105 protein-coding genes and 1 other RNA gene are annotated in these 107,711 nt (G+C 64.0%); 62 read left to right on the forward strand and 44 right to left on the reverse strand.

Annotation, left to right across the window (positions count from 1 at the left end):
* Window positions 1–272: thiosulfate oxidation carrier protein SoxY (locus tag ACMV8A_RS08735; protein ID WP_495325388.1), on the reverse strand; the 272-nt coding region annotated here is incomplete at its 3' end.
* Window positions 273–429: 157 nt separating this feature from the next.
* Between ACMV8A_RS08735 and ACMV8A_RS08740 the strand changes: the two genes are divergently transcribed.
* The 5 genes from ACMV8A_RS08740 (at window position 430) to grxD (ending at window position 5,838) form a co-directional block, all read left to right on the forward strand.
* A complete protein-coding gene (locus tag ACMV8A_RS08740; protein ID WP_495325389.1) occupies window positions 430–1,980 on the forward strand; it encodes a hydantoinase B/oxoprolinase family protein in 1,551 nt (516 codons plus the stop codon).
* A 27-nt stretch (window positions 1,981–2,007) separates the two neighbouring features.
* Entirely contained in the window at window positions 2,008–2,334 is a 327-nt protein-coding gene (locus ACMV8A_RS08745) for a BON domain-containing protein (protein WP_495325390.1), read from the forward strand.
* A gap of 47 nt (window positions 2,335–2,381) precedes the next feature.
* Window positions 2,382–4,163, forward strand: coding sequence for an N-acetylglutaminylglutamine amidotransferase (locus ACMV8A_RS08750; protein ID WP_495325391.1), 1,782 nt, complete (start codon window positions 2,382–2,384; stop codon window positions 4,161–4,163).
* Between the two features lie 11 nt (window positions 4,164–4,174).
* A complete protein-coding gene (locus tag ACMV8A_RS08755; protein ID WP_495325392.1) occupies window positions 4,175–5,407 on the forward strand; it encodes a maltoporin in 1,233 nt (410 codons plus the stop codon).
* A gap of 98 nt (window positions 5,408–5,505) precedes the next feature.
* Window positions 5,506–5,838 (forward strand): Grx4 family monothiol glutaredoxin, encoded by a 333-nt coding sequence (grxD, locus tag ACMV8A_RS08760; protein ID WP_495325393.1) that lies wholly within the window; start codon window positions 5,506–5,508, stop codon window positions 5,836–5,838.
* Window positions 5,839–5,929: 91 nt separating this feature from the next.
* Here the strand turns inward: grxD and rnt are convergent, their stop codons facing one another.
* The 3 genes from rnt to ACMV8A_RS08775 all read right to left on the reverse strand — a co-directional run bounded on the left by rnt (window position 5,930) and on the right by ACMV8A_RS08775 (window position 8,369).
* Entirely contained in the window at window positions 5,930–6,556 is a 627-nt protein-coding gene (rnt, locus tag ACMV8A_RS08765) for a ribonuclease T (RefSeq protein ID WP_495325489.1), read from the reverse strand.
* Between the two features lie 309 nt (window positions 6,557–6,865).
* Window positions 6,866–7,900, reverse strand: a complete 1,035-nt coding sequence (gene pyrC, locus ACMV8A_RS08770) for a dihydroorotase (RefSeq protein WP_495325394.1) — start codon at window positions 7,898–7,900, stop codon at window positions 6,866–6,868.
* Between the two features lie 139 nt (window positions 7,901–8,039).
* Window positions 8,040–8,369 carry a phage protein NinX family protein gene (locus tag ACMV8A_RS08775; protein ID WP_495325395.1) on the reverse strand — a complete coding sequence of 110 codons (330 nt, stop codon included), beginning with the start codon at window positions 8,367–8,369 and terminating at the stop codon, window positions 8,040–8,042.
* A 123-nt stretch (window positions 8,370–8,492) separates the two neighbouring features.
* Between ACMV8A_RS08775 and ACMV8A_RS08780 the strand changes: the two genes are divergently transcribed.
* From ACMV8A_RS08780 to ACMV8A_RS08790, 3 genes are read left to right on the forward strand one after another with little or no spacing between them, the layout of a single operon-like run.
* Window positions 8,493–9,959, forward strand: coding sequence for a TrkH family potassium uptake protein (locus ACMV8A_RS08780; protein WP_495325396.1), 1,467 nt, complete (start codon window positions 8,493–8,495; stop codon window positions 9,957–9,959).
* Window positions 9,956–10,624 (forward strand): potassium channel family protein, encoded by a 669-nt coding sequence (locus ACMV8A_RS08785; protein WP_495325397.1) that lies wholly within the window; start codon window positions 9,956–9,958, stop codon window positions 10,622–10,624. The genes ACMV8A_RS08780 and ACMV8A_RS08785 overlap by 4 nt, the downstream gene beginning before the upstream one ends.
* Entirely contained in the window at window positions 10,624–10,971 is a 348-nt protein-coding gene (locus ACMV8A_RS08790; RefSeq protein WP_495325398.1) for a DUF3301 domain-containing protein, read from the forward strand. Before ACMV8A_RS08785 ends, ACMV8A_RS08790 begins: the two co-directional genes overlap by 1 nt.
* A gap of 28 nt (window positions 10,972–10,999) precedes the next feature.
* Here ACMV8A_RS08790 and ACMV8A_RS08795 read toward each other — a convergent pair whose 3' ends face one another.
* From ACMV8A_RS08795 to ACMV8A_RS08805, 3 genes are all read right to left on the reverse strand, one after another.
* Window positions 11,000–11,734 carry a pirin family protein gene (locus tag ACMV8A_RS08795; RefSeq protein ID WP_495325399.1) on the reverse strand — a complete coding sequence of 245 codons (735 nt, stop codon included), beginning with the start codon at window positions 11,732–11,734 and terminating at the stop codon, window positions 11,000–11,002.
* Window positions 11,735–11,856: 122 nt separating this feature from the next.
* Complete coding sequence (locus ACMV8A_RS08800; RefSeq protein WP_495325400.1) at window positions 11,857–13,236, reverse strand: class II fumarate hydratase; 1,380 nt, start codon at window positions 13,234–13,236, stop codon at window positions 11,857–11,859.
* Window positions 13,237–13,240: 4 nt separating this feature from the next.
* Window positions 13,241–13,687: a hypothetical protein gene (locus ACMV8A_RS08805; RefSeq protein WP_495325401.1), complete on the reverse strand. Its 447-nt coding sequence runs from the start codon at window positions 13,685–13,687 to the stop codon at window positions 13,241–13,243.
* A gap of 267 nt (window positions 13,688–13,954) precedes the next feature.
* On the opposite strand from ACMV8A_RS08805, the gene pdhA reads away from it, so the two are divergent.
* From pdhA to ACMV8A_RS08825, 4 genes are all read left to right on the forward strand, one after another.
* On the forward strand, window positions 13,955–14,947 hold the full coding sequence (gene pdhA, locus ACMV8A_RS08810; protein ID WP_495325402.1) for a pyruvate dehydrogenase (acetyl-transferring) E1 component subunit alpha: 993 nt from the start codon (window positions 13,955–13,957) through the stop codon (window positions 14,945–14,947).
* A 1-nt stretch (window position 14,948) separates the two neighbouring features.
* Window positions 14,949–15,929, forward strand: coding sequence for an alpha-ketoacid dehydrogenase subunit beta (locus tag ACMV8A_RS08815; RefSeq protein WP_495325403.1), 981 nt, complete (start codon window positions 14,949–14,951; stop codon window positions 15,927–15,929).
* 142 nt (window positions 15,930–16,071) lie between these two features.
* Entirely contained in the window at window positions 16,072–19,125 is a 3,054-nt protein-coding gene (locus tag ACMV8A_RS08820; RefSeq protein ID WP_495325404.1) for an FAD-dependent oxidoreductase, read from the forward strand.
* A gap of 335 nt (window positions 19,126–19,460) precedes the next feature.
* Window positions 19,461–21,929 (forward strand): bacteriohemerythrin, encoded by a 2,469-nt coding sequence (locus ACMV8A_RS08825; protein ID WP_495325405.1) that lies wholly within the window; start codon window positions 19,461–19,463, stop codon window positions 21,927–21,929.
* A gap of 85 nt (window positions 21,930–22,014) precedes the next feature.
* Here the strand turns inward: ACMV8A_RS08825 and ACMV8A_RS08830 are convergent, their stop codons facing one another.
* From ACMV8A_RS08830 to ACMV8A_RS08845, 4 genes are all read right to left on the reverse strand, one after another.
* Entirely contained in the window at window positions 22,015–22,596 is a 582-nt protein-coding gene (locus ACMV8A_RS08830) for a rhodanese-like domain-containing protein (protein ID WP_495325406.1), read from the reverse strand.
* 207 nt (window positions 22,597–22,803) lie between these two features.
* On the reverse strand, window positions 22,804–24,729 hold the full coding sequence (locus ACMV8A_RS08835) for a transglycosylase SLT domain-containing protein (protein WP_495325407.1): 1,926 nt from the start codon (window positions 24,727–24,729) through the stop codon (window positions 22,804–22,806).
* A 127-nt stretch (window positions 24,730–24,856) separates the two neighbouring features.
* Entirely contained in the window at window positions 24,857–25,210 is a 354-nt protein-coding gene (locus ACMV8A_RS08840) for a hypothetical protein (RefSeq protein ID WP_495325408.1), read from the reverse strand.
* A 42-nt stretch (window positions 25,211–25,252) separates the two neighbouring features.
* Complete coding sequence (locus tag ACMV8A_RS08845) at window positions 25,253–26,821, reverse strand: methyl-accepting chemotaxis protein (protein ID WP_495325409.1); 1,569 nt, start codon at window positions 26,819–26,821, stop codon at window positions 25,253–25,255.
* Between the two features lie 224 nt (window positions 26,822–27,045).
* Here ACMV8A_RS08845 and ACMV8A_RS08850 point away from each other — a divergent pair, with 224 nt between their 5' ends.
* Together ACMV8A_RS08850 and ACMV8A_RS08855 are read left to right on the forward strand one after the other, a co-directional pair.
* A complete protein-coding gene (locus ACMV8A_RS08850) occupies window positions 27,046–27,468 on the forward strand; it encodes a DUF6524 family protein (protein ID WP_495325410.1) in 423 nt (140 codons plus the stop codon).
* 399 nt (window positions 27,469–27,867) lie between these two features.
* Entirely contained in the window at window positions 27,868–28,446 is a 579-nt protein-coding gene (locus ACMV8A_RS08855; RefSeq protein ID WP_495325411.1) for an arylesterase, read from the forward strand.
* A 23-nt stretch (window positions 28,447–28,469) separates the two neighbouring features.
* Here ACMV8A_RS08855 and ACMV8A_RS08860 read toward each other — a convergent pair whose 3' ends face one another.
* Complete coding sequence (locus tag ACMV8A_RS08860; protein ID WP_495325412.1) at window positions 28,470–29,627, reverse strand: Do family serine endopeptidase; 1,158 nt, start codon at window positions 29,625–29,627, stop codon at window positions 28,470–28,472.
* 66 nt (window positions 29,628–29,693) lie between these two features.
* Between ACMV8A_RS08860 and ACMV8A_RS08865 the strand changes: the two genes are divergently transcribed.
* From ACMV8A_RS08865 to ACMV8A_RS08890, 6 genes are all read left to right on the forward strand, one after another.
* Window positions 29,694–30,452 (forward strand): Nif3-like dinuclear metal center hexameric protein, encoded by a 759-nt coding sequence (locus ACMV8A_RS08865; RefSeq protein WP_495325413.1) that lies wholly within the window; start codon window positions 29,694–29,696, stop codon window positions 30,450–30,452.
* A gap of 234 nt (window positions 30,453–30,686) precedes the next feature.
* Window positions 30,687–31,286 carry a ubiquinol-cytochrome c reductase iron-sulfur subunit gene (gene petA / locus ACMV8A_RS08870; protein WP_495325414.1) on the forward strand — a complete coding sequence of 200 codons (600 nt, stop codon included), beginning with the start codon at window positions 30,687–30,689 and terminating at the stop codon, window positions 31,284–31,286.
* Between the two features lie 2 nt (window positions 31,287–31,288).
* On the forward strand, window positions 31,289–32,518 hold the full coding sequence (locus tag ACMV8A_RS08875; RefSeq protein ID WP_495325415.1) for a cytochrome b: 1,230 nt from the start codon (window positions 31,289–31,291) through the stop codon (window positions 32,516–32,518).
* Complete coding sequence (locus tag ACMV8A_RS08880; RefSeq protein ID WP_495325416.1) at window positions 32,515–33,255, forward strand: cytochrome c1; 741 nt, start codon at window positions 32,515–32,517, stop codon at window positions 33,253–33,255. Before ACMV8A_RS08875 ends, ACMV8A_RS08880 begins: the two co-directional genes overlap by 4 nt.
* A gap of 118 nt (window positions 33,256–33,373) precedes the next feature.
* Window positions 33,374–33,997, forward strand: coding sequence for a glutathione S-transferase N-terminal domain-containing protein (locus ACMV8A_RS08885; protein ID WP_495325417.1), 624 nt, complete (start codon window positions 33,374–33,376; stop codon window positions 33,995–33,997).
* A gap of 82 nt (window positions 33,998–34,079) precedes the next feature.
* The gene (locus tag ACMV8A_RS08890) at window positions 34,080–34,451 is read left to right on the forward strand and encodes a ClpXP protease specificity-enhancing factor (RefSeq protein ID WP_495325418.1); all 372 of its coding nucleotides are present in this window, start codon (window positions 34,080–34,082) and stop codon (window positions 34,449–34,451) included.
* Window positions 34,452–34,476: 25 nt separating this feature from the next.
* On the opposite strand, the gene ACMV8A_RS08895 is transcribed toward ACMV8A_RS08890, so the two are convergent.
* Genes ACMV8A_RS08895 through ACMV8A_RS08915 form a run of 5 tightly spaced genes read right to left on the reverse strand, consistent with a single transcriptional unit; the run spans window position 34,477 to window position 39,285 of the window.
* Window positions 34,477–35,874, reverse strand: coding sequence for an FAD-binding oxidoreductase (locus ACMV8A_RS08895; RefSeq protein ID WP_495325419.1), 1,398 nt, complete (start codon window positions 35,872–35,874; stop codon window positions 34,477–34,479).
* A 7-nt stretch (window positions 35,875–35,881) separates the two neighbouring features.
* Window positions 35,882–36,451: a BON domain-containing protein gene (locus ACMV8A_RS08900; protein WP_495325420.1), complete on the reverse strand. Its 570-nt coding sequence runs from the start codon at window positions 36,449–36,451 to the stop codon at window positions 35,882–35,884.
* 2 nt (window positions 36,452–36,453) lie between these two features.
* Window positions 36,454–37,047: a phosphoheptose isomerase gene (locus tag ACMV8A_RS08905; RefSeq protein ID WP_495325421.1), complete on the reverse strand. Its 594-nt coding sequence runs from the start codon at window positions 37,045–37,047 to the stop codon at window positions 36,454–36,456.
* 7 nt (window positions 37,048–37,054) lie between these two features.
* A complete protein-coding gene (locus ACMV8A_RS08910; protein WP_495325422.1) occupies window positions 37,055–37,417 on the reverse strand; it encodes a YraN family protein in 363 nt (120 codons plus the stop codon).
* Window positions 37,414–39,285, reverse strand: a complete 1,872-nt coding sequence (locus ACMV8A_RS08915; RefSeq protein WP_495325423.1) for a penicillin-binding protein activator — start codon at window positions 39,283–39,285, stop codon at window positions 37,414–37,416. The genes ACMV8A_RS08910 and ACMV8A_RS08915 overlap by 4 nt, the downstream gene beginning before the upstream one ends.
* Before the next feature lie 78 nt (window positions 39,286–39,363).
* Between ACMV8A_RS08915 and rsmI the strand changes: the two genes are divergently transcribed.
* The 19 genes from rsmI to lpxC all read left to right on the forward strand — a co-directional run bounded on the left by rsmI (window position 39,364) and on the right by lpxC (window position 59,362).
* The gene (gene rsmI / locus ACMV8A_RS08920) at window positions 39,364–40,209 is read left to right on the forward strand and encodes a 16S rRNA (cytidine(1402)-2'-O)-methyltransferase (RefSeq protein WP_495325424.1); all 846 of its coding nucleotides are present in this window, start codon (window positions 39,364–39,366) and stop codon (window positions 40,207–40,209) included.
* 37 nt (window positions 40,210–40,246) lie between these two features.
* An RNA gene (gene rnpB / locus ACMV8A_RS08925) (RNase P RNA component class A) lies at window positions 40,247–40,612 on the forward strand.
* A 235-nt stretch (window positions 40,613–40,847) separates the two neighbouring features.
* The gene (mraZ, locus tag ACMV8A_RS08930) at window positions 40,848–41,309 is read left to right on the forward strand and encodes a division/cell wall cluster transcriptional repressor MraZ (protein ID WP_495325425.1); all 462 of its coding nucleotides are present in this window, start codon (window positions 40,848–40,850) and stop codon (window positions 41,307–41,309) included.
* Complete coding sequence (rsmH, locus tag ACMV8A_RS08935; RefSeq protein ID WP_495325426.1) at window positions 41,309–42,241, forward strand: 16S rRNA (cytosine(1402)-N(4))-methyltransferase RsmH; 933 nt, start codon at window positions 41,309–41,311, stop codon at window positions 42,239–42,241. The genes mraZ and rsmH overlap by 1 nt, the downstream gene beginning before the upstream one ends.
* Window positions 42,238–42,504 (forward strand): cell division protein FtsL, encoded by a 267-nt coding sequence (gene ftsL, locus ACMV8A_RS08940; protein ID WP_495325427.1) that lies wholly within the window; start codon window positions 42,238–42,240, stop codon window positions 42,502–42,504. The genes rsmH and ftsL overlap by 4 nt, the downstream gene beginning before the upstream one ends.
* Window positions 42,501–44,258 (forward strand): peptidoglycan D,D-transpeptidase FtsI family protein, encoded by a 1,758-nt coding sequence (locus ACMV8A_RS08945; protein WP_495325428.1) that lies wholly within the window; start codon window positions 42,501–42,503, stop codon window positions 44,256–44,258. The genes ftsL and ACMV8A_RS08945 overlap by 4 nt, the downstream gene beginning before the upstream one ends.
* Window positions 44,258–45,769 carry a UDP-N-acetylmuramoyl-L-alanyl-D-glutamate--2,6-diaminopimelate ligase gene (locus tag ACMV8A_RS08950; RefSeq protein WP_495325429.1) on the forward strand — a complete coding sequence of 504 codons (1,512 nt, stop codon included), beginning with the start codon at window positions 44,258–44,260 and terminating at the stop codon, window positions 45,767–45,769. Before ACMV8A_RS08945 ends, ACMV8A_RS08950 begins: the two co-directional genes overlap by 1 nt.
* Window positions 45,762–47,147, forward strand: coding sequence for a UDP-N-acetylmuramoyl-tripeptide--D-alanyl-D-alanine ligase (locus ACMV8A_RS08955; protein WP_495325430.1), 1,386 nt, complete (start codon window positions 45,762–45,764; stop codon window positions 47,145–47,147). The genes ACMV8A_RS08950 and ACMV8A_RS08955 overlap by 8 nt, the downstream gene beginning before the upstream one ends.
* Complete coding sequence (gene mraY / locus ACMV8A_RS08960) at window positions 47,147–48,229, forward strand: phospho-N-acetylmuramoyl-pentapeptide-transferase (RefSeq protein ID WP_495325431.1); 1,083 nt, start codon at window positions 47,147–47,149, stop codon at window positions 48,227–48,229. Before ACMV8A_RS08955 ends, mraY begins: the two co-directional genes overlap by 1 nt.
* 10 nt (window positions 48,230–48,239) lie before the next feature.
* Window positions 48,240–49,586 (forward strand): UDP-N-acetylmuramoyl-L-alanine--D-glutamate ligase, encoded by a 1,347-nt coding sequence (gene murD / locus ACMV8A_RS08965; protein WP_495325432.1) that lies wholly within the window; start codon window positions 48,240–48,242, stop codon window positions 49,584–49,586.
* Window positions 49,583–50,764 carry a putative lipid II flippase FtsW gene (gene ftsW / locus ACMV8A_RS08970; protein ID WP_495325433.1) on the forward strand — a complete coding sequence of 394 codons (1,182 nt, stop codon included), beginning with the start codon at window positions 49,583–49,585 and terminating at the stop codon, window positions 50,762–50,764. Before murD ends, ftsW begins: the two co-directional genes overlap by 4 nt.
* The gene (gene murG / locus ACMV8A_RS08975; protein WP_495325434.1) at window positions 50,761–51,867 is read left to right on the forward strand and encodes an undecaprenyldiphospho-muramoylpentapeptide beta-N-acetylglucosaminyltransferase; all 1,107 of its coding nucleotides are present in this window, start codon (window positions 50,761–50,763) and stop codon (window positions 51,865–51,867) included. Before ftsW ends, murG begins: the two co-directional genes overlap by 4 nt.
* Window positions 51,864–53,303, forward strand: coding sequence for a UDP-N-acetylmuramate--L-alanine ligase (murC, locus tag ACMV8A_RS08980; RefSeq protein WP_495325435.1), 1,440 nt, complete (start codon window positions 51,864–51,866; stop codon window positions 53,301–53,303). Before murG ends, murC begins: the two co-directional genes overlap by 4 nt.
* Window positions 53,300–54,205, forward strand: a complete 906-nt coding sequence (gene murB / locus ACMV8A_RS08985) for a UDP-N-acetylmuramate dehydrogenase (protein ID WP_495325436.1) — start codon at window positions 53,300–53,302, stop codon at window positions 54,203–54,205. Before murC ends, murB begins: the two co-directional genes overlap by 4 nt.
* Before the next feature lies 1 nt (window position 54,206).
* Window positions 54,207–55,127 carry a D-alanine--D-alanine ligase gene (locus tag ACMV8A_RS08990; RefSeq protein ID WP_495325490.1) on the forward strand — a complete coding sequence of 307 codons (921 nt, stop codon included), beginning with the start codon at window positions 54,207–54,209 and terminating at the stop codon, window positions 55,125–55,127.
* Complete coding sequence (locus tag ACMV8A_RS08995) at window positions 55,120–55,860, forward strand: cell division protein FtsQ/DivIB (RefSeq protein WP_495325437.1); 741 nt, start codon at window positions 55,120–55,122, stop codon at window positions 55,858–55,860. Before ACMV8A_RS08990 ends, ACMV8A_RS08995 begins: the two co-directional genes overlap by 8 nt.
* A gap of 16 nt (window positions 55,861–55,876) precedes the next feature.
* Window positions 55,877–57,115 (forward strand): cell division protein FtsA, encoded by a 1,239-nt coding sequence (gene ftsA / locus ACMV8A_RS09000; protein WP_495325438.1) that lies wholly within the window; start codon window positions 55,877–55,879, stop codon window positions 57,113–57,115.
* 46 nt (window positions 57,116–57,161) lie between these two features.
* Complete coding sequence (gene ftsZ / locus ACMV8A_RS09005) at window positions 57,162–58,313, forward strand: cell division protein FtsZ (protein ID WP_495325439.1); 1,152 nt, start codon at window positions 57,162–57,164, stop codon at window positions 58,311–58,313.
* Between the two features lie 137 nt (window positions 58,314–58,450).
* A complete protein-coding gene (lpxC, locus tag ACMV8A_RS09010) occupies window positions 58,451–59,362 on the forward strand; it encodes a UDP-3-O-acyl-N-acetylglucosamine deacetylase (protein ID WP_495325440.1) in 912 nt (303 codons plus the stop codon).
* On the opposite strand, the gene ACMV8A_RS09015 is transcribed toward lpxC, so the two are convergent.
* Window positions 59,359–59,805, reverse strand: a complete 447-nt coding sequence (locus tag ACMV8A_RS09015; protein ID WP_495325441.1) for a DUF721 domain-containing protein — start codon at window positions 59,803–59,805, stop codon at window positions 59,359–59,361. The genes lpxC and ACMV8A_RS09015 overlap by 4 nt on opposite strands.
* Before the next feature lie 72 nt (window positions 59,806–59,877).
* On the opposite strand from ACMV8A_RS09015, the gene ACMV8A_RS09020 reads away from it, so the two are divergent.
* From ACMV8A_RS09020 to ACMV8A_RS09035, 4 genes are all read left to right on the forward strand, one after another.
* Complete coding sequence (locus ACMV8A_RS09020) at window positions 59,878–60,801, forward strand: M23 family metallopeptidase (RefSeq protein ID WP_495325442.1); 924 nt, start codon at window positions 59,878–59,880, stop codon at window positions 60,799–60,801.
* Between the two features lie 160 nt (window positions 60,802–60,961).
* On the forward strand, window positions 60,962–63,652 hold the full coding sequence (gene secA / locus ACMV8A_RS09025; protein WP_495325443.1) for a preprotein translocase subunit SecA: 2,691 nt from the start codon (window positions 60,962–60,964) through the stop codon (window positions 63,650–63,652).
* Window positions 63,653–63,666: 14 nt separating this feature from the next.
* Window positions 63,667–64,881 carry a bifunctional glutamate N-acetyltransferase/amino-acid acetyltransferase ArgJ gene (gene argJ / locus ACMV8A_RS09030; RefSeq protein WP_495325444.1) on the forward strand — a complete coding sequence of 405 codons (1,215 nt, stop codon included), beginning with the start codon at window positions 63,667–63,669 and terminating at the stop codon, window positions 64,879–64,881.
* A gap of 14 nt (window positions 64,882–64,895) precedes the next feature.
* On the forward strand, window positions 64,896–65,825 hold the full coding sequence (locus tag ACMV8A_RS09035) for a Nudix family hydrolase (RefSeq protein ID WP_495325445.1): 930 nt from the start codon (window positions 64,896–64,898) through the stop codon (window positions 65,823–65,825).
* A gap of 78 nt (window positions 65,826–65,903) precedes the next feature.
* Here the strand turns inward: ACMV8A_RS09035 and ACMV8A_RS09040 are convergent, their stop codons facing one another.
* The 10 genes from ACMV8A_RS09040 to ACMV8A_RS09085 all read right to left on the reverse strand — a co-directional run bounded on the left by ACMV8A_RS09040 (window position 65,904) and on the right by ACMV8A_RS09085 (window position 75,594).
* A complete protein-coding gene (locus ACMV8A_RS09040; RefSeq protein ID WP_495325446.1) occupies window positions 65,904–66,104 on the reverse strand; it encodes a DNA gyrase inhibitor YacG in 201 nt (66 codons plus the stop codon).
* Window positions 66,101–66,868, reverse strand: a complete 768-nt coding sequence (gene zapD / locus ACMV8A_RS09045; protein WP_495325447.1) for a cell division protein ZapD — start codon at window positions 66,866–66,868, stop codon at window positions 66,101–66,103. Before zapD ends, ACMV8A_RS09040 begins: the two co-directional genes overlap by 4 nt.
* A gap of 38 nt (window positions 66,869–66,906) precedes the next feature.
* Window positions 66,907–67,506: a dephospho-CoA kinase gene (coaE, locus tag ACMV8A_RS09050; RefSeq protein ID WP_495325448.1), complete on the reverse strand. Its 600-nt coding sequence runs from the start codon at window positions 67,504–67,506 to the stop codon at window positions 66,907–66,909.
* A 2-nt stretch (window positions 67,507–67,508) separates the two neighbouring features.
* On the reverse strand, window positions 67,509–68,381 hold the full coding sequence (locus tag ACMV8A_RS09055; protein WP_495325449.1) for a prepilin peptidase: 873 nt from the start codon (window positions 68,379–68,381) through the stop codon (window positions 67,509–67,511).
* Window positions 68,382–68,394: 13 nt separating this feature from the next.
* Window positions 68,395–69,627: a type II secretion system F family protein gene (locus ACMV8A_RS09060; RefSeq protein ID WP_495325450.1), complete on the reverse strand. Its 1,233-nt coding sequence runs from the start codon at window positions 69,625–69,627 to the stop codon at window positions 68,395–68,397.
* A 2-nt stretch (window positions 69,628–69,629) separates the two neighbouring features.
* A complete protein-coding gene (pilB, locus tag ACMV8A_RS09065) occupies window positions 69,630–71,342 on the reverse strand; it encodes a type IV-A pilus assembly ATPase PilB (RefSeq protein WP_495325451.1) in 1,713 nt (570 codons plus the stop codon).
* A gap of 303 nt (window positions 71,343–71,645) precedes the next feature.
* Window positions 71,646–72,077 carry a pilin gene (locus ACMV8A_RS09070; protein WP_495325452.1) on the reverse strand — a complete coding sequence of 144 codons (432 nt, stop codon included), beginning with the start codon at window positions 72,075–72,077 and terminating at the stop codon, window positions 71,646–71,648.
* Window positions 72,078–72,348: 271 nt separating this feature from the next.
* On the reverse strand, window positions 72,349–73,740 hold the full coding sequence (locus ACMV8A_RS09075) for a sigma-54-dependent transcriptional regulator (protein WP_495325453.1): 1,392 nt from the start codon (window positions 73,738–73,740) through the stop codon (window positions 72,349–72,351).
* Window positions 73,737–75,359: a sensor histidine kinase gene (locus tag ACMV8A_RS09080; RefSeq protein WP_495325454.1), complete on the reverse strand. Its 1,623-nt coding sequence runs from the start codon at window positions 75,357–75,359 to the stop codon at window positions 73,737–73,739. The genes ACMV8A_RS09075 and ACMV8A_RS09080 overlap by 4 nt, the downstream gene beginning before the upstream one ends.
* 4 nt (window positions 75,360–75,363) lie before the next feature.
* On the reverse strand, window positions 75,364–75,594 hold the full coding sequence (locus tag ACMV8A_RS09085) for a PP0621 family protein (protein ID WP_495325455.1): 231 nt from the start codon (window positions 75,592–75,594) through the stop codon (window positions 75,364–75,366).
* A 161-nt stretch (window positions 75,595–75,755) separates the two neighbouring features.
* Between ACMV8A_RS09085 and sucC the strand changes: the two genes are divergently transcribed.
* The 4 genes from sucC to ACMV8A_RS09105 all read left to right on the forward strand — a co-directional run bounded on the left by sucC (window position 75,756) and on the right by ACMV8A_RS09105 (window position 79,831).
* A complete protein-coding gene (sucC, locus tag ACMV8A_RS09090; protein WP_495325456.1) occupies window positions 75,756–76,922 on the forward strand; it encodes an ADP-forming succinate--CoA ligase subunit beta in 1,167 nt (388 codons plus the stop codon).
* The gene (gene sucD / locus ACMV8A_RS09095) at window positions 76,923–77,792 is read left to right on the forward strand and encodes a succinate--CoA ligase subunit alpha (RefSeq protein WP_495325457.1); all 870 of its coding nucleotides are present in this window, start codon (window positions 76,923–76,925) and stop codon (window positions 77,790–77,792) included.
* 16 nt (window positions 77,793–77,808) lie between these two features.
* Window positions 77,809–79,431 (forward strand): NAD+ synthase, encoded by a 1,623-nt coding sequence (locus ACMV8A_RS09100; RefSeq protein ID WP_495325458.1) that lies wholly within the window; start codon window positions 77,809–77,811, stop codon window positions 79,429–79,431.
* 61 nt (window positions 79,432–79,492) lie between these two features.
* On the forward strand, window positions 79,493–79,831 hold the full coding sequence (locus ACMV8A_RS09105; protein WP_127477851.1) for a P-II family nitrogen regulator: 339 nt from the start codon (window positions 79,493–79,495) through the stop codon (window positions 79,829–79,831).
* A 47-nt stretch (window positions 79,832–79,878) separates the two neighbouring features.
* Here the strand turns inward: ACMV8A_RS09105 and ACMV8A_RS09110 are convergent, their stop codons facing one another.
* Entirely contained in the window at window positions 79,879–80,400 is a 522-nt protein-coding gene (locus ACMV8A_RS09110) for a nitroreductase family protein (protein WP_495325459.1), read from the reverse strand.
* Window positions 80,401–80,470: 70 nt separating this feature from the next.
* Window positions 80,471–81,232 carry an outer membrane protein assembly factor BamD gene (locus ACMV8A_RS09115; protein ID WP_495325460.1) on the reverse strand — a complete coding sequence of 254 codons (762 nt, stop codon included), beginning with the start codon at window positions 81,230–81,232 and terminating at the stop codon, window positions 80,471–80,473.
* 70 nt (window positions 81,233–81,302) lie between these two features.
* Here ACMV8A_RS09115 and rluD point away from each other — a divergent pair, with 70 nt between their 5' ends.
* From rluD to menA, 10 genes are all read left to right on the forward strand, one after another.
* Complete coding sequence (gene rluD / locus ACMV8A_RS09120) at window positions 81,303–82,256, forward strand: 23S rRNA pseudouridine(1911/1915/1917) synthase RluD (RefSeq protein WP_495325461.1); 954 nt, start codon at window positions 81,303–81,305, stop codon at window positions 82,254–82,256.
* 21 nt (window positions 82,257–82,277) lie between these two features.
* Window positions 82,278–82,997: a peptidoglycan editing factor PgeF gene (gene pgeF, locus ACMV8A_RS09125; protein ID WP_495325462.1), complete on the forward strand. Its 720-nt coding sequence runs from the start codon at window positions 82,278–82,280 to the stop codon at window positions 82,995–82,997.
* Window positions 82,998–83,029: 32 nt separating this feature from the next.
* Complete coding sequence (locus ACMV8A_RS09130; RefSeq protein WP_495325463.1) at window positions 83,030–83,812, forward strand: ZIP family metal transporter; 783 nt, start codon at window positions 83,030–83,032, stop codon at window positions 83,810–83,812.
* Between the two features lie 16 nt (window positions 83,813–83,828).
* Window positions 83,829–84,350: a glycine cleavage system transcriptional repressor gene (locus ACMV8A_RS09135; protein WP_495325464.1), complete on the forward strand. Its 522-nt coding sequence runs from the start codon at window positions 83,829–83,831 to the stop codon at window positions 84,348–84,350.
* A 10-nt stretch (window positions 84,351–84,360) separates the two neighbouring features.
* Entirely contained in the window at window positions 84,361–84,879 is a 519-nt protein-coding gene (gene def / locus ACMV8A_RS09140) for a peptide deformylase (protein ID WP_495325465.1), read from the forward strand.
* A gap of 27 nt (window positions 84,880–84,906) precedes the next feature.
* Window positions 84,907–85,593 carry a lysophospholipid acyltransferase family protein gene (locus ACMV8A_RS09145; RefSeq protein ID WP_495325466.1) on the forward strand — a complete coding sequence of 229 codons (687 nt, stop codon included), beginning with the start codon at window positions 84,907–84,909 and terminating at the stop codon, window positions 85,591–85,593.
* 245 nt (window positions 85,594–85,838) lie between these two features.
* Complete coding sequence (gene clpB, locus ACMV8A_RS09150) at window positions 85,839–88,415, forward strand: ATP-dependent chaperone ClpB (protein ID WP_495325467.1); 2,577 nt, start codon at window positions 85,839–85,841, stop codon at window positions 88,413–88,415.
* 84 nt (window positions 88,416–88,499) lie between these two features.
* On the forward strand, window positions 88,500–89,315 hold the full coding sequence (locus ACMV8A_RS09155) for a DUF432 domain-containing protein (protein WP_495325468.1): 816 nt from the start codon (window positions 88,500–88,502) through the stop codon (window positions 89,313–89,315).
* Complete coding sequence (locus tag ACMV8A_RS09160) at window positions 89,299–90,144, forward strand: mechanosensitive ion channel family protein (RefSeq protein ID WP_495325469.1); 846 nt, start codon at window positions 89,299–89,301, stop codon at window positions 90,142–90,144. The genes ACMV8A_RS09155 and ACMV8A_RS09160 overlap by 17 nt, the downstream gene beginning before the upstream one ends.
* A gap of 74 nt (window positions 90,145–90,218) precedes the next feature.
* The gene (menA, locus tag ACMV8A_RS09165; protein WP_495325470.1) at window positions 90,219–91,163 is read left to right on the forward strand and encodes a 1,4-dihydroxy-2-naphthoate octaprenyltransferase; all 945 of its coding nucleotides are present in this window, start codon (window positions 90,219–90,221) and stop codon (window positions 91,161–91,163) included.
* Window positions 91,164–91,182: 19 nt separating this feature from the next.
* Here the strand turns inward: menA and ACMV8A_RS09170 are convergent, their stop codons facing one another.
* Both ACMV8A_RS09170 and hypE read right to left on the reverse strand, forming a co-directional pair.
* Window positions 91,183–92,421 (reverse strand): HDOD domain-containing protein, encoded by a 1,239-nt coding sequence (locus ACMV8A_RS09170; RefSeq protein ID WP_495325471.1) that lies wholly within the window; start codon window positions 92,419–92,421, stop codon window positions 91,183–91,185.
* A 56-nt stretch (window positions 92,422–92,477) separates the two neighbouring features.
* Window positions 92,478–93,482, reverse strand: a complete 1,005-nt coding sequence (gene hypE / locus ACMV8A_RS09175; RefSeq protein ID WP_495325491.1) for a hydrogenase expression/formation protein HypE — start codon at window positions 93,480–93,482, stop codon at window positions 92,478–92,480.
* 64 nt (window positions 93,483–93,546) lie between these two features.
* Here hypE and ACMV8A_RS09180 point away from each other — a divergent pair, with 64 nt between their 5' ends.
* The gene (locus ACMV8A_RS09180) at window positions 93,547–93,906 is read left to right on the forward strand and encodes a DUF2784 domain-containing protein (protein ID WP_495325472.1); all 360 of its coding nucleotides are present in this window, start codon (window positions 93,547–93,549) and stop codon (window positions 93,904–93,906) included.
* Window positions 93,903–94,439 carry a CDP-alcohol phosphatidyltransferase family protein gene (locus tag ACMV8A_RS09185; protein ID WP_495325473.1) on the forward strand — a complete coding sequence of 179 codons (537 nt, stop codon included), beginning with the start codon at window positions 93,903–93,905 and terminating at the stop codon, window positions 94,437–94,439. Before ACMV8A_RS09180 ends, ACMV8A_RS09185 begins: the two co-directional genes overlap by 4 nt.
* Before the next feature lie 2 nt (window positions 94,440–94,441).
* Here the strand turns inward: ACMV8A_RS09185 and ACMV8A_RS09190 are convergent, their stop codons facing one another.
* The 7 genes from ACMV8A_RS09190 to ACMV8A_RS09220 form a co-directional block, all read right to left on the reverse strand.
* On the reverse strand, window positions 94,442–95,152 hold the full coding sequence (locus ACMV8A_RS09190; RefSeq protein WP_495325474.1) for an ABC transporter ATP-binding protein: 711 nt from the start codon (window positions 95,150–95,152) through the stop codon (window positions 94,442–94,444).
* A gap of 1 nt (window position 95,153) precedes the next feature.
* A complete protein-coding gene (locus ACMV8A_RS09195; protein WP_495325475.1) occupies window positions 95,154–96,347 on the reverse strand; it encodes an ABC transporter permease in 1,194 nt (397 codons plus the stop codon).
* Window positions 96,344–97,540 (reverse strand): efflux RND transporter periplasmic adaptor subunit, encoded by a 1,197-nt coding sequence (locus ACMV8A_RS09200; protein ID WP_495325476.1) that lies wholly within the window; start codon window positions 97,538–97,540, stop codon window positions 96,344–96,346. The genes ACMV8A_RS09195 and ACMV8A_RS09200 overlap by 4 nt, the downstream gene beginning before the upstream one ends.
* Window positions 97,541–97,543: 3 nt before the next feature.
* A complete protein-coding gene (locus ACMV8A_RS09205; RefSeq protein WP_495325477.1) occupies window positions 97,544–98,146 on the reverse strand; it encodes a TetR/AcrR family transcriptional regulator in 603 nt (200 codons plus the stop codon).
* Window positions 98,147–98,242: 96 nt separating this feature from the next.
* Window positions 98,243–98,713: a nucleoside deaminase gene (locus ACMV8A_RS09210; protein WP_495325478.1), complete on the reverse strand. Its 471-nt coding sequence runs from the start codon at window positions 98,711–98,713 to the stop codon at window positions 98,243–98,245.
* A complete protein-coding gene (hypF, locus tag ACMV8A_RS09215; protein WP_495325479.1) occupies window positions 98,710–100,959 on the reverse strand; it encodes a carbamoyltransferase HypF in 2,250 nt (749 codons plus the stop codon). The genes ACMV8A_RS09210 and hypF overlap by 4 nt, the downstream gene beginning before the upstream one ends.
* A 78-nt stretch (window positions 100,960–101,037) precedes the next feature.
* On the reverse strand, window positions 101,038–101,388 hold the full coding sequence (locus ACMV8A_RS09220; RefSeq protein ID WP_495325480.1) for a thioredoxin family protein: 351 nt from the start codon (window positions 101,386–101,388) through the stop codon (window positions 101,038–101,040).
* Between the two features lie 80 nt (window positions 101,389–101,468).
* Between ACMV8A_RS09220 and nfi the strand changes: the two genes are divergently transcribed.
* The 3 genes from nfi to ACMV8A_RS09235 all read left to right on the forward strand — a co-directional run bounded on the left by nfi (window position 101,469) and on the right by ACMV8A_RS09235 (window position 104,284).
* Window positions 101,469–102,143, forward strand: coding sequence for a deoxyribonuclease V (nfi, locus tag ACMV8A_RS09225; RefSeq protein ID WP_495325481.1), 675 nt, complete (start codon window positions 101,469–101,471; stop codon window positions 102,141–102,143).
* A 66-nt stretch (window positions 102,144–102,209) separates the two neighbouring features.
* Window positions 102,210–102,593: a DUF6394 family protein gene (locus ACMV8A_RS09230; RefSeq protein ID WP_495325482.1), complete on the forward strand. Its 384-nt coding sequence runs from the start codon at window positions 102,210–102,212 to the stop codon at window positions 102,591–102,593.
* Entirely contained in the window at window positions 102,593–104,284 is a 1,692-nt protein-coding gene (locus ACMV8A_RS09235; protein WP_495325483.1) for a potassium channel family protein, read from the forward strand. Before ACMV8A_RS09230 ends, ACMV8A_RS09235 begins: the two co-directional genes overlap by 1 nt.
* A gap of 52 nt (window positions 104,285–104,336) precedes the next feature.
* Here ACMV8A_RS09235 and ACMV8A_RS09240 read toward each other — a convergent pair whose 3' ends face one another.
* From ACMV8A_RS09240 to ACMV8A_RS09260, 5 genes are all read right to left on the reverse strand, one after another.
* On the reverse strand, window positions 104,337–104,852 hold the full coding sequence (locus ACMV8A_RS09240) for a hemerythrin domain-containing protein (protein ID WP_495325484.1): 516 nt from the start codon (window positions 104,850–104,852) through the stop codon (window positions 104,337–104,339).
* Between the two features lie 90 nt (window positions 104,853–104,942).
* Window positions 104,943–106,031: a hydrogenase formation protein HypD gene (hypD, locus tag ACMV8A_RS09245; RefSeq protein WP_495325485.1), complete on the reverse strand. Its 1,089-nt coding sequence runs from the start codon at window positions 106,029–106,031 to the stop codon at window positions 104,943–104,945.
* A 3-nt stretch (window positions 106,032–106,034) separates the two neighbouring features.
* Window positions 106,035–106,835 carry a hydrogenase nickel incorporation protein HypB gene (gene hypB / locus ACMV8A_RS09250; protein ID WP_495325486.1) on the reverse strand — a complete coding sequence of 267 codons (801 nt, stop codon included), beginning with the start codon at window positions 106,833–106,835 and terminating at the stop codon, window positions 106,035–106,037.
* Between the two features lie 74 nt (window positions 106,836–106,909).
* Complete coding sequence (hypA, locus tag ACMV8A_RS09255) at window positions 106,910–107,254, reverse strand: hydrogenase maturation nickel metallochaperone HypA (protein ID WP_495325487.1); 345 nt, start codon at window positions 107,252–107,254, stop codon at window positions 106,910–106,912.
* The gene (locus ACMV8A_RS09260; protein ID WP_495325488.1) at window positions 107,247–107,477 is read right to left on the reverse strand and encodes a HypC/HybG/HupF family hydrogenase formation chaperone; all 231 of its coding nucleotides are present in this window, start codon (window positions 107,475–107,477) and stop codon (window positions 107,247–107,249) included. The genes hypA and ACMV8A_RS09260 overlap by 8 nt, the downstream gene beginning before the upstream one ends.
* Between the last annotated feature and the right edge of the window lie 234 nt (window positions 107,478–107,711).

Raw genomic sequence — 107,711 nt, forward strand, 5'->3', positions numbered from 1 at the left:
TCGATGCCCTTGATGTTGGCATTGACGGTGACGGGGACCACGGCGCCGTTCTCGGCGATGTCGGGGGCCTTGATCTCGATGTCATTGCTGGGGGTGGTCATGTCGGCGTTGTAGATGCCCTTCAGACTGGAGGCGATGTCCTTGGCCTCGAAGGCGTCCTTGGGCCAGGCAGCCAGCACCTGACGGGGAGAAAGCAGGCCGGCGCTGACGGCAACGGCGACGGCGCTGCCGGCCAGGGTGCCCTTGAGAAAGATTCTGCGCTTGGTATTCACGTGACAGACTCCTTGAAGCTTTGGGTTGGTAATGGTGTAGGTCCGGGACCGTCCGAGGGGCCATATGATAGGGACTTATGGCGTGTGACACTAGGATTTCTGTGGAGTTTCGTTCCCGTCTGCCGATTTGCCATGGGATGGGCTACCATCCCGCGCCATGGACCCCATAGAACTGTCCCTGTTTGCCAGCCGCATCGAGGCCGTCTGCGATGAGATGGGCGCGGCGCTGCGCCGAACGGCCTTCTCACCCAACATCCGTGATCGACTGGATTTTTCCTGCGCGGTGTTCGATGCGCAGGGGGAGTTGTGCGCCCAGGCCGCCCACATCCCGGTACATCTGGGCAGCATGGCCTATGCCATGCGCGGCATCGTCAGCGGTATCGACTGGCGTGCGGGCGACATGGTGGTGGTCAACGATCCCTTCCTCGGCGGGACCCATCTGCCCGACGTCACCGTCATCGCCCCGCTGCTGCATGACGGTGAATCATTGGGATTTGTCGCCAATCGTGCCCACCACGCCAACATCGGCGCCGCAGCCCCCGGTTCCATGCCCATCTCCCGTTCGCTGGACGAGGAGGGGCTGGTGATTCCGCCCACGCTGCTGGTCCGTGATGGCCGGGTCGACACGACCCTGCTGGGCCGCCTGGCCGGCGGCCGCAGCGAGGCCGAGGGCGATTTTGCGGCGCAGGTGAGCGCCAACCGTACCGCGCTGGCGCGCCTGCGCGAGCTGGTGCGGGGCATGGGGGCAGCGGCCTACCGTGCCGCCCTCGTCGCCCTCAACGACTATGCCGAACGCCTGGCGCACAGTGCGCTGGCGGAAATCCCGGACGGAGAGTATGCCTTTGCCGATGTGCTGGATGACGACGGGGTCGGCAGCCAGGACATCACCATCGCGGCCCGGGTGCAGGTCAGCGCCGGCCGGGTCGCAGTGGACTTCAGCGGGACCGCGCCGCAGGTGCCGGGCAACGTCAATTGCCCGTTGTCCGTGGCGGCGGCGGCGGTGTATTACGTGTTCCGTTGTTTGATGCCGCGCGAAACCCCGGCCTGCGCCGGGGCCTTCCGCGCCATCCATCTCACTGCACCACAAGGCTGCCTGCTCAACGCGCAGCGGCCGGCGGCGGTGGCTGCGGGCAACGTGGAGACCAGTACGCGGGTGGTGGACGTGATCTGCGGCGCCCTGGCCCAGGCTCTGCCCGGGCGCATGCCGGCGGCCAGTCACGGGTCTATGAACAACGTCGCCATGGGCGCCAGGAATAACGTCGCCCCGGGCGCCGAAAACAAGGCCGCCGATTGGGACTACTATGAAACCATCGGCGGCGGTATGGGCGCAGGCCCGCAGGGCGGCGGGCTGGATGCCGTGCAGACCCATATGACCAACACCCTCAACACCCCCATCGAGGCGCTGGAATCGGCCTATCCGTTACGTGTGACGCGGTACGCTATCCGGCGGGGTTCGGGCGGCGCGGGGCTCAGGCGCGGTGGCGACGGCATCGTGCGCGAGTTCCAGTTTCTGGCGCCGGCGCAGGTGACCCTGCTCACCGAGCGCCGCCGCCACGCGCCGTGGGGGCTGGCCGGTGGTTGTCCCGCCGCGACAGGGGAAAACCGGCTCAACGACAGGCCGTTGCCGGGCAAGGTCAGCCTTGCTGTTGCCGGCGGCGATCGGGTTACCATCGCCACACCGGGCGGCGGTGGTTGGGGCAAGTCATAACAGACAGAAAACAGGCAGGGAGAGGGTATGCGCGCATTAGTGTTGTTATGGATCGTGTTGGTGGCGGGCTGTGCCAGCGGCACCATGATGGGGGCCGGACAGGGCGGTCGGGCGGACGATGGTCGCAGTTATGAAGAGGCGCGCGCAGACAACCTGTTGGCTGCCGCGGTGAACCGTGCCCTGGTGCATGACAAGAGTATCAACGCCGGCGATATCCGTGTCAGCGTGCGCGACAGCGTGGTCACCCTGGCCGGCACGGCCTCCAGTGCCAGCAGTGCAGAACACATCGTCAGCCTGGTGCGGGAAATCGATGGCGTCAAAGGCGTCGTCAACAACCTGCGCATCGGCCGCTGAATGGATGCCCCTTGCCTCTATCTTCCTTCTGACTTGTATCTGACCCTATGTGCGGAATCTGCGGTGAACTGAGACTGGATGGCCATGTGCCGGATCTGGCCGTGCTGGGGCGCATGCTGCACCGGCTGGAGCGGCGCGGCCCGGATCACGAGGGCAGTTACTCCGACGGCCCGCTGGCGCTGGGCCACCGCCGTCTCGCCATCATCGATCTGTCGGAGCGCTCGCACCAGCCGATGATCGACAACGAACTCGGTCTGGTGTTGGTGTTCAACGGTACCATCTACAACTATCGTGACCTGCGCGTGGAGCTGCGCGCGCGCGGTTACAACTTCTTCTCCGACGGTGATTCGGAGGTGATCCTCAAGGCCTATGCCGCCTGGGGCGAGCAGTGCGTGGAACATCTGCACGGCATGTTCGCCTTCGCCATCTGGGACATCAGGCGCCAGCACCTGTTTCTGGCGCGTGACCGCCTCGGCATCAAGCCGCTGTACTACAGCCACGATGGCAAGAGCTTCCGTTTTGCCTCCAATATGCAGGCCCTGCTCGCTGCCGGCGGCGCCGATGTCAGCATCGACCCGCTCGGCCTGCACCACCAGTTCACCTTGCACGGCGTGATCCCCGCGCCGCGCACCCTGCTCAACGGCATCCGCAAGCTGGCGCCGGGCCACACCATGGCCATCGACCAGGAGGGCCGTCGCAGCGAGCGTCAGTACTGGCAGCTCTATGCGCACCGCCCGAGCGAGGCGCGCAGCGAACAGGAGTGGACCGAGGCGATCCACGCAGCCTTGAAGAAGGCGGTGAAGCGCCGCTTGGACATCGCCGACGTACCGGTGGGTGTGTTGCTGTCCGGCGGTCTCGATTCCAGCCTGCTGGTGGGCCTGCTGGCGGAGCAGGGGGTGAAGGACATCCTCACCTTCTCCATCGGTTTCGAGGATGTGCCGGAGGAGAAGGGCAGCGAGTTCGAGTATTCCGATCAGGTGGTGGCGATGTATGACACGCGCCATCACAAATACGCCATTCCCAACGCTCAGGTGTTGTTGCGCCTGCCCGAGGCGGTGGAGCAGATGGCCGAGCCCATGGTGGGGCAGGACGCGGTGGCCTTTTATCTCCTCGCCGAACGCGTGTCGCAGGAGGTAAAGGTGGTGCAGAGCGGGCAGGGTGCCGACGAGGTGTTCGGCGGCTACTTCTGGTATCCGCGTATGGATGCTGAGGGCGGCACCGATCTGGAGCGTTTTGCCAAACACTATTTCGATCGCCCGCACAGCGAGTTTCTGCAAACCGTGGCTGAACCGTTTCGCGGCGAGGATCACACCGGCATGCTGATTGAGAAACTGCTCACTCAGCCCGGCGCCGACACCTTTATCGATCGCGTGCTGCGCATGGATACCACCACTCTCATCGTCGATGACCCGGTGAAGCGTGTCGACAACATGACCATGGCCTGGGGCCTGGAGGCGCGCGTCCCCTTCCTCGATCACGAGCTGGTGGAGCTGGCGATGCAACTGCCGCCGGAACTCAAGCTCGGCTCCGGCGGCAAGCACGTACTGAAAAAGATCGCCCGTGGCCTGATCCCCGACGGTGTCATCGATCGGCCCAAGGGCTACTTCCCGATGCCGGCGCTGAAATACGTGCGCGGCGAATTCTACGATTTCATGCGCGACATCCTCGACTCCAACGCCTGCCGCCAGCGCGGCCTGTTCAACCGTGCCTACGTGGACAGGCTGCTGGCCGAGCCGGAGCAGCACTTCACCTACCTGCGTGGCAGCAAGCTGTGGCACCTGGCGCTGCTGGAGCTGTGGCTGCAGCGCAATGTCGATTTGTATTACTGAGTGACCACAACATGAAAAATCAGGCGGGTCTGGCCTTGCTGCTGGGCACCATGGCGGGCGCTGCGCTGGCGGCCCCCGAGGGCTTCGAGTTTCACGGCTACTTTCGCGTCGGTGCCGGCAGCAACAGCGCCGGCGGCGATCAGGTGTGTTTCAAACTGCCCGGCGCGGCGAGCAAATACCGTCTCGGCAACGAGTGTGAGGCCTACGGTAGTCTCACCCTGGCGCAGAACTTCGCGCCCAGCGCCGACGGTGCGCAGTACAGGGTGGCGGTGCAGTTCGCCTACGAGACACTGGCAGAAAAGGATTTCGAGAGCTACAACAGCGCAATGCGCGAGATCTATGCAGAAGGCAAGGGGCTGTTCGGCGGCGAGCTGAAGGATGCTCGCTTCTGGGTCGGCAAGCGCCTGCGCCGCACCGACGTGCACATGACTGATTATTTCTATTGGGACAACAGCGGTTCTGGCGGCGGTGTGGAAGATGTGCCGCTGGGAGTGGGCAAGCTGTCCTATGCCTATATGCGCTGGGTCGATGGCCAGGACGAGTTCGGCAATCCCACCAGCGTGAAGAACCACGCCATCACCTCGCACGATCTGCGTTGGTATGATCTGCCGGTGAACGAGGAAGGCAAACTGGCCCTGGGCATCGATCTGCGCCGCAGTGATGAAAGCCGTGCCGCACTCGATGGTAAACACGGTTACATGTTGCATGTGGTGCACAAGCAGAGCGGGGTATGGGGTGGCTCCAACACTCTGGCCCTGCAATATGGCGCTGGTGCGGGCGCCACGTTGAGCCGCGATGCCGATGATAGCCTGAGTAACGACGCACGCAGCTGGCGTGTGGTGGAGCAGATCCATGTGGAGCCCCACCTGGATTGGTCCGGCCAGGCCACCCTGGTGTATGAACGCAAGGATTATCTCAAGCAGACCTGGTGGTCCTTCGGCGTGCGCCCCATCTATTACTTCACCGACCACTTCAACGTGGCGCTGGAACTGGGCCACGATCGGATCAAGCCCGATGCCGGTGCGGAGCGCACCCTGACCAAGGTGACGTTGGCGCCGCAACTGTCGCGTGGCCGTGGCTACTATTCCCGCCCGGTGTTGCGCCTGTTCGCCACCTATGCCCAGTGGAACGAGGCGGCCATGGCGGCGGAATCCGGCACCGGTCTGGCCGGTGGCAACAGCGGGCCTTTCGCGGGCAAGACCTCCGGGCTGACCTACGGTGTGCACGCCGAGGCCTGGTGGTAACCCCAAAGGGGTATGCAGGCTTGATCCCGGGCCAGTAATCCCCATCTACGCTTACTATGCGTATGGCCTGGTTTTCTTATGAATTGTGAGGAGTTGTTATGGATGTCCTGGAACGTATTGATCAGCAAGTAAAACAGAATCCCATCATCATCTACATGAAGGGCACGCCGCAGATGCCGCAGTGCGGTTTCTCCAGCCGTGCCGCCCAGGCCCTGTCCGCCTGCGGCGTGGAGTTCGCTTACGTCAATGTGCTGCTGGACCGCGAAATCTTCGAGAACCTGCCGCGCTACGCCAACTGGCCCACCTTCCCGCAGATCTACATCAACGGCGAGCTGATCGGTGGCTGCGACATCACCCTGGAGCTGTACCAGAAAGGCGAGTTGCAGAAGATGACGCAGGAGGCCGCGGCGAAGTCCGCAGCCGCGCAGTAATTTTCACTCTGCATGAAGAACGCCGGTTTCCCAGGGGAAACCGGCGTTTTTATTTGTATGGTATGTAGCCTCGCAGGGGGCGTCCTGCGGTTTAGGATTCGCCGCCGAACTCCAGCATGCGCCAGCGGTTGACGATGGCGCAGAACAGCTCGGCGGTGCGTTCGGCGTCGTATAGCGCGGAGTGCGCCTGCGTGGCGTCCCAGCTCAGGCCGGCGGCCTGTACCGCGCGGGCCAGCACGGTCTGCCCATAGGCGAGGCCGGCCAGGGTGGCGGTGTCGAAGCTGCTGAAGGCGTGGAAGGGGTTTTTCTTGATCTTGGTGCGCGCCACGGCGGCATTGACGAAACCGAGGTCGAAGAAGGGGTTGTGGCCCACCAGGATGGCGCGGGTGCAGGCCTGTTCCTTGACCTCGCGGCGGATCGGATCGAACACCTTGCGCAGCGCTTCATCCTCCGGCAGGGCGAGGCGCAGGGGGTGATAGGGATCGATACCGGTAAAGTCCAGCGCACGCTGATCTAGGTTGGCGCCGACAAACGGTTCCACATGGGCGTGATGGGTTTCGTGCGGGTAGAGCAGGCCCGATTCGTCCATGCGCAGGGTGACAGCCGCGATTTCCAGCAGGGCATCGGTCTGGGCATTGAAGCCGGCGGTTTCCACATCCACCACCACCGGGAGAAAGCCACGGAAGCGCCGGGCCAGGGCCGGTTTGTGTTCGGACATCGTCATGGGGGCGCAGGATACCCCAATTCGGCGCCTGGGCGCGAATTCAGGGACGGCAAAACCCGCCGCGGAGACGCAGAGGCGCAGAGTTAATTGAGGAAAATCCCTGCACGGCCTATGGGTTCGTAAGAGCAAGTAGGGTGGATAAGCGGCAGCGCATCCACCGTTCACTGGGCACTGGTGGATGTGCTGCGCTTATATCTATGGGGGGACGGTATTCGGCGGGAGGCAGGATGCCGGTAGCCATGTTCACCCAACCAAGGTTCGTTGCCCGGCCCCCTCTGCGTCTCCGCGGCAGGTGTTGGTGTTTCAGCCTTGCAGTTTCCATCCGAGGGTCTCGCCGGCGCGCAGAGGTACCACCACGTCGTCGCCGAAGGCATAGCAGTCGGGGACGGTCCAGCTTTCCTTGTGCAGGGTGATGGTGTCTTGGTTGCGCGGCAGGCCGTAGAAGTCGGCGCCGTGCAGGCTGGCGAAGCCCTCCAGCCGGTCCAGCCGGCCGGCACGTTCGAAGGCCTCGGCGTACAGCTCGATGGCGGCGTGGGCGCTGTAGATGCCGGCGCAACCGCAGGCGTTTTCCTTGGTCTTGCGCGCGTGGGGCGCGCTGTCGGTGCCGAGGAAGAACTTGGGATTGCCCGAGGTCGCCGCCTCCAGCAAGGCCTCGCGGTGGCTCTCGCGCTTCAGTACCGGCAGGCAGTAGTGATGCGGACGGATGCCGCCGGCCAGCATGGCGTTGCGGTTCATCAGCAGGTGTTGCGGGGTGAGGGTGGCGCCTACCCTGGGGCCGGCGCTGAGCACGAAGCGGGCGGCCTCGGCGGTGGTGATGTGCTCCACCACCAGTTTCAGATCGGGGATGCGTTCCAGCAGCGGCGCCAGTACACGCTCCAGAAACACCCGCTCGCGATCGAAGATGTCCACGTCGGCATCGGTGACTTCGCCGTGTACCAGGAACGGCAACTGCAACTCGGCCATGGCGCGCAGCGCTGCCTCGCACTTGCGCAGATCGGTGACGCCGGAGTCGGAATTGGTGGTGGCGCCGGCCGGGTACAATTTCACCGCAAACACCGCGCCGCTGTCCTTGGCGCGCTGGATTTCCTCCGGCGGCGTCATGTCGGTGAGATACAGGGTCATCAGCGGCTGGAAGCGGCTGCCGGCCGGCACGGCGGCCAGCACGCGCTCGCGATAGGCCAGCGCCTGGGCGGTGGTGGTGACCGGCGGTCTGAGATTGGGCATGACGATGGCGCGGCCGAACTGGGCGGCGGTGTGCGGAACCACCGCGGCGAGGGCGGCGCCGTCGCGCAGGTGGAGGTGCCAGTCGTCGGGGCGGGTGAGAGTGAGTTCGGTCATGGGCATTTCGGGTTGGTATTTCTATGTCAGGGGGATACGACAGGAGGGCACGAGAGTTGATGTGTGTGATTCACCAACCGTTTGGTGAGCGGTGTACGCGCCGCTCACCGTGTCTCAATCACGGCTGCATTCCGTATGTTCAGTTCTCTTCCGGCAGTTCGGGGCCGAACACCGATATCACATAGGCGCGCATCGACGCCTCCAGTACGCTGCTGCCATGGGCCAGGACGTCAGGCTCGATGGAGGCGGACCATTCCAGCGTGCCTTCGGTGTCCCAGTTGAGGTCGATTTTCTGTTCCTCGATGATGGGGCCGCCCTGTGACCAGTAGCGGGTCGGATTCCACTTGCGTGGCGGCAGGTTGTGGCCCGGGCTGTACAGCAACTCGCCCTCCTGGCGGAAGGCAGGGATACCGCGTGCCTTGGCGACCCAGTAGTCGAGCTGTTCCCCATTGAGTTGGGCTGCCTGCATGTTGCCCCCCCACGCCTGTAATGAACTGATTGCATAATATCGGTCTGGCGCAGGTATTTCCATCGGCCTGCGGCTAAAATCCTTGCTACCGCGGCGCGAGGCCGCCCTAGTCGAGTCATGGTCTTGGCCCGAGACGACATAGTACTTGCCCTCAGTTACGCCGTGCGCCTGCCGGTGGTGCTGAAATATCTGGGCCAACTGGCGCTGGTCCTGGCCATATTGACGCTGGTGCCATTGGTGGTGGCGCTGTGGTATCAGGATTATGCATTTGCGTGGCGCCTGATGGCGATAGTTGCCGTACTGGGATTGTCTGGCGCAGTGTTTGCCCGTTTGCCGGCACCGGCACGCATGCAGATAAACGAGGCGTTGGTGATCACGGCGCTGGCCTTTGTGGGCAGTGCGCTGCTGATGAGTTGGCCACTGATGGCCGCCGGCCTCAATTTTTCCGCGGCGCTGTTCGAGGCGGTGTCCGCCGTCACGACCACCGGCTTGTCGACTCTGGTTTCGGTAGAGGCGATGTCGCCGGCATTCTTGTTTACCCGTGCCTGGATGCAGTGGTATGGCGGCTTGGGTATCGTGGTGCTGACAGTCGCGCTGCTGCTGGGTCATACCCTGGCCAGTCATCGTCTGGTCGACCCGGACCTGCGTGCCGAGAATATCGCCACCACCACGCGCCACTATGCACGACGCATGTTGCTGGTTTATGTGGTACTCACGATCATTGGCGTGTTTCTGTTGTTGCTGGTGCAGGGCGATGTCTTCATGGCGGTGACGCATGCGCTGACCGCCATCTCCACCGGTGGCTTTTCCAGCCTGGATGGCAGTCTGGCCGCGTTGCCACCGCAGGCACAAACGGTGGTCTGCCTGTTGTGCATCGCCGGCGCCATTGCCTTGCCGCTGTACTATGTCCTGTTCACGCGTGGTGCCGGGGAGTTTGGACGCGATGTGGAATTGCGTGCCCTGCTGGTGTTGGTGGTCCTGGTAGGGATGCTCATGGCCTGGGTATTGATGCGCGGTGGTATGTCATGGTCCGCCGCATTGCAGCACGGCTTCATGCTGGGCATCTCCGCCCAGACCGGCTCCGGGTTTTCCAGTCTCGCGGTGGGGGAACTGAGTGACAGCAGCAAGATGGTTCTGTTGTTTGCCATGCTGGGTGGCGGTAGTCTCGGTTCGACTGCGGGCGGTATCAAGCTGTTGCGACTGTTGATCCTGCTCCGCCTGGTGCAGCTGGCATTGTGGCGCACCCGCGTCGCTGAACATGCGGTGGTGCAGCCGTGGCTGGGAACACGCAAGTTGGAGAGCGATGACATCGAGCGGGCGTTGGTGTTGATACTGTTGTTTCTGCTGGTGATTGCCGCCTCCTGGATGATCTTCGTGCTGCATGGCCATGACCCGCTGGATGCCTTGTTCGAGGTGGTGTCGGCGACCGCGACCGTGGGGTTATCCACCGGGATCAGTGCGGGTGAGTTGCCGCCGCTGTTGCAAGCGGTGCTGTGCTTCGACATGCTGGCGGGGCGCGTCGAGATCGTGGCGCTGCTGGTGTTGCTGTTTCCCGGTACCTGGTTCGGCAAGAGGACGGAAGTGACATGAGAGCGGTATTCGTGGGCGCCAGTTCGCTGGCGGTGATGACGGCGCGGTTTTTGCTGCGGCGGCGCCATGAGGTGGTGGTCATCGAGCGCAACAAGGAGCGCATCGAGACCCTGGCCGGTGAGCTGGACTGCGGCTTTCTGCTCGGCGACGGCAGCAAGCCGGCGTTGTTGCGCGAGGCCGATCCGGCGCGCACCGATGTGCTGTTCTGCCTTACCGGCAATGACCAGGCCAACATCCTCGCCTCCCTGGTGGGCCGTTCGCTGGGTTTTGCCCGCATCGTGACCAAGATCGACGACCCGGAGTTCGAACACATCTGCATCGAGCTGGGGTTGGAGGACATGATCATCCCATCGCGCACCATCGGCCGCTATCTGGCCGACCTGTTTCAGGGCATGAATCTGCTCGATCTGTCCAGTGCCATCAAGGACGAGGCGCGTATCTTCACCTTTGTCGCGCGCCATGATGATGAGATGCCGGCTACGGATCTCAAGCTGCCATCGCGCAGCCGCATCGTTTGCCTGTATCGCGGTGGCAAGTTCGTGCCGCTGGCGGAGGATACTCTCCTGCGCGAGGACGATGAGGTGGTGCTGATCACCCATGCCGACAATCTGCCCGCGCTGCACGAGCGCTGGGGCACGCAAATGGAAAAGGTGCGTAAACATTGATGCAAGAATTCTGGTTGTTGCCGGCGTTGCTGGCGGTGGTTTGGTTCTGGGTAGATTCCATGCGCGCACGCGAGGCGGCCATGCTGGCGGTGCGCCGCGCCTGCACGCGGCACGACGTGCAACTGTTGGACGAAACTGTGGCTCTGGTAAGGCTGCGCCTGGGACGCGATGGTTCCGGGCATGTAGGCTGGCGCCGCCGCTTTCGCTTCGAGTTCAGCAACGAGGGCGACAATCGCAGCAGCGGCGAGGTGGAATTGCTGGGGCGACAGGTGACGGCCATGCATCTGGAGATGGGGCCGTTCGTGCTGCATGACATGGAAATGGACGAGTCCCAGGTCAGGCATTGACCGGTGGGCGCAGGAGTCGCCGCTGCGCTCAGTCCACAAACGGCCCGTGCTGGATGATGGGCTCGCCGTGCGGCTGGCCGCTGACGCATATGAAGCGGCAGTCCCGCGTAGCATAGACCGTGAGCACCGAGGCACCGGCCAGCAGCAGTGCCGTTCCCGCCTCCAGTTCCTCATTCGCCACCTCGGGCCGCCCCGTGACGGCGTAGAGTAGACCGGTGTGGTGGGCCGGCACGGTGACATGGAATTCGCCCTCCTTGTGCAATTCCACGTCGTGATAGAGCACCGAGGTGTGCAGGTGAATGGGCGAACCGGGGCCGACAACGGTGCGCACCCGCCCGCAGGACAGTTCCTGCACCGGCAGTTGCGCCGCATCCACCTGTTGATAGGCGGGCGGCAGGTCCTTGTGAATCTTCGCCATGTTGATCCAGAGCTGAATGCCGTGCGCCGTCTCGTCGCCCGCCGGCGCTTCGGAGTGGACCATGCCGCGTCCGGCGGTGAACACCTGGGCACCTCCTGCCTGCACGACGCTGTCGTTGCCGAGGTTGTCGCGGTGGTGCATGCCGCCTTCGAACAGGTAGGTGATGGCCTCGAAGCCGCGGTGAGGGTGGTCGGGAAAGCCGGCCTCGGGGCCGACGAAAAACTCATCCAGCAGCACGAAGGGATCGGCGTGGCGCAGGCCCGCCGCCGGAAACAGGCGCTTCACGCGCGCGCCTGCACCTTCATCCATTTCAACCGCGCTGTAGTGCAGGGAATGCTCGGCCATGGCGTGTGTTCCTGCAGAGGGATAAGCGGAGTATAGCCTCCGCACCGCAGGAGGCGTGTCAATGCATCAGGCGCTCGGCAAAGGCAGCGCGCCGATTATGCGGCGCTACTCCCTGCTATGCGTCAGTCGATGCCGCCCTGGGTGAGGCGCGCCGGGTCGAGCAGGGTGCGCAGCTCGCCCTCGCTCAAGCCGGTTTCCTCTCTGGCCACGTCGAGGATCGGGCGATTCTCCTTGTAGGCACGCTTGGCGATGGCGGCGCCCTTTTCATAGCCGATGACGCGGTTGAGCGCGGTGACCAGGATCGGGTTGCGATTGAGCGCGGCCTGCACGCCTTCGACATTGACGCTGAAGTTGGCCATCGCCTTGTCCGCCAGCACCTGACAGGCGCCGGCGAGCAGGTGAATGCTCTCCACCAGGTTGCGCGCAATCATCGGCAGCATCACGTTGAGCTGGAAGTTGCCGTGCTGGCCGCCGGTGTTGATGGCGACATCGTTGCCGAGTACCTGGGCGCACACCATCATCACCGCCTCGGGGATCACCGGATTGACTTTGCCCGGCATGATCGAACTGCCCGGTTGCAGGTCCTGCAGGCGGATGTCGCTGATGCCGGCCAGGGGACCGGAGTTCATCCAGCGCAGGTCGTTGGCGATCTTCATCAGGGACACGGCCAGGGTCTTGAGCTGGCCGCTCATCTCCACCGCGGCATCCTGCGACGACAGGCCCTCGAAGTAGTTGTCCATGCTGCTGAAGGCGACGCCGCTTTTGCGCGTCAGCGCACTGGCCACGCGCGGGCCGAAGTCGGCGGGGGCGTTGATGCCGGTGCCGACGGCGGTGCCGCCCTGCACGATGGCGCGCAGGCGCGGCAGGCTGGCGTGGATGCGTTCAATGCCGTGGCGCAGTTGTGCCGCCCAGCCGGAGATCTCCTGGCCGAAGGTCACCGGCATGGCGTCCATCAGGTGGGTGCGGCCGGTCTTCACCACGTCCTTCAGCTCCGCGGCGCGGCGCTCGGTGGTGAGCGCCAGGTGTTCCAGCGCGGGCAACAGGCGTTCTTCCAGTTGCAGGCAGGCCGCGACGTGGATCGCCGTGGGGAACACGTCGTTGGAGCTTTGGCTCATGTTGACGTGGTCGTTGGGGTGCACCTTGGCGCCGAGGCGCTGGGCGGCCAGCGCGGCGATCACCTCATTGGCGTTCATATTGGAGGAGGTGCCGGAGCCGGTTTGGAAGATGTCGATGGGGAACTGGCCGTCGTGGCGGCCATCGGCCACGTCCAGGGCGGCGGCGCTGATCGCCTCGGCGATCTGGCCGTCGAGCAGGCCGAGGTCGCGGTTGGCCTCGGCGCAGGCGGCCTTGATCAGGCCCAGGGCGCGGATCAGCGGGCGCGGCAGCGGCTGGCCGGAGATGGGAAAGTTGTCCACGGCGCGCTGGGTCTGTGCGCCATACAGGGCGTCGGCGGGGACGCGCACCTCGCCCATGCTGTCTTTTTCGATACGGTAGTCGCTCATGGTGTTATCCGGGTTCCCCGGGCGTCGCCGGGGGTTGGGTAGAGGGTTGCAATTCATGTCCGGCGGGCGGCAGCCGGCGCACATCGTGGACCAATTCCTCCACCGCGCGCCACCGGCCGTCCGGCTCCAGATTGAGTATGACGTCCTTGTCGAGCACGTAGGCCTCACCCTCGGTGCTCTTGAGGGTTTCCTCCACGGTGAAGTGCAGGCGCACCGGGCTGCAGTCGCCCATCACCAGGTTGCGGTAACTGATGCGCGCCAGGCGCCGCTTGATGATGTCGTTGCGGCGGCGCTTGGCCCACTCGCGGTACTCGAGAAAGCCGCTCCGGCTGATGCCCAGCACCTGCAGGCGGGGTGACACCATGTCCAGATGGGCCTCGACATTGTTGGTGGCCGCAGTGTAGGCGTAGGCCTTGAGCCACTGTTCAACGATATGCCGCATCGCGTCCATGAAGAACCCCGTTCGATAAATACCAGGAATTTTCTATGATTTATGGCCGCGGTGTTTGCCGCACGTCACAGTCGCCGCATTTGTTTTTCCCCAGAAATATAGTTTTGGCTTAATATTCATGGGGTTGTTGATTTCCGAGCGTTATAGTCAACTTGACCGTTCCCGGCGAAACGCTGATGATACCGGGCTTTCGTCCCGGCAGGTATCGGCGCCAACCCCGTTGCCGGCACGACACCCTGAAGCAACACCAACAGACAAGGGAGCACCATGAACGCCGCAGATAAGAAACGCGTCCTGCGCGAAATGCTGTTTGCGCGGCGCTTTGAAGAGCGTTGCTACGAGGCCTACGTCGAACGCAAGATCGGCGGATTCCTGCACCTCTACCCCGGCCAGGAGGCCTGCGCCATCGGTGTGATGGAGGCGGCCCGCCCCGGCCACGACTACGTCATCACCGGCTACCGCGACCACATCCACGCCATCAAATGTGGCACCGACCCCAAGGCAGTGATGGCCGAACTGTATGCCAAGGAAACCGGCTGCTCCAAGGGTCGTGGCGGCTCCATGCACATCTTCGACGTGGCGCACCGCTTCATGGGCGGCTATGCCCTGGTGGGTGGCCCGTTCCCGCTCGCCGCCGGCATGGCCAAGGCGATCAAGATGAAGGGCGGCGACGAAATCTCCATCTGTTTCCTGGGCGATGCCGCCAACAATCAGGGCACCTTCCACGAGACCCTCAATATGGCATCGGTGTGGAACCTGCCGGTGCTGTTCGTGTGCGAGAACAATCTGTACGGCATCGGCACCGCCACCCATCGCTCCACTGCGGTGACCGATCAGTACAAGCGCGCCTGCTCCTATGGCATCACCTCGGCCCAGGCCGACGGCCAGGACATCGAACAGGTGTATGCCGCGGCCAAGATCGCCGTGGACTTCGTGCGCTCCGGCCAGGGGCCATATTTCCTTGAGCTGTGTACCTACCGCTACCGCGGCCACTCCATGTCCGACTCCGGCGCCTACCGCAGCAAGGAAGAGGTGGAGGAGTGGGGCAAGCGCGATCCGATCATCATCCTGCGCGATCGCCTGATCGCCGCTGGCGAGATCACCCTGGACGAATATCAGGCCATGGACAAGGACATCTTTGCCGAGATCGAGAACGAGATCATTCCCTACGCCGAGAATTCGCCGGAGCCGAAGGTCGAGGAACTGGAGAAATATGTGCTGGCGGAAAATGATCCTTATGTAAAGGGAGGCGTGCGCTAAGATGGCCGAGATGATGTATTGGGAAGCGATCCGTCGCGCCCACGATGAAGAGATGGCACGCGACCCGCTGGTGATCGCCATGGGTGAGGACATTGGCGTGGCCGGCGGCACCTACAAGGCCACCAAGGGCCTGTACGACAAGTACGGCCCGGAGCGCGTCATCGACACGCCGATCTCTGAAAACAGCTTCACCGGTCTCGGCATCGGCGCCTCCTTCCTCGGCGTACGCCCGATCATCGAACTGATGTCGGTGAACTTCGCCTGGCTGGCGATGGATCAGATCTTCAACTCCGCCGCCAAGGTACGCTACATGTCCGGCGGCCAGCTGGAGGCGCCGGTGGTGATCCGTTCCCCCGGCGGCACCGCCCACCAGCTCGGCGCGCAGCACTCGGCGCGTATGGAAAAGGTGTTCATGGGCATCGCCGGCCTGCGCGTGGTGACGCCGTCCAATCCCAAGCAGGCCTACGGCCTGCTGAAGAGCGCGGTGCGCTGCAACGACCCGGTGTTCATCAACGAACACGAGCTGATGTACAACATGAAGGGCGAGGTGCCGGACAGCGAATACTTCCACCCGCTGGAAGGTTCCGAAGTCACGCGCCAGGGCCGCGATGTCACCCTGTTCGGCTACAACATCTCCGTGCACTGGTCGATGCAGGCCGCCGAGATACTGTCCAGGCAGCACGGCATCGAGGCCGAGGTGGTTGATCTCTACTCTCTGGCGCCGCTGGACCGCGCCGGCATCCGCGAATCGGTGAGCAAGACCCATCGCGCGGTGATCGTGGAAGAGGCTGAGGCCCCGGTGGGCGTCGGTGCCGAAGTGATGGCGATCATCAACGAGGAATGCTTCTTCGAACTGGACGCCGCCCCGGTGCGCGTATCGGCGAAGATGGTGCCGACGCCGTTCAACCACACGCTGGAGAAGGCGTCGATTCCCAATGCCAAGGATGTCGTCGCCGCCGTCCTGAAGATGCTCGGGAAGTAAACCTCATTCACCGCAACGGCGCGAAGGGTGCAAAGGAAATGTGGAAGTATCGTGGTGTGGCATGAACTGGTGTTCACCGGCTCTATCCTCTGCATTCTTTGCGCCTTTGCGGTGAGATGTTTTTGTTGCTATGGGTAACAACATGTCCGAACCGTACATCATAAAAATGCCCCAGCTTTCCGACACCATGACCGAAGGTGTGGTGGTGAGCTGGGAAAAGAAGATCGGCGACAAGGTAAGCCGTGGCGACATCGTCGCCACGGTGGAGACCGACAAGGCGATCATGGACGTCGAGGTGTTCCGCGACGGGTTTCTGTCCGGTCCGCTGGCGTCCGTCGATTCCAGCGTGCACGTGGGCGAGCCCATCGGCTTTCTGGTGGACAGCGTCGAACTGGTGTCGCGCCATGGTGAAGTGGGCGAGGCGCCGCCACCGTCGGCGCGCGATGTGCCGCGCAAGGTGGACCTGGAACACGGTCCCGACGCCAAGGCCGGTGAGCCGGCCGGTTGCGTGCATGTGATCAAGATGCCGCAGCTGTCCGACACCATGACCGAGGGTGTGGTGGTGAGCTGGGAGAAGCAGCCGGGTGACAAGATCAGCCGCGGCGATGTGGTGGCCACGGTGGAAACCGACAAGGCGATCATGGATGTCGAGGTGTTCCGCGACGGCTATCTGTCCGGCCCGATGGTGGCGGTGGATTCCACTGTGCATGTCGGCCACCCCATGGCCTATCTGGTGGAGCAGGCCGAGCAGGTGGTGCGCGATACCGCCGCCGTCGCCGCCCGACCTGCGGCGGCGAAGGTGGCTGCCGCGCCGACGCCCGCCGTGAGCAGCGCGCCCGCGTCGCAACCCGCGCTGGCCGCCGGTGTACAACCGGCGCCGCGTCCGTCCAACAAGGCCGCCACGCCGCTGGCACGCAAGCTGGCCGCCTCGCTCTACGTCAATCTGAACAACCTCAAGGGCAGCGGACCCAGCGGCGAGATCACTGCCGCGGACGTGCGCCGTGCCCAGCCGGTGGAGCGCCCCACCGAGGTGGCCCAGGCGGTCCCCGCGCATGTGATGCCGGAGATCCAGGTGCCCGGCCACGGCCGCCCCATGACGGCGATGGAAAAGGCCGTCGCCCACTCGATGACTGCCTCGCTCACCATGCCCACCTTCCGCGTCACCATCAACGCGAAGCAGGAAGCCCTGCTCAAGGCGGCAAAGAAAAAGGGTGTGTCGGTGACGGTGGCGATCGCCAAGGCCTGCGCCGAGGCGATCAAGAATCATCCGAGCATGAACTGGGCCTACCAGCCGGTGGACAAGCTGGTGGAGCGCAGCCAGGTGGATATCGGCATGGCCGTCTCCGCCGACGGCGGCGGCCTGGTGGTGCCGGTACTGCGGCATTGCGAAGCGCGCCCGCTGGAAGAATTGCACGAGGCCTGGAAGGGTTTGCTGGAGCGCGCGCGTAAGCGTCGCCTCGCGCCGGAAGAGTACGCCAACCCCACCTTCATGGTGTCTAACATGGGCATGCTCGGCGTTTCGTATTTTGACGCCATCCCCACACCGGGCACCGCCGCGATCCTCGCCATCGCCGCCGCCGGTCCCGAGGGCATGCCGCTTACCATCACCGCCGATCACCGCGTGGTGAACGGCGCCGAGGTGGCGCTGTTTCTCAATACGCTGAAGGCGAAGATCGAACAACCGGAAGAGTGGATGGGACCGATGGGGCCGGCCATTCCGGACGGCAACTGGGATTACGACGTGGTTGTCATCGGCGGCGGCCCCGGCGGTGAAGACTGCGCCCGTGATCTCGCCGGCCACGGCCTCAAGGTGGCGATGATCAACGACGCCCCCTTCCCCGGCGGCGAATGCCTGTGGCGCGGCTGCATCCCCTCCAAGGCCTGGCGCGCCGCCGCCGATCGCATGCGCGATCGCGCCCACGACGAACTCCTCGGCGTGATCGGCACCAACAAGGCGAAACTGGATTGGGACAAGCTGGAGCAGCACCGTCGCAACGTGCTGGAAGAACGCGGCAAGATGGCTCTCAACACCGACAAGGGCGTGCGCATCGACGTCATTCAGGGCTTTGCCTCGTTTGAAACCGAGCATCGCGTCTTCGTCGACACCTCCGCCAACAGCAAGGATCCGCACCAGCGCACGCCGCTGGGCGATGGCAGCGCCGGCCGCCACATCACCTTCGGCTGCGCCGTCATCGCCACCGGCGCGCCGCCCTTCGTGCCGCCGATCCCCGGTGCGCGCGAGGGCATCGCCACCGGCGGCGTGCTCACCTCCGACACCGTCTGGTCCCTGCCCAAGGTACCGAAGCGCCTCGGCATCGTCGGCGGCGGCGCCATCGGCATGGAGATGGCGCAGATCTTCCAGGACTTCGGCAGCGAGGTGCTGCTGCTGGAGCGCCATGAACGGGTGCTGGCGGAAGTGGAGCCGGAGATCGCCAGGACCCTCATCGCCGTGCTGGAGAACGACCCGCGCCTGACCATCGTCACCAATGCCGCCACCAAGGCGGTCAAGGGCAAGGCCGGCGCCATGACGCTGGTGTATGAAACCGCAGCGGGCGAACAGCGCTACAAGTGCGACTACGTCATCATGGCCACCGGCAAGCGCCCGGTGCTGGAGCCGCTCAAGCTGGACAACGCCGGCGTCGTCGTGGAGAACGGCGTCATCAAGGCCGACAAGCGCTGCCGCACCAGCGTGCCACACATCTTCGCCGTGGGCGATGTCATCGGTGGCTACATGCTGGCCCACACCGCCGGCCAGCAGGGCCGCGTCGCCGCCGCCACCATCCTGGGCGAGGACATGAGCTACGATGAGGCCAAGGACTCCGGCGTCATCTTCACCCGCCCCGAGGCCGGTTTCGTCGGTCTGTCCATGGACCAGGCCAAGGCGCGGGGTATCGACGCCGCCGAGGTCAAGGTGCCCATGAGCGTCGATGCCAAGGCGATGATCACCGGCGAGCCCCACGGTTTGATCAAGATCGTCGCTGACAAGGCGACGAACAAGATCATCGGCGTCCACCTGCTCGCCGACCACACCGACACTCTGATCGGCGAGGCGGTAATGATGGTCAGCGGCGAGATGACCCTGGAACAGGTCGGCGCGGCCATCCATCCGCACCCGACGCAGACCGAACTGTTCGGCGAGCTGGCGCGGCGGCTGCTGTCGCGGTTGCGCCGGAGCAAGGCCAAAAAGACAGGTTAGCTCCTGCGATTTCCTCCCTGCTGCATGAGGGAGGGTGGAATGACTGCAAACGGCGGCCAATGGCCGCCGTTTTCAATTGCTCGTGTCGGTGAATGCCTGAGTGACATCGCTCGGCAGCATCAGCGTTGATATTGCATCGCTGGTAACGTGATACCTCATGTTAAGTACCATCAAAGTGGTATACATCCGGCTGGCGCGTTCCGGTACGGTACGAAATCACCACGTTTCAAATACTGACAATTACCGCTCTTTTTGCAGGTTGAATATATAAGGCTACTGGTCGCCGGTTGATTCCATGCGATTCGTAGGACAATAAATGGGCTAGAGACATAACCATGCGTGCCATCTTCATACCTGCCATTGCCTTGATGAACCGATTTGGTTTTAGGGGCAAATTCGCCATCGTGTTGGCGGTTGCCATGATCCCGATGTTTCTCTTGGGATATAAGGTCATCTCGGACATACAGCGTGACAACCATCAAATCGAGAACGAGCGTAGCGGCATAGCGTTGATCGTGCCGCTGCGCGGTCTGCTCCAGCATGTGGCACAACACCGCGGCATGACCAATGCCTATCTGCGCGGTGATGCCTCATTTCGAGACCGGATCGTTGCGGAGCGTAGGACGATTGCCGCTGATTTTGCGCAGCTGAAGAGCGCGGTCGCGCAACATCAAAGATTGGGTATCCATGAGCAGGCGCGCAGTCTTGAATCGATCTGGGGTCGTCTGGAGCAGCAGGCCTTTGAGCTGGACGCTGACGTGGCGTTTCTGCGCCATACCGAGTTCATCGCTGCCGTTATCCATACCATTACCATGGTCGGCGAGCGTTCTCAGCTTGTCCTCGATCCCATACTCACGACCCACAACCTGGTCAATACGCTCACCGAGGGACTTCCTTCGTTAGTGGAAAATATCGGCCAGGCCCGCGGCTTTGGTGCGGGCGTGGTGGCGGAGAAATCGGTGAGTCCGGAGGCGCGGCTGCGTCTATCGTTGCTGCGCGAGAAGATCCGTGCTGCGCACGCTACGGTCTCCTCGGAAATGGGGCGTATCTTTGAAGTAGCGCCGGAACTGGCGCCGCGGTTACAGACGCAAAGTGATAAGGCCATCGCTGCGGCAGAGGCTTTCCTTCGCCTGACAGAGGTGGATGTGCTCAATGCCGCGGCCATCAAGATAAGCGCCGCCGAATATTTTACCGCAGGCACCACGGCCATTAATGATTCTCTGGTGCTGTTCGACACGGCGTTGCCGCTGCTCGATGAGTTGCTAGCCCAGCGCGGTGCGGCTGGAACCCGCATGGAATGGTTTGCCTATATCGGCGTGGCCACGATTTTATTCATGGTCATCTATCTGCTAACGGGGCTCTATCTGGCGTTGACAGAAACCATTGGACGCTTGCATGTCACCGCGGAACGTCTGGCTGATGGGGATCTGACAGCGCGCCTTGAAGTCAAGACGCAAGACGAAACAGCCCAAATCGCGGCCTCGGTGAATGCCGTGGGCGATAGCCTCAACACGGCACTGTATGCTGTGCGTCAGTCCAATGATCACCTGTCCAATGTGTCGCAGAATATGTTCAGGGTGTCACAGCAGACGGCCGACGGTGTGGACAACCAGATGCGCGAGGTCGAACAGGTGGCGACGGCCATCAACCAAATGGCGGCTGCGGTGCAGGAGGTGATGCGCAACACCTCGGATGCGGCAGACGCGGCACAGGACGCGGAATTGGCCGCTGCGCAAGGCAAGGTTGTTGTCGACGAAGCGATCAAGGCCATAGATCGTCTTGATGTGGAAGTTCGTCAGGCCGCCGACGTGATCACCAAACTGGATAAAGATAACCAGGAAGTGAGTCGGGTTCTCGAGGTGATTCGTGGCGTGGCGGATCAGACCAACCTGCTGGCGCTGAATGCCGCCATCGAAGCGGCACGGGCCGGTGAACAAGGGCGTGGTTTTGCGGTCGTCGCCGATGAGGTGCGTGCCCTTGCCCACAAGACCAGGGAATCCACCCTGGAAATCCAGGAGATGATTGTGCGTCTGCAAAATGGCGCCCGTGAAGCGGTCGAGGTGATGGGGCGGGGGGCGCAGTATGCGAGCGGGGGTGTCGAAAAGGTGCGTGCTGCTGGCGCGGCGTTCCATGAGATTTCTGCCGCGGTAGTCAAAATCAACGCCATGAATACCCAGGTGGCTACGGCCTCTACACAGCAAGGCGCGGTGTCCGAAGAGATTAACCGCAACATTATCAATCTGTCCGGTTTGGCGGAAAAAACCGCGCTTACGGCGCAGGAGTCGACCGCTGCCAGCGCCAAGGTTACTGCACTGACCTCGGAAATGAATCTGTTGCTCAATCGCTTCCATATCGATGAGGCTGCCGTGGCAGAGGAGCGCCGACGCATGGCCCAGGACGTGCTCTTCGTGTGGGATGAATCATTCCGGGTTGGCGTAGAAGAAATTGATCGTCAGCATCAACGTCTGGTGGAACTGGTCAACGAATTGCACCACGAGATGGCCATGCGCCGCGGCGCCGGCATACTCGGTCGTGTACTGAAAGGACTGATTGATTACACCGAACATCACTTTGCCTATGAGGAAAAGATGATGCGTGAAACAGGTTATCCAGACTTCGCTGAGCACCAGGCGGGCCACAAGCGGCTCTCGGAACAGGTCAGGGGATTTCTGGCGCGCTATGAAAGCGGCGATACCAGCATATTGAATGAGTTGCTTAGCTTCCTTGTCGATTGGCTGACCCAGCATATCAAGGTGTCTGATCGCGGCTATGGTCCGCACCTCAACATCAAGGGTGTGCACTAGTTGCATTCAGCATATTGTTCTGATTCCATCCACCCAAGAAGAAGGCACCCCGCAGGGTGCCTTCTTTGGCGGCAGTGCTCAAGCCTTATTGGCCGAGATACATCTTCGATTTGTCCAGCGCATAGGTCCAGGGCAGGCCGGCGTTCTTCCAGCCGTTGATCATCCGCAGTCCTTTCTGTGCGCCGCTGGCGATGGCGTCACCTTCGAATCCGTCGACCATGGAGTGGACGTTGGTGTAGCCGCTTTTGTGCAGCAGGGCGGCGGCCTTGGCGCTGCGGTCGCCGGAGCGGCACATCAGGATGATGGGCGAGGTCTTGGAAAGCCCCTTCGCTTGCAGCAGGGCGGCGACGGCGGACTCAAACCCGGGGTTCGGCACCTTGGCGAAGACGTTTTTTTTCTCGTCCCAACCGGCGGTGTTCTGGATCACGAAGGGGATGTTGGCGTCGGCGTGGGTCGGCATGCCGAGGAATTCCACTTCCCCCTGGGTGCGGATGTCCACGAACAACACATCTGCGGGAGCCTTCTGCACCATGTCGTAGGCCTCTTGTGCGGTGAGATAGAGATTCTGTGGGGTGCGTTTGATTTCCGGCACAGTGGCGGCATCCACAGCAGCCCAGGTTTGGACAGCGAAAAGAGTCAAAAGCAGCAGCAGAAACATTTTCTTCATTGTTGACACTCCTTTGAGAGGTAGCAGACAGCGTTCCGTTTGGCCTCAGGGCCGGGCCGAACTGTCGCACACCGATGCGAGCCACGGGTGTGCGCTTATGCACATTACGGGGATACGGCAGGTGTTATCGCTGCACGCGGGCAGCAATGTAGTTGAGCGAATGGCTGGGAAATGTTGCGCTGGCTCCGCTTGGAGCGGGGGCTGAAGTCAGCCCTTGGTCACTTCTCTTTGCACCGCCGGCATGCGCTCACGCAGTCGGATCACCGGTTTGTCCAGGCGCTGGTCATAGAACACGCTGTAGGCGAGGACGCGGCGCACGTATTGGCGTGTTTCGGCGTAGGGAATGGTGTCGATCCAGATGTCGGCCTCGATGCGTTCCGTCGGGGTCCACTGCCGCACGCGCGAGGGCCCGGCGTTGTAGGCGGCGGTGGCGAGGGCCTTGTGGCCGTCGAACTGGCGGTAGAGCTGGCGCAGGTAGTAGCTGCCAAGGCGGATGTTGGTTTCGGGGTGCAGCAGTTGTTGCAGATCGCTGATGCCGCTCTTCATCTGCTGGGCAAGTTTCTTGCCGGTGGCCGGCATCAGCTGCATCAGGCCGAGGGCACCCGCAGGGGAACGGGCATCGGGCATCATGACGCTTTCCTGGCGCGCCACTGCCATGACCCAGGCCGGGTCCAGTGTGTTGCTCTCGGCCTCCTTCAGCATCACTTCGCTGTAGGCGAGGGGAAAGCGGATCTCCAGGTCGCCGAAGTGATCGGCCTTGGCCAGGGTGAGGGCGGCGCGGTCATGCCAGCCCCAGCGGTTTGCCAGCTTGCCGGCGGCGAGGCGTTCGCCCGGCGGCATGGCGGCAATGGCGTTTTCCCATTCCTGCCGCGCCTCGGCCACGAGGTTGAGTTGCAGGAATTCGTAGGCGCGCCGTATCGCCGGGTGCTGCTGCAGCGTACTCAGCGTGAGGTCGTCGACGCTGAGTGGGGCGTGGTTCAGGTTATAGCCCAGGTCGAGGCGGTCGGCGGCGAGAAAACCATAGTAGGTGCTGCTGTCGGCGATGGCATGATAGTGCGCCAGTGCGGCGTCTTTATCGCCCAGCGCCTCCAGGCTGCGCGCAGTCCAGTATTGCCACTCCTCGCTCACCTGCTCCTCGTCCGGCAACGTGCGCAGCGCGTCCAGTGCATCCTGCCAGCGCTGGTGGCGCAGGGCGGCGCGGATGGCAAACTGGCGCACATTGTTGTCCACCGCGGTTTCGGGTATTTGCTGGTACCAGTCGAGGGCGCCGGCCTCTCCACGCAGCGCCAGACGCAGAGCGATCGCATTGAGGAGGTCGGCGCGCTGCGGCGAGGTGAAGTCATAGCGACTCTCCACCCGGCGCCACAGCCGGATGGCCTCCTGCACATCACGCCGCGCCAGACGCTGCAGGCCGTAGATGATGATGTCGCGGTTGTCGGCGCTGTCGTTCTGCAGGCGCTCTTCGCTGGAGACGAGCGCGGGATAGTGATGAATCTTCTCCCACAGCGCGACGCGGCCGCGTTCGGCCTCGGGCAGGCCAGCGACGACCTGTTTGGCGAAGGCCATATTGCCGCTGCGCAGGATCAGGTCGAGACGCTGGCGGCGCAGCTCGGCGGTCAGGCCGCCTGCCTTCTCCCAAGCCTCGAACAGGCGGTTGCAGGTGGCCTCCTGACGATTGGCGCTGAGCCACAGTACGCGGGCGCCCGCCCAGGCGGCGTCGGCATCGCCACTGCGCAACTGGGCGTAGTGGTAGTTGCAGCGCAGTTCGCCGCGGCTGCTCGGCCGGTAGTCGGCCAGGTATTCGTTCCAGTGCCCGGCATGGGCCAGCTGGCGCAGCCACTGCTCGCGCACCGGCAGGGTGAACGGGGTATGACCATGGCGGTCGAGAAATTCGCGCACCTGGTTTGGGGCGAGCACGCGTTGCCGCCCCATTTGCCAGGCCACGAGATAGGGATGCAGCGGGTAGTCGCGCAGTTCCGCACTCAGTTTGTCGAAACGTGCCCCGTCGCCCCTGGCGAGGGCGGCGCGCGCCTCGAGAAAATCCTGCCGCTGCCGCGCCCAATCATCCGCTGCTGCGGGGCTGGCGCAGAGCAGTGCCACGATGGCAGTGATCAGAATGCGAAGCGGAGGCATGGTTCTCTCGTCGGCTGTCCCATCCGGGGATATCCCTAGTGTACAGTCTAACCGGCGCTATTCGGCAATCAATTCCGGCGGCCTGCTTGCTAGCCGTGCGCCGCGGTTGCGCGGGTAATCATGGCGGCTATTTCTGCCGCAACAGATGCGCCATCACCTGGTCGTCCTGCATGAGCCGCGCCGTGCCGTCGGCATCGAGGGTCAGGCGATAACGCTCCTCGAGTTCCGTATTGAATGCCGGTTTGCAGGTCAGGGCGATGGCCTGGGCGCTTTCACCGCCCCAGAAGCAGTGGCGTCCCGCCTTGTCCTCACCGGCGGTGTAGAGCAGGGCACGGCCTTCGTAAGTGACCTCCAGCCGGTTGAAGCCGTTGTCTGCGGCGGCGGCCCACACCCCGGCGGCAGGGTGGGGTGAGCAGCCGGCCAGGACGAGCAGCAGCGGCATGGCGCAAAGTGCGGTGAAGCGGGCAGGGTTCGGGGACATGGTGTTTTACGCAGTGGTGGCCTGGGACGATTACCGCCCAGCTTACACTACCCGCTCGCGGAACTGCGCCGCGATCAGCTTCATTTCACGTGCCATGTTGGAGATGCGCTCAGACATGGCGGCGGTGTCATTCATGCTGTCCACGGTGAGTTCGTTCACCTCGGCGATGGTGGCGACGTTGCCGGTGATTTCTCCGGCCACCTGGCTTTGTTCCTCTGCGGCAGAGGCGATCTGGGTGTTCATGTCGTTGATGGTCTGCACGGCGGCGGAGATGTCGTTCAGCGCCGTACCGGTAGCCGCGGCCTGTTCGACGCTGGCGTGGGCGTTGCCGCGACCGGCCTCCATCACGGTGACAGCTTCGTGGGCCGCATGCTGCAGACTCTGGATCATGGTCTGGATTTCCTGCGTCGAGTTTTGCGTGCGGTTGGCCAGGGTGCGCACTTCGTCGGCGACCACCGCGAAGCCGCGGCCCTGTTCGCCGGCCCGCGCCGCCTCAATGGCGGCATTCAGCGCCAGCAGATTGGTCTGCTCGGCAATACCGCGGATCACATCCACCACCTTGCCGATGGAGACACTGTCTTGTTCCAGACGCTGTATCACCTGGGCCGAGCGCTCCACATCCTCCGCCAGCTTGCGGATGGTTGCGACGCTGCGTTCGACCACTTGCCGGCCGGCGGCTGCCGCATCGCTGGCCGCCTGGGCGGCGCTGGCGGCCTGCTGGGTATTGCGCGCCACCTCTTGCGACGTGGACGTCAACTCCTCCAACGCGGTGGCGACATGGGTGGTCTGCTCGTCCTGATGGCTGATGCCCTGGCGCGTGAGCAGAACCGAGGCCGCCAGGTGCTCGGCGGTCTGCTCCATCTGCAGTGCGGCATCGTCCATGCGTCCGGCCACGGCGCAGATTTCCGTCTTTGCCGTTTTCAGGGCGAGCCGGATCTGCCCCACTTCGGTGTTGTCACCGGTGTAGATCTGCTGCATCAGCGGGTGGTGGTACACAGCGCGCGCCTCTTTGACCGCCGTGTCCAGCGGACGCAGTACGGTGAGCGTGCCGGCGGCGCCGAGCAACAGCGAGATGCCCAGGGCGACGAGGATGGTGCCGGGCACACCGGCAACAAAGCCTGCCACCGCCGGTGGCAGCAGCGCCAGGGCGAAGGCCAGCAACAGGCGGTGATACAGGCCGAGAGTGCGGAGTTTTAGAGTTTTGCCGCCGCGTAACAGGCGGTAGATGCGTTCGGCGCGTTTGACGTGTTCGGGGTTGGGTTTGGTGCGTACCGATTGATATTCGACGGTCTTGCCACTGGCGGTGATGGGGGTGGCAAAGGCATCGACCCAGTAATAGTCCCCATTCTTGCAGCGGTTCTTTACCAGGCCCATCCACGACTTGCCCGCCTTGAGGTGTTGCCACAGGTCTGCAAATGCGGCGGGTGGCATGTCGGGATGGCGCACCAGATTGTGCGGCTCACCGAGCAGTTCGTTGGACGGGTAACCGCTGATGCGGACGAAGTCCTGGTTGACGTAGGTGATGCGGCCTTTCAGATCGGTGGTGGACAGGATGTTATCCTGCTCCGCCACCTCCACCGCCGTGGTGGTGACTGGCAGATTGGTACGCATGGCTCTCCCCGTGGTGTTTTATGACGCCTACGTCCATGCGGCCTTATCCCTGTTTGACGTAAGCATACCGTTTTTCCGGGCTTAATCACTACTGTTTTGCTGGGCTATTTCCCTGGTTGCGTAAGGTCATTTCTTCCAGGGAGTGAAGTGATGAGAGACTGGGGGGCCGAGTCGAGATCCTATATTCTGGAGCCGATTCAGTCTGAACAACGGAGGGACACACGATGGCCGTAGTCAAGGAGTTCACCTGGGTTGGTTTTCTGCTCCGCCTGCTTGGCGCCATGGTCATTACCTTCGCCACCTACAACCCCTCGGGCCATTCCTATCTGAACTGGGTCATCGAGGAACTGCCAGCCTTCAGCCTGCTCAAGGCCTTGGCCGGCATCGCCCTGCTCATCGGCTGGGTGGTTTATCTGGGCGCAACCGGGCGGTCGCTCGGTGCCTTCGGGGTGCTTCTGGCAACCGCCTTCTTCGGTACGCTCATTTGGCTGGTGGTGGACATCGGCATCGTTCCCGCCGACAGCGCCGACGCCATTACCTGGCTGATATTGCTGGTGATTGCCATCGTGCTGGCGACCGGAATGTCCTGGTCCCATATCCGGCGCCGTCTGTCCGGCCAGGCCGATGTGGATGACGTCGAGGACTGAGCGGGACTGAGTGCTGTGGTACTTGTCTTCGCGCCACGTAAGTGTGGTCAGCGGTGGCGTCGTCATAGCGGCTGATCGAGTTGGCACTGTTGCCGTACTGGATCAGATCAAGAAACACATCCTGAGTGCGAGCAGGGCCTCATTGCTCATCGTATGTACGCCTGTCGTAGTGATTCGTGCAGGGTAAATACCGCACTCTCAACCATTTGATTGACAGGGGCAGCGATGCTTTCATCTTTCTTTTGGTTGTTGCGCCATTCATTGGGTCTGCTGGTTGCAGTGATACCTGTCATGGGGGCACCGGGTGTGTCACGAACCTACAGAGCCAGTGGCGCCGGCATGATGCGACCTCGCGTGGCAGTGAACGGTTCTATCGGTCGACTGTGCTGTTTGGCGGTAATGTTGTGCGTATTGGCCGCGTGCAGCCGCGAACCGCAATTACCGTTTCTGCCCGACGACGCTGTGATCCTGGCCTTCGGCGACAGTCTGACTTACGGTACCGGTGCGGCGGCGGAGCAGAGTTATCCCGCGGTATTGCAGCAGCTGGCCGGCCGGCGGGTCATCAATGCCGGTGTGCCGGGGGAGATGACGGCCGGCGGGTTGGAACGGCTTGCCGATACCCTCGAAGAGCATCAGCCGCAACTACTGATTCTTGGGCTGGGCGGCAACGACATGTTGCGCAACAAGCCTATGGCGGAGGTGATGCAGAATCTGGAGCAGATGGTGCTGATCAGTCGTGCACAGGGCGTGCCTGTGTTACTGCTCGGCATACCGCGCCCTGCGATCCTCGGCCTGGAAAGTGCGCCGCTGTATCAGGAGTTGGCCGAACGGTTGGAGCTGCCGCTGGAGGCCAAGATAATTCCCGCCGTACTCGCTAACCGCGATCTCAAGGCCGATCCGATCCATCCTAATGCCGCCGGCTATCGTTTGATTGCCGAGGCCATCCACAAGAAACTGTTGGCGAGCGGTGCATTGTAGTCGCCCGCTGTCAGCGCAGCTGTTTATTCCGCACTCTGTGCCGGCCGTTCGGCCACTTCGGCCTCCAGGTCGAAGGTCTTCTTGTTGCGCATGCCCTTGACCTTGATGCGGTGGCCGGGCTTGGTTTGGGTGATGACGTTGAGGGCGGAGCGCACATCACGCACGGGGTTGCCGTTGATCTCCAGTATGACGTCGCCCGGTTGCAGGCCGGCGCGGTCGGCAGGGCCACGCTTGAGCACGCCGGCAATGATGATGCCGCGCTGCTCGCTGAGGCCGAAGGATTCGGCCAGGGCCGGGGTCAGATCCTGAATTTCCACGCCCAGCCAGCCGCGGCTGACGCGGCCCTGTTCGATGATCTGCTGCATGACGCCGCGCGCCAGGCTCACCGGGATGGCGAAGCCGATACCCTGCGAACCGCCGGTGCGGGAGAAGATGGCGGTGTTGATGCCGACCATCTCGCCGCCGGCGTTGATCAGCGCGCCGCCGGAGTTGCCGGGGTTGATGGCGGCGTCGGTCTGGATGAAATTCTCGAAGGTGCTGATGCCGAGCTGGCTGCGGCCGGTGGCGCTGACGATGCCCAGGGTCACGGTCTGGCCGACGCCGAACGGATTGCCGATGGCCAGCACTACGTCGCCCACGCGCAGTTGCTCGGAGTCGCCCAGGGTGATGGCGGGCAGATCGCCCAGTTCCACCTTGATGACGGCGAGGTCGGTTTCCGGATCGGTGCCGACCACCTTGCCGCGGGTGGTGCGGCCGTCGCGCAGGGCCACTTCGATCTCGTCGGCCTCGGCCACCACGTGGTTGTTGGTGAGGATGTAACCCTGCTGGCTGACGATGACGCCGGAGCCGAGGCTGGTTTCCTGACGGCTGCGCGGCACTTCGCCGAAGCGGTCGCCGAAGAAGTGGCGGAACAGCGGATCGTCGAACAGCGGGCTGCGCGTGGTGACGGTCTTGCGGGTGAAGATGTTCACCACCGCCGGGGCTGCAAACTCCACGGCGTCTGCGTAGGATACGGGGCCGGAGGCCGGCGCCGGGCGCGCGCCCGGGCTGCTCTCGATGAAGGCCACCACCTTCCGGCCGTTGTCGAGCAGGTCCGGTTTCCATACCAGGACCAGAAAGGCGATGGCCAGGCCGATGGTGACGGACTGGAACAGAAAGACGATGGGCCGGTAGAGCTTCATGCAGGGGTTCCCGCGCCAGGCGTTGGACTAGAGGCGGCGATTTTAGCGTAATTGCAGAGGCACGGCATGGTGCGACTGAACGAGCTTGTGACCTGGAGCAACAATCTGCTGCAGGTGGACGATTACCAGGACCACTGTCCCAATGGCCTGCAGGTGGAGGGGCGGGGGGAGGTGCGCCGCCTGGTCAGCGGTGTCACCGCCAGCCTGGCCCTGATCGAGGCGGCCACCGCCCGCGGTGCCGATGCCCTGCTGGTGCACCACGGCTGGTTCTGGAACGGCGAGGATGCCCGGGTGGTGGGCATGAAGCAGCGGCGGCTGAAGGCCTTGCTGGCCAATGACATCAGTCTGCTGGCCTACCACCTGCCGCTGGACGGTCACCCCGACCTGGGCAACAACGCCCGGCTCGGTCAGGTGCTGGGGCTGACCGCCGAGGGGCGGTTCGGCAAGGGGCCGGGGGGCGGCATCGCCCTCTATGGTGCCTTGCCGCAGCCCCTGTCCGGCACCGAACTGGCCGCCCATATCAGCCGCCGGCTGGGCAGGGTGCCGTTGCATGTGCGCGGTGGCGAGCGCCCACTGCGGCGGCTGGGCTGGTGCAGCGGCGCAGCTCAGGGCTGGATCGAGCAGGCGGCGGCCCTGGGGCTGGACGGCTTCATCAGCGGGGAGGTGTCGGAGCAGACGGTACACATCGCGCGTGAGCTGGGCGTCGATTACTTCGCCGCCGGTCACCATGCCACCGAGCGCTACGGGGTGCAGGCTTTAGGTGAGCATTTAGCTCGGAAATTTGCCATTGATCATGAATTTATCGACATCGACAATCCGGTTTGAAACCGCTCAATCCGGGCCGTTCTTTCCTTGACCCGGCGCGGGTCTTTGTACGAAACTACGCGGCTAATTCTCTATAGGTATCTTCCGACTTACTAATGGGGTAGGGAAGGAAGGTATTTCGAATCGCACCAAGACGGTTTTTTTAGCGTTTGCCCGGTACGGTCGCGGCCGTCAGCAGCATCAGGCCGTGTCCCGGGTTTTTGTTTTTTTGCCTGACTTCGGGAGAGAGTATTGATGAGCACTGAAGGCGTTGATAAGGGTCGGCGCCGGTTCCTGACGGCGGCCACCTCGGTGGTCGGCGGTGTGGGAGCCGTGTATGCCCTGACCCCCTTCGTCCTGTCCATGCAGCCCAGCGAGAAAGCCAAGGCTGCTGGCGCGCCGGTTGAGGCGGACGTAAGCAAACTGGAGCCCGGCCAGATGATGACCGTGGAATGGCGTGGCAAGCCGGTATGGATCGTGCGCCGCACCGAGCAGAATCTGAACGACCTGCCGTCGGTGGAAGGCCACCTGCTCGACCCCGCTTCCGATAACACCGCGCAGCAGCCGGGATATGCCAAGAACGTGCACCGCTCGATCAAGCCGGAATATGCCGTGCTGGTCGGTATCTGCACCCACCTGGGTTGCTCTCCCACCTACCGTCCCGACATCGGCGCTGCCGACCTGGGCGGTCCGGACTGGAAGGGCGGCTTCTTCTGCCCCTGCCATGGTTCCCGTTTCGACCTCGCCGGCCGTGTCTACTCCGGTGTACCGGCGCCGTCGAACCTGGTGGTGCCGCCGTACAAGTATCTGAGCGACACCCGTATCCTGGTTGGTGAAGATGGAGGCGCTGCGTAACCATGAGCACGATGAAAAAATTCATGGCGTGGGTGGATGAGCGCTTCCCCGCGACCGAGACCTGGGAAGCCCATCTTTCCAAGTACTATGCGCCGAAGAATTTCAACTTCTGGTACTTCTTCGGTTCCCTGGCCCTGCTGGTGCTGGTGATGCAGATCCTCACCGGTGTCTGGCTGGCGATGAGCTACAAGCCCGATGCCGGGCTGGCCTTCGGTTCCGTCGAATACATCATGCGCGACGTGGACTATGGCTGGCTGATCCGCTACATGCACTCCACCGGTGCGTCGGCCTTCTTCATCGTCATCTATCTGCACATGTTCCGCGGCCTGATCTACGGTTCCTATCGCAAGCCGCGCGAGCTGCTGTGGATCATCGGCGTGATCATCTATCTGGTGATGATGGCCACCGCCTTCTTTGGCTACCTGTTGCCGTGGGGTCAGATGTCGTTCTGGGGTGCCCAGGTCATCGTCAACCTGTTCGCTGCCGTGCCCTTCGTCGGTGAGGAGCTGTCGGTGTGGGTGCGTGGTGACTACGTCATCTCTGACGCGACTTTGAACCGCTTCTTTGCCTTCCACTTCCTGCTGCCGTTCATCCTGGCTGCCCTGGTGTTCCTGCACATCGTGGCCCTGCACGCCGTGGGTTCCAACAACCCGGACGGTATCGAGATCAAGAAGAACAAGGACGAGAATGGTATTCCGCGCGATGGCATCCCGTTCCACCCGTACTACACGGTGAAGGATATCGTCGGCGTGATCGGCTTCCTGTTCCTGTTCTCGGCGGTGCTGTTCTTCGCGCCGGAGATGGGCGGCTTCTTCATCGAGCACCCCAACTTTGAACCGGCCAATCCGCTGAAGACTCCTGAGCACATCGCTCCGGTGTGGTACTTCACCCCGTTCTACGCCATGCTGCGCGCCATTCCGCCCATGTTCGGTTCGCAGTTCCCCGGTGTGGTGGTGATGTTCGGTGCCATCGCGGTGCTGTTCGTGCTGCCCTGGCTGGATCGCAGCCCGGTGAAGTCCATTCGTTACAAGGGACCGCTGTTCAAGATTGCCATCACCATCTTCGTGATCTCCTTCGTGGTGCTGGGCTGGCTGGGCGTACAGGCTTCCACACCGACCAAGACGCTGCTGGCGCAGATCTTCACAGCACTGTACTTCGCGTTCTTCTTCCTGATGCCGTGGTACAGCAAGATCGACAAGACCAAGCCGGTTCCGGAGAGGGTGACAGAATGAAAAAGTTGGTAATTGCTTTTGTAATGGCAGCCCTGCCGGCCTTTGCCCTGGCTGCCGGTGCCGGTGTGCATCTGGACAAGGCTCCGGTCAACCTGCATGACCAGGCCTCGCTGCAGCGTGGCGCCCAGATGTTCGTCAACTACTGCCTGAGTTGCCACTCGGCCCAGTACATGCGTTTCAACCGCATGGGTGCCGATCTGGGGATCAGCGACGAGCAGCTGAAGGCCAACCTGATGTTTGGCACTGACAAGGTGGGCGACACCATGACCATCGCCATGGCGGCCAAGGACGCCAAGGGTTGGTTCGGCAATCCACCGCCCGACCTGTCGGTCATCGCCCGTGCCCGTGGTGCCGACTGGCTGTACACCTACATGCGCACCTTCTACATCGACGACAAGAAGCCGTTTGGTGTGAACAATGCTGTGTTCCCGGACGTCGGCATGCCGCACGTGCTGTGGGAACTGCAGGGCATGCAGAAGGCGGTGTTCACCACCACCACGGCGGCGGACGGCAGCAGCAAGACCAATATCACCGGTTATGAACTGGTCAAGGCTGGCTCCATGAGTCCGGTCGAGTACGATGCCGCGGTGGGCGACCTGGTCAACTTCCTGGTCTACATGGGCGAGCCCATTGCCGTGAAGCGTCAGGAGCTGGGCGTCAAGGTGCTGATCTTCCTGGCCTTCTTCTTCGTGCTGGCCTACCTGCTGAAGAAGGAATACTGGAAGGACATTCACTGATCCAGGCCTGACCGGCCGCGCAGGGGGGCTGTGCTAGAATAGCCAGGCCTCCGCTGGGACCAGCGACACCAACAGGGGGGCAATGCCCCTCTGTTTTTTTGCAAAGGGAGAGACGGACATGGCGGTGATTGCCAACAGACGTGCAGCCATGATGCTGTTCTCCGGCGCAAGCGACATGTACAGCCACCGTGTACGTATTGTGCTGGCCGAGAAGGGTATCGACTTCGATCTGGTCGATGTCAGGCCGGGCGATCGCATGGAAGACCTCATCGAGCTGAATCCCTACAACGAGGTGCCCACCCTGGTGGACCGCGACCTCGCCCTCTACGACTCTATCATCATCATGGAGTACCTGGACGAACGTTTTCCCCATCCGCCGCTGATGCCGGTGGACCCGGTGTCCCGTGCCACCTTTCGCTTGATGCTGCACCGAATCCAGCGTGACTTGTACGCCCACGCCGACGTGATATTGCACGGCACCGAAAAGCAGGCCACCAAGGCGCGCAAGGACCTGCGCGATAATCTGATCGCCTCGGTGCCGGCCTTCGCCGCCAAGCCGTACTTCCTGAGCGATGAGTTTTCCCTGGTCGACTGTGCCCTGCTGCCCTTGCTGTGGCGGTTGCCGCTGCTGGGGATCGAACTGCCGCGCCAGGCGACGGCGCTTACCGCCTACTCCGAGCGCCTGTTTCGCCGCGGTGCTTTCAGGGCCAGCCTGAGCGAAGCCGAAAAAGAGATGAGATAGGCTGGCAGGCCCCGGCTTGCCCATGTCTCCTGTTCAAATACCGTCGCCCGCAGCACCGGGCTCCTACCACTTGATGAGAGCGATGACTTCCAGCCGCCCCTATCTGATCCGCGCCCTGTACGAATGGATTGTCGACAATGAGATGACCCCGCACATCCTGGTCGATGCCGCTTACCCCGGAACCAGCGTGCCGCAACAGTTCGTCGAGAACGGCAAGATTGTGCTCAACATCGGCCCCTTTGCGGTGCAGGGGCTGGCCATCGAGAACGAGGCGGTAGGATTCAGCGCTCGTTTCGGTGGCGTGCCCAACCACATCGTCGTTCCCATTGGCGCGGTGCAGGCGATCTATGCCCGGGAGAATGGGCGCGGCATGGTGTTCGCAGAAGAGGAAGAAACCCCGCCGCCGAGTGAGCCCGAAGGCGGCAAGAAGCCGGCCCTGCGTGTGGTGAAGTAAGCCGCGTCTCTGCGGCTGACATTTTTTATACCGGCGGCAGTTTCTTGCCGGGGTTGAGGATGCCTTTGGGGTCGAACTGGGCCTTGATGGCGTACATCAGCGCCAGGGTGGCCGGATCGATCTCGCGGCTGACGAAATCACGCTTCTCCACGCCGATGCCGTGTTCGCCGGAGAGGGTGCCGTCGAGGCGCAATACCAGATCGAACACTTCCGACAGGCACAAGCGGGCACGCTCCATCTCTGCCGGGTCATCCGGGTTGGCCAGCAGGTTGACGTGGATGTTGCCGTTGCCGGCATGGCCGAAATTGACGATGGTGATGCTATAGCGCTCGGCCAGTTCACCCAGTCCTTCGATCAGTTCCGGCATGTGCGATACCGGCACCACCACATCCTCATTGATCTTCTTCGGCGCCACCGTGCGCAGTGCTGGTGACAGTGCCTTGCGTGTCTTCCACAGCGCCGCCACTTCCTCGGCGGTGCGCGCCTCGATGACCTCCAGACAGCCCGGGCCGTTGGCAGCATCGATCAAGGCCTGCGCCGCCTCGTCCAGACAGGCGCCCGGACCGTCCACCTCGATCATCAGCAGCGAGCCGGCATGGGCCGGCAGCACGTCGCCGGCATAGCCGCGAATCATCTCGATGGCCTTGGCGTCCATGAACTCCAGGGCGCAGGGTACCACCGGCTGGGCCATGATGCGCGAAATCGCCTCGGCGGCGCTGCGCATGTCGCGATAAATAGCCTGCAGGGTGCGTCGTGCCTGCGGCAGTGGTGTGAGCTTGAGGGTGGCCTCGGTGATCACCGCGAGGGTGCCCTCCGAACCGATGAGCAGACGGGTGAGGTCGTAACCGACCACGCCCTTGGTGGTATGCACACCGGTACGCAGTTCGACGCCGCCGCCGGTGACGGCGCGCAGGCCGAGCACGTTCTCGCGCGGCGTGCCGTATTTCACGGCGCGTGGCCCAGCGGCATTGCAGGCCAGGTTGCCGCCCACGCTGCACACGGCGGCACTGGTGGGATCGGGTGGCCAGAAGAAACCGTGCGCCGCCGCCGCGTCTTGCACCGCCTGGTTGGTGACCCCGGGTTCCACCACCATCAGGCGATTGGCCGGGTCGATGGACAGAATGCGGTTCATGCGCTCCAGTGACAGTACCACGCCGCCGCTGAGCGGCACGGCGGCGCCGGTGGTGGCGGTGCCGTAGCCGCGCGCCACCAGCGGAATGCCGTGCTCGTTGCACAGTTTCAGTACGGCATGTACCTGGGCGTGATCGAGCGGACGCACCACCACGTCGGGCAGGGCATGGCGGCGGCTGTTGTCGTAGCCGTAGGTCCAGCGCTCGTCCGGCGCGGTGACGAGGCCGTCGGTGCCGAGCAGGGTCTGGAGGGCGGCGAGGAATGCCGCGGGAAGGGGGGGGGCGTGGTTCAAGGAGGTGTCAATCGGTGTACTCGAACAACTTGACCACACGCTTCACGCTGGCGGTATGGCGCGCGATACCGGCGGCGCGGTCACCTTCGCGGCGTGACACCAGCCCCATCAGGTAGACGGTCTGCGCCTCGGTCACCACCTTGATCTGGTTGCCGGCCACATCACCGGCGCCAAATAGCTGCGACTTCACCTTGGTGGTGATCCAACTGTCGCGGGAGCGGCTGGCAAAGGAGGTGGCGGGGCCGATGACTATTTCATTGACGACGTGGCGCACCTTGACGGTTTCACGCGCCAGTTTCTCGATCTGCTCGCGCTGCGCTGCAGTGCTGGCCTCGCCGGAAAGTAGCACCACGCCGTTGAAACTGGTGACGTTGACATGGGTCTGCTCGCGCAGTTCGATGACATTGTCGATGGCCTTGCCGATCTTCAGCTCGATACTTTGATCGTCGATGATGGTGCCGGCGGTGCGCTGATCGTCGGCCACTGCGACGGCGCCCACCGCCGCGCCGCCGACGATGACCGGTGCGCAGCCCTGCAACAGGGCGACGAGGGCCGTGACTGTCAGCAGGTATTTCATCTTCAGCCCTCCTCTCCGAACAGGTGCAGATCGATGAGATCGCACAGGCAGTGGATCACCAGCAGGTGCGTTTCCTGGATGCGGGCGGTGACCTGGGCCGGCACGCGTATCTCCACGTCGCCTTCCTTCAGTGCCGCCGCCATGGTGCCGCCGTCGCGGCCGGTGAGCGCTACCACGGTCATCTGCCGATCGTGGGCGGCATGAATGGCGGCAAGCACGTTGGCCGAGTTGCCGGAGGTGGAGATGGCCAGCAGCATGTCGCCGGCGTGACCGAGGGCGCGCACCTGCTTGGAAAACACCTGGCTGTAGTCGTAATCGTTGGCGATGGAGGTGAGGGTGGACGAGTCGGTGGTCAGCGCCATGGCCGGTAGTCCGGGCCGCTCGCGCTCAAAGCGGTTGAGCAGCTCGGAGGAAAAATGCTGGGCGTCACCGGCCGAGCCGCCGTTGCCGCAGCTGAGGATTTTCCCCTCTTTCACCAGGCATTGCGCCATCATCTCTGCTGCCGTGGCGATGGACGGTGTCAGCAATTCCAGCGCCATCTCCTTGGTGCGGATACTTTCCTGAAAGTGGTTTCTGATGCGGTCGAGTTCGTTCATGAGCTAATCAATTCTCGATGGCGTTGGTGATCCATTCTACGCGGTTTTCGCCCCGTTCCGGTGTTATGGCAACCACGTCGAAGCGGCAGGGACGGCGCGCGGCGTCCGGGTTTTGCTGCAAGTAATGTTCGGCGGCGGCCAGCAGCCGCCCCTGCTTGTGGCGATCGACGCTGGCGATGCCGTCGGCAAAGGCAGAAGGGCTGCGGTAACGCACCTCGACAAATACCGTGGTATCGCCCTGACGCATGACCAGGTCCAGTTCACCTCGGCGGCAACGGTAATTGCGCTGTAGCAGGGTCAGGCCGCTACGTTGCAGGTAGGCACAGGCCAGGTTTTCGGCCGCCTGTCCCAGGGCCGCACGATCGGTCACGGCTGAGCGGGGTCGGCACCGCTTTCGGTGATACGCGGTATGCCGCCGTTGAAGCGGGCCCAGGTGAGCTGGCGGCTCAGTCGCCGCTGCGGATCCAGGCGCAGGGAACCGGTCTCGCCGTGGAAGCGTTCGAATGGATAGGCCTCCAGTACCTTGAGCGCCGGGATCAGGTTGTAGCTATCGCTGCCCAGGGCGACGAGCCGTTGCAGGGCGTTGTCGCTGATGCGCAATGCATCGGCATCCTTACGCAGCGACTGATTGGGCGTGGGCGCCTTCAGGGTCCACGGCATATCGCCGAACACCACACCGTCCATATCGCGATCCAGCTCGCGGGCGACGGCACCGGAATAGATGTGGGAGGTGGCCAGCACCGGCAGGTCGGCGGCATGGTGGAACTTGAGCTGCGGCCGGATCAGACGGGCCTGACGTGGAAAGGCGGCCAGGAACACGAAGTCGATATCCTCACGGCGCCGCGGTTCGAAGTGCAGTTTCTGTCCGGCCACGGCCTGCAGGCGGCGGTGGCGCGCATCACTCAGATCCAGGTTGAGCAGGGTGCGCAGCGGACGGGCGAAGTCGTTCTTGCTACCGTCGTAGCGCGCCAGGGTGGTGACGGCGCCACCCACGTCCTGCCAGCGGCGGCTGAAGGCCTGTTCGATGCGCTCGCCCCATTCGCCCTCGGGTACGAATACCGCGGCATGGCTGTAACCCTGTACCCAGGCATATTCCGCCACTTGCTGCGCCTCCTCCTCCGGCGACAGCGAGAATTGGTACAGGTTGTCGGGCAGGCGGAAACTGTCGATGCTGTTGAGCACCAGGGTCGGTATCGGGAATTCATCGCGTCTTAGTAAGGCTGTCACGCCGTCCTTGTCCAGGGGGCCGATGACGAAATCCGCGCCTTCGCGCAGCGCCTGCTCATAGCTGGGCAACACCCGTGCCGGGTTGGCAACGTCATAGACGCGTATGGCGATGCGCTGTTTTTCCGGTGTGTTGTAGTAGGCGGCCATCACGCCGTCACGCACGGCGGTGCCGGCACCGGCGAAACGACCGGACAGCGGCAGGAGCAGGGCGATCTGTTTCGGCTGCAACACCAGTTGGGCGCTGCGGCGCAGCATTTCATCGATGAACTGCTGGCGGGCCGGGTGCTGCGGATAGGCCTGCCGCCAGCCCTCGGCGAGCTGTTGCAGTTCGCGACGGCCGAGCTGGTATTGTTTGCCAATCTCCGCCAGCGCCATCCAGCCGCTGAATTCGTCCGGCGGCGGGGCAAAGCGCAGGGCGCGCAGGGTGTGGGCGGAAAGCTGGGTCAAGGCATTCCAGAGTTGCTGCTGGTTGTCGGTGATGGCCTGTTCGTCGTGCAGATAGCGGCCGCGCAGCACGCGTTCGCGCGCGGCCTCCAGATGGTTGCCCAACAGGGTGTAGGCCTGGGCACGCAACAGATGGTATTCGTCCAGCGTCGCTGCGGCAGTGCCGGCCGGCGGCAGTGCCGCCAGCGCCTCGAGCACCCGTTCGGCGTTGCGCAGGGCCAGCCAGGCGCGGGCCTTCAGCAGGCGCAGCCGTACCTGCTGCGCGGCGGCCAGTGGTGCGGGTTCGATGAGTTCCGCCAGTTGCAGCGCCTTGGCCGGCTGGTTGGCATGGATCAACGCGTCAGCCGCCTCCAGACGGAACTGTTGACGTTCAGCGGCGGAATACTTGGGTGATTCGGCCAGGCGCAGGTATTCCCTTGCCGCTGCCTCATAGTCGGCCTTGCGCAGTGCCGCCTGGGCGGCGCCCTCGCTTACCTCGACGCGGGGAGCGCTGGGCTGCACCGCGCAGCCGGCGGCGAGCAGGGCGAGGGCGAGCAGGGTGAGGGATGTTTTGAATAGTGTGCGCATGGAAGAAGACGGATAATACCAAAAGGCGGCAACGGTGTTTTGCCCGAGAGCGCACAGTATCAATAAGGGAGTCGGCGAGTGTCAACGAATGCGGGAACGCTTTATGTGGTGGCCACGCCCATCGGCAATCTGGGCGACATGACGCCGCGGGCGGTGGAGGTGTTGCAGCGCGTGGCGCGTATTGCCGCCGAGGATACCCGCCACAGTGCCGGCCTGCTGCGCCACTTCGGCATCCAGACGCCGATGTTCGCCTTGCATGAGCACAACGAGCGCGAGGCCAGTGCGGAGGTGGTGCGGCGGCTGCAGCAGGGTGAAGACGTTGCCCTCATCTCTGATGCCGGTACCCCGTTGATCAGCGATCCCGGCTTTCCGTTGACCCGGCTCGCCCACGAGGCGGGCATTCGGGTGGTGCCGGTGCCCGGCGCCAGTGCCCTCGTCACCGCCCTGTCCGCCGCCGGCCTGCCCACCGATCGCTTTGTCTTCGAGGGCTTTCTGCCGCCCAAGAGCACGGCGCGCCGTCATATGCTGGAAGGGCTGGCCACTGAACGCCGTACCCTGGCCTTTTACGAGGCGCCGCACCGCCTGCTGGAAACCCTGGAGGACATGGCGGCAGTGTTTGGCCCCGAACGGTTGGCGGTGCTGGCGCGGGAGCTGACCAAGACCTTCGAGACCCTGCGCCGCGCCCCACTGGGGGAGTTGGTGGAGTTTGTGCGCCATGACAGCGATCAGCAGCGTGGCGAGGCGGTGTTGCTGGTGCACGGCGCGCCGCTTCCGGCCGCCGATGCGCTGGAGGAGGAGCCGCGCCGCGTCGCCGAGCTGCTGGCCGCCGAGCTGCCGGTGAAGCAGGCGGCGGCCCTGGCGGCGAAGATCACCGGGGCCAAGAAGAACCAGATTTACGATTATCTGGTCAAGCGGCCCCAGTGAGTTGTCGGATTGAGGCCCGACCCACATAATACGCACGGGAGCCGGCCGGACGATCGCGGTACCGCAAGGTATGGAGGAAAGTCCGGGCTCCACAGGGCAGGGTGCCAGGTAACGCCTGGGCGGCGCGAGCCGACGGAAAGTGCCACAGAAAACATACCGCCTAAGCGCCTTCGGGCGCCGGTAAGGGTGAAAAGGTGCGGTAAGAGCGCACCGCGCGGCTGGTAACAGTCCGCGGCACGGTAAACCCCACTCGGAGCAAGACCAAATAGGGGAGCGGGCGGCCTTCGGGCCGCAATGTGCGGCCCGCACAGTTCCCGGGTAGGTTGCTTGAGGTGTGCGGTGACGCACATCCCAGATGAATGGTCGTCCACGACAGAACCCGGCTTACAGGCCGGCTCCCACCTTCTTCACTCTTCACAGTCCACTCCAGCTTCATCCTCCAACATATTGATTTCACTAGGCTCGAAAAGGCCCGGATTTCCTCATATTCCACCTCAACCCACCTGCGCTAAGTTACTGTCACATAAGAATTAATATCCCATTTCCACCTTGACACAGGAGCCCCGCGGTACCTATAGTGTGCGGAAGTGGATCGAAGTGGAAAAAAATGGGATATGGAGTTCCAGGGGGGCCATAACTTGTTCCGAGGTGTTACCGCACTGACGCTGGACGCGAAGGGCCGCATGGCGATGCCTGCGCGCTACCGCGACCTGCTGCTGGAGCGCGCCGGGGGCAATCTGGTCATCACCATCCACACGGACGATCGCTGCCTGTGGATCTACCCCCAGCCGGAATGGGAGGAGATCGAGGCCAAGATCGCCGCCCTGCCTGCCTTCAATCCCATGACTACCAAGCTGCGCCGCCTGCTGGTCGGCTATGCCACCGACACCGAGATGGACGGTGCTGGCCGCATCCTGCTGGCGCCCACCCTGCGCGAGTACGCCGGCCTGGACCGCAAGTTGGTGCTGGTGGGGCAGGGCAAGAAATTCGAGCTGTGGGACGAAGAGCGCTGGAATGCCCAGCGTGATCAGATGCTGGCCGAGGGCGTGTTCCGCGCCGGTGAGGCACTGGCGCCCGAGCTGCAGAGCCTGGTGCTCTGATGATGATGGAACACAAGCCGGTGCTGCTGGCAGAGGTGCTGGCAGCGCTGCGGGTGCGCCCGGATGGCATCTATCTGGACGGCACCTTCGGCCGCGGCGGTCATGCCGCCGAGATCCTGGCGCGGCTCGGCCCCCAAGGCCGGTTGCTGGCGGTGGACAAGGATCCGCAGGCGGTGGCCGTGGCACAGCAGCGGTTCGGTAGCGATGTGCGTTTTTCCATCGAGCACGGCAGCTTCACCACGCTGGGGCAGCGGGTGGCAGAGCGCGGCTGGATGGGCAAGGTGGACGGCATTCTGCTCGATCTCGGGGTGTCATCGCCGCAGCTGGACGAGGCCGAGCGCGGTTTCAGTTTTCGCCTCGACGGTCCGTTGGACATGCGCATGGATCCGGAGAGTGGGATGAGCGCCGCCGATTGGCTGGCGCAGGCGGCGGAGGAGGAGATCGCCCGCGTGCTGAAGGAATACGGCGAAGAGCGGTTTGCCAAGCGCATTGCGCGCGCCATCGTGCGCAGCCGTGCCGAGGTACCCATCACCCGTACCGCGCAGTTGCAGGAGATCGTGGCGCGCGCCAATCCGGCCTGGGAAAAGGGCAAGGATCCGGCGACGCGTGCGTTCCAGGCGCTGCGCATCTTCATCAACCGCGAATTGGAAGATCTGGATGAGTTTCTGACGCAGAGCGTCGACATGCTGGCCGTAGGTGGGCGTATGGCAGTGATCAGCTTCCACTCGCTGGAAGACCGCCGGGTGAAGCAGTTCATCCGCCAGCAGCAGCAGGGGGAGGCGTTGCCGCCCGATCTGCCGTTGACCCAGGCACAGATGTGGCAGCCGCGGCTGCGTGCGGTGGGCAAGAAGATCGTCGCCGGTGCGCAGGAAGTGGCAGCCAATCCGCGGGCCCGCAGCGCGGTGTTGCGCGTGGCGGAGAAGCCGGCGTGATCGGACGCATGTTCCTCACCCTGCTCGCCGCTGCAGTGTTCGCCACCGCCCTGGGCGTGGTGTACACGCAGCATCAGGCACGCAAGTCGTTCGTGGAATTGCAGGCCCAGCACAAGATGCGCGATGACCTGAACATCGAGTGGGGCCGGCTGCAACTGGAACAGAGTACTTGGGCGACTCATGGCCGTATCGAGGTCATCGCCCGCGACAAACTGGACATGATGATTCCATCGCCGGCGGCGGTGGTGTTGGTGAAGCCATGAGCGAGCGCGAAAACATTCCGCACTATGCCGGGCGCCTGCGTTTCGTGCTGGGCGCCCTCGGCCTCGCCACCATGGTGCTGATGTGGCGGGCGGTGGACCTGCACGTCTTCAATCGTGAGTTTCTGCAGAATCAGGGCGACGCCCGCGCCCTGCGCGTGGTGGAGGTGCCGGCGCATCGCGGCATGATTACCGATCGCCACGGCGAGCCGCTGGCGATCAGTACACCGGTGGAATCGGTGTGGGCCAACCCCAAGGAGTTGGCGGCGGCGCGTGATCAGTGGAAGGCATTGGCCCGCGTGCTTGAAGTGGACCCGCGCTGGATGGAGCAACTGCTGGCACGGCGTCAGGAGCGCGAGTTCGTTTATCTGCGCCGCCATATCACGCCGGAACTGGCGCAAAAGGTGATGGCGCTGGAGATCCCCGGTGTGGCGTTGCAGCGGGAGTACCGCCGCTACTATCCCGCCGGCGAGGTGTTCGCCCATGTGGTCGGTTTTACCAACATCGATGATGTCGGCCAGGAAGGGATCGAACTGCTGCACAACGCCTGGCTCAAGGGTATCCCGGGCAGCAAGCGCGTGATCCGCGATCGTCTCGGCCGCATCGTGGAAAACGTGGAGAGCATCAGCGAACCGCGCCCCGGCCAGGATCTGCGTCTGGCGCTGGATCGCCGCGTGCAGTATCTCGCCTACCGTGAGCTGAAGGCGGCGGTGCAGCGCAGCCAGGCCCGCGCCGGATTTGCCGTGGTGCTGGATGTAACCACCGGCGAGGTACTGGCGATGGTCAATCAGCCGGCCTACAACCCCAACAACCGCGGCGATTTGAGCAATGATCGTCTGCGCAACCGTACCGTCACCGATGTGTTCGAACCGGGCTCCACCATCAAGCCGTTCACCGTGGCGGCAGCACTGGAGAGTGGCAAGTACCGTCCCGACACTCCCATCGACACCGGCAGTGGCTTTCTGCGTGTCAACAGCCGTCTCACCGTGCGTGATGTGCATAACTACGGCCGCATCGACGTCAGTCGCGTGATCCAGAAATCGAGCAACGTCGGCGCCGCCACCATGGCATTGGCCATCAAGCCGCAACAGCTGTGGGATGTGTTCAGCCGTCTTGGTCTCGGCAGCATCACTGCCAGCGCCTTCCCCGGCGAGGCCTCCGGTCTGCTCACCGATTATGTGCGCTGGCGTGAAACCGAGCGTGCCACCCTGTCCTATGGCTACGGACTCTCCGTCACCTCGCTGCAGTTGGCGCAGGCCTATGCCGCACTGGCCGCCGATGGCCGCATGCATGCGGTCACTCTGTTGCCGGTGGGTGGCGGTGTGGCGGATGAGCGCCAGGTGATGCATCCGCAGATCGCACAGCAGGTGCGTGCGATGCTGGAGCTGGCGGTGGGCAAGGACGGTACCGGCAGTCGCGCTGCCGTGCCCGGTTACCGCGTCGGTGGCAAGACCGGTACGGCGCGCAAGGTGACCAGCGGCGGTTACTCCGACAAACACTATATGGCGTTGTTCGCCGGCTTCGCCCCGGCCGCCACACCGCGTCTGGCGATGGTGGTGGTGATCGACGAGCCGCAGGGCAGCGAGTATTACGGCGGCCAGGTGGCGGCGCCGGTATTCGGGCGGGTCATGAGCGGTGCCCTGCGTCTGCTCGACATCGCGCCGGATGATTTGGAGTCGCTGGGCGTGAAGCTGGCCGACGTGACCGTACCGGCACCGGCGGCGTCTGCCAAGGCAACCTCGCGGGGTGTCCTATGATGGCCGCGCCGCGTCTGGAGCCGGGTTATGCGTTGGCGGAGCTGTTGCGCGGACTGGTGGATGGTTCCGTTGCTGCCGGTTGCCGCGTCACCGGCCTGACCCTGGACAGCCGCAAGGTGCAGCCGGGCGATTTGTTCATCGCGCTGGGTGGCAGCCGCGATCACGGCGCCGCGCATATCGCGCAGGCCGTGGAGCGCGGCGCTGTGGCGGTGCTGGTGGACGAGCAGGTGCCGCCGGCCAGTGTGGCGGTGTGGGAAATTCCGGTGGTGTCGGTGCTTGCCCTGCGCGCCAAGACCGGCAGCATCGCGGCGCGCTTCTATGGCGAGCCGAGCCGTGCCATGACGGTGTACGGCATCACCGGCACCAACGGCAAGACCTCGGTGAGCCAGTTCATCGCTCAGGCACTGTCCCTCGATGCACCCTGCGGCGTAATCGGCACCTTGGGCAGTGGCCTGTACGGCGCGCTGCGCAGCACCGGCCATACCACCCCCGACGCCGTCACGGTGCAGGCGGAACTGGCGGCGCAGCAGGCAGCCGGTGCCCCTCATGCGGTGATGGAGGTTTCTTCCCATGCCCTCGATCAGCAGCGGGTCGCCGGCATCGCCTTCACGGTGGCGGTGTTCACCAACCTGAGCCACGAACATCTGGATTATCACGGCGATATGGTGGCCTATGCGTTGGCCAAGCGGCGCCTGTTCCAGTGTGACGGTCTCAAGGCGGCGGTGATCAATCTTGATGATGCTACCGGCAGCCAATGGTACGGCGAGCTGGACGGTCGGCTCGATCGCATCGGTTACGGCTTCGGGCCGGTGGCGCAGCAAGCCACGGGTACGGTGCTGCGCGGCAGCGATCTGCAATTGAGCCCGGTGGGATTGTCGTTCACCGTATCGTCGCCCTGGGGTGAGGCGCGCATCGCCACTGCCCTGCTCGGCGCATTCAATGCCGCCAACCTGCTGGCTGCGCTGGGCGCACTGGTAGCGGGAGGCATGCGCTTCGACACGGCGGTGCAGCGCCTGAAACAGGTACATACGGTGCCGGGGCGGATGGAACGCTTCGGTACCGCACAGCAGCCGACGGTGGTAGTGGATTATGCCCACACCCCCGATGCGCTGGAGCAGGTGCTCAAGGCTTTGCGCGGCCATTGCACCGGCACGCTGTGGTGCGTGTTCGGCTGTGGTGGTGATCGCGATCGTGCCAAGCGTCCGCTGATGGGGCAACTGGCTGAGGCGCTGGCGGATCGGGTGGTGCTCACCGACGACAATCCGCGTAGCGAGAATCCCTGGGATATCATCGAAGACATCCAGCGCGGCATGAAGGAAGCGGACGCGGCCTACATCATGCGTGATCGCGCCGCTGCCATTGCGCATGCCATTGGCATGGCCGAGGCGGGCGACATCGTACTGGTGGCAGGCAAGGGGCATGAAACCGAACAGCTCATCGCCGGCCAGGTATTGCCGTTCTCCGATCGCGATGAAGTCGCACGCTGCCTGCGGGGAAAGAGTGATGTCTGAATCCAACTCCACCTCGCCGCAGCCGCAAGGCATTTGTACCCGTCTGACGCAGGCCGCGGCCTGGCTAGCGGCCGAGCGCACGGGTGCCGACGTGGAGTTCCATGGCGTCAGCACCGACACGCGATCGTTACCTGCCGGAGCGCTGTTCATCGCCCTGCGTGGCCCGCGCTTCGACGCCCATGACTACGTTGCCGAAGCGGCGGCGCGCGGCGCGGTCGCGTTACTGGTGGAGCGTGCGGTGGACAGCCCGCTGCCGCAGCTCATCGTACGGGATACCCGACTCGCGCTGGGGCGTCTGGCGGCAGCCTGGCGCCTGCACTGCAACACGCCACTGGTGGCGATTACCGGCAGCAACGGCAAGACCACGGTAAAGGAGATGAGCCGTGCCATCTTCGCTCAGAGCGGTGCGGTGCTGGCCACTGAGGGCAATCTGAACAACGACATCGGCGTGCCGCTGACCCTGCTGCGGCTCACGCCACAGCATCGCCATGCGGTGATCGAAATGGGGGCCAATCATGCCGGCGAGATCGCCTATTTGAGCGATCTGGCGCAGCCCGATGCGGCGGTGATCACCAACGCCGGTCCGGCCCACCTGGAAGGCTTTGGGTCCGTCGAGGGCGTGGCCCGCGCCAAGGGTGAGATCTACCGCGGCCTGCGCGAAAACGGTGTGGCGGTGATCAATGCCGACGATGCCTTTGCCGACCTGTGGCGCGGTATGGCCGGTACCCAGCGCCAGCTCTGTTTCGGCATGGCGCCAGAGGCCACCGTTACCGCGCGCTGGCAGCCGGAAGGGTGCGGCAGCCGGCTGTGGTTGCAGACCCCAGTGGGAGAGGCGGAACTGTTGCTGCCGGTGCCGGGACGCCACAACGTGATGAACGCCCTGGCCGCCGCCGCCTTGGCGCTGGCGCTGGACCTGAGCCTCGAGGCGATCCGCCGCGGCCTTGAAGGCATGCAGGGTGTGGCCGGCCGCCTGGCGCGGCGTGCCGCGTTCAACGGCGCCCAGCTCATCGACGACAGCTACAACGCCAATCCCGCCTCCATGCGCGCCGCCATCGATGTGCTCGCCGCCTGCGCCGCGCCGCGCATCTTGGTGGTGGGCGATATGGGCGAGCTGGGTGCGAACGCCATGCAGCTGCACCGTGAGGTTGGTGCCTATGCCCGTAGCGCCGGCATCGACGCGTTGTATGCCACTGGCCCGCTCAGTCTGGCCACGGTAGAGGGGTTCGGCATGCGGGCGCAGCATTTTGCGGATTGTGCGGCGCTGGCAGCAGCGCTGCGTAAGGTACTGACGGTGGATTCGACGGTACTGGTCAAGGGTTCGCGCAGCGCCCGCATGGAACGGGTGGTGGAAGCGCTGCAAGAAGGGGGGCGTGGCTGATGTTGTTGTACCTGACCGAATATCTGACGCGGTTCCATAGCGGTTTCAACGTATTTCAGTATCTCACCTTGCGCGCCATTCTCGGCATCCTTACGGCGTTGGCGATATCTCTGCTGCTCGGGCCGGCAATGATCCGCCGCCTCAGTCTGTATCAAATTGGCCAGCATGTGCGCAATGACGGGCCGCAGAGCCATCTGTCCAAGGCCGGTACGCCGACCATGGGGGGTGCGCTGATCCTGGTCGCCATCGTCATCAGCACCCTGTTGTGGGCCGACTTGGATAATCGTTACGTATGGGTGGTGTTGGTGGTGACCCTGCTGTTCGGTTTTGTCGGTTGGCTCGATGATTACATCAAGCTGGTGAAGAAGCAGTCACAGGGGCTGCGTGCCAAGCACAAATATCTGTTGCAGTCGATGTTCGGTTTCGGCGCCGCGATCTTCCTTTACTACACCGCCCAGGCTCCGGTGGAAACCCAGCTCATCGTGCCGTTCTTCAAGAACGTGGCGCTGCCGCTGGGGCTGGGTTTCATCCTGTTTACCTATCTGGTGATCGTCGGTTCCAGCAACGCCGTCAACCTCACCGATGGACTCGACGGTCTGGCCATCCTGCCCACCGTGATGGTGGCTGGTGCGCTCGGCGTGTTCGCCTATGTGGCTGGCCATGTGCATTTCGCCACCTATCTCGGCGTGCCCTATGTGCCCGGAGCCGGTGAGGTGGCAGTGATCTGTGGCGCGCTGGTGGGCGCCGGCCTCGGCTTTCTCTGGTTCAACACCTATCCGGCCCAGGTGTTCATGGGTGATATCGGTGCACTGGCCCTGGGCGCCGCGCTCGGCACCATCGCCGTGGTGGTGCGGCAGGAGATCGTGCTGTTCATCATGGGCGGCGTGTTCGTGATGGAAACCATCTCGGTGATTCTGCAGGTGGCCTCGTTCAAGCTTACCGGCCGGCGCATCTTTCGCATGGCGCCGCTGCACCACCACTTTGAATTGAAGGGCTGGCCGGAGCCACGCGTCATCGTACGCTTCTGGATCATCACCGTGATCCTGGTGTTGATCGGCCTGGCCTCGCTGAAGATACGCTGACGCAAGGGCGATGACCGCTATGACGCTGATCGTTGGGTTGGGCAAGACCGGACTCTCCGTAGCGCGCTTCCTGGCGCGCCGCGGCGAGCGGTTTGTCGTGGCCGACAGTCGCGTCAATCCGCCCGGTCTGGAACAGTTGCGCAGCGAGCGGCCGCATGTGGAGCTGCACCTCGGACCATTCGATGCCGCGCTGTTTCGCCGCCACACACGCCTCGTTGTCAGCCCCGGCGTGTCTTTGCAGGAGCCTGCTTTGTGTGCCGCGCGCGCGGCCGGGGCGGAGATCATTGGCGACATTGAACTGTTCGCGCGCAGCGTCGATGCACCGGTGGTGGGCATCACCGGCTCCAACGGCAAGAGCACGGTGACGACACTGGTGGGAGCGATGGCCGAGGCGTCCGGCCTGGAGACGCGGGTGGGCGGCAACTTGGGCACGCCGGCGCTGGAGTTGTTGCTGGAATCCGACGAGGCTGGCGCGCCTGAGCTGTACGTACTGGAACTGTCGAGCTTCCAGTTGGAGACGGTGAGTTCACTCAACTGCCGCGCCGCCACCGTGCTCAATCTCAGCGCCGATCATCTGGATCGCCACGGCGGCATGGAGGAGTACGCCGCGCTCAAACAGCGCATCTTCCAGGGTGATGGGGTGATGGTGTTGAACGCCGATGATGCGCGGGTGACGGCGATGGCTGCGCCGGGACGTGAGGTGCGCTGGTTCACCCTGGATGTGCCCGCCAGCAGCGAGGCCTACGGCGTGCGCTGGGTCGATGGCCGCACCTGTCTGTGCCGTGGTACCGAGGACATCATCGCCGTGGACGAATTGAAGATCGCCGGGCGCCACAACTGGGCCAATGCACTGGCGGCGCTGGCGCTGGGCGACGCGGTGGCGTTGCCGCGGGCAGCGATGCTGCGTGCGCTGCGTGAATTCACCGGTCTGCCCCATCGCTGTCAGTGGGTGGCGGAGATCAACGGTGTACATTGGTATGACGATTCCAAGGGTACCAACGTGGGTTCCACCCTCGCCGCGCTGTCCGGTATGCCGGGCGACAAGGTGGTGTTGATCGCCGGTGGTGACGGCAAGGGACAAGATTTTTCGCCGCTGCGCGAGGCGCTCGCCACCCATGCGCGTGCAGTGGTGCTCATCGGCCGTGATGCGCCACTCATCGAGCAGGCCATCCAGGGTGCGGTACCCATCGTGCATGCCGGCCGCAGCCTGGAACAGGCGGTGAGTGAGTGTACGCGCCTGGCACAACCGGGCGACTGTGTGCTGTTGTCACCGGCCTGCGCCAGCTTCGATATGTTCGACAACTATGTGCATCGCGCCGAGGTATTCGTCGCGGCGGTGCGGAGGCTGGCGGCATGATCGGCTCCGGTGTTTTGTGGCGCAACTATCGGCAGCCACCGCTGCGGCGCAGCCACGTCGCCGCGGTGGCGCAGGGTGATCTGCCCTTGCTGCTGGCGGTAATTGCTTTGCTGGCGCTGGGCCTGCTGATGGTGGGTTCGGCCTCCATCTCCATCGCCGATCGCCAGCTCGGGGCGCCGTTCCACTACCTGTTGCGCCAGGGTGTGTATGTCGGCGTCGGCGTACTGCTCGCCATCATCACGGTGCAGATCCCGCTGGCCGTGTGGCAGCGTCTCGGGCCGCTGTTGTTGTTGGTTAGCCTGGTCATGCTGTTGTTGGTGTTGATCCCTGGTGTGGGGCGCAACGTCAACGGCGCCACACGCTGGCTGTCGCTGGGGATCTTCAATCTGCAGGTGTCTGAGCTGGCGAAGATTGCGCTGATCATTTACGCCGCCGGTTATCTGGTGCGCCGCGGCGATGAGGTGCGCACCACGGTGCAGGGCTTCCTCAAGCCCATGAGTGTGCTGGTGGTGCTGGCGGTGTTGCTGTTGGCGCAGCCCGATTTCGGTGCCCTGGTGGTGTTGGGGGCGACCCTGCTCGGTATGCTGTTCCTGGCCGGTGTGCGTCTGTGGCTGTTCGGCCTGCTGGTGGCGCTGGCGGCGAGTGCGTTGGCGTTGCTGGCCATCACTTCGCCCTACCGCATGGAACGTCTCACCACCTTCATGAATCCCTGGGCCGATCCCTTTAACAGCGGCTTTCAGCTGACCCAGGCGCTCATCGCCTTCGGCCGCGGTGATTGGTTCGGCGTCGGTCTCGGCGGCAGTGTGCAAAAGCTGTTCTATCTGCCCGAGGCGCACACCGACTTCCTGTTCGCCGTGTTGGCCGAGGAGCTGGGGTTGTTCGGTGCCTTGGGCGTGATCCTGTTGTTCGTGTTCGTGGTGTGGCGCGCCTTCGTCATCGGCCGTGTTGCAGCGCAGGTAGGTGCCCACTTCGGCGCCTATCTCGCCTATGGCATTGCACTGCTGATTGGTTTGCAGGCCTTCATCAACCTCGGTGTGAACATGGGTGTGCTGCCCACCAAGGGCCTGACCCTGCCGCTGATGAGCTATGGCGGTTCCAGCATGCTGGTGACCTGCATCGCCATCGGTTTGCTGCTACGGGTGGATCGGGAAAATCGGCGCGGAGGGCAGACGGCATGACGGCCCCACGCATCCTGATCATGGCTGGCGGTACCGGGGGACACGTGTTCCCGGCCCTGGCCGTTGCTGAGGAGCTGCGCCGCCGCGGTGCGGTGGTGAGTTGGCTCGGCACCCGCGCTGGTATCGAGGCCGAGCTGGTGCCGCAGGCCGGCATCGACATCGATTTCATCAGCATCACCGGCCTGCGCGGCAAGGGTGCGCTGGGCTGGTTGCTGGCGCCGCTGCGCATTGTGCGTGCGCTGTGGCAGGCGCTGGCCGTGGTGCGTGCGCGTCAGCCGCAGGCGGTATTGGGGCTGGGCGGCTTTGCCTCCGGCCCTGGCGGCCTCGCGGCCTGGCTGAGCGGGCGGCCGCTGCTGATTCATGAACAGAATGCAGTAGCGGGCCTGACCAACCGGCTGTTGAGCCGCGTGGCGACGCAGGTGATGCAGGCCTTCCCCGACGCCTTTGCCGAGGCGCCTTGGGTGAGCACCTGCGGCAACCCGGTGCGTCCGGCGATCGCCGCGCTCGCTGCACCGGAGCAGCGCTATACCGCGCATCAGGGACCGCTGCGCCTGCTGGTGGTGGGCGGCAGCCTCGGTGCGATGGCGCTCAATGAGACCCTGCCGCAGGCGTTGGCACTGCTGCCGGTCGAGCAACGTCCGACGGTACGTCACCAGAGCGGGCGTCGTCATATGGAGACGGTGCGACAGGCGTATGCAAAGGCCGGCGTGGAGGCAGAACTGCTGCCGTTCATCGACGACATGGCGGCGGCCTATGACTGGGCCGATCTGGTGCTGTGCCGCGCCGGCGCCCTGACCGTGAGCGAACTGGCTGCGGCCGGTGTGGCAGCGGTGCTGGTGCCTTATCCCCATGCCGTGGATGACCACCAGACGCGCAACGCCGCCTATCTGGTCGATGCCGGTGCGGCACTGCTGTTGCCGCAGCACAACATGAATGCAGAGACGCTGGCAGCACTGCTGCGGCGTTTCACCGTAGATCCGCGCGCCGGACGCACCCAACTCGGTGTGATGGCGCAGGCGGCACGCCGTCTGGCACAGACCGATGCGACGGCGCTGGTGGCCGAGGCCTGTCTCGCCGCCACTGCAACGAGGAAGGCAGCATGAGCGTAAACAGCAACGGTACTCGCCGTGACGCCAATCCGATGGGCCGGATCCGCCGCATCCATTTCGTCGGTATCGGCGGTTCGGGCATGAGCGGTATCGCCGAGGTGCTGCTCAATCTCGGCTATGAGGTGTCGGGCTCCGACCTGAAGGAGAACGCGGTGACGCGCCGCCTTGCTGGTCTGGGCGCGCAGGTCTGCATCGGTCATGATGCGGTGCATGTGGCGGGCAGCGATGTGGTGGTGATCTCCACTGCCGTGCCGGCCGATAACCCCGAGGTGCTGGCGGCGCGCGAGCAGCGCATCCCGGTGGTGCCCCGTGCCGAGATGCTGGCCGAGCTGATGCGCTTCCGTCATGGCATCGCCGTGGCCGGCACCCACGGCAAGACCACCACCACCAGCCTGATCGCCAGCCTGCTGGCCGAGGGTGAACTCGACCCCACCTTCGTCATCGGCGGCAAGCTCAACAGTGCCGGCACCCATGCGCGGCTCGGCGCCAGCCGTTATCTGGTGGCCGAGGCCGATGAAAGCGATGCATCATTCCTTTATCTGCAGCCGATGACCGCCGTAGTGACCAACATCGATGCCGATCACATGGCCACCTACGGCGGCGATTTTTCCAAACTGCGTCAAACCTTCGTGGAATTCCTGCACCACCTGCCGTTCTACGGTTTGGCGGTACTGTGCCTGGATGATCCGGTGGTGCGCGAGATACTGCCCGAGGTGACGCGGCCGGTGCGCACCTACGGCCTGACGCCGGAGGCTGACATCTATGCGGTCGATGTGCGCCAGGATGGTCTGCGTAATCACTTCCGTGTCATGCGCCGCGAGGGCGGGGCCTGGCTGGATGTGACCCTGGCGTTGCCGGGACGGCACAACGTGTTGAACGCATTGGCGGCGATCACCGTGGCGCATGAGACCGGAGTGAGTGATGCGGCGATCCTGCGCGCCCTGGCGGCGTTCCAGGGCATTGGTCGGCGCTTCCAGTTGAACGGCGAAGTCGCCATGGGCGACGGCAGCGTCACCCTGGTGGATGACTATGGTCACCATCCGCGCGAGGTGGCGGCGACCATCCAGGCGGCGCGCGCCAGCTGGCCGGAACGGCGCCTGGTGGTGGCCTTCCAGCCGCACCGCTACAGCCGCACGCGAGACCTGTTCGAGGATTTCGCCGAGGTGCTGTCCAGCACCGATGCACTGTTGATGCTCGAGGTCTATCCCGCCGGCGAGAAGCCTATCCCGGGCGCCGACAGCCGTACGTTGTGCCGCGCCATCCGTGCCCGTGGTCAGGTCGACCCGGTATTCGTGGCGCATCCCGACGATCTGGCTGCGACACTGCGCGGCGTGTTGCATGCCGGTGATGTGCTACTCACCCTCGGCGCCGGCGATATCGGCGCCGCGGCAGCGGCGTTGCCGCAGCAACTGACGGAGGGCAAGTCATGATGGCGGCCCAGCGCAGCCAGCCGGTGCAGGGTGTGCTGCTCCAGAACGAGCCGATGGCGCGCCATACCACCTGGCGCGTGGGTGGTCCGGCGGCGCGCTATTACCAACCGGCGGGCATCGACGATCTGGCGCAGTTTCTCGCACAGGTGCCAGCGGAGGAGCCGCTGTTCTGGGTGGGGCTGGGCAGCAATTTGCTGGTACGCGACGGCGGCATACGCGGCACGGTGATCGCCACTGCGGGTCTGCTCAACGGCATCGAGCAGGTGGATGCGGTGACGGTGCGTGCCGAGGCCGGTGTGTCCTGCGCCAAGGTGGCGCGTTTCTGCGCGCGGCTTGGTTTGATTGGTGCGGAGTTCTTCGCCGGTATTCCGGGCACGCTGGGCGGCGCGCTGGCGATGAATGCCGGCGCCTTCGGCGGCGAGACCTGGAAACTTGTGCAGGCGGTGGAAACGCTGGATCGCGCAGGCCGTCGCCACCAGCGCAACATGAGCGACTACCAAGTCGGTTATCGCGAGGTGGCGGGACCGGCCGATGAGTGGTTTGTCGCCGCCACGCTGCAATTGCAGCACGGCGATACAGAGGCGGCCAGTGCGCGTATCCGCGAACTACTCGACAGGCGTGCGGCGACGCAGCCGACGCAGCAGCCCAACGCCGGTTCGGTGTTTCGCAATCCGCCCGGCGACTACGCGGCGCGGCTCATCGAATCGTGTGGGCTGAAAGGCCGTTGTATCGGCGGTGCTTGCGTGTCGGAGAAACATGCCAATTTCATCATCAATACCGGCTCGGCCACGGCGGCGGATATCGAGGCGCTGATCGATCTGGTGGCAATGACGGTGCAGCAGCGGTGCGGTGTCACGCTGCAGCGTGAGGTGCATATCGTGGGGGAACGTAGCGGTGGTTGAGGTGCGTGACGCCAAGGTGTTCGGCAAGGTCGCCGTGCTGATGGGCGGCTGGTCGGCCGAGCGTGAGATTTCGCTGAAGAGCGGCAAGGCCGTGCTGGCGGCGCTGCAGCGCCGCGGCGTGAGCGCGCACGGCATTGATGCTGGGCGTGATGTGTTGCAGGTGCTGGCACAAGGCAGCTATGCACGGGCCTTCATCGCCTGGCATGGCCGCGGCGGCGAAGACGGCGAGCTGCAGGGCGCCCTCGATTTGTTGCAGCTGCCCTATACCGGCAGCGGTGTGCTGGCGTCGGCCCTCGGCATGGACAAGTGGCGCAGCAAGATGGTGTGGCAGGCCGCTGGCCTGCCGGTACCGGAGTTCGAGCTGCTGACCGCGCAGAGCGATTTTGCCGCCGTGGAGCAGCGCCTCGGCCTGCCCTTGTTCGTCAAACCGGCCAACGAAGGCTCCAGCATCGGTGTCAGCAAGGTGAATGTCGCCGGCGCTACGCGCGCCGCCTACGCCGCCGCGGCGCAGTACGACCACCTGGTGTTGGCCGAGCGCTTCGTCGGCGGCGGCGAGTACACCGTCGCCATCCTCGGTGAGCGTGCTCTGCCTGCCGTACGTATCGTGCCGGCCACAGATTTTTACGACTACGAGGCCAAGTATTTCCGCGATGACACGCGCTACCTGTGCCCCTGTGGACTGCCGGCAGCACAGGAGGAGGAGATGCAGCAGTTGGCACTGCGCGCCTTCGCGGTACTCGGTTGCCGCGGTTGGGGGCGGGTGGATTTCCTGCTGGATACGGCCGGTCGGCCTTTCGTGCTCGAAGTGAACACCGTCCCGGGTATGACCGATCACAGTCTTGTGCCGATGGCGGCGCGGGCTGCCGGCATCGAGTTCGATGAACTGGTGTGGCGCATTCTGGAGGCGACGCTGCATGGGTAAGGCGCAGGCACGGCGCAAGCAGCAGGGATCGACGCGGCCGCAGTGGCTGCGCCAGTTGCCGCTGTTGCTCGGTCTGGCGGCGCTGGCTTCGGTTGGTGCCGCTGCCGCGCTGTGGCTGGCCGAGCCGGACAATCTGCCGCTGCGCACGGTGCGTGTGCAGGGCGCGATGTATCACGTGACGCCGCAAGAAGTGCAGGCCGCGGTGTTGCCTTATGCCCAGGCCGGATTCCTGCACATCGATATCAACGCCGTGCGTGCGGCACTGGAGCAACTGCCCTGGGTACACAGTGTGCAGGTGCGCCGTGCCTGGCCCGATGTGTTGCTGGTGCAACTGCGTGAACAGCAGGTACTGGCACGTTGGGCCGACGGCGGCTTGGTGAACCCGGAAGGCAATGTATTCAGGCCGCTGGAACCGGTGGCCGCCACGGATCTGCCGGTGCTGCGCGGACCGCAGGGCACTTCAGTGATGGTGACGGCGCAGTTCATCGAGTTGCAGCGCGCGCTGCTGCCACTGCAGCTGACCATCAGCGAAGTGGCGATGGATGAGCGCCGGGCCTGGAAGCTGGTGCTGGAAAACGGTTTGGAACTGATGCTTGGCCGTAACGAACATCCGGCGCGGATGGAGCGCTTTGTACGCGCCTGGCCGCGCATTCTGGGGCCGCGCAGTGCCACGGTGGCGCGCATCGATTTGCGCTACACCAACGGCTTCGCAGTCTCGTTCCGGCAGTCGTAGGAGTTGGGAGGAACGCATGTCCAGAAAAGGTGAAAAAAATCTGATCGTCGCCCTTGATATCGGCACCTCCAAGGTGGTGGCCATCGTCGGCGAGATCACCACGGCGGGCGAGGTCGACATCATCGGCATCGGCTCGCATCCGTCGCGCGGCCTGAAGAAGGGTGTGGTGGTGAATATCGAATCGACGGTGCAGTCCATTCAGCGCGCTGTGGAAGAGGCTGAGCTGATGGCCGGCTGCCAGATCCACTCGGTCTATGCCGGCATAGCCGGTAGCCATATCCGTAGCCTGAATTCACACGGCATCGTCGCCATCCGCGACAAGGAAGTGACACAGAGCGACATGGAGCGGGTGATCGACGCGGCCCGGGCGGTGGCGATTCCGGCAGATCAGAAGATTCTGCACGTGTTGCCGCAGGAGTTCGTCATCGACACCCAGGAGGGCATCCGCGAACCCATCGGCATGTCCGGTGTGCGGCTGGAGGCCAAGGTGCATCTGGTCACTGGCGCGGTGAGCGCCGCACAGAACATCGTCAAGTGCGTGCGCCGCTGCGGCCTGGAGGTGGACGACATCATCCTGGAGCAGCTGGCCTCCAGCAACGCAGTGCTGTCCGACGACGAAAAGGAGCTGGGTGTGTGCCTGGTGGACATCGGTGGCGGCACCACCGACATCGCCGTGTTTACCGAGGGCGCCATCCGCCATACGGCGGTGATCCCCATCGCCGGTGACCAGGTGACCAACGACATCGCCGTGGCCCTGCGCACGCCGACCCAGCATGCCGAGGACATCAAGATCAAATACGGCTGCGCCCTGGCGCAGTTGGCCAGCGCCGACGAGACCATCGAAGTGCCCAGCGTGGGTGACCGTCCAGCGCGGCGCCTGGCGCGCCAGACCCTGGCCGATGTGGTGGAGCCGCGCTATGAGGAGCTGTTCACCCTGGTGCAAGCGGAATTGCGTCGCAGTGGTTTCGAGGATCTGTGTGCCGCCGGTGTGGTGCTCACCGGCGGTACCGCCAAGATGGAAGGTGTGGTGGATTTGGCGGAAGAGATTTTTCATATGCCGGTGCGGCTCGGTGTGCCGCAGGGCGTCAACGGGCTGGTGGATGTGGTACGCAATCCCATCTACTCCACCGGCGTGGGTTTGTTGTTGTTCGGGTTGCATAACCGCGGCGGCGGTGTGGCGTCGGAGCTGCACGGTGCCGGTGGTTTATCGCACGTGATCCAGCGGATGAAGAGCTGGTTCCAGGGGAATTTCTAAATTTCTGCCTCGTGGCAGGGCTCAACAGGGGAAGAGGAGGTACACCATGTTCGAACTGATGGATACGCAGGCGCAAAATGCCATTATCAAGGTGGTGGGTGTCGGTGGCGGCGGCGGTAATGCCGTGGAGCACATGCTGCTGCAGGATATTGACGGCGTCGATTTCATCTGCGCCAATACCGACGCCCAGGCGTTGAAGAAGTCCGGTGCCCGCACTGTGCTGCAGTTGGGCGGGGCCGTGACCAAGGGGCTGGGCGCTGGCGCCAACCCGGAGGTGGGTCGCCAGGCGGCCATCGAGGACCGTGATCGCATCGCCGAGGTGCTGGAAGGCGCCGACATGGTGTTCATCACCGCCGGCATGGGTGGCGGTACCGGTACTGGTGGTGCGCCCATCGTGGCCCAGGTGGCCAAGGATCTGGGTATCCTGACGGTGGCGGTGGTGACCAAGCCGTTCCCGTTCGAGGGCAAGAAGCGCATGACGGTGGCCGAGGAGGGTATCAAGGAGCTGAAGCAGTACGTCGATTCCCTGATCACCATCCCCAACGAGAAGCTGCTGTCGGTGCTGGGCAAGCAGATCAGTCTGCTCGATGCCTTCAAGGCGGCCAATGACGTGTTGCTGGGCGCGGTGCAGGGCATCGCCGAACTGATCACCCGCCCGGGCCTGATTAATGTCGACTTTGCCGATGTTCGTACGGTTATGTCGGAGATGGGCATGGCCATGATGGGCAGCGGCGTCGCTTCCGGCGAGGACCGCGCCCGCGTTGCCGCCCAGGCCGCCATCGCCAGCCCCCTGCTGGAGGACATCAATCTGTCCGGCGCCCGCGGTATCCTGGTGAACGTCACCGCCGGCCTGGACATGTCCATCGGCGAGTTCGAGGAGGTGGGCAATACCATCAAGGAATTCGCCTCCGAGAACGCCACGGTTGTGGTCGGTACCGTCATTGACCCCAATATGTCGGGTGAGCTGCGGGTTACCGTGGTGGCGACCGGCCTGGGCAACGGTGCCGCCGTGCAGGCGGAGCAGCCGGTACGCCTGGTGGTGAACCGCGCCAGCAACGGTGAGGTAGACTACGGCGTGCTGGAGCGTCCGACCGTGCTGCGCAACCAGCCGCCCAGCCAGGAGCGCTTCAACAAGGAGGCTGACGGCAGTCTGGATTATCTGGATATCCCGGCCTTCCTGCGCCGCCAGGCGGACTGACCGTACCTCCCCTGGGGGGAGGGGGGTATTTGTGAACCCGTTCGCTAGGAATGGGCATTGCCCTATGGTATAGTTTTGCCCAAGTTGGCGGTATAACCGCTTGTTGCAACAGGAAGTTTGGGCAGATTGGGAACGAAATGATACGGCAGAGAACCCTGAAAAACGTCATTCGCGCTACGGGCGTGGGTCTGCATACGGGCGAAAAGGTGTATCTCACCCTGCGCCCCGCCCCGGTGGATGCCGGTATCATTTTCCGTCGTGTCGATCTCAATCCGCCAGTTGAAATCGAGGCCAAGGCAGAGAATGTGGGCGACACCACCATGTCCACCACGCTCACCAAGGGCGATGTGCGCATCTCTACCGTGGAGCACATGCTGTCGGCGTTGGCCGGCCTCGGTATCGACAACGCCTATATCGATTTGAGCGCGCCGGAAGTGCCGATCATGGACGGCAGCGCCGGCCCGTTCGTGTTCCTCATTCAGTCTGCCGGCATCGTCGAGCAGGCTGCCTCCAAGCGCTTCATTCGCATCAAGCGTACCGTGCGCATCGAGGACGGTGATCGCTGGGTGCAGTTCGAACCGTTCGACGGCTTCAAGGTAGCGATGGAGATCGACTTCGATCATCCCGCCTTCCGCGGCCGCAGCCAGCTCTCCTGTATCGATTTTTCCACCACCTCCTTCGTCAAGGAAGTGAGCCGCGCCCGTACCTTTGGCTTCATGAGCCAGCTGGAGATGCTGCGCAGCCGCAATCTGGCCTTGGGCGGCAGTCTGGACAATGCCGTGGTGGTGGACGATTACCGCGTACTCAACGAGGATGGCCTGCGCTACGACGACGAGTTCGTCAAGCACAAGGTACTGGACGCCATCGGCGATCTGTACCTGTTGGGCTGCAGCCTGATCGGTGCCTTCAGTGGCCACAAATCCGGCCATGAACTGAACAATAAGTTGCTGCGTAAGCTGCTGGCGGAACAGGATGCCTGGGAACAGGTGACCTTTGATGACCCGCAGCAGGCACCGATCTCCTATATTCAGCCGGTGGTCGCGGTTTAATCGGCCGGTTTGTTGCGCGCCCGGCGCGCCAGACGTTTGAGGGCGCTGCGCAGGCCCGGATCGGAAAGCGTATCAGCGGTGCTGTCCAGAAGGGCGGCATTGTCGGCCGATAAAATGGCCGGTCGCGTCACGGGGGAGGCCGGTTGCGCCAGGGGGGAAACCCGGATATCGATGCCCTGCAGGTGTGTGAGGGATGGCGCCTTGTGCAGACAACGCAGCAGTTGTGGCACGAGATAGCGCAGGCGCGTCGCCCACGCGGCGGAGTCGGTGTGAATGACCAGCCGACCGTTGTTCAGATTCGCGACCCGGGTATGGGCGGCAGCCTCGGGGTCGAGGCAGGCCGCCAGTTGTGTGTCGAGTGATTGCAGCTGGCGCGCGTGTTCAAGTAGCCGGGCAGTCGTGCCGACACTTAATAGTAGGTGTAATAAGCGCGGTTTGGTCATGGGGCAAGTCTATAACATTTGAACGTTAACAACCCTGCTCAGGATGGGGTTCAGGCGACTGGATAGGGGACGATGAATATATTATTTATCTCCAGACAACTCGGATGCTCCAGTTGTGTCAGCGTCGGGCGACGCGGCATGGTGGCGTTGGCACTGGCCGTATTCTTGGTGATTCCCGCTTTGGCAGTGTACGGCGGTTATCGTATGGGTTTTTCCGATGCCAAGACGTCCGTCTTGGTGGCCGGTGGCTTGCAGGGTGAGCTGGATAGCCAGCGTCGTGCCATCGATGATGCCAAACGTACTGCTGAAGAGAACCTCAACGCCCTGGCCTTGCGCATGGGACAGATGCAGGCTCACGTGATGCGTCTGGATGCCATGGGGCAACGGCTGACCCGCATGGCGGGGCTGGAAGACGGCGAATTTAACTTTGAGAATCCCCCCGCCCTTGGCGGCCCCGAGAGCGCCTCCGTGCAGCAATCGATGCAGGTTCCCGATTTCATCGCTCTGCTGGATAACCTGTCGTTGCAGCTGCAGAATCGTGGCGATCAGTTGAGCGTGCTGGAAACCATGCTGCTCAATCGCAACCTGCAGGCTGAAGTATTGCCGGCGGGCCGCCCGGTGCGCAGCGGCTGGATCTCCTCGCCTTATGGCATCCGTACGGATCCGTTCAGCGGCCGTCTGGCCCATCACAATGGCATCGACTTTGCCGGTAAGGAGGGGGCCGAGGTGGTTGCCGTGGCCTCCGGTGTGGTCACCTGGTCCGGTACCCGTTTCGGTTACGGCAACCTGGTCGAGATCAATCACGGCAAAGGCTATGTCACCCGCTATGGCCACAACAAGTCCATATTGGTGAAGGTCGGCGACACCGTGAAAAAGGGCCAGACCTTGGCCACCATGGGTTCCACCGGTCGCTCTACCGGCCCCCATGTGCATTTTGAAGTACTGCGTAACGGTCGCGCCGTCGATCCGGCACGCTACGTCCAGGCCGTACGCTGATCCCTGTCTTCCGGCAGCCCTCGCTGCCGGATTCTCTCTTCCCCGCTACAGTCGTTTTCCGCTTTGCGCCATGGTTTGGGCCTTCCCGCCGGTGAGAAATACGGGCTGATTTGCGGTATCATCAGCGCTATTTCTTTCACGCAGAAAAGCAAGCGGTCCTATGGTCAGCAGATTTCTCAGCAAGATATTCGGCAGCCGTAATGAGCGGCTAATCAAGCGGTTGCGCAAGACAGTTGCTCAGATCAATGCCCTGGAGACAGGTCTGGAACAACTGTCCGACGAGGCCTTGCGCGGAAAAACGGCAGAGTTTCGTGCGCGCCTGGCCCAGGGCACGGCTCTGGATGATTTGCTGCCCGAGGCCTTCGCCGTGGTGCGCGAAGCCGGCAAGCGCGTGCTGGGTATGCGTCATTACGACGTGCAGCTTATCGGCGGCATGGTGTTGCACCAGGGCAAGATTGCCGAGATGCGTACCGGCGAAGGCAAGACCCTGGTGGCGACGCTGGCGGCCTATCTCAATGCGCTGCCCGGCAAGGGCGTGCATGTCATCACGGTGAACGATTATCTGGCCAGCCGCGACGCCGGCTGGATGGGCAAGCTGTATGCATTTCTCGGCATGACCACCGGCGTCATCGTCGGCAACATGTCACATGAAGACAAGCGCGCCGCTTATGCTGCCGACATCACCTATGGCACCAACAATGAGTTTGGCTTCGACTATCTGCGCGACAACATGGCCTTCAGCGTGGCGGAGAAGGTGCAGCGCGAACTGAATTTTGCCATCGTCGACGAAGTGGACTCGATCCTGATCGATGAGGCGCGTACACCGCTGATTATCTCCGGTCCGGCGGAAGACAGTTCCGCGCGCTATAAGCAGATCAATGCCCTGATTCCCAAGCTGCAGCGCCAGCTCGAAGAGGGCGCCGGTGGCGACTACAGCGTCGATGAAAAGGCACGCCAGGTGTACCTCACCGAGGAGGGGCACCAGCATGTGGAGGAGTTGATGTCCGCCAACGGACTACTGGCCGAGGGGGAGAGCCTGTACGATGCGGCCAACATCGGTCTGATGCATCACCTCAATGCCGCGCTGCGGGCCCACGCCCTTTATCAGCGCGATGTGGATTACATCGTCAAGGACGGCCAGATCGTCATCGTGGATGAGTTTACCGGCCGTACCATGCCGGGCCGACGTTGGTCCGACGGCCTGCACCAGGCGGTCGAGGCCAAGGAAGGGGTGCGCGTCCAGAACGAAAATCAGACCCTCGCCTCCATTACGTTCCAGAACTATTTCCGTCTCTACGACAAGCTGTCTGGCATGACCGGTACGGCAGATACCGAGGCGTTCGAGTTTCAGCAAATCTACGGCTTGGAGGTTGTCGTCATTCCCACCCATCGACCGATGGTGCGAGAAGATTTCGGCGACCTGATTTTCCTCACGGTCGAGGAAAAATTTGCCGCCATCATTCAGGACATCAAGGAGCGGCATGCCGCCGGGCAGCCGATTCTGGTGGGTACCACATCCATTGAAGCCTCCGAGATGCTGTCGCGCCAGCTCAAGGCGAGTGGCATCAAGCACGAAGTGCTCAATGCCAAACAGCATGAACGCGAAGCGGAGATCGTGGCTCAGGCGGGCCGTCCTGGCGCCGTGACTATCGCCACCAATATGGCTGGTCGTGGTACCGACATCGTATTGGGCGGCAATCTGCAGACGGAACTCGAAGCCCTGGGGGACGACGCCGCGCGGCAGGCAGCGCGCGAGGCATGGAACAAGCGGCACGAGGCGGTGGTTGCGGCAGGGGGGCTGCACATTATCGGCACCGAGCGGCATGAGTCTCGCCGCATCGATAACCAGCTGCGTGGCCGTTCCGGTCGCCAGGGTGATCCCGGCTCCACCCGCTTCTACCTGTCGCTACAGGACAACCTGATGCGCATCTTCGCTTCCGATCGTGTCGGGGCCCTGATGCAGCGCCTGGGCATGCAGCAGGGCGAGGCCATCGAGCACCCCTGGGTGAGCAAGGCGATTGAAAATGCGCAGCGCAAGGTCGAGGGACACAATTTCGATATTCGCAAGCAGTTGCTCGAATATGACGATGTTGCCAACGATCAGCGCAAGGTGATCTACGAGCAGCGCAATGAACTGATGGCCGCCGAGGACATCTCGGCGACGATCAATGTGCTGCGCAACGATGTGCTCAATGAGGCCATCAACGCCTATATCCCGCCGCAGAGCCTGGATGAGATGTGGGACGTGCCGGGACTGGAGGCCGCGCTGGAGCATGACTTCGGGCTGAAGTTCGATATTTCCGGCTGGCTCGCCGCCGACGCCAATCTGCATGAAGAGACGCTGCGGCAACGCATCATTGATGAGGCGGAGAAGCTCTATGCGGCCAAGGAAGAGCAGGCGGGCGCCGCCGTGCTGCGCCATTTCGAGAAGGCCGTGATGCTGCAGACGCTGGACAGTCATTGGAAGGAACACCTGGCGGCGATGGATTATCTGCGTCAGGGCATTCATCTGCGTGGCTACGCACAGAAGAATCCCAAGCAGGAGTACAAGCGCGAGGCTTTCGCACTGTTCAACCAGATGCTGGAGCGCATCAAGCAGGAAGTCGTCACCGTGTTGAGCAAGGTACAGGTGCGCGCCGAAGCCGATGTGGAGGCCGTGGAGCAGCAGCGCCGCAGCCAAGTGCCGATGGAATATCAGCATGCCGCAGTATCGGCCTTGCAGGATGATTCAGCATCCGGTGAAGACTCGGTCAAGCCGTTTGTGCGCGACGGCCGCAAGGTGGGGCGCAATGAGCCTTGTCCTTGTGGTTCGGGCAAGAAATACAAGCAGTGTCACGGGCGTATGGAATAAACAAGGAACAAATCATGGCCGTGGGTTTCGAGGGTTTGCCCCAATTGTTGCCGGTGCGCGGTTTTCGCATCGGCATCGCCTCGGCCGGCATCAAGAAGCCGGGCCGGCGTGATGTGGTAGTGATGGAATTGGCCGCGGGCGCCACGTGCGCCGGCATGTTTACCCGCAATGCCTTTTGTGCGGCCCCGGTGACGGTGGCCAAGCAGCATCTGGCCGCAGCGGCGCCGCGCTATTTCCTGGTCAATACCGGCAATGCCAATGCTGGCACCGGTAGGCAGGGTTTGGCCGACGCGCAGCAGAGTTGCGCCGCACTGGCTCAACTCGCCGGTTGCGACGGCGCTCAGGTACTGCCGTTCTCCACCGGCGTGATCGGTGAGCCCTTGCCGCTGGCGAAGATCACGGCCGTATTGCCGCAGGCCCTCGCCGGCTTGGGCGAAGACAACTGGGTGGATGCGGCGCACGGCATCATGACCACCGACACCGTCCCCAAGGGGTGTTCGCGCCGGCTTGCACTCAGCGGCGGTGAAATCGTCATCACAGGGATCGCCAAGGGTTCTGGCATGATTCGCCCCGACATGGCCACCATGCTGTCCTATATCGCCACCGACGCCAAGGTGGAACAGTCGGTTCTGCAACAGGTGCTCGATGGTGCTGTGCGCAGTTCGTTCAACCGCATCACCGTCGATGGTGATACCTCCACCAATGATGCCTGCATGCTGGTAGCGAGCGGCGCCTCCGGCGTAGCCGTGGCCGCTGGTTCCACTGACTTTGCCGCGCTCAGTCAGGCGGTGACCGAGGTGTGCGAGTTTTTGGCGCAGGCCATTGTGCGCGATGGCGAAGGCGCCACCAAGCTGATCACCATCGACGTGGTCAATGGCCGAAAGGTGCAGGAGTGTGAGCAGGTGGCGTTTACCATCGCGCACTCACCTTTGGTAAAGACCGCGTTTTTCGCATCGGACCCCAACTGGGGCCGTATCCTGGCGGCGGTGGGGCGCGCAGGGGTAACGGATCTGGATCTCGATGCGATTACGATCCACCTGGGCGATGTCTGCATCGTGCGTGATGGCGGCCGGGCCGCCGATTACACCGAGGAGCGTGGTGCGGCGGTGATGGCGCAGGCCGAAATCACCATCCGTGTCGATCTGCGGCGCGGCGGCGCGGCGGCGCGGGTATGGACCTGCGACTTCTCCTACGACTACGTCCGCATCAACGCCGAGTACCGCTCCTGATCCCGACTATTCATGTGGCTGTCGCAGCCATCGTCAACCAGGAGGGGCTGGTCCTCATCACCCGCCGTCCGCTCCATGTCCATCAAGGCGGGCGGTGGGAATTTCCCGGCGGCAAGGTCGAAGCCGGCGAAGATGTGCTGGCTGCCCTGGGGCGGGAACTGCATGAAGAGTTGGGGATCGACGTTCTGCAGGCTCGTCCGCTGATCCGTATCCCTCATCGCTATCCTGATCGTCAGGTGCTGCTCGATGTGTGGCGTGTCGACGACTTCGCCGGTCATGTCCATGGCCGCGAGGGACAGGCGCTGCGCTGGGTGACGGTCGGCGCACTTTCCGATTACGAGTTTCCTCCTCCCAACCGGCCGATCATTGCGGCCTTGCGTCTGCCCGATCGTTACCTCATTACGCCGGAGCCGGGTGGCCCGGACGACTGGCCGAGCTTTCTTGCTCATCTGGAACATAGCCTGCGGCGCGGAGTCCGCTTGGTACAACTGCGTGCCAAACAGTTAGCCAGTGCAGAGCTGCACCAGCTGACACCAAAGGTACGCGAGCTGTGCCGTCGCCATGGGGCGCGCGTACTGTTGAATGGCGCACCAGAGTTGGCACTGGCGCTCGGTATGGACGGTGTTCAATTGAGCAGCAAGGCCCTGATGCGCGTTGACCAGCGCCCGGCATTGCCCGCGGACATGCTGGTGGGGGCCTCATGTCATACGGCCGAGGAACTGGCACATGCCGGCGCCATTGCTGCCGATTTCGCATTGCTGTCGCCGGTGCAGGCGACGCAGAGCCATCCGGAAACCATACCGCTAGGCTGGGAGCGGTTCGCCCAATGGACCGATGAGTGTTGCATCCCGGTCTATGCCTTGGGCGGCATGACGGCAGAGGATATCCCGACGGCATGGCGGCATGGTGGGCAGGGCGTGGCGGCGATACGCGGCTTGTGGTGAGTGGCCGCTAGTGGTAGCAAAGCTAGAACCCATCGCAAAAAACGCGTCGTAGTTCCTCCCCCGCGAGCGGGGCGCTAGTCAGTGTGCAACGCCGTCTTCATCCTGCACCTGCAGTTGCGTGAATTCGGCGGGTTCGGCAGGGATGGCGTGACTACCATCGGCCCAGGCGCCGAGATCGATCAGGCGGCAACGCTCGCTGCAGAATGGCCGCCAGCGTTCCTCTGCCACCCAGCGTACCGGCTTGCCGCAGGTCGGGCATTTGATGACAGTCTGGTTCATAGCGCACAGCAGGTCAGGCGGAAGGATACATCCTCGCTTGCCTGCTTGGGCCGCTCATTGGGGTAGGGCTGCAGGAAACGGATGGCGAAGCGATGTTTGCCGCCACTGACTTCGGCGTAGTAGGGCAGTTCCGCCTGTAGTCCGATGCGCACCAACTGGAAGGGGACAGCGGGGTCGAGGGCATGCTGGTAGACACCGCTCTCTGCTACCGCCGTGGAGGGTTCGGCGCTGTTGCGGATAAGTTTCAGAATCAGTTCCACTGATTGGCGCACCGTATCCAGTGATCCCAACCAACGTTCGAGATCGGCGTGGCGCTGTTCGTGCGGCTGGTGCAGCCACTGGTGGTAAAGCGGCAGATCAAAATCGCAGGTGCCGCCGGGGATGCTGCTGCGTTGGCGGATGGCGTTGAGAAATTCGTTGTCGCGCAGCTCCTGGCCCAGTTGGCCTTCCATGTCGTGCAGCAGGCCGCGCAGCTTGTTGAGCCAGTGCAGGATGTTTTTCAGCTGCGTGTGATCAACACCGCTCTTCTCGGTCAGGCGGCCGAGGTTGACCGCATTGCGCTCCAGTTCCTTGATCAGTTCCGTCTTGAGATCGCCGCGACTGAATACGGTCAGGATATCCATCACATTGCCGAGTACGGCACGGGCATCCCAGACGGTGCTGCCGGACATGAAGTGCTTGATCTGGCGAAACAGGAATTCCAGACGCAGCAGGGTCCGCACACGCTCGTTCAGGGGATGTTCGTATGTGATGTATTTTTGCACGGTGCGTTATCAAATGGGCGCGGTATGCAGCCTACAAGCTACGACGCTGCGGCAAGCTGCAGGTATTTGCGGTGCAGTTGTTCCACCTGGCCTGCCAGTTGTTCCGGACCGGCATCATTGACCACGATGTCGTCGGCAGCAGCCAGTCGCTTTTCCCGAGAAATCTGCGCGGCAATTATAGCATGGACCTCTTCGGCCGGGCGCCCGTCGCGCTGCCGGGTGCGGCTGACCTGCAGCTCCGGCGGGGCGTCGACGACCAGAACACGGTCCACCAGGGATTGCCATCCCGTTTCGAGCAGGAGCGGTACCACCACGATGCAATAGGGACCATGCGCCTGGGCCATCAGTTCCAGGGTCCGGCTGCGGATGAGGGGGTGCAGAATATCTTCCAGTTGCTTGCGCTTGGCGGGATCGGCGAACACGATTCGGCGCAGGCGGGAGCGGTCAAGCATGTCGCCTGCCGCCATGACTTCAGGACCGAATAGGTCAGCTATGCGTTTTGTCGCTTCGGTGCCCGGGGCCGTCAACTCGTGGGCGAGGCGATCGGTATCGATGACGGGGACGCCACGCACGGCGAACAGTTCGGCCACCGTGCTCTTGCCGCTGCCGATGCCGCCGGTGAGGCCGATGCGCAGCATGGTCAGGCCGGTAGGGCGGCGCGCAGGTACCAGGCGGTCAGCTGCTCACCCCACAGCAGGGCAATCCAGCCGGCGATGGCCAGATAGGGGCCGAAAGGGATGGGGATGTTGCGGTCGCGGCCGCGGAACAAGATCAGGCTGAGGCCGATGACGGCCCCGACGGCCGACGAGAGCAGAATGATCAGCGGCAGACTCTGCCAGCCGAGCCAGGCGCCGAACAGGGCGAACAGCTTGAAGTCGCCATAGCCCATGCCTTCCTTGCCGGTGAGCAGGCGAAACAGATGATAGATAGACCACAGCGATAGATAGCCGGCCACTGCGCCGACGATGCTGGCATGCGCGTCGGTGTACAGATGGAACAGACTGAGCAGCAGGCCCAGCCAGAGCATCGGCAGGGTGATGCTGTCGGGCAATAGCTGCTTGTCGAAGTCGATGAAGCTGAGGGCAATCAGCGCCCAGGTCAGCAACACGGCAAACAGTGCCTGCCAGGTAAGGCCAAAGTGCAGCACCGTCACCATCGTCAGGATGGCGGTCAGCATCTCCACCAGCGGATAGCGCAGTGATATGTGGGCACCACAGGCACGGCAGCGTCCCCGCAACAGCAGATAGCTGAGGACAGGGATGTTGTCGAGGGCGCTCACCATGTGGCCGCAGTGCGGGCAGCGCGATCGGGGCAGCACCAGGTCGAAACGTTCGCCAGGCGCAGTCTCCTTGCCGGCCAGCACATCACAATCGCGGCGCCAGCCGCGCTCCATCATGACCGGCAGGCGGTAGATCACTACATTGAGGAAGCTGCCGACCACCAGCCCCACTACCAGCGCGACAGGGGCAAGCAGCAGCGGCTCCGCCATGGCGATAATCAGCGAATCAGTCATGCCAGATAAGCCGTTAGACAACTTGGCCCATCTTGAAGATTGGCAGGTACATGGCGACGACCAAACCACCGATGAGTACGCCGAGTACAGCCATGATAAGAGGTTCCATCAGGCTGCTCATGGCATCCACGGCATTATCAACTTCCTCTTCATAGAAATCGGCCACCTTGGAGAGCATGGTATCGATGGAGCCGGCTTCCTCACCGATGGCGACCATCTGGCAGACCATGTTGGGGAAGACGCCAGCCTGGGTCATCGCAACATTCAGTGATTGACCACCTGCTACTTCATCGCGCATTTTGAGAACGGCATTTCCATAGACTACGTTACCTACAGCGCCAGCTACGGACTCCATTGCTTCGACGAGTGGTACGCCAGCAGAAAACATGGTGGAGAGTGTTCTGGAGTAGCGCGCAATTGCTGCCTTGGTCAGAATATCGCCCACCACTGGTAATTTAAGTGCGAGGCGCTGCAACGACTCGTTGAAACGCTGGGATCGTTTTTTCGCCTGTCCAATGGCATAGCCAAACAAGCCGAGCCCACCAAAAATTGCCCACCACCACTCAACAAAGAACTCTGACATTGCGACAACCATCAAGGTCAGAGCGGGAAGGTCGGCTCCAAAGTTAGAAAACATCGATTTGAATTGGGGGATAACGAATATCAACAGGATCGCGGTGATAACAAAGGCCACAACCATAACGGCTGTTGGATAAAACATTGCTTTTTTAATCTTCGCTTTAATCGCCTCAGTTTTCTCCTTATATGTAGCTATTTTGTCTAGGAGAGAATCAAGAATACCTGCCTGCTCACCAGCGTGTACCAAGTTGCAGGTCAACGTGTCGAACTGATTTGGGTGTTTGCGAAGCGCTTCTGCAAGTGCCACACCGCCTTCCACATCGGCTTTGATGGCCAACACAAGATCGCGCATCGACGGATTTTCATGGCCGCGGCCGATAATCTCGAAGGCCTGTACCAGCGGTACGCCGGAAGACATCATGGTGGCAAGCTGGCGCGAAAAGATCGCGATGTCCTTGGGGACAATTTTCTTTTTACCGGCAGCGAATAGCGGCTTGGGTTTCTTGCGCACCTTGAGCGGGTTGATGCCCTGCCGGCGCAGTTCTGCCCTGGCCATATTATCGTTGGCGGCCTGCAGTTCGCCCTTGACACGTGTATTGCGCTTGTCGAGTCCTTCCCAGATATAGGTATCGGTTTTGCGCAGTGGTTCCTTGTCCTTGCTCGCCATGTTTAGTCCTTCGTCACGCGGTTGATTTCTTCCAGGCTGGTGAGGCCGGCCATGGCCTTGAGCAGGCCGGAGCGGCGCAGGTCGTTGATGCCTTCACGTTTCGCCTGCGCGGCAATCTCCATGGCGTTGGCGCCTTCCAGGATGCACTTTTGCATGGCCTCGGAGATGGGCATGACCTGATAGATACCGGTACGGCCCTTGTAGCCCAGGTTACACTGATCGCAGCCGACGGCCTTGTATAGGGTCACCCCCTTGGCCAAATCTTCTTCAGTGAAGCCTTCTTCGAGCAGCACGGCACGCGGCACATCGTCCACCGTCTTGCAGTTGTTGCACAACCGCCGCGCCAGGCGCTGGGCAATGATCAGCAACAGCGCCGAGGCGACGTTATAGGCAGGAATGCCCATATTGGCCAGGCGGGTGATGGTCTGGGGGGCATCGTTGGTGTGCAGGGTGGAGAGGACGAGGTGACCGGTTTGGGCGGCCTTGATGGCGATTTCACCGGTTTCCAGGTCGCGGATTTCACCCACCATCACGATATCGGGATCCTGGCGCAGGAAGGCGCGCAGGGCGGCGGCGAAGGTCAGGCCCACCTTGGGATTGACGTTGACCTGATTGATGCCGGGCAGGTTGATTTCCGCCGGGTCTTCGGCGGTGGAGATGTTGCGCTCCGCCGTGTTGAGGATGTTGAGGCCGGTATAGAGCGATACGGTCTTACCGGAACCGGTTGGACCGGTTACCAGAATCATGCCGTAGGGGCGGTTGAGCGCGTCCAGATAGGCCTGCTTCTGTTCCGGCTCATAGCCCAGCACGTCGATACCCAGCTTGGCGCTGGAGGGATCGAGAATACGCATCACGATCTTCTCGCCCCACAGGGTTGGGCAGGTGCTGACGCGGAAGTCGATGGCGCGGCTCTTGGAAATGGTCAGCTTGATGCGGCCGTCCTGCGGTATACGGCGCTCGGAGATATCCAGGCGGGACATGACCTTGATACGGGCGGAAATTTTCGAGGCCAGGGCGATGGGCGGGTTGGTGATTTCGCGCAGCATACCGTCCTGGCGGAAGCGCACGCGGTAGAACTTTTCATAGGGCTCGAAGTGGATATCGGAGGCACCGCGGTTGATGGCGTCGAGCAGTACCTTGTTGACGAAGCGCACCACCGGGGTGTCGTCGGCCTCAGAACCCACATCGCCGCCGGCCTCCTCCTCTTCGGAGGATATCTCCAGTCCCTCCAGATCGGCGTCGGACAGTTCAGAGAGGCCGGTGTCGGCAGACTCCAGAGCCTTTTCGATGATGCGGCTAAGCTTGTCCTCCTCGGCCAGGATGGCCTCGGTATTCATGCCGACATGGAATTTGATTTCGTCCAGGGCCGCCAGGTTGGTGGGGTCGGACACGGCGACGAACAGACGGTTGCCGCGCTTGAACAGGGGTAGCGCGCGGTGCGTGCGCACCAGTTTTTCTTCCACCAGCTTTATGACATCCGGGTCGATGTCCAGGGCGGTGATATCGACCAATGGCACGCCGAACTCATGGGCGCTCGCTGTGGCAATGTCTCGAGCATTAACCAAGCGCTGCTCGACGAGATAGCTGACGAATGGAATGCGTTTTTTGGTGGCCTGCTCAAAGGCCTTTTCGCCATCCGCCTCGGAAAGCAGGCCATCACGCACCAAGCGCCGGGCGACGCCGCTCATGGGCAGTTTACTTGTGGTCGTGGCCATGGGTTAGGTAACCAGTTATATGAGGAACCGCGTTACTTTAGCACAACTTATTGATGGCATTTCTACCGGAAGGAGGATCGTTTAGCCAGCTTGTGACTGAGTCCTCGGATGGTGTGGGATGGGAGCAAGTGGCAGGCCATAACCGAGGAAGTGAACTGTAATTCTTTATACAAAGAAAAGGGCGGGAAACCGAAGTCTCCCACCCTTACCTTGCTATAGGTCAGCCAGTCAAATGACACTGACCCTGCAAACCTAAAGGAAGAGACCGCCTAAGCGGTCTCTTCCTCGAACAACAGCCCTGAGTTACGGGCGGCAGTTGGACGGACGGTATTTAGCAACCAGCGAACCACCGGTGCAATCCCAAGCGATTGCATCAGTCGGGATGGTGCCCGCCACAAGTGCGGCACCACCGGAGGTCGGGGTCATGATAATGGTGCCACCACCAGCAGAGGCGGTGTAGGTGATGGTAATCTCGCCATTACCGGCATCTACGGCCACAGACGTAACATTGGCGGTTGCCGTCGGTGCCGTCCAGCCGGCGGTCAGGCTGGCATTGCCGGCAGAGGCGTTTTCAGAGACCGTGGTCTTGGCGGCGGCAGCCATGCTCAGGCCCTCAGTAACGCGGGCACGTACGGTGTAGTCCTGGTAGGCAGGGATGGCCACAGCGGCCAGGATGCCGATGATTGCGACCACGATCATCAGTTCGATAAGGGTAAAGCCGGCTTGCTTCTGCATGATTCTCTCCTTTTGTGGAACAACTTCCCGAATGTGGGATGAATAACTCCGCGATTATTTAAGCATTCTGCGTGCCAGCGCTACAAGCGGGGAAAGTGTGACTGGGTTCGCAGGTTTGCGGGTGTTTGAGCCTCGGGCAGCGCCGGGATAAAAGCGGGGTTGACGCCATTTGTCATAAAGTGACGATTATTGTCACTTTGATGGCGGGTATGCGGTCAAGGAGCGACATGGGTGGGGATGCTGTGTTCGGCAAAGCGGGGGGCGGTACCCATCAGCCCAATCCCAGTTTCTGCAGGCGGTAGCGCAGGACGCGGAAGGAGATGCCGAGCAGTTTGGCGGCGGCGGTCTTGTTGTAGCGGGTCTGCTCCAGGGCCTTGAGGATGGTTTCTTTTTCGATGGCGTCGAGCAGTGGGTCCAGGGGCTGGGGGGATGACGGGGTATCCCCCGGCAGAGCCGGATTCCCGCGGGCTGGCGGCTCGGAGGCAACGGTTGCGGGTGCGGGGCGCGGAGCGGGCAGGCGCAGGTCTGCGGCGCGGATGGTGTTGTCCTCGCACAGGGTCATGGCCCGTTCCAGGATGTTTTCCAGTTCACGCACGTTGCCGGGGAAGGGGTAGCACTGGAGGGCTTGCAGTGCGTCCGGTTCCAGCCGGGGCAGGGGGCAATGCCAGGCGCCGGCGAGGCGTTGCAGCATGCGCTCCACCAGCTGGGGTATGTCTTCCGGGCGCTCACGCAGGGCCGGCAGGCGCAGTTCGATGACGTTGATGCGGTAATACAGGTCTTCGCGGAAGCATCCCTCGCGCACCAGGGCGCCGAGGTCCTTGTGGGTGGCGGAGAGGATGCGCACGTCGATGTGGGTTTCCTGCTGGGCGCCCACCGGACGCACGGCCTTTTCCTGGATGGCGCGCAGCAGCTTGACCTGCATGTGCAGCGGCAGGTCGGCCACCTCGTCGAGGAACAGGGTGCCGCCATGGGCGGTCTGGAACAGGCCTTCCTTGTCGCTGACGGCGCCGGTGAAGCTGCCTTTCTTGTGGCCGAACAGCTCGCTTTCCATCAGTTCGGTGGGGATGGCGCCGCAGTTGACCGGGACGAAGGGGGCCTCGGCGCGCGGACCCTGGGCGTGGATCATGCGTGCGGCCAGCTCCTTGCCGGTGCCCGATTCGCCGCTGATGTAGACCGGGGCCTGGCTGCGCGCCAGCTTGGTGATGGTGGCGCGTACCGCCTGCATCGGCGGTGAGTCGCCCAGCAGTTCCAGGCGAGTGGGGTCGCTGGCCTGGGGGGCAGACTGGGCGGAGACGCGCAGCGCTGTGTGTACCAGCTCACGCAGCACCTGCAGCTCTACCGGTTTGGTGACGAAATCGAAGGCCCCGGCCTTGAGGGCCTCGATGGCGGTGGGCATGCTGCCGTGGGCGGTGATGACCGCCACCGGCAGGGCGGGGTGTTCACGCTGGATATGGCGCACCAGGTCGATGCCGTCGCCGTCGGGCAGGCGCATGTCGGTGAGACAGAACTGGAACGGGCGCTGGTCCAGCAGGCGTTTGGCTTCGGCCAGGTTGGCGGCAGTACAGGTGTCCACGCCCATGCGGGCGAGGGTCAGGTCGAGCAGCTCGCGGATGTCCGGCTCGTCATCGACTACCAGGGCGCTGGGGCGGGTCGGTTTGCTCATCGGGCAAATAGTAGCCGGAAGCGGGCGCCGCCGTCAGGCGGCGGCAGGCACAGCAGGCGGGCACGGTTGCTCTCGGCCAGTTCCCGCGCCAGGTAGAGGCCGAGGCCGGTGCCCTTGCCCTCAGTGGTGAAGAAGGGTTCGAACAGGTGTTCGGCCACTTCTGGCGGGATACCGGGGCCGTGGTCGCGCACATCCAGCCAGGTATCGTCGCCATTGCGGCCGGCGTGCAGCTCCACCTTGGGCGCCGGGGCGGCGGCGGCGTGGCGCAGGCCATTCAGGGTGAGGTTCCAGACGATCTGGTGCAGCTGTACCGGGTCAAACTGTGCGGTGATCTTGTCATCCACCACTACCAGACGGATATCCCCCGGCTGGCAGGTGGCGTGGCGCTGGAACTCCTCCACGAAGCGCTGCAGCCAGGGCGCCAGTTCGATGGGCTCCGGGCGCGCACGTTCGCGCCGTCCCAGGTGCAGCACGCTTTCGATGATGGCGTTGATGCGTTTGGACTGTTCCAGAATGATGCGCAGCAGCCGCTTGTCGGCGGTCTCCAGCGCCGGCGACTCTTCCAGCAGCTCGCCGGCATGGCTGATGGCTCCCAGCGGGTTGCGGATTTCATGGGCGATGCTGGCAGTGAGGCGGCCCAGGGAGGCCAGCTTGAGTTGCTGGGCCTGCTGGCTGGCACCGCTGGCATCCTCCAGAAAGATCAGATTGTCCGCGCCGCTGCCGATGGGCATGAAATGGGGCAGCACCTTCAGTCCGCTCTGGGTCACCTCCAGCAGGTCCGCATCCTGCCGCTCGCCGGTGCGCCAGGCCTGTAACTGCCTTTGCAGTGCCGGCATCACGCGCTCCAGCGGATCGCCGGCGACCGGACGGGTGCCCAGCCCGAGCAACTGGCGGGCGGTGGCGTTGATGAGGCGGATCTGGCCGGCGGCATCGGTGACCAGCACGCCGGTCTGCATGTGTTGAATGACGTAGTCGGTGAGCTGGGCCATGTTGGCCAGGTCGATGCCGCGCTGGCGCGCCAGTTTTTCGCTGGCGCGGATGCGCCGCGCCAGGGTGTGGGCCAGGGCGGCGGTGGCGAACAGGGTCGCGCCCAGCATGCCGGCCTGGGGATAGCTGATGGCCTCGCGCGCGATGTGGGCCGGCGCGGTGAGCAGGAGAAAGCTCTGCTCCACCAGGACGGCGAGGGAGGCCAGGGCGGCGAACAGGATGGCGGTACGGCCGACGCTGAGCATGCCGGCCACGGCGACGCTGACCACCAGCAGCATGCCCAGGCCGCTGCCGATGCCACCGCTGGCGTGCATCAAGAGGGTGATGCAGACGATATCGGTGAAGGTGTGCAGATCCACCAGGGTGTTGAATGGCAGCAGGCGGGTACGCACGGCCATGCCGGCGAGGAAGGCGGCGGCCAGATAGATATAGATGACACTGGTGTACAGGGTGGGGGCGAGGCTGCCGAAGGGTTCCGGGGTCCACCCCAACAGGTGCAGGATGACCAGCAGTCCGGTGAGCAGCAGGCGATAGATGGCGAAATAGCCCAGGGGCGTCCAGTGCACGCTGTCATGCAGGCGCTCCGCTTCGTCGCCGGTGGCCGCGGGGCTGTTCAGCAGGGGGCTGGCCATCGGTTCACGGGCGCTGGGCGTCGCGGTGCTCCGGGCTGCAGAAGGTCTGGTCACCGCTGCGCAGCGCCTGCGATTCGGGCACGTGCACGCCGCAATAGGCGCATTTGACCATGCGTTCCTGTGACCGCGACGCGGAGCCGGAGCGGGGCTGGTTCTTGCCTGCCAGCCAGCGTTTGAACAGTACGAAGGCCAGCCAGATGACGGCGGCGATGACGAGGAGGCGGATCAGATTCATGACGGCTACCGGGAATGGCGATGGGGCATCTTAGCAAAATTGTTTACGGTTCCCACGTTCCGCACGGGAACGACAACAGGCGAGCACCTGGGCGGCGTTCCAACTTGGGCGCATTTCCTCCACAATAGCCGCTTTCCCCAATTCCCCGGGATAGACCACGCATGAATCTGCACGAATACCAGGCAAAAGAATTGTTTGCCCGCTATGGCATTGCGGTGCCGCAGGGGCGGGTGGTGGCCAGTGTCGGCGAGGCCGAGCGCGCCATGCAGGCAGTGGGTGGTGCGCGCTGGGTGGTGAAGGCCCAGGTGCATGCCGGCGGCCGCGGCAAGGCCGGTGGCGTCAAGCTGGCGGATGGCGCCGAGGCAGTGCAGCAGGCGGTCAACGGTCTGCTCGGCAGCCGCCTGGTGACCCATCAGAGCGGGCCGGAGGGCCAGCCGGTAAACCAGGTATTGATCGAGCCCACCTGCGACATCGCCCGCGAGCTGTACCTGGGCATGGTGGTGGACCGCGCGCGTCAGCGCGTGGTGTTCATGGCCTCCAGCGCCGGCGGCATGGACATCGAAGAGGTGGCGGCCAGGACGCCAGAGAAGATCCTCACCGTGGCGGTGGAGCCGGTGGCGGGGCTGCAGCCCTATCAGTGCCGCCAGGTGGCCTTCGGCCTCGGCCTCGAAGGCGACCAGATCAAACAGCTTGGCGTGATCATGTCCGGGCTGTACCGCCTGTTCACCGAATGCGACGCCTCATTGCTGGAGATCAACCCGCTGGTGGTGACCGGAGACGGCCGCCTGATGGCGCTGGATGGCAAACTCAATCTGGACGAAAACGCCCTCTATCGCCAGCCGGCGCTGTGTGAGTTGCGCGATGCCTCGCAGGAAGACGAGCGCGAGTACCGCGCCCAGCAGCACGGTCTCAACTACGTGCGCCTGGACGGCAGCATCGGCTGTATGGTGAACGGCGCCGGACTGGCCATGGCCACCATGGACCTGATCAAGCTGCACGGCGGTGAGCCCGCCAACTTCCTCGACGTAGGCGGCGGCACCAATGCCGACAAGGTGGCGGAGGCGTTCAAGCTGATCCTGTCCGACGCCAAGGTGAAGGCGATCCTGGTGAACATCTTCGGCGGCATCGTGCGCTGCGACCTCATCGCCGAGGGCATCATCAAGGCGGTGCGCGAGGTGGGCATCCACATCCCGGTGGTGGTGCGCCTGGAAGGGACCAACGTGGAACTGGGCCGCAAGATGCTGGCCGAGAGCGGGCTGGCCATCACGGCGGCCGATGATTTGACCGGCGCGGCACAGAAGGTCGTGGCCGCGGTGCGAGGTGCATAAATGGCCATCTTGATCGACAAGGACACCCGCGTGATCTGCCAGGGCTACACCGGCAAGCAGGGCACCTTCCACTCCGAGCAGGCCATCGCCTACGGCACCAACCTGGTCGGCGGCGTGACGCCGGGCAAGGGCGGCACGAAACATCTGGACCGCCCGGTATTCAATACAGTACATGATGCGGTGCGCGAGACCGGCGCCAATGCCACCATGATCTACGTGCCGGCGCCGTTCGCCGCCGACGCGATCCTGGAGGCCGCCGACGCCGGCATCGAGGTGATCGCCTGCATCACCGAGGGTATTCCGGTGCTGGACATGCTGAAGGTGAAGGCGGCGCTGAAGAACACCGAGGCACGCCTCATCGGCCCCAATTGCCCCGGCGTCATCACCCCGGGCGAGTGCAAGATCGGCATCATGCCGGGCGCCATTCATAAGAAGGGCAAGATCGGCATCGTGTCCCGCTCGGGCACGTTGACCTACGAGGCGGTGCACCAGACCACCGCTGCCGGCCTCGGCCAGTCCACCTGCGTCGGCATCGGCGGTGACCCGATCCACGGCATGAACTTCATCGACGTGCTGTGCCTGTTCGAGAACGACCCGCAGACCGAGGGCATCATCATGGTGGGCGAGATCGGTGGCACGGCGGAGGAAGAGGCCGCGGCCTTCATCAAGAAGCACGTCAGCAAGCCGGTGGTGGCCTACATCGCCGGCGTCACCGCGCCCAAGGGCAAGCGCATGGGTCACGCCGGCGCCATCATCGCCGGCGGCAAGGGCACGGCGGAAGAGAAATTCGCCGCCCTGGAAGCGGCGGGTGTGCATGTGGTGCGTTCGCCGGCGGAGATGGGCGCGCGCATGGCGGCGGTGTTGAAGTAGCGCTGGATTTGTTGTTATGACCACCCTCCGCATCGCGCTGGCGCAGATCAATCCACTGGTCGGCGACATCGATGGCAATGCCGCGCGCATCATCGCCGTGGCGGAGCGGGCGCGCGATGAGTTGCATGCCGCTGCGGTGCTGTTTCCCGAGCTGTGCCTGACCGGCTATCCGCCGGAGGACCTGCTGTTGCGTCCCGGCCTGCACGTGCGCGTGCTGCGCGCGCTGGAGGAGGTGAGGCGGCGGGTGAGTGGTATTACGCTGGTGTTCGGTCTGCCGCAGCAGGCCGCCGGCGGGTTGTTCAATGCGGCGGTGGCGCTGCGCGATGGCCAGCTGCTCGGCTGTTATCACAAGCAGCACCTGCCCAATTATTCCGTGTTCGACGAGAAGCGCTATTTCGCCGCCGGCAACGAGCCGTGCCTGGTGGCCATTAATGGCGTCTCTGTCGGCATCACCATCTGCGAGGACGTGTGGCATCCGGGGCCGGTGGCCCAGGCGGTGGCCGCCGGGGCACGGCTGATCCTCAATCTCAATGCCTCGCCGTTCCACATCAACAAGGGGCGCGAGCGCGAAGAAGTGGTGCGCGCACGCATCAGCGAGAACGGCGTGCCCCTGGTCTACGTCAATCAGGTGGGCGGCCAGGACGAGCTGGTGTTCGACGGCGAGTCCTTCGTGATGGACGAAATGGGGGAAGTCATCTTGCGCGCCCCGGCCTGGCAGGAAGGAATGTGGCTGGCCGAATTCGAGGTGAGCGACGAGGCGGTGCGCCCGCTGCCCGCGGCCGTGGAGCCGGTGCAATCCATCGAGGCCAGTGTGTACGGTGCGCTGGTGTGCGGCGTGCGCGACTACATCGAAAAGAACGGCTTTCGTGGTGTGGTGCTCGGCCTGTCCGGTGGTATCGACTCGGCGCTGACCCTGGCGGTGGCGGTGGATGCCATCGGCGCAGCACGGGTGGAGGCGGTGATGATGCCGTCGCGCTATACCGCCGATATGAGCGTGGAGGACGCGGCGGCAGAGGCGCATATCCTCGGTGTGGACTATCGCGTCATCACCATCGAGCCCTTGTTCAATGCCTTTCTCGACAGCCTGCGCGAGGAGTTTGCCGGCACCACGCCGGACACCACGGAGGAGAATCTGCAGGCGCGCTGTCGTGGCGTGCTGCTGATGGCCATCTCCAACAAGAAGCGCAAGATCGTGCTCACCACCGGCAACAAGAGCGAAATGGCGGTGGGCTACGCCACGCTGTACGGTGACATGGCCGGCGGCTTCGATGTGTTGAAGGACGTGCCCAAGACCCTGGTGTTCCGCCTGGCCGCATATCGCAATACCCTCAGCCCCGTGATCCCGCAGCGTGTCATCGATCGGCCGCCTTCGGCGGAACTGGCGCCGGATCAGAAGGATACCGATTCACTACCGCCCTATGATGTCCTCGATGCGATCCTGGAACGCTATGTGGAACTGGATCAGTGTCTGGAGGATATTGCCGCCGCCGGTTACGATGAGGCCACCGTGCGCCGCGTCATCCGCCTGGTGGATCGCAACGAGTACAAGCGGCGCCAGGCGGCGCCGGGGGTGCGCATCACGCGGCGGGCGTTCGGCCGGGATCGGCGTTATCCGATCACCTCGGGATTTGGCAAGTGACAGTGGTTTGACAGGCCTGTAAGGAGCGCGGCAGAGCCGCTCCTGCATAAGGGAGAAAAACATGAAAAAAGTTGAAGCGATCATCAAGCCGTTCAAGTTGGACGACGTGCGTGAGGCCCTGTCCGACATCGGCGTGGCTGGCATGACCGCCACCGAGGTGAAGGGCTTCGGTCGGCAGAAGGGGCACACCGAGCTGTACCGCGGTGCCGAATACGTGGTGGATTTTCTGCCCAAGGTGAAGATTGAGCTGGTGGTCAACGACGATCAGGTGGAGCCTTGCATCGAGGCCATCACCAAGGCAGCGCGTACCGGCAAGATCGGCGACGGCAAGATCTTCGTCACCAGCGTCGAACGTGTGGTACGCATCCGCACCGGCGAGGAAGGCCCGGACGCGGTTTGACAGGCTTCTCGCCGCAAAGGACGCTATGTCCTTTGCGGCGCGGGTGTTCAGTGCTGGGTCACTACCTCGGTGAGGTGGCGGCGCGGGGTCGGTTCGGGCAGTTCGGCCGGGTAGCCGACGGTGAGCAGGGCGATGGGCTGCAGGCCCGGGTCGAGTTTGAGCAGGCGGGTAACCGCGGCCTCGTCGAACTGGCCGACCCAGGTGGAGCCGAGGCCGGCGGCGGCAGCGGCGAGCTGGGCGTAGGTGGCTGCGATGGTGGCGTCCTGCAGGGCGTACAGCTGGCGGCCGCGTTCGCCGTACTTGGCGGCGGCGCGTTCGCCGTGGCTACTGAACACCAGGGTTACCGGTGCCTCGGCGATGAAGCCCTGGCCGGCGGCGGCATCCACCAGCGCACGGCGCAGGGTCGCGTCGGTGACCACGTCGATGTGGTAGGACTGCAAATCACCGGCGGAGGGGGCGGCGCAGGCCATTTCCAGGATGGCGTGCAGCTTTCCCGGCTCCACGGCCATGTCGCTGCGGAATTTGCGCACCGAGTGACGGTGGCGCACGGTTTCGAAGAAGTCCCACATCGCTGTTGCCTCCTCTTGTTGTTGTTCCCAGACTTTGACGGTTACGCGGGGTCTCGCCCCGGCAGCATGCTCAGGGTGCCAGCTGCGCAGCGCGTTCCGGGTGGTTCTTTTCCAGCACGCGATAGGTGGCGTCGGCCAGATCGGTCATCTCCATTTCCCGATAGGCGCGCACCATCACTTCCAGCGCGTCGGGCACCGACGGCGTACGCTCGTAGTTTTCCAGCACGTATTTGCCGCGGTTGGCGGCGGCCAGCGGGGCGCCGCGGCGCAGGTAGTAGTCGGCCACGATGATTTCATAGCGCGCCAGGTTGTTGCGCAGGTAGGTCATGCGCTGCACGGCATCCTGGCTGTAGCGGCTCTGCGGGAAGCGCTGCACCAGCTCGCTGAAGTAGCGGAATGACTCGCGGGCGGCGGTGGGGTCGCGCTGGGCACCGTCCTGGGGGAAGAAGCGTTCCAGGAAATTGCGCCCCGCGTCGAAACTGGCCAGGCCGCGCATGTAATAGGCATAATCCACGTTCGGATGGCGCGGGTGCAGGCGGATGAAACGGTCGGCGGCGGCGATGGCGGCCTCCGGCTCACCGGCCTTGTAGTGGGCGTAGGCGGTTTCCAGCTGGGCCTGCTGGGTGTAGCGGCCATAGGGAAAGCGGGCCTCCAGCCGGCCATACAGCTTGATGGCCTTTTCATAGTCGCTGTCGTTGAGCGCTTCTTTGGCGGCGTTGTACAGCTGGCTGGCATCCCAGCCGGCGGTTTCGTCGTGTTCCCTGAAGATGGAGCAACCCGTACTGGCGAGCACGAGCAGGATGATGGCCAAGAGGCGACCTGCAGTAAGCATAGAAATCTGTTCCTGAAGCGGCATGTGCCGCGCAGTATATCCCGAATGTGTCCCGGCACGAAGGCGAGTTATGACAAGCAAGAGTTATGTTCTGGAAGTGCCGCCCGAGCTGGCCGGCCAGCGCCTGGACCAGGCCCTGGCCGCGATGTTGCCGGATTTTTCCCGTGCCCGCCTGAGCCAGTGGGTCAAGGAGGGCAAGGCCCTGGTGGACGGCCGGGTGTGCAAGCCCAAGGACATGGTGGTGGGGGGCGAGCGCATCGCCCTGGAGGCGGTGGTCGAAGCCGATGAGCGCCATCAGGGCGAGCCCATCCCCCTCCATATCGTCTATGAGGACGCGGCCCTCATCGTGCTCAACAAGCCGGCGGGGCTGGTGGTGCATCCGGCGGCCGGCAACCCGGCGGGGACCCTGCTCAATGCCCTGCTGCATCACGCGCCGGAGCTGGCCCAGGTGCCGCGCGCCGGCATCGTGCATCGCCTGGACAAGGAGACATCCGGCCTCTTGGTGGTGGCGCGCACCCTGGAGGCGCAGAACGCCCTGGTGCAGGCCTTGCAGGCGCGCGAATTCACCCGCGAGTACGACACGGTGGTGATGGGCGAGATGACCGGCGGCGGCACGGTGGACGCCCCGATCGGCCGCCATCCGGTGGAGCGCAAGCGCCAGGCCATCGTCGCCTCGGGCAAGCCGGCGGTGACCCACTACCGCCTGGTGGAGCGCTTTCGTGCCCACACCCGCCTGGCGGTGAAACTGGAGACCGGCCGCACCCACCAGATCCGCGTGCACATGGCCCACATCCATCACCCTATCGTCGGTGATCAGGTTTACGGTGGCCGCCTGCGCCTGCCGGCCGGTTGCAGCGAGGCGCTGCGTACCATGCTGCACGGCTTCAAACGCCAGGCCCTGCACGCCATGCGCCTCGGCCTGGTGCATCCGAGCAGCGGCGAGTACATGGAGTGGAGTGTGCCGGCGCCGGAGGACATGCAGGCGCTGATAGCTGTGCTGCGCGAGGATGCCACCAACGCCTAGGGCGTCAGTGGAGCGCCGCCTATGGATCTAATCCTGCCCGATTGGCCCGCACCACCCAACGTCCATGCCTGCGCCAGCACGCGTGACGGTGGCGTGAGCCTTGGGCCCTATGCCAGCCTCAACCTGGGCGACCACGTGGGCGATGACCCGGCGGCGGTGGCGGAGAATCGCGCCCGCCTGTGCCGGGCGCTGGCCCTGCCGACGGAACCCTTGTGGCTCACCCAGGTGCACGGCATCGCCGTGGCGGAGGGGCAGGGGGGCTGCGCCGATGCCAGCGTAGCCTTCGGACCCGGCACCGTCTGCGCGGTCATGACCGCCGACTGCCTGCCCTTGTTGCTGTGCGACCGCACCGGTACCCGGGTGGCGGCGGTGCATGCCGGCTGGCGCGGCCTGCTGGCCGGGGTGATCGAGGCGGCGGTGGCGCGTTTGGATGTATCCGGGCCAGAACTTCTGGCGTGGTTGGGGCCGGCGATCGGGCCTGATGCCTTTGAAGTGGGTGAGGAGGTGCGCACTGCCTTCGTGGCGGAGGATGCCGCCGCGGCAGCGGCTTTCAAGCCCTCACCGGGCGGACGCTGGCTGGCGGACCTCTATGCCCTGGCGCGGCTGCGCCTGGCGCGCTGCGGCGTATCCGCGGTGTACGGCGGCGATCTGTGCACCTACAGCGATGCGGCGCGTTTTTATTCCTTCCGCCGCGACGGTGTCACCGGCCGCATGGCGAGTCTGATCTGGCTTGCGGTATGATGCCGCACCCCTCCTGGATTTGAACGAACAGCATGACGCTCCTGGTCTGGATCATCGTTTTTTCCCTCATCGGCGGTCTGCTCAGCGTGCTGGCGGCGGGTCTGTTCCTGCTGTTGCCGGAACAGCGCCGGGCGCGCCTGCTGCCCCATGCGGTGAGCTTCGCCATCGGCGCCCTGCTCGGCGCGGCCTTTCTCGCCCTGCTGCCCCACGCCATCGAAGGCGAGGGCGTGACCGATGTGCATCACATCACCATGACGGTGCTGTTCGGCATCCTCGGTTTCTTCCTGCTGGAGAAAATGGTGCTGTGGCGCCACTGTCACAGCAACCACTGCGAGGCGCACGGCATCGAACATGTGCACAACCGTGAGGCCGCCGCCGGCCACCTGATCCTCATCGGTGACGGCATCCACAACTTTGTCGACGGTATTCTCATCGCCGCCGCCTTTCTCACCGACATCCACCTCGGTGTGGTCACCGCCCTGGCAGTGGCCGCCCATGAGATCCCGCAGGAGGTGGGCGATTTCGCCATCCTGTTGCACAGCGGCTTCAGCCGCGCCCGCGCCCTGGTGTTCAACCTGCTGTCCAGCCTGACCACCGTGGTGGGTGCGTTGCTGGCCTATGTCAGCCTGAGCGGCCTGGAACAGGTGGTGCCCTATGTCCTGGCCATCGCCGCCGCCAGTTTCATCTACATCGCCGTGGCCGACCTGATCCCCGGCCTGCACCGCCGCCTGCACATCGAGGCCACGGCGCAGCAGCTGGCCCTGATCGGCGCTGGCGTGGCGGTGATCTTCATCGCCCATTCCACCCTGCATTGAGAGACGGAGCGACATCATGAATCACTGGTACATGCTGACCCTGGTGGGCAAGGATCGGCCCGGTATCGTGGCCAAGGTCACGGCGGCGCTGTACGACGGCGGCTGCAACCTGGGCGAGGCCTCCATGATGCGCCTGGGTGGCAACTTCACCATCATGCTGATGGTGGACTTCGAACGTTCCAGCAAGGCGCTCACCGATCTCATCAGCCCGGTGGCCGAATCCCTCGATCTGCATCTGCACCTGGATCGCATCGAGGGCAAGCTGCACCAGCACGTGGAACCGGACGTGCGCATCACCGTCTATGGCGCCGACCGGGCCGGCATCGTGGCCAAGGTCACTGCCGCTCTGGCCGAGGCCGGGCTCAACATCACCGATCTGGAATCCATGGTGGGCGGCAGCGAGGACAAGCCCATCTATGTGATGCAGATCGAAGGCACGGCGGCCGAAGGTATTGAATCCCTGCAGGCGGCGGTGGACGTGATCCGCAAGGACGGCGTGGAGGCCCATCTGGAACCGATCGAAACGATGATCGGCTGAACGGTGCTCCATGGCGATTCTTGAAATCCTCACCTACCCGGATGAGCGGCTGAAGCAGGAGTCCCAGCCGGTCGCCCAGTTCGACGACGAGCTGCGCGCCTTTCTCGCCGATCTGGAACAGACCATGCTGGCCGGTCCCGGCGGCGTCGGCATCGCCGCGCCGCAGGTGGGCCGCTTCCAGCGCATCGTCATCGTCGACTGCTCGCGCACGCGCAAGCCGGTGCCCAATCACGGTCGTCTGTTCATCATCAACCCGGAGATCACCGCCTGGGAGGGCATGGCCAGCGGCCGCGAGGGCTGCATGTCGGTGCCCGACTACACCGGCAACGTGATCCGTGCTGAAAAGATTTCCCTGTCCTACCACGATGCCCACGGCAACCCGCAGCAGCTGGACGCCGAGGGCTACGAGGCGCGCGCTATCCAGCACGAAATCGATCACCTCGACGGCCTGCTGTTCCTCGACCGCCTGGTGAGCCGGCGCAACGACCTGTTCCGGCGCAAGGTGTATCAGGACAAGCCCACGAGCTAGCCACTGCGTGCACGGAGGACACTGCGCATGATGTTCGTCTCCGTGGCCCTGGTGCTGCTGGTGGTTCTGCCCGGTGTCTGGCTGTGGCGTCTCGGCGGGCGTTACAACGAGGCGGATTGGGGCACATGCATTGCCAATCGTATCGATGGCCTCAATCGCCTGTTCTGCCGCCGCTTCCACCGCTTGTCCGCCGCTTGCCTGCCGCTGCCGGAGTCCGGTCCGGCGTTGGTGGTCGCCAACCACGTCTCCGGCCTCGATCCGCTGCTGCTCATTGCCGCCAGCCGCAGACCCTTGCGTTTCATCATCGCCGCCGAGCAGTACCACCGCTTCGGTTTGCACTGGCTGTTCCGCCTGGCCGGCTGTATCCCGGTGGACCGCTCCGGCCGCCCCGAGCGCGCCTTCCGCGAGGCGCTCAAGGCGCTGGCCGAGGGCCAGGTGGTGGCGCTGTTTCCCCACGGCACCATCCACCTCGACAGTGAACCGCCCTTGCCGCTGAAGCGCGGCGTGGCGCGGCTGGCGCAATTGGCTGATTGCCCGGTCTATCCGGTACGGCTGGAGGGCGTCAAGGGTGAGGGGCAGGTGGTACTGGCCGCCTTCCGCCGTGGCAACCCGCGCCTCACCAGCCATGCCCCGGTCAATTGCCACCGGCTCAGCGACGGCGACTGCCTGCGCTACATTTCCGAATACATCGAGCCGCACCGTAAACAACCTTGAGTCCGCAAATGAACGCGAATGAACGCGAATCAGATTGCGGATCAAGGCGGTGAGGTAGCCGTGTCGCTTTACTCACCGGATGGGCTGGCCACCTTTTGCAACACTATGGATATTTGCATCCATTCGCGTTCATTTGCGGACTGGCTGTGGTTTAAGTCCTTCATTTGATACCCCCTTGAAGGGTGGGTGTACCGGCCCCATCTCTGGAGCCAATCGCAACTTGCAACCGAACAGAGGTTTCTCCCATGCGCATGGACAAACTGACCACCAAGTTCCAGACCGCCCTGCAGGACGCGCAGAGCCTGGCGGTGGGCCGGGATCACCAGTTCATCGAACCGCTGCACCTGATGACCGCGCTGCTCGACCAGCAGGGCGGTACGGTGCGCCAGCTGCTCGGCCAGGCCGGCGTCAACGTCAATCCGTTGCGCTCGGCGCTGGGCGAAGGGCTGGACCGCCTGCCCTCGGTGCAGGGTGCCGGCGGCGACGTGCAGGTGTCCAATGCGCTGGTGAAACTGCTCAACCTCACCGACAAGCTGGCGCAGCAGCGCAAGGATGCCTACATCTCCTCCGAGTTGTTCGTGCTCGCCGCGGTGGAGGAGCAGGGCGAACTGGGCAACCTGCTGCGCAAGCACGGTGCCAGCAAGGGCGCGCTGGAGCAGGCCATCGACAAGATGCGCGGCGGGCAGAAGGTGGACGACCCCAATGCCGAGGAACAGCGCCAGGCGCTGGAGAAGTACACCATCGACCTCACCGAGCGCGCGGAGCAGGGCAAGCTGGATCCGGTGATCGGCCGTGATGACGAAATCCGCCGCACCGTGCAGATCCTGCAGCGCCGCACCAAGAACAATCCGGTGCTCATCGGCGAACCCGGCGTGGGCAAGACCGCCATCGTCGAGGGTCTGGCCCTGCGCATCGTCAACGGCGAGGTGCCGGAGGGCATCAAGGGCAAGCGCCTGCTGTCGCTGGACATGGGCGCGCTCATCGCCGGCGCCAAGTTCCGTGGCGAATTCGAGGAGCGCCTCAAGGCGGTGCTCAACGACCTTGCCAAGCAGGAAGGGCAGATCATCCTGTTCATCGACGAGCTGCACACCATGGTTGGCGCCGGCAAGGCAGAGGGCGCCATGGATGCCGGCAACATGCTGAAGCCGGCGCTGGCGCGCGGCGAGCTGCACTGCATCGGTGCCACCACCCTGGACGAATACCGCAAGTACATCGAGAAGGATGCTGCCCTGGAGCGCCGTTTCCAGAAGGTACTGGTGGACGAACCTTCGGTGGAGGACACCATCGCCATCCTGCGCGGGCTGAAGGAAAAGTACGAGGTGCACCACGGCGTCGAGATCACCGATCCGGCCATCGTCGCCGCCGCCACGTTGTCGCACCGCTACATCACCGACCGCCAGCTGCCGGACAAGGCCATCGACCTGGTGGACGAGGCGGCCTCGCGCATCCGCATGGAGATCGACTCCAAGCCGGAAGAAATGGACCGCATGGATCGCCGCCTGATCCAGCTCAAGATCGAGCGCGAGGCGCTGAAGAAGGAGAGCGACGAGGCATCCAAGAAGCGACTGTCCGATCTGGAGCATGAGATCGGCAAGCTGGAGAAGGAGTACGCCGATCTGGACGAGGTGTGGAAGTCGGAGAAGCTGGCGGTGCAGGGCGCCCAGCACATCAAGGAGGAACTGGACCGCGCGCGCATGGAGCTGGAAACTGCGCGCCGCGCCGGCGACCTTGGCCGCATGTCTGAGCTGCAGTATGGCCGCATCCCCGATCTGGAAAAGTCGCTGTTGATGGCACAGCAGGCCGAGCTGCAGGAAACCAAGCTGCTGCGCAACAAGGTCACCGACGAGGAGATCGCCGAGGTCGTGTCCAAGTGGACCGGCATCCCGGTGAGCAAGATGCTGGAGGGCGAGCGTGACAAGCTGCTGCGCATGGAAGATGCGTTGCACACCCGCGTGGTGGGCCAGGACGAGGCAGTGAAGGCGGTGTCCGACGCCATCCGGCGCTCGCGCGCCGGCCTGTCCGATCCCAATCGTCCCAACGGCTCGTTCCTGTTCCTCGGCCCGACCGGCGTGGGCAAGACCGAGCTGTGCAAGGCGCTGGCCTCTTTCCTGTTCGACACCGACGAGGCGATGGTGCGCATCGATATGTCAGAATTCATGGAGAAGCATTCCGTCGCGCGCCTGATCGGCGCACCGCCGGGCTACGTCGGCTATGAAGAGGGCGGCTATCTCACCGAGCATGTGCGGCGCAAGCCCTACTCGGTGGTGCTGATGGACGAGGTGGAGAAGGCGCATCCGGACGTGTTCAACGTATTGTTGCAGGTGCTGGACGATGGCCGCCTCACCGACGGTCAGGGCCGCACGGTGGATTTCCGCAACACGGTGATCGTGATGACCTCCAATCTCGGGTCGCAGCTGATTCAGGAGATGGCCGGCGAGGAACACTACCAGGAGATGAAGACGGCGGTGATGGAGGTGGTGGGCAAGCACTTCCGTCCCGAGTTCATCAACCGCGTCGATGAGGTGGTGGTGTTCCATCCGTTGCTGCGCGAGCAGATTCACAGCATCGCCAACATCCAGATCGGCTATTTGCGCCGGCGCCTGGCCGAGCGCGATATGCAGCTGGAACTGAGCGAGGCCGCCTTGGACAAGCTGTCCGAGGCCGGCTTCGATCCGGTATACGGTGCGCGGCCGTTGAAGCGCGCCATTCAGCAGCAGATCGAGAACCCGCTGGCCCAGGCCATTCTGTCCGGCCGCTTCCTGCCCGGTGATACCATCCGTGTGGATGTACAGGACGGGCAGATAAGCTTCGCCAAAGGATAAGGATCAGGTTCAGGTTTCGGGTTTGAAGTTGCGAGAGGCAGTGACATAATTCATGGAAATTTGGAACTGACTACTCGAAACGATATGCAACTTATCAAACCTTGGTGGGGCGACTTCGAGCTGGTGGAAGGGGCGGCGGGATGCTGGACCATCGGTCCGGCTCAGCTATGGATTGCCCATCAGCCGCGCGAATGGCACATCGGCTATGTGCTGGCTGATGAGGTCCATGAGGAACGCAGTGAGGTTGATCTGGGTCTGACTCCCGGGCAGATGCCGGACCAGGTCAAGCTCAGCCGCTACAGCTTCCAATCCTCAACAGAGCAGTTGTCGCTGATGCCGCTGCTGGCGGATCGGCCGGTGATCTCGCGGCCTGATGTGGCGTTGTTCATCCCGCCGGCGCAATCCATCCAGCTGTATGTCAGCACACAGCTGTGGTTGCAGGTGCGCGCCCAGGGTGCGCTGTTGCAGGAGCAACCGGTGGTGCGCCCCTCCGATACCTGGGCTGGACCGACCACACGCCCCGGTGGCTTGTCCTATGCCGCCTCGACCATGGCGCGCACCAGTCTGGACGATTTTCCCTACAGTTCCTGGCGTGCAGTGACGCCGATCCGTATCACCAACACCGGCAGCGACATGGCCGCGGTGGAGCGCCTGCATCTGCCGGTGCCGTTTCTGTCGCTGTACCAGGCGGAGAACGACACCCTGTGGACCGAGGCGGTGGAGCTGACACGGGGTGAGGACAACGCGCTGGAACTGGAGCGCCTGGGTAGCACGGCACCACCGGAGGCCGGCAACAGCCACCTGCTCAACGGACCGCGGCGGCGTGCCGATCGTGGCCTGCTCAGCAAGGCCTTCGGTACCCTGTTCGGACGCGGAGGCAGTGATGATGGAATCGCTTAGCGGTATCGATTGGGGCGCCTGGCTGCGAGCTGGCCTGGTTCTGCTCATCGGCTGGGGCCTGGCCAAGGTAGCCAGTCTCGGCGCCGGGCGTGCCGCCAAGCGCTACACCGCGGCCCAGGAGACCATGCTGGTACAGCGCGTGGTGTTCTATGCCGTGCTGGCGCTGACCGTGGTGACCGCGTTGCAGCAGATGGGCTTCAATCTCGGCGTGCTGCTCGGCGCGGCAGGCATTCTCACCGTGGCGGTGGGCTTCGCCTCGCAGACTTCGGCCTCCAACCTGATCAGCGGCCTGTTCCTCATCGGCGAGCGCGCCTTCGTGGTAGGCGACATGATCAAGGTCGGCAATACCATGGGTGAGGTATTGTCCATCGACTTGCTGTCGGTGAAGCTGCGCACGCCGGACAATCTGTTCGTGCGCGTGCCCAATGAGACGATGATCAAGGCGGAGATCACCAATCTCACACGTTTCCCGATCCGTCGCCTGGACCTGCAGATCGGCGTCAACTACAAGGAAGACATGGGCAAGGTGCAACGGGTATTGCAGGAGGTGGCGCAGCGCAATCCGCTGTGCCTGGCGGAACCCAAGCCGCTGTTCATCTTCACCGGCTTTGGCGATTCGGCAATGAACCTGCAGTTCTCGGTCTGGGCGGTGCGGGAGAATTTCCTCGAACTGCGTAATACCATCCAGCGCGAGATCAAGCAGGCCTTCGATGCCAGCGGCATCGATATCCCCTACCCGCAGCGGGTGTTACACATGGCGGAGCCGATCGTGGTGCGGCAGGAAGCGCCACCGGCAGATGATAAAGGGATCGGCGGCACAAGGGAATGATGTCGATCCTGGCGCCATCTTCCCGCAGGCAGGCAGAATAACAATGATCGAGCGGCGACGAGGAGGAGGACAAGGTGGCCATTGCAGAACCGACCGTAGAGCAGTTTGCCGGTAACCCTATTGCCAAATATGTGGCGGCCACGCGTCCGCCATTCCTCCTCGCCAGTCTGGTGCCGGCGCTCATCGGTATCGCCACGGCCTATCATGGCGGTGCATCCATCCATGTGTGGGCCGCGCTGCTGACGGTAATCGGCGCTGTGGTGGTGCATGCTGGCATCAATGTGCTCAACGACTATTACGACGCCCTCAATGGCACCGACGAGGCCAATACCGAGCGTCTGTTTCCCTTTACCGGCGGCAGTCGCTTCATCCAGAATGGCGTATTCAGCCGTGAGCAGACGGCACGTTACGGTTTTGTTCTGTTAGGCATCACGGCGCTGATCGGTTTTGCCTTGCTGCCCTATGCGGGCTCTGGTCTCATCGCCATCGGCTTTGCCGGCCTGGTGATCGGTTGGGCCTATTCGGCGCCGCCGCTGGCATTGAATAGTCGCGGTCTGGGCGAACTGTGTGTGGCGGTGGGTTTCGGTTCGCTCATTCCTCTCGGCGCCGATTTCGTGCAGCGCGGCGCCTTCGATATGTTACCGCTGTATGCCGGCGCACCCTTCGCCCTGCTGGTAGCGAACCTGCTGTATATCAATCAATTCCCCGATCGCATCGCCGATGCCGCCGCCGGCAAGCATCACTGGGTGGTGCGGCTTGGGCCGCGCCGCGCGCGCTGGGGCTATCTGCTGTTGGTGCTGGCGGCCTATGGCGGCCTTGTCGGCATGGCCGTGGGGGGACTGCTGCCACTGTGGTGTCTGCTCGGCCTGTTGGCGTTGCCGCTATCGCTGCGTGCCGCCTTCGAACTGGTGCGTTACGCCGAGACCCCGGCGCGTCTGGTGCCGGCGATTCAGAGCACCATCGGCGCCATGCTCGGCCATGGCCTGCTGGTGGCCGTAGGGTTGTGGATCGCGGCATAGCGCCGCGACCACGTTGTCATCACGCCAGCAATTGCAACACGTCGGCAACCTCACTGCGTGCCTCGCGCAGCACGTCCCAGGCCAGTTCGCCATCCAGCCGGCCGCGGGCCAGCTTGAGCCAGGCGGGGAGTTGTATCACCGCAGGTAATAGCCCTGCAGTCTGTTCCGCCAGCAGCAATTGCTGGGCGATGATGATGACATCGGTATATTCGGCCTGTGGCTGCGGATCGCGCTGCCAATCTTCCGCCTCCAGAGCGATGCTGACCGTCTCGTTGCCGAACTTCCATTGCCGCAACACCATGGCGCCGACCTGACCGCGCAACGCGCCGATGGCCTCGTCGAGCAAACTGGTGTCCTGCGCCAGCATCGGCTCACGGCTGGCGTAATCGATGACCGGCAGGACACCGATGTCGTGCAGCAGTCCCGCCAGGAGGGCACGTTCCTTGTCCAGCCCGGGTGTCATCCCGGCCAGCACATAACTCACCGCGCCCACCAGCACACTGTGTTGCCACAGCGCGTGCATGCGGTGGCGCAAGAGCGCTGAACTGGTCTGAAACAGTTCACGCAACGTATAGGCCAGTACCAGATCTCGGGTGGTGCCGAGGCCGAGGAACATCACCGCCCCCTTGCAGCTGTAGATCGGCGTCTGTACCCCATACAACGGGCTGTTGGCAGCCTGCACCAGGCGCGCCGCCAAAACCGGGTCGGACTGGATCAAGTGCGCCACCTCGTTGGCGTCGCAGTCCGGATCCTGCACGGCCTCGCGCACGCGCACCGCCACATCGGGCAGATGGGGCAGCTTGAGTGCGCCGGCAAGATAATCGCGGAAGATGGCGTGGAACAGCCGCTGCCGTGGTTCGGCGGCATCGGCGCTGATTTCTTCCAGCTGATAGCTGTCCGCGGCGGCGGTGCGCGACAACACTTCCAGCAAGGTGCGGTTGAAGCGGAGATAGCGCACGCGATCGACGGCGGTGGCGGTGGCCGTATGTGGTTGTGCCGGGTTCAATGGTTGCCGTGCCGTCTCATCACCACCGCGCACTACCTCACGCCGTCCCTCGGGCCAGTCTAGTTGCACGGTGCCGTCCAGTAGATAAAAGGTCCATGGATCGCGATGGCCGCGCAGGAACAGGCGGCGGCCGGGATGTGCCTCCTCGATCTGGGTTTTTTGCGCCAGTTCATCCAGCTCGGCGGCACCGAAGTTGGCGAGTGGATGCAGGGTCTGCAGGAAACGGCGGATGGTAGGGATGTGGTTGGACATGGCCTGATTACCGGTTGCACCACAGTGTCAGCCTAGAGAAATTTTCCACGTTAGGTTCAGCAGATGCGCGGCAGGGGATCGTCTTCCAGTTCTTCCAGCAGACGCTCGCCGCCCAGCGGTGTTTCCAGCACCACGTGGCGATGGCCGTTTTCAACCACGCCGACGAGCGCTGCCTCCGCTCCTTGCGGCAGGGCGCGCCAGCGCCGTAGTGCCTCTTCCGCTGCCGCTGCCTCAATCACTGCCACCACGCGGCCTTCGCAGGCCAGATAATAGGGGTCGTAGCCCAGCATCTCGCATACCGCGCGCACCGGATCGCGCACGGGGATCGCCGCCTCGCGCAGCCGCACGCCGAGGCGGCGGGCGCGGGTGATCTCGTGCGCCACGGTGGCGAGGCCGCCGCGGGTGGGGTCACGCATGAAGCGCAGTCCGGGCAGGTCGAGCAGGGCCGCTGTCAGCGGATAGACGCAGGCGGCATCCGATTGCAGGTCGCCGCGCAGGCCGAACTGTTCGCGTGCCAGCATCACCGCGGTACCGTGATCGCCCACCGGCCCGCTCACCAGCACGGCATCTCCCGCGCAGATATGATCCATGCCCAGTTGCAGTCCGGTGCGGCGCACACCAACGCCGGTGGTAGCGAGATACAGGCCGCTGCCTTCGCCGCGTGGCACCACCTTGGTGTCGCCGGCCACGACGCGCACATGGGCTTCGCGCGCGGCTGCGGCGAGGGAGCCGACCAGCCGATCCAGGGTGGCCAGCGGCAGACCTTCTTCGATAAACGCATTGACGGTGAGATACAAGGGAGTGGCGCCGGCCACCGACAAATCGTTTACCGTGCCATGTACCGCCAGTGCGCCAATGTCGCCGCCGGGAAACTCCAGCGGTTTGACAGTGAAGCCGTCGGTGGTGATGAACAGATCGCCGGGCGGTATGGCGATGTGCGCCGCATCCACCTGCACATCCAGCGCCGGGTCGGCCAGGTGGCGGGCGAACACGCCCTCGATCAGTTCGCGCATGTGGCGTCCGCCGTTGCCGTGGGCCAGGGTGATGTGTTCGCTCATGATGGGGATACGATGCTGGGATTTGGTGTAGGCTAACCCGTAAGTCTGTTGCGGGAAAGTATCACGCATGCTCTATGAGCTGTTGGCCGATCTGATTCTGGTATTGCATGCTGCCTTTATCCTGTTCGTGGTGTTCGGCGGGTTGCTGGTATTACGCTGGCCGCGGCTGGGCTGGCTGCAGCTGCCGGCGGCTATCTGGGGCACGGCCATCGCGCTGTTCGGCGGGTACTGCCCGTTGACGCCGCTGGAGAACCACTGGCGCGCACTGGCCGGCCAGGCTGGTTACGATACTAGCTTCATCCAGCATTATCTGTTGTCGTTCATCTATCCCGAGGGCCTGAGCCGCCCATTGCAGATCGCCATGGGCCTCGGTGTGATCACGATCACCGGCGTGGTGTATGCCGTGTTGTGGCGGAGGCGGCGATGAATCTGCCCAATCTGTTGAGTCTGCTGCGCCTGCTGGCAACGCCGCTGATGCTCTGGTTCGCCTGGCACGGACAACAGCAGGTCTTTCTGTGGCTGATGTTCGCGGCCTGGCTTACCGATGCGCTGGACGGCTGGCTGGCGCGGCGCCTGAATCAATGCACCGCATTGGGCGCGCGGCTGGATAGCTGGGGCGACCTCGCCTTCTACATGGCGCTCAGTCTCGGCACCTGGTGGCTATGGCCGGATCGCCTGCGCGCCGAAGGTGTGTTCATCCTATTGATCATAGTCAGTTATTTGCTGCCGGCGCTGATCGGCTTACTCAAGTTCCGTCAGTTGCCCAGCTATCACACACGGGCGGTGAAGGTGGCGGCGGTGGTGACGGCTGCGGGTGTCATCGTCCTGTTGCTGTTCGACCTCGGCTGGCCGTTGCGCATTGCCGCCGTGGTGTGTGTCTATGCCGCCGTCGAGGAGATCGCCATTACCTTCAAGTTGCATGTATTGCGGTCCAATATCCGCAGCTATTGGCAGGCCTAGCACTATGCCAGTGGTATCCCGGCGCCGGCCTCTTCGTGGGTGCGGCCATCGCGGATGTGGTAGATGCGCTGAAAGGTGGGGATGATCTTTTCGTCGTGGGTGACCACGATGATGGCGGTGGCGAACTGGCGCGCCATCTGGTTGAGGATACGGATCACCGCCAGGGCGCGTTCGCTGTCCAGCGGTGCGGTGGGCTCGTCGGCCAGGATCACCGGCGGGCGGTTGACCAGGGCACGGGCGATGGCCACGCGCTGTTGCTCACCGCCGGACAGTTGCGCCGGCATGGCGCGGGCGCGGTGCGCCACATCCAGCGCCTCCAGCAGTTCGACGGCGCGCTTGCGTGCTTCACTGTTGGACACGCCGGCCAGCATGGGCAACAGGGCGACATTGTCCGTGACATCAAGGAACGGGATCAGATAGGGCGCCTGAAACACGAAGCCGATGTTGTCGCGGCGCAGGGCGCGCAGGTCGCCAATTTTCCAGCCGTCGTCGTAGATCACCTCCCGGCCCAGGGTCATGCGTCCTGCCGTGGGCTCGATCACCGCGCCCAGGCACTTGAGCAGGGTGCTCTTGCCCGAACCGGACGGGCCGATGAGACCAACCACTTCGCCCGGCGCCACCTGCATGTCCACGCCCTTGAGCGCGTCCACCACGGTTTCGCCCTCGCCGTAGCGCTTGCGCAGACCTTCGATGCGGATACCTGTTTTTTCCATCTCAGCCACCAATGGCCTCCGCCGGATCGACTTTCAGGGCGGCGCGGATCGCCAGCACGCTGGCGAGGATGCAGATCACCACCACGGCAACAAAGCCGCGCAACGCATCGCCGGTTTCCAGCAGCACATACTTGGGGAAGAACGGCGCCCAGAAGGTGGCGGCGATCTTGCCCACCACGAAGCCGATGAGGCCGAGGCCGACGGCCTGCTGCATGATCATGCCGGCGATGGTGCGGTTGCGCGTGCCGATCAATTTCAGTACGGCGATCTCGCGGATCTTGCCCAACGTGAGCGTGTAGATGATGAAGGCCACGATGGCCGCGCTGACGATGGCGAGGATCACCAGGAACATGCCGATCTGTTTCGACGAGGTGGCGATCAGCTTGCCGATGAGGATTTCCTCCATCTGCGCACGGGTGTAGACGGTGAGGCGCTTCCAGCGGCGGATCGGCTCGGCCACCTCCTCCGGATCGCGCCCCGCCTCGATCTGCACCAGCACGGCGTTGACATAGGGGTTGCTGCCCTGCGAGGCGAGCACCGCGTCGAGCACGTTGGGGGCGCCGAAGGCCGGGTTGGCCGCGGTGCGCGCGCGCTGGCGCACGATGGCGTCGTTGTCCTTGAGGAATTGCGCCGCCTGGGCATCCTTCAGCGGGATGAAGATCATCGGATCACCGCCGGAGGAAACCATGCGCCGGGTCAATCCCACCACGGTGTAGTGGTTGCGGCGGATCTGGATGCGGTCGCCGAGCTTGAAGCCGCTGGCGAGGTCGGCGACGGCCTCGTAGTGGCTGCGGCTCAGGTGGCGGCCGGCGACGAGAAAGCCCGGCTGGCCGGGGAGGCCGGGTTCGCCGCCCACCACGCCCACCACCATGGCGCGCACGTCGCGCTCGTCACGGCGCACCTGCATGGTGAGATAGGTGACATTGGCCGCGCGCGCCACCCCGGCCATGCCGAGGATTCCGCGCCAGGTGTCGTCGTACAGGCTGGAGGCCTCGGCGTAGGGGCCGAGGGTGTCTTGCTGCACCACCCACAGATCGGCGCCGCTGTTGTCTAGCAGCACCTTGGCGTCGTCCACCATGCCGCGGTAGACGCCGGCCATGGTGAGGGTGACGCCGATGAGCAGGCCGAGGCCGATGCCGGTGAAGACGAACTTGCCCCAGGCATGCAGGATGTCGCGCCCGGCCAAACTAATCACGGCGCGACCCCGGGCAGACGGTCGACCAGCGTGATGCGGTGATGCGCGGTGAGGGCGCGCTGGCTGTAGGCCACCACGCGTTCGCCCCGCTGCAGGCCGCTGCGGACTTGCACCCGGCCGTCGAGATCGCTGGCACCCAGCTCCACGGCGGCGAACTCCAGTGTGTTGTCGACGATGCGCCACACGCCGAGGCGGCCGCCCACGCGCTGCACACTGGCGGTCGGTATCACTGGAGCCGGTGGCAGTGCCGGCTGCGTCACCGTCACTTCGGCCAGTTCGCCGATGGGCGGCAGGTTGTGCGGCAGCGTATCGAACACCACCTTGGCGAGGAACTCCTCGGTCTGTGCATCGGCCAGCGGTTCGATGCGCAGCACCTGGCCGGTCAGCGGCTGCATGGCCTGGGAGCGCAGCAGGATTTGCGTCGGCAGTCCGGCGCGCAACCCGGCGGCGCGTAGCTGATCAAAGCGCACGTGGACCCACAGGCTGGTCGGGTCGACCAGCTCCACCACCGGCTGGCCGGCGAGTACCGTGGTACCGGGATCGGCGGCGCGCGCCGTCACCAGGCCGTCCACCGGCGCCACCAAACGCAGGTTTGCGCGTTGCTGTACCAGGGCGGCCTGCTCGGCCTGCACCCGGCCCAGCTCCTGCCGCGCCGCCTCCAGGTTGGCGCGGGCCGCGAGCAGTCCGGCCTCGGTCACCTGCAACTCCTGCCGCTTTGCCTCCACCGCATCGGCGCTGACGGTGTGGGCGCGCAGCAATTGTTCGAAGCGCTCGGCCTGGGCCGCGGCGTAGGCGTGCCGTGCGCTCACATCCGCCACCTGGGCCTGGGCGGCAGCCACATTGGCTTTGGCGCGCAGTTGCGCCGCCTGCTGGGCGGCGAGGCGCTCGTCCAGGTCCACCGGGTCCATCTCGCCCAGCATCTGGCCGGCGCAGACGCGCTCGCCGACCTCCACGTCCACCTGTTTCACCCGCCCGGCCACGGTGGGACCGATGCGGTAGGTGTGACGCGCCGCCACCGTGCCGATGCCGAACAGGGCCGGGGTGAGTGCCCGCTCCTCCACGGTGACGGCCACTACCGGCACCGGTGCCAGCGGTCCGGCGCGCAGCACCACGAAGACGAACAGGCCGAGCAGGGGCAGCAGCACGGCGAGCAGCACCAGGCGACGGCCGTTGAGGGAGAGACGTTGTTTCATGACTTAGCTCCCGATGCCGCGGCGGTAGATGGCAAAGGCGCCGAGGGCGTTGTCATGGATGCGCTCCACATCGCCGGCCAGCAGCGACTGCATCACCAGACCCTGGATGGTGCCGATGAACAGGGTGGCGGCGGCGGCGGTGTCCAGTTCCGGGTCCAGCTCGCCCTGTGCCTTACCCTCGACGAGGACGGCGGCGATGCGCTCGCCGTAGCGGCGCACCAGGGTCTGCGCCATCTGCTTGGCGGGGGAGGTGCCGGCGCGCTGCAGCTCGCCGAACAGCATGCGCGGCACGCCGGGGTGTTCGGCGACGAAGTCGATGTGGGCCATGAACATGGCCTCCAGTCGGGCCAGCGGGCTGTCGGCGGATTGTGCCGCCCGCTCCACACGTGCCAGCAGGCGCTCGGCCACCCATTCCATCACGGCCTGCCAGATCGCCTCCTTGCTGGGGAAGTGGCGGAACAGGGCGCCCTGGGTGAGGTGCATGTGCTTGGCGATGGCGGCGGTGGTGATCTCGCTGGGGTTCTGCGTCGCGGCCAGTTCCACCACCGCCTCGACGGTGACGGCGCGGCGTTCGTCTGCCGGCAGGTGTTTGGGATGGGCTTCCATGGCGCCTCCTGAGGAAGATAGTATTTGATTACTATCTTCCTGGGACGGGTCAGTGTCAAGGTATTGATGTCGGCTATTTGGGGGTAGGAGAGGGGGTCAGTGGCCGCTGCAATCGCACTCGCCAATGTCCTCGTTCCAGATCTCCGGCGACTGCTGGATGAAGCGGCGCATCAGCGCGATGCATTCGGCATTGTGCAGTACCACCACCTTCACGCCGGCCTCGCGCAGCCAGTCCAGATGACCCTCGAAGTTTTCCGCCTCGCCCACCACCACGGTGCCGATGCGGAACTGGCGGATGAGGCCCGAGCAGTACCAGCAGGGGGCGAGGGTGGTGACCAGGATGGTGTCGCGGTAATTGGTTTGTCTTCCGGCCTTGCGGAAGGCGTCGGTCTCGCCGTGCACCGACGGGTCGTTGTCCTGCACGCGGCGGTTGCGGCCACGGCCGAGCAGTTTGCCCTGCGCGTCGAACAGGGCGGCGCCCACCGGCACGCCACCCTCGGCAAAGCCGAGGCGGGCCTCTTCCAGGGCGGGGGCGAGCAGGGCGGCGTAGTCGAGGGCGTGGGTCATGGTGTGTGTCCTTGGGTGGCGGCTTCGATGACCTGACCGTAGCACAGGCCGCCGTCGTTGCAGGGGAGTTGGGTGGCGAGGCGCACGGTGAAGCCGGCAGCCTCCAGCGCAGCGCCGGCCAGTTCGGTGAGCAGGCGGTTCTGGAATACACCGCCGCCGAGGGCGACGGTGGTGAAGTGATGGCGCTGGCGCAGGGTCCGGGCCTGGTCGGCGATGGTGGCGGCGAGGCTGGCGTGAAAGCGGCCGGCACGCGCGGCCACGCTCAGCTTGGTGTCGGTCAGCATCGGCAGCAGCGGCGCCCAGTCGCTGCGCAGGACACCACGGTCGTCGTACAGCGGCAGGGCGATGGGTTCTGCATCGCTCAAGGCGACAGCCTCCAGTTGCATCGGTCCCTGGCCCTCGAAGCTGGCGTTTGTGCACGTGCCGCTGAGCGCGGCGGCAGCGTCGAACAGGCGGCCGGCGGCGGAACTTTGCGGTGCGTTGAGGCGCTGCTGCCAGGCCTGGTGCAGCAGCGCCTGTTCGGGATGCAGCGCCGGCGTCGCCATATCGCACTCCCACAGCAAGGCCAGGGCCGCGCGCCAGGGCTCGCGGCTGGCCTTGTCGCCGCCCGGCAGGTGGAAGGGGCGCAGGCTGCCGACACGCTGCCAGCGGCCCGGCCGGCCCCACAGGGTTTCACCGCCCCACAGCGTGCCGTCGCTGCCCAGGCCCACGCCGTCCCAGGCGAACACCAACCAGTCTCCGTTGCTGCGGTGTTCACCGTAGAGGGCACTGGCGTGAGCATGGTGGTGCTGCACTGCCTGTACGGGCAGGCCGCTCTGCCGCGCCCACTTGCTGCTGGCATAGCCCGGGTGGGCATCGCACACCACGCGTGTGGCCTGCACGCCATACAGCCGTTGCAGATCGGCCACCACCTGTTCGAACACCGCCAGCGAGCGCGGTGCGTCCAGGTCACCGATGTGTGGCGAGACCACGATACGACCCTCCCAGGCCAGGGCGAGGCTGTTCTTCATGTGTCCGCCCACGGCGAGCAGCGGTTCGGGCAAGGTAAACGGCAGTTCCAGTTCCAGTGGCGCATTGCCGCGACCGAGGCGCAGCGGGCGCGGTGCACCGGCCGTGGTACGCCACACCGGGTCATCGGCGGGACGCAGGATCGGGCGGTCGTGATGCAGAAAGGCATCGGCGATACCGGCCAGGCGTTGCGCCGCCTCAGTGTCGTCGGTGAGCACCGGCTCGCCGCTGATGTTGCCCGAGGTGGCCACCAGCGGACCGCCGCAGTCGTCCAGCAACAGATGGTGCAGCGGCGCGTAAGGGAGCATGGCGCCGATCTCGTTCAGGCCGGGCGCCAGCGACGGCGCCAGGGTGCTGTCGGCGCGGCGGCGGCACAGCACGATGGGGCGCTGCGGCGAATGCAGCAGCGCCGCCTCCGCTGCATCGGGTTCGAGTTGAGTACGCAGCGCGGCGAGACCGTCGTCACCCTGCGACGGAAACATCACCGCCAGCGGCTTGTGCGGCCGTTGCTTGCGTGCGCGCAGGCGTTGCACCGCCTCGTCACTGGTCGCATCGCACAGCAGGTGATAGCCGCCGACGCCCTTCACCGCCACGATGGCAGCGCTGCGCAGCGCATTCACGGCGGCGCGCAGCGCGGCCTCGTTGTCGGTAATGATCGCGTCTCCCTGCACAAACCGCAGCCGCGGTCCGCACTGCGGGCAGGCCACCGGTTCGGCGTGGAAGCGGCGATCGGCAGGGTTTTCATACTCGATGCGGCAGGCGGGGCAGAGCGGGAACGCCGCCATCGAGGTGTTGGGGCGATCGTAGGGCAGGTGCGCAATGAGCGTGTAGCGCGGGCCGCACTGGGTGCAGTTGATGAAGGGGTAGCGGTAACGCCGGTCCTGCGGGTCGCGCATCTCGCGCAGACAATCGGCACAGGCGAAATAATCGGGCGGCACATGGATCTGCGGTACGTCGCTACCGTCGCTGGGCAGAATGATGAAGCCGTCGCACGCGGGGGCGCCCTGTTCTTCGTGGCGCGAGATGAGGTGCGGCTGGGCCAGTGGTGGCGCCTGTTCAATCAGGTCGGCGGCCAATTGTTCCACTGCGGTTGCCGCGCCCTGGACCAGGACCTCCACCACGCCGCTGCGATTGCGTACCCAGCCGGCGACACTGTGACGCAGCGCCTGGCGGTAGACGTAGGGACGGTAGCCGACGCCCTGAACGCGGCCGCCGATGGTCAAGCGGAGAGTGAGCATGTTTCGAGTTTCGAGTTTCGGGTTCCGAGTTGCAAGCACCTCGTTGCCTTTTCGAAACTCGAAATCCGGAACTCGAAACTACTCTATGTGGCGGTCGAGGAACTCGCGTACGAACGGCGCCGGCCGGGCGGAGGAGAAGCGATCCACCTCCTCTCCATTCTTGAACAGGATCACCGTGGGAAAGCCGCGCGCCTTGTAGTGGCCGGCGATCTTCATATTTTCGCCTTCGTCGGCGTCCAGCTTGGCGAGTAGCACCTTGCCCTCGTATTCGCGCAGCACCTTGTCCAGCACCGGGGCCAGGGCCAGGCAGGGCGAGCACCAGTCGGCCCAGATATCGAGCAGGATCGGCTGCTGGTGCGATGCCGCCAGCACCTTGTCCTTGAAGTCTTCCTGCATCACATCGAAGATGTACGGGTTATGTTCGCTCATGATTCACATTCAGTTATCGGGGTAAATTTACCGCGCGCCATTCTGCGCATCCCCTGCCCGCTTTGCAACCGGCACCGGCCATGGGCCTGACGCCGCTGCTCAACCATGCCTGGGACGTGACGCCGGTGGCGGCGCGGGCCTTGCAGGAGTCGCTGCGGGGCAGGGTGGTGCTGCGCGACCAGTTGGGCGAGGTTCGCTGTGTGGCCGGCGTCGACGTGGGCTTCGAGCAGGACAACACCCTCACCCGCGCCGCTGTGGTGTTGCTGTCGTTTCCCGAACTGGCGCTCGTCGAATATGCCATCGCCCGCCGCCCCACCAGCTTTCCCTATGTCCCCGGCCTGTTGTCCTTCCGCGAGGTGCCGGCGGTGTTGGAAGCATTGGCGCAACTGCAGGGCCGCCCCGACCTGTTGCTGTGCGACGGCCAGGGCATCGCCCATCCGCGCCGTTTCGGTATCGCCGCCCATCTGGGCGTGCTGTGCGACGTGCCGGCCATCGGGGTGGCCAAGAGCCGCCTCATCGGTAGCTACGGCAACCTGCCCGAGCAGCGCGGCGCCTGGGTGCCGTTACGCGATGGCGACGAGATTATCGGGGCGGTGCTGCGCACGCGCCGCGGCGTCACGCCGTTGTTCGTCTCCCCCGGTCACCGCATCAGCCTGCCCACGGCGGTGTACTACACCCTGGCCTGTTCCAGGCATTACCGCCTGCCGGAGACCACGCGGCAGGCGCATCATCTGGCATCGAAATCCTGGCGTTGACGGTTTGTCGGCGGGGCGGATTCATGCCTACAATCACCGCCAGGACTAAAGGGGAGAAAATAATCCATGAACCTGGAAAAGGTCGTCTTCGGTTTCTTCATCATCCTCGCACTCACCCTCAACTTCGGTTTCTTTATCGGCGAATTCGAGAACCCGGACCACCACAACGTCTATGAACTGTTTGCTGTGATCGTGGTGAACCTGATTGCCACCGTGCTCAAGTTCGGTGACCGCACCCAGATGGGCGCGCTGCTGCTGGCGACCTCGTTGGTGGCGGACCTGCAACTGCTGGTCGCTGCCCTGGTCTGGGCCTATGCCGTACACATCAGTGCGGTGGGGCTGAATGGCATGATGATGGCCAGTATCGTCTCGCTGGCTGGCGGCGCCATGCTGGCGAATATCGTCTCGGTGATTCTGCTGATCATCGAAACGGTCAACCTGCGCCGCTGATGGACAAGGTTATCTTCCTGTTCCTGCGGCGCATGCGTGCGCCGCTGCTGGTGCTGATCGCGGCCTACACCATCGCCGTGCTCGGCTTGGTGCTGATCCCTGGAGTCGACGCCGAGGGACAGCCGTGGCGCATGAGCTTCTTTCATGCCTTCTATGTCATCAGCTACACGGCAACGACCATCGGTTTTGGCGAAGTTCCCTACGCCTTCACCGATGCACAGCGCATGTGGACCATCGTGTCCATCTACCTGTCGGTGATCGCCTGGCTGTATGCCATCGGCAAGATCCTCACCCTGTTGCAGGAGCCGGCCTTCAAGCGCGCCGTGGTGGAGCAGTCCTTCGCGCGCAGCATCCGCCGCCTGCGCGAACCGTTCTACATCGTCTGCGGTTATGGCGACACCGGCAGCCTGCTGGTGCGCGCCCTGGCGCAGCGCAACATCCGTGCTGTGGTCATCGACCGCAACCCCGATCGTATCGACGATCTGGAGCTGGAAGACCTCGGCATGTACGTGCCCGGGCTGTGTGCCGATGCCAGTGTGTCGGCCTACCTGAACATGGCGGGGCTGCTCAGCCCGCACTGTCGCGGCGTGGTGGCGCTCACCGATGACGACGAGGCCAATCTCAAGATTGCCATCACCAGCAAGCTGTTGCGCCGTCCGTTGCCGGTGATCTGCCGCGCCGAGACGCGTGACGTGCAGAACAACATGGCCTCCTTTGGTACGGACTCCATCATCAACCCCTTCGATACCTTCGGCGATCGCCTGGGGCTGGCGCTGCATTCACCTGGCACCCATCTGCTTTACCAATGGCTGACGGCGGTGCCCAATACGCCACTGTCCGAGCCGCTGTATCCGCCCCACGGCAAGTGGGTGCTGTGCGGCTACGGCCGTTTCGGCAAGGCGGTGCATGAAAGTCTGGTGGGCGAGGGCGTGGAGGCGGTGATCGTCGAGGCCGATCCGCAACGTACCGGCTGCGCCGACCGCTGCGTCATCGGCCGCGGCACGGAGGCCATTACCCTGCAGGCAGCCGGCATCGAGGATGCCGTGGGTATCGTGGCCGGTACCGACAACGATGCCAATAACCTGTCCATCGTGATGACGGCGGTTGAATTGAAACCCAAGCTGTTCATGGTGGCGCGACAGAATCGCCACGATAACGATGCCATCTTCAAGGCTGCCCGCCTCAATCTGGTGATGCACCGCAGCGAAATCATCGCCGAGGCCATTCTGGCCCAGCTCACCACGCCGCTGTTGCCGGTATTCCTGCAACAGGCGCGCACTCAGAGCAATGACTGGGCCAACGAGGTGGTCAGCCGCATCAGCGCCGTCACCGGCGAGGTGGTGCCGGAGGTGTGGACGCTGACCCTGGATCAGCACGAGGCGCCGGCGCTGTTGCAGATGCTCGCTGCGGCCGACGTGCGTCTCGGTGAGATCATGCGCGATGCGCGCGAACGCGAACAGCTGTTGCCGTGTGTGGCCTTGTTGCTGCAGCGCGGTACGGATACGCGCCTGATCCCGCCGGAGGACGTGGTGCTGCGCAGCGGCGACCGCCTGTTGTTCTGCGGCCGCAGCGGTGTGGTCGAACGCATGACACGCGCCTTGCATAACGGCAATGTGCTGCGCTATGTGCTGAGTGGTGAGGAACGGCCGGACGGTTGGGTGTGGAAGGCCCTGCGGGCCAGGAGTCAGTAATACCATCGTTCCCACGCTCTGCGTGGGAACGATGAAGCTACGCTGTATTTGCTCAGTACTGTGGCATATACAGTGGGTACAGCACCTGTTCCTCTTTCTGAATGCGTTCGCCGAGCACCTGGCCGATGGTGGCGAAATCCTTGGCGAAGGCACCGGCCAGTTCCTTGTCGACACCGATGGCCTCGTATTTCTTCAGGAAGTTCATCGCCACCTTGGCGATGCCATCCATCTCGCGGCGGAAGCCGCGGATCAGGTCCGAGTTGGTTTCGTCAGAAGCCAGGCAGCGATCCAGATAGATGTACAGGCGCACGTTCTCGGTGAGCAGATGGCCCTGCAGGCCGCTGCGGAAGGCGTCGAGTTTTTGGGACACCAGGGCATAATCGCCGGCGTCGAAGGCCTGCTGGATCTCACCATAGATGCCGAGCAGTTTGCGGTGATCGGATTGCAATTGCTCGATGAGTTCGGGGTGGTAGCGGATCTCGGTGCCGGGGGCGGTGTTGTATTGCTGTGCAGCGGGGGCCGATGCCTCGTTTTTGCTTTCCCCCTTTTTCTTGAAAAAGTCGAACATCTTGAGTTCTCCTCCTGAGTATTGTTTTGCTGTGCCGGTGAATATAAACCCATTCTGCCTATGGGTGTATTTGATTTTGGTCAAGAGGTGTCAGGCTCGTGTGCCAGCAGACCACCAGATGCGGCAGGCGCCCTCGTCGGACACCATGCAGGGACCGATGGGGCTGCGCGGGGTGCAGGGCTGGCCGTACAGCTTGCAGGCGGTGGGCGGGATCTTGCCCAACACCACGCGGGCACAGTCGCAGCCGGGCGGCATTTCGCCGGCACGGCGGCGCTGCTCGGCGCCGTGATCGGGCAGGTGTTCGCGCGCATCGTGGTGGCGTAACGCGTCCTTGAGGTGGTAGCCGGAGGCGGGGATGCTGCCGACGCCGCGCCAGGGGGCAGCGCCCACGTCGAAACTGGCCGCCAGCAGGCGCCGTGCTGCCGCATTCCCCTGCGGCTTCACCACCTCCGGGTAACAGTTGGTGAGGCCGGCCCGACCCTCCAGCCTTTGCCGTATCACCGCATAAAAGGCCGCCAGCAGGCTCTCCGGACTGAAGCCGGCGACGGCGGCCGGCAGGCGGTGTTTTTCCGGTACGAACAGCCATTCATCGGAACCCATCACCGCCGACACATGGCCGGGGGCGATGAGGGCATCGAAGCCAGGTTGTTCGGAATTCAGCAGCATGGCCACCGCCGGCCAGGTGAGACGGCCCGCCATGACCAGCAGCAGATTCTCCGGCGCACCCTCCTGCAACAGGGCGGCGAGCGGCGCGGTGGTGGTCTCGAAGCCGGCGGCGAGGAACACCACCTGGCGCTCGGGGTTGGCGCGGGCGATCTGCGCCGCCTCCAACGGTGAGGCGATGGGGCGGATGTCGGCGCCGAGGGCGCGCGCCTGCTCCAGCGAGCGCACTTCGTCTTTCGGCCCATTGACCGGCACGCGCAGCATGTCGCCGTAGGCGACCACGATGGCATCGTCACGCAGGCCGTGCTGGATGGCGGCGTAGATCGCCTCTTCCGGACAGATGCACACCGGGCAGCCGGGACCAGGGATCAATTCGACTTGCGGCGGCAGCACACCGCGCAGGCCGGCGGTGGTGATGGAACGCTCGTGGCCGCCACACACATTCATGATGCGCACCGGCTCGCGCAGGGGCAGGGCACGGATCAGGTCGAGCCAGTCGCGGGCGCTACGGGACATGGCTCAGATCTTCAGCACGCCGCTGAGTTTGGGGGCAGCACGGAATTTCTGTCGCGCCTCGCGCCGTGCCGCGATTTCCGCCCGCAGCCAGGCCAGCCAGGCGTCCAGGCCGGCGCCCTTGCGGGCCGAGAGTTGCAGCACCGGCGCGGCATTGGCGAGCTGGCGCAGGTGCTGTTCGGCGCGGGCCGGCTCGAAGTCGTCCAGCACCGCGAGCAGGTCGGACTTGGTGAGCAGCATCAGGTTGGCGGCGCGAAACATCACCGGGTACTTGGCCGGCTTATCGTCGCCTTCAGTGGTGGAGAGCAGCACCACGTTGCGGTGCTGGCCGAGGTCGAAGCTGGCCGGGCAGACCAGGTTGCCGACATTCTCGATGAACAGCAGGTCGAGCTGTGACAGGTCGAGGTGGTGCAGGGCGTCATGCACCATGTGGGCATCGAGGTGGCAGGCGCTGCCGGTGGTGATCTGGATCGCCGGCACGCCCTGGGCGCGGATGCGTTCGGCGTCGTTCTCGGTTTCCAGATCGCCTTCGATGACGGCGATGCGCAGCTCGTCCTTCAGCGCGGCGATGGTGGCCTCCAGCAGCGCGGTCTTGCCGGCGCCGGGGGAGGACATCAGGTTGATGGCGAGCACGCCATATTTTTCCAGATGCTCGCGGTTGTGCGCCGCCTGCAGGTCGTTCTCGCCCAGCAGGCCATGCAGGACCTCCACCGCCGCCTTGCCGTCATGGCTGTGGGACAGTTTGCCGCCGGCCTCGATGAGGTGTTTGTTGCCGGGGGTGATGTTGCAGCCGCAGGTGTCGCACATAATCGTTAGTTTCGAGTTTCGAGTTTCGAGTTTCGAGTTTCGCTGTTTGGGTGTTCGAAACCCGAAACTCGAAACTATGTTGTCAATTCGACGCTGGCCAACAACAGTTCATCGCCGCTGATCAGTTGCGTATGCCAGTCGCCGCAGGCGCCGCAGAGGAGGCGGTTGGGCTGGGCGGAGGTTTCGGCGCCGCAGCTCTGGCAGCGCACGGTGAGGGGCTGTTCCTCGATCACCAGTGCGGCGGCGGCGGCCACGGTGCCGGCGCGGGCGATGGGGAAGGCATCCTGCAGCAGCCGTGGCTCCACACCGGCCAGCGGGCCGATGCGCAGCACGACCTTCTCCACGCTGCGCGCTGCGTTATCGCGCGCCACCTGCTCTACCTGCGCCAGCAAGGCCTGGCACACCGACAGCTCATGCATCGCTTTCCGCCAGGATCTGATCGAACAGCTGCCACGACTGGCGCGCGTCTTCCTCGCTAATCCGTTGTATGGCATAGCCCACATGCACGATGACGAAGTCGCCCACTGCCGGCATTTCATCCTGCAGCATGAACAGGCTGATGTCGCGCTCCACGCCCTTGGCGGCGGCGCGCGCGTTGAAGCCGTCGATGCCGATGATTTGCATGGGAATGCCGAGACACATGGTGGGGTATCCGCTCGCTGAGTCCCTGCGAGTATAGCCAGATCACCGGGACAACCCAACCGCTCGCCAAATGTCACAAACTGCGTCTATAGTTAGGCGGTCACAAGAATGGGTCATCACTCATTCGAGTGGGTTGAATCACCGCTTTCCCACCTGAGCGGGGTATAGGTCAAGGCCGCCGAGATGGAAATAAATCGCATTGCGGAAGCGCTCCCGATTGCGGAAACCTCTTGC

The organism is Sulfurivermis sp. (genome assembly GCF_059410345.1).

Coding starts and splice junctions, on each gene's coding strand:
- ACMV8A_RS09135 (WP_495325464.1), top strand. CDS start 83,829: ATGAATCACTGGTACATGCTGACCCTGGTGGGCAAGGATCGGCCCGGT.
- clpB (WP_495325467.1), top strand. CDS start 85,839: ATGCGCATGGACAAACTGACCACCAAGTTCCAGACCGCCCTGCAGGAC.
- rnt (WP_495325489.1), bottom strand. CDS start 6,556: ATGTCCGAACACAAACCGGCCCTGGCCCGGCGCTTCCGTGGCTTTCTC.
- ACMV8A_RS09055 (WP_495325449.1), bottom strand. CDS start 68,381: ATGACTGATTCGCTGATTATCGCCATGGCGGAGCCGCTGCTGCTTGCC.
- sucD (WP_495325457.1), top strand. CDS start 76,923: ATGGCCATCTTGATCGACAAGGACACCCGCGTGATCTGCCAGGGCTAC.
- ACMV8A_RS08825 (WP_495325405.1), top strand. CDS start 19,461: ATGCGTGCCATCTTCATACCTGCCATTGCCTTGATGAACCGATTTGGT.
- ACMV8A_RS09230 (WP_495325482.1), top strand. CDS start 102,210: ATGAACCTGGAAAAGGTCGTCTTCGGTTTCTTCATCATCCTCGCACTC.
- murC (WP_495325435.1), top strand. CDS start 51,864: ATGAGCGTAAACAGCAACGGTACTCGCCGTGACGCCAATCCGATGGGC.
- ACMV8A_RS08785 (WP_495325397.1), top strand. CDS start 9,956: ATGAGAGCGGTATTCGTGGGCGCCAGTTCGCTGGCGGTGATGACGGCG.
- ACMV8A_RS09075 (WP_495325453.1), bottom strand. CDS start 73,740: ATGAGCAAACCGACCCGCCCCAGCGCCCTGGTAGTCGATGACGAGCCG.
- ACMV8A_RS08775 (WP_495325395.1), bottom strand. CDS start 8,369: ATGCAGGCAGCCCAACTCAATGGGGAACAGCTCGACTACTGGGTCGCC.
- ACMV8A_RS08795 (WP_495325399.1), bottom strand. CDS start 11,734: ATGGCCGAGCATTCCCTGCACTACAGCGCGGTTGAAATGGATGAAGGT.
- ACMV8A_RS09015 (WP_495325441.1), bottom strand. CDS start 59,805: ATGACCAAACCGCGCTTATTACACCTACTATTAAGTGTCGGCACGACT.
- rsmH (WP_495325426.1), top strand. CDS start 41,309: ATGATGATGGAACACAAGCCGGTGCTGCTGGCAGAGGTGCTGGCAGCG.
- ACMV8A_RS08755 (WP_495325392.1), top strand. CDS start 4,175: ATGAAAAATCAGGCGGGTCTGGCCTTGCTGCTGGGCACCATGGCGGGC.
- ftsZ (WP_495325439.1), top strand. CDS start 57,162: ATGTTCGAACTGATGGATACGCAGGCGCAAAATGCCATTATCAAGGTG.
- hypD (WP_495325485.1), bottom strand. CDS start 106,031: ATGTCCCGTAGCGCCCGCGACTGGCTCGACCTGATCCGTGCCCTGCCC.
- pdhA (WP_495325402.1), top strand. CDS start 13,955: ATGAACGCCGCAGATAAGAAACGCGTCCTGCGCGAAATGCTGTTTGCG.
- ACMV8A_RS08790 (WP_495325398.1), top strand. CDS start 10,624: ATGCAAGAATTCTGGTTGTTGCCGGCGTTGCTGGCGGTGGTTTGGTTC.
- ACMV8A_RS09260 (WP_495325488.1), bottom strand. CDS start 107,477: ATGTGTCTCGGCATTCCCATGCAAATCATCGGCATCGACGGCTTCAAC.
- ACMV8A_RS09100 (WP_495325458.1), top strand. CDS start 77,809: ATGACCACCCTCCGCATCGCGCTGGCGCAGATCAATCCACTGGTCGGC.
- rluD (WP_495325461.1), top strand. CDS start 81,303: ATGACAAGCAAGAGTTATGTTCTGGAAGTGCCGCCCGAGCTGGCCGGC.
- ACMV8A_RS08950 (WP_495325429.1), top strand. CDS start 44,258: ATGGCCGCGCCGCGTCTGGAGCCGGGTTATGCGTTGGCGGAGCTGTTG.
- murG (WP_495325434.1), top strand. CDS start 50,761: ATGACGGCCCCACGCATCCTGATCATGGCTGGCGGTACCGGGGGACAC.
- pgeF (WP_495325462.1), top strand. CDS start 82,278: ATGGATCTAATCCTGCCCGATTGGCCCGCACCACCCAACGTCCATGCC.
- ACMV8A_RS08880 (WP_495325416.1), top strand. CDS start 32,515: ATGAAAAAGTTGGTAATTGCTTTTGTAATGGCAGCCCTGCCGGCCTTT.
- ftsW (WP_495325433.1), top strand. CDS start 49,583: ATGATCGGCTCCGGTGTTTTGTGGCGCAACTATCGGCAGCCACCGCTG.
- ACMV8A_RS08915 (WP_495325423.1), bottom strand. CDS start 39,285: ATGCGCACACTATTCAAAACATCCCTCACCCTGCTCGCCCTCGCCCTG.
- ACMV8A_RS08835 (WP_495325407.1), bottom strand. CDS start 24,729: ATGCCTCCGCTTCGCATTCTGATCACTGCCATCGTGGCACTGCTCTGC.
- pyrC (WP_495325394.1), bottom strand. CDS start 7,900: ATGACCGAACTCACTCTCACCCGCCCCGACGACTGGCACCTCCACCTG.
- ACMV8A_RS08865 (WP_495325413.1), top strand. CDS start 29,694: ATGGTGCGACTGAACGAGCTTGTGACCTGGAGCAACAATCTGCTGCAG.
- def (WP_495325465.1), top strand. CDS start 84,361: ATGGCGATTCTTGAAATCCTCACCTACCCGGATGAGCGGCTGAAGCAG.
- ACMV8A_RS08840 (WP_495325408.1), bottom strand. CDS start 25,210: ATGTCCCCGAACCCTGCCCGCTTCACCGCACTTTGCGCCATGCCGCTG.
- ACMV8A_RS08740 (WP_495325389.1), top strand. CDS start 430: ATGGACCCCATAGAACTGTCCCTGTTTGCCAGCCGCATCGAGGCCGTC.
- ACMV8A_RS09170 (WP_495325471.1), bottom strand. CDS start 92,421: ATGTCCAACCACATCCCTACCATCCGCCGTTTCCTGCAGACCCTGCAT.
- ACMV8A_RS09085 (WP_495325455.1), bottom strand. CDS start 75,594: ATGAATCTGATCCGCCTCCTCGTCATCGCCGCCGTCATCTGGCTGGCC.
- ACMV8A_RS08890 (WP_495325418.1), top strand. CDS start 34,080: ATGACTTCCAGCCGCCCCTATCTGATCCGCGCCCTGTACGAATGGATT.
- ACMV8A_RS08905 (WP_495325421.1), bottom strand. CDS start 37,047: ATGAACGAACTCGACCGCATCAGAAACCACTTTCAGGAAAGTATCCGC.
- ACMV8A_RS08875 (WP_495325415.1), top strand. CDS start 31,289: ATGAGCACGATGAAAAAATTCATGGCGTGGGTGGATGAGCGCTTCCCC.
- ACMV8A_RS08750 (WP_495325391.1), top strand. CDS start 2,382: ATGTGCGGAATCTGCGGTGAACTGAGACTGGATGGCCATGTGCCGGAT.
- ACMV8A_RS09110 (WP_495325459.1), bottom strand. CDS start 80,400: ATGTGGGACTTCTTCGAAACCGTGCGCCACCGTCACTCGGTGCGCAAA.
- ACMV8A_RS09040 (WP_495325446.1), bottom strand. CDS start 66,104: ATGAACCAGACTGTCATCAAATGCCCGACCTGCGGCAAGCCGGTACGC.
- pilB (WP_495325451.1), bottom strand. CDS start 71,342: ATGGCCACGACCACAAGTAAACTGCCCATGAGCGGCGTCGCCCGGCGC.
- ACMV8A_RS09080 (WP_495325454.1), bottom strand. CDS start 75,359: ATGGCCAGCCCCCTGCTGAACAGCCCCGCGGCCACCGGCGACGAAGCG.
- ACMV8A_RS08855 (WP_495325411.1), top strand. CDS start 27,868: ATGTTGTGCGTATTGGCCGCGTGCAGCCGCGAACCGCAATTACCGTTT.
- ACMV8A_RS09115 (WP_495325460.1), bottom strand. CDS start 81,232: ATGCTTACTGCAGGTCGCCTCTTGGCCATCATCCTGCTCGTGCTCGCC.
- murB (WP_495325436.1), top strand. CDS start 53,300: ATGATGGCGGCCCAGCGCAGCCAGCCGGTGCAGGGTGTGCTGCTCCAG.
- ACMV8A_RS09145 (WP_495325466.1), top strand. CDS start 84,907: ATGATGTTCGTCTCCGTGGCCCTGGTGCTGCTGGTGGTTCTGCCCGGT.
- ACMV8A_RS09200 (WP_495325476.1), bottom strand. CDS start 97,540: ATGAAACAACGTCTCTCCCTCAACGGCCGTCGCCTGGTGCTGCTCGCC.
- murD (WP_495325432.1), top strand. CDS start 48,240: ATGACCGCTATGACGCTGATCGTTGGGTTGGGCAAGACCGGACTCTCC.
- ACMV8A_RS09105 (WP_127477851.1), top strand. CDS start 79,493: ATGAAAAAAGTTGAAGCGATCATCAAGCCGTTCAAGTTGGACGACGTG.
- secA (WP_495325443.1), top strand. CDS start 60,962: ATGGTCAGCAGATTTCTCAGCAAGATATTCGGCAGCCGTAATGAGCGG.
- ACMV8A_RS09220 (WP_495325480.1), bottom strand. CDS start 101,388: ATGAGCGAACATAACCCGTACATCTTCGATGTGATGCAGGAAGACTTC.
- ACMV8A_RS09060 (WP_495325450.1), bottom strand. CDS start 69,627: ATGGCGAGCAAGGACAAGGAACCACTGCGCAAAACCGATACCTATATC.
- ACMV8A_RS09240 (WP_495325484.1), bottom strand. CDS start 104,852: ATGTTCGACTTTTTCAAGAAAAAGGGGGAAAGCAAAAACGAGGCATCG.
- ACMV8A_RS09130 (WP_495325463.1), top strand. CDS start 83,030: ATGACGCTCCTGGTCTGGATCATCGTTTTTTCCCTCATCGGCGGTCTG.
- ACMV8A_RS08850 (WP_495325410.1), top strand. CDS start 27,046: ATGGCCGTAGTCAAGGAGTTCACCTGGGTTGGTTTTCTGCTCCGCCTG.
- ACMV8A_RS09210 (WP_495325478.1), bottom strand. CDS start 98,713: ATGACCCACGCCCTCGACTACGCCGCCCTGCTCGCCCCCGCCCTGGAA.
- hypB (WP_495325486.1), bottom strand. CDS start 106,835: ATGTGCGACACCTGCGGCTGCAACATCACCCCCGGCAACAAACACCTC.
- grxD (WP_495325393.1), top strand. CDS start 5,506: ATGGATGTCCTGGAACGTATTGATCAGCAAGTAAAACAGAATCCCATC.
- ACMV8A_RS09185 (WP_495325473.1), top strand. CDS start 93,903: ATGAATCTGCCCAATCTGTTGAGTCTGCTGCGCCTGCTGGCAACGCCG.
- ACMV8A_RS09160 (WP_495325469.1), top strand. CDS start 89,299: ATGATGGAATCGCTTAGCGGTATCGATTGGGGCGCCTGGCTGCGAGCT.
- petA (WP_495325414.1), top strand. CDS start 30,687: ATGAGCACTGAAGGCGTTGATAAGGGTCGGCGCCGGTTCCTGACGGCG.
- ftsA (WP_495325438.1), top strand. CDS start 55,877: ATGTCCAGAAAAGGTGAAAAAAATCTGATCGTCGCCCTTGATATCGGC.
- coaE (WP_495325448.1), bottom strand. CDS start 67,506: ATGCTGCGCATCGGCCTCACCGGCGGCATCGGCAGCGGCAAGAGCACG.
- ACMV8A_RS08815 (WP_495325403.1), top strand. CDS start 14,949: ATGGCCGAGATGATGTATTGGGAAGCGATCCGTCGCGCCCACGATGAA.
- sucC (WP_495325456.1), top strand. CDS start 75,756: ATGAATCTGCACGAATACCAGGCAAAAGAATTGTTTGCCCGCTATGGC.
- ACMV8A_RS08860 (WP_495325412.1), bottom strand. CDS start 29,627: ATGAAGCTCTACCGGCCCATCGTCTTTCTGTTCCAGTCCGTCACCATC.
- lpxC (WP_495325440.1), top strand. CDS start 58,451: ATGATACGGCAGAGAACCCTGAAAAACGTCATTCGCGCTACGGGCGTG.
- ACMV8A_RS09155 (WP_495325468.1), top strand. CDS start 88,500: ATGCAACTTATCAAACCTTGGTGGGGCGACTTCGAGCTGGTGGAAGGG.
- ACMV8A_RS08805 (WP_495325401.1), bottom strand. CDS start 13,687: ATGGACGCGATGCGGCATATCGTTGAACAGTGGCTCAAGGCCTACGCC.
- ACMV8A_RS08845 (WP_495325409.1), bottom strand. CDS start 26,821: ATGCGTACCAATCTGCCAGTCACCACCACGGCGGTGGAGGTGGCGGAG.
- nfi (WP_495325481.1), top strand. CDS start 101,469: ATGGGCCTGACGCCGCTGCTCAACCATGCCTGGGACGTGACGCCGGTG.
- ACMV8A_RS08830 (WP_495325406.1), bottom strand. CDS start 22,596: ATGAAGAAAATGTTTCTGCTGCTGCTTTTGACTCTTTTCGCTGTCCAA.
- argJ (WP_495325444.1), top strand. CDS start 63,667: ATGGCCGTGGGTTTCGAGGGTTTGCCCCAATTGTTGCCGGTGCGCGGT.
- ACMV8A_RS08820 (WP_495325404.1), top strand. CDS start 16,072: ATGTCCGAACCGTACATCATAAAAATGCCCCAGCTTTCCGACACCATG.
- ACMV8A_RS09020 (WP_495325442.1), top strand. CDS start 59,878: ATGAATATATTATTTATCTCCAGACAACTCGGATGCTCCAGTTGTGTC.
- ACMV8A_RS08955 (WP_495325430.1), top strand. CDS start 45,762: ATGTCTGAATCCAACTCCACCTCGCCGCAGCCGCAAGGCATTTGTACC.
- ACMV8A_RS08900 (WP_495325420.1), bottom strand. CDS start 36,451: ATGAAATACCTGCTGACAGTCACGGCCCTCGTCGCCCTGTTGCAGGGC.
- ACMV8A_RS09180 (WP_495325472.1), top strand. CDS start 93,547: ATGCTCTATGAGCTGTTGGCCGATCTGATTCTGGTATTGCATGCTGCC.
- ACMV8A_RS09205 (WP_495325477.1), bottom strand. CDS start 98,146: ATGGAAGCCCATCCCAAACACCTGCCGGCAGACGAACGCCGCGCCGTC.
- hypA (WP_495325487.1), bottom strand. CDS start 107,254: ATGCATGAGCTGTCGGTGTGCCAGGCCTTGCTGGCGCAGGTAGAGCAG.
- ACMV8A_RS08885 (WP_495325417.1), top strand. CDS start 33,374: ATGGCGGTGATTGCCAACAGACGTGCAGCCATGATGCTGTTCTCCGGC.
- ACMV8A_RS08945 (WP_495325428.1), top strand. CDS start 42,501: ATGAGCGAGCGCGAAAACATTCCGCACTATGCCGGGCGCCTGCGTTTC.
- hypF (WP_495325479.1), bottom strand. CDS start 100,959: ATGCTCACTCTCCGCTTGACCATCGGCGGCCGCGTTCAGGGCGTCGGC.
- mraY (WP_495325431.1), top strand. CDS start 47,147: ATGTTGTTGTACCTGACCGAATATCTGACGCGGTTCCATAGCGGTTTC.
- ACMV8A_RS09190 (WP_495325474.1), bottom strand. CDS start 95,152: ATGGAAAAAACAGGTATCCGCATCGAAGGTCTGCGCAAGCGCTACGGC.
- ACMV8A_RS09235 (WP_495325483.1), top strand. CDS start 102,593: ATGGACAAGGTTATCTTCCTGTTCCTGCGGCGCATGCGTGCGCCGCTG.
- ACMV8A_RS08995 (WP_495325437.1), top strand. CDS start 55,120: ATGGGTAAGGCGCAGGCACGGCGCAAGCAGCAGGGATCGACGCGGCCG.
- ACMV8A_RS09070 (WP_495325452.1), bottom strand. CDS start 72,077: ATGCAGAAGCAAGCCGGCTTTACCCTTATCGAACTGATGATCGTGGTC.
- ACMV8A_RS08800 (WP_495325400.1), bottom strand. CDS start 13,236: ATGAGCGACTACCGTATCGAAAAAGACAGCATGGGCGAGGTGCGCGTC.
- ACMV8A_RS08745 (WP_495325390.1), top strand. CDS start 2,008: ATGCGCGCATTAGTGTTGTTATGGATCGTGTTGGTGGCGGGCTGTGCC.